The sequence below is a fragment of the Paenibacillus sp. DMB5 genome (genome assembly GCF_001517085.1).
GTDB lineage: Bacteria > Bacillota > Bacilli > Paenibacillales > Paenibacillaceae > Paenibacillus_AQ.
In genome coordinates, this window is record NZ_LRAC01000132.1 from 1 (window position 1) to 87,643 (window position 87,643).

76 protein-coding genes, 1 tRNA gene and 6 pseudogenes are annotated in these 87,643 nt (G+C 51.6%); 8 read left to right on the plus strand and 75 right to left on the minus strand.

Annotated features, from left to right (window positions below; all coding sequences use genetic code 11):
* The 8 genes from rnr to AWJ19_RS19670 form a co-directional block, all read right to left on the minus strand.
* The coding region (rnr, locus tag AWJ19_RS19635) for a ribonuclease R (RefSeq protein WP_068721710.1) at positions 1-2,199 on the minus strand (2,199 nt) is incomplete at its 3' end.
* A gap of 244 nt (positions 2,200-2,443) precedes the next feature.
* Positions 2,444-2,677, minus strand: a complete 234-nt coding sequence (gene secG, locus AWJ19_RS19640) for a preprotein translocase subunit SecG (RefSeq protein WP_068721708.1) — start codon at positions 2,675-2,677, stop codon at positions 2,444-2,446.
* Positions 2,678-2,855: 178 nt separating this feature from the next.
* The gene (gene eno, locus AWJ19_RS19645) at positions 2,856-4,142 is read right to left on the minus strand and encodes a phosphopyruvate hydratase (RefSeq protein ID WP_068721706.1); all 1,287 of its coding nucleotides are present in this window, start codon (positions 4,140-4,142) and stop codon (positions 2,856-2,858) included.
* A 61-nt stretch (positions 4,143-4,203) separates the two neighbouring features.
* On the minus strand, positions 4,204-5,748 hold the full coding sequence (gene gpmI / locus AWJ19_RS19650; RefSeq protein ID WP_068721704.1) for a 2,3-bisphosphoglycerate-independent phosphoglycerate mutase: 1,545 nt from the start codon (positions 5,746-5,748) through the stop codon (positions 4,204-4,206).
* Between the two features lie 2 nt (positions 5,749-5,750).
* Positions 5,751-6,506 carry a triose-phosphate isomerase gene (gene tpiA, locus AWJ19_RS19655; RefSeq protein WP_068721702.1) on the minus strand — a complete coding sequence of 252 codons (756 nt, stop codon included), beginning with the start codon at positions 6,504-6,506 and terminating at the stop codon, positions 5,751-5,753.
* 28 nt (positions 6,507-6,534) lie between these two features.
* Positions 6,535-7,716, minus strand: a complete 1,182-nt coding sequence (locus AWJ19_RS19660; protein WP_068721700.1) for a phosphoglycerate kinase — start codon at positions 7,714-7,716, stop codon at positions 6,535-6,537.
* Between the two features lie 91 nt (positions 7,717-7,807).
* Positions 7,808-8,818, minus strand: a complete 1,011-nt coding sequence (gene gap / locus AWJ19_RS19665; RefSeq protein WP_068721698.1) for a type I glyceraldehyde-3-phosphate dehydrogenase — start codon at positions 8,816-8,818, stop codon at positions 7,808-7,810.
* Between the two features lie 116 nt (positions 8,819-8,934).
* On the minus strand, positions 8,935-9,987 hold the full coding sequence (locus tag AWJ19_RS19670) for a sugar-binding domain-containing protein (protein ID WP_068721696.1): 1,053 nt from the start codon (positions 9,985-9,987) through the stop codon (positions 8,935-8,937).
* 332 nt (positions 9,988-10,319) lie between these two features.
* Between AWJ19_RS19670 and AWJ19_RS19675 the strand changes: the two genes are divergently transcribed.
* Positions 10,320-10,394: transfer RNA gene (locus tag AWJ19_RS19675), tRNA-Arg, on the plus strand.
* A gap of 194 nt (positions 10,395-10,588) precedes the next feature.
* The gene (gene clpP / locus AWJ19_RS19680; protein ID WP_068721693.1) at positions 10,589-11,185 is read left to right on the plus strand and encodes an ATP-dependent Clp endopeptidase proteolytic subunit ClpP; all 597 of its coding nucleotides are present in this window, start codon (positions 10,589-10,591) and stop codon (positions 11,183-11,185) included.
* Positions 11,186-11,279: 94 nt separating this feature from the next.
* On the opposite strand, the gene AWJ19_RS36780 is transcribed toward clpP, so the two are convergent.
* The 52 genes and pseudogenes from AWJ19_RS36780 to AWJ19_RS19935 form a co-directional block, all read right to left on the minus strand.
* Entirely contained in the window at positions 11,280-11,507 is a 228-nt protein-coding gene (locus AWJ19_RS36780; protein ID WP_241781586.1) for a hypothetical protein, read from the minus strand.
* The gene (locus AWJ19_RS19685; protein ID WP_241781585.1) at positions 11,483-11,917 is read right to left on the minus strand and encodes a GDSL-type esterase/lipase family protein; all 435 of its coding nucleotides are present in this window, start codon (positions 11,915-11,917) and stop codon (positions 11,483-11,485) included. Before AWJ19_RS19685 ends, AWJ19_RS36780 begins: the two co-directional genes overlap by 25 nt.
* Before the next feature lie 182 nt (positions 11,918-12,099).
* Positions 12,100-13,200, minus strand: coding sequence for a DUF4163 domain-containing protein (locus AWJ19_RS19690; protein WP_068721691.1), 1,101 nt, complete (start codon positions 13,198-13,200; stop codon positions 12,100-12,102).
* Between the two features lie 278 nt (positions 13,201-13,478).
* Positions 13,479-14,237, minus strand: a complete 759-nt coding sequence (locus AWJ19_RS19695; RefSeq protein WP_068721689.1) for an SIMPL domain-containing protein — start codon at positions 14,235-14,237, stop codon at positions 13,479-13,481.
* Positions 14,238-14,399: 162 nt separating this feature from the next.
* Positions 14,400-14,669: an HPr family phosphocarrier protein gene (locus AWJ19_RS19700; RefSeq protein WP_019914358.1), complete on the minus strand. Its 270-nt coding sequence runs from the start codon at positions 14,667-14,669 to the stop codon at positions 14,400-14,402.
* 97 nt (positions 14,670-14,766) lie between these two features.
* A complete protein-coding gene (whiA, locus tag AWJ19_RS19705; protein ID WP_068721687.1) occupies positions 14,767-15,696 on the minus strand; it encodes a DNA-binding protein WhiA in 930 nt (309 codons plus the stop codon).
* 34 nt (positions 15,697-15,730) lie between these two features.
* Positions 15,731-16,666: a YvcK family protein gene (locus AWJ19_RS19710; RefSeq protein ID WP_198536462.1), complete on the minus strand. Its 936-nt coding sequence runs from the start codon at positions 16,664-16,666 to the stop codon at positions 15,731-15,733.
* Positions 16,667-16,722: 56 nt separating this feature from the next.
* Positions 16,723-17,622 (minus strand): RNase adapter RapZ, encoded by a 900-nt coding sequence (rapZ, locus tag AWJ19_RS19715; protein ID WP_068721683.1) that lies wholly within the window; start codon positions 17,620-17,622, stop codon positions 16,723-16,725.
* Positions 17,623-17,668: 46 nt separating this feature from the next.
* Positions 17,669-18,619: an ROK family glucokinase gene (locus AWJ19_RS19720; protein WP_068721681.1), complete on the minus strand. Its 951-nt coding sequence runs from the start codon at positions 18,617-18,619 to the stop codon at positions 17,669-17,671.
* A gap of 310 nt (positions 18,620-18,929) precedes the next feature.
* Positions 18,930-20,195: a DUF438 domain-containing protein gene (locus AWJ19_RS19725; protein WP_068721679.1), complete on the minus strand. Its 1,266-nt coding sequence runs from the start codon at positions 20,193-20,195 to the stop codon at positions 18,930-18,932.
* 30 nt (positions 20,196-20,225) lie between these two features.
* The gene (locus tag AWJ19_RS19730) at positions 20,226-20,453 is read right to left on the minus strand and encodes a DUF1858 domain-containing protein (RefSeq protein ID WP_068721677.1); all 228 of its coding nucleotides are present in this window, start codon (positions 20,451-20,453) and stop codon (positions 20,226-20,228) included.
* Positions 20,454-20,707: 254 nt separating this feature from the next.
* Positions 20,708-21,662: pseudogene (gene trxB, locus AWJ19_RS19735) on the minus strand (thioredoxin-disulfide reductase).
* A 151-nt stretch (positions 21,663-21,813) separates the two neighbouring features.
* The gene (locus tag AWJ19_RS19740; RefSeq protein ID WP_241781584.1) at positions 21,814-23,223 is read right to left on the minus strand and encodes a tetratricopeptide repeat protein; all 1,410 of its coding nucleotides are present in this window, start codon (positions 23,221-23,223) and stop codon (positions 21,814-21,816) included.
* 240 nt (positions 23,224-23,463) lie between these two features.
* Entirely contained in the window at positions 23,464-24,414 is a 951-nt protein-coding gene (locus tag AWJ19_RS19745) for a ribose-phosphate pyrophosphokinase (RefSeq protein ID WP_039869041.1), read from the minus strand.
* 27 nt (positions 24,415-24,441) lie between these two features.
* On the minus strand, positions 24,442-25,275 hold the full coding sequence (gene hisJ, locus AWJ19_RS19750) for a histidinol-phosphatase HisJ (RefSeq protein WP_068721675.1): 834 nt from the start codon (positions 25,273-25,275) through the stop codon (positions 24,442-24,444).
* Positions 25,276-25,289: 14 nt separating this feature from the next.
* The gene (hisIE, locus tag AWJ19_RS19755; RefSeq protein WP_068721673.1) at positions 25,290-25,973 is read right to left on the minus strand and encodes a bifunctional phosphoribosyl-AMP cyclohydrolase/phosphoribosyl-ATP diphosphatase HisIE; all 684 of its coding nucleotides are present in this window, start codon (positions 25,971-25,973) and stop codon (positions 25,290-25,292) included.
* On the minus strand, positions 25,970-26,728 hold the full coding sequence (gene hisF / locus AWJ19_RS19760) for an imidazole glycerol phosphate synthase subunit HisF (RefSeq protein ID WP_068721671.1): 759 nt from the start codon (positions 26,726-26,728) through the stop codon (positions 25,970-25,972). Before hisF ends, hisIE begins: the two co-directional genes overlap by 4 nt.
* A 975-nt stretch (positions 26,729-27,703) precedes the next feature.
* Positions 27,704-28,189: a DivIVA domain-containing protein gene (locus AWJ19_RS19765; RefSeq protein WP_068726346.1), complete on the minus strand. Its 486-nt coding sequence runs from the start codon at positions 28,187-28,189 to the stop codon at positions 27,704-27,706.
* A 265-nt stretch (positions 28,190-28,454) separates the two neighbouring features.
* Positions 28,455-29,236 (minus strand): annotated as a pseudogene (locus AWJ19_RS19770) (YlmH/Sll1252 family protein).
* A gap of 4 nt (positions 29,237-29,240) precedes the next feature.
* Complete coding sequence (locus tag AWJ19_RS19775; RefSeq protein WP_082708007.1) at positions 29,241-29,510, minus strand: YggT family protein; 270 nt, start codon at positions 29,508-29,510, stop codon at positions 29,241-29,243.
* A 7-nt stretch (positions 29,511-29,517) separates the two neighbouring features.
* Entirely contained in the window at positions 29,518-29,961 is a 444-nt protein-coding gene (gene sepF, locus AWJ19_RS19780) for a cell division protein SepF (RefSeq protein ID WP_068726348.1), read from the minus strand.
* Complete coding sequence (locus tag AWJ19_RS19785; protein ID WP_068726420.1) at positions 29,961-30,653, minus strand: YggS family pyridoxal phosphate-dependent enzyme; 693 nt, start codon at positions 30,651-30,653, stop codon at positions 29,961-29,963. Before AWJ19_RS19785 ends, sepF begins: the two co-directional genes overlap by 1 nt.
* An 8-nt stretch (positions 30,654-30,661) precedes the next feature.
* Complete coding sequence (gene pgeF, locus AWJ19_RS19790; protein ID WP_068726350.1) at positions 30,662-31,516, minus strand: peptidoglycan editing factor PgeF; 855 nt, start codon at positions 31,514-31,516, stop codon at positions 30,662-30,664.
* Between the two features lie 125 nt (positions 31,517-31,641).
* Positions 31,642-31,986, minus strand: a complete 345-nt coding sequence (locus tag AWJ19_RS19795) for a YlmC/YmxH family sporulation protein (protein ID WP_068726352.1) — start codon at positions 31,984-31,986, stop codon at positions 31,642-31,644.
* A 156-nt stretch (positions 31,987-32,142) separates the two neighbouring features.
* Positions 32,143-32,925: an RNA polymerase sporulation sigma factor SigG gene (gene sigG, locus AWJ19_RS19800; protein WP_039875939.1), complete on the minus strand. Its 783-nt coding sequence runs from the start codon at positions 32,923-32,925 to the stop codon at positions 32,143-32,145.
* 76 nt (positions 32,926-33,001) lie between these two features.
* Entirely contained in the window at positions 33,002-33,724 is a 723-nt protein-coding gene (sigE, locus tag AWJ19_RS19805) for an RNA polymerase sporulation sigma factor SigE (RefSeq protein ID WP_068726422.1), read from the minus strand.
* 265 nt (positions 33,725-33,989) lie between these two features.
* The gene (gene spoIIGA, locus AWJ19_RS19810) at positions 33,990-34,943 is read right to left on the minus strand and encodes a sigma-E processing peptidase SpoIIGA (RefSeq protein ID WP_241781816.1); all 954 of its coding nucleotides are present in this window, start codon (positions 34,941-34,943) and stop codon (positions 33,990-33,992) included.
* 215 nt (positions 34,944-35,158) lie between these two features.
* Positions 35,159-36,015: pseudogene (locus tag AWJ19_RS19815) on the minus strand (Rpn family recombination-promoting nuclease/putative transposase).
* Between the two features lie 118 nt (positions 36,016-36,133).
* Complete coding sequence (gene ftsZ / locus AWJ19_RS19820) at positions 36,134-37,255, minus strand: cell division protein FtsZ (protein WP_068726354.1); 1,122 nt, start codon at positions 37,253-37,255, stop codon at positions 36,134-36,136.
* Positions 37,256-37,319: 64 nt separating this feature from the next.
* Entirely contained in the window at positions 37,320-38,585 is a 1,266-nt protein-coding gene (gene ftsA / locus AWJ19_RS19825) for a cell division protein FtsA (protein WP_068726356.1), read from the minus strand.
* 348 nt (positions 38,586-38,933) lie between these two features.
* The gene (locus AWJ19_RS19830) at positions 38,934-39,689 is read right to left on the minus strand and encodes an FtsQ-type POTRA domain-containing protein (RefSeq protein ID WP_068726358.1); all 756 of its coding nucleotides are present in this window, start codon (positions 39,687-39,689) and stop codon (positions 38,934-38,936) included.
* Between the two features lie 64 nt (positions 39,690-39,753).
* Positions 39,754-41,037, minus strand: coding sequence for a UDP-N-acetylglucosamine 1-carboxyvinyltransferase (gene murA, locus AWJ19_RS19835; protein ID WP_068726360.1), 1,284 nt, complete (start codon positions 41,035-41,037; stop codon positions 39,754-39,756).
* A 221-nt stretch (positions 41,038-41,258) separates the two neighbouring features.
* Positions 41,259-42,374, minus strand: a complete 1,116-nt coding sequence (gene murG, locus AWJ19_RS19840; protein ID WP_068726361.1) for an undecaprenyldiphospho-muramoylpentapeptide beta-N-acetylglucosaminyltransferase — start codon at positions 42,372-42,374, stop codon at positions 41,259-41,261.
* Positions 42,375-42,379: 5 nt separating this feature from the next.
* Positions 42,380-43,477, minus strand: a complete 1,098-nt coding sequence (spoVE, locus tag AWJ19_RS19845) for a stage V sporulation protein E (RefSeq protein WP_068726363.1) — start codon at positions 43,475-43,477, stop codon at positions 42,380-42,382.
* A 49-nt stretch (positions 43,478-43,526) separates the two neighbouring features.
* Entirely contained in the window at positions 43,527-44,945 is a 1,419-nt protein-coding gene (gene murD / locus AWJ19_RS19850; protein ID WP_068726365.1) for a UDP-N-acetylmuramoyl-L-alanine--D-glutamate ligase, read from the minus strand.
* Between the two features lie 3 nt (positions 44,946-44,948).
* A pseudogene (gene mraY, locus AWJ19_RS19855) lies at positions 44,949-45,913 on the minus strand (phospho-N-acetylmuramoyl-pentapeptide-transferase).
* Positions 45,914-45,933: 20 nt separating this feature from the next.
* A pseudogene (gene murF, locus AWJ19_RS19860) lies at positions 45,934-47,339 on the minus strand (UDP-N-acetylmuramoyl-tripeptide--D-alanyl-D-alanine ligase).
* Entirely contained in the window at positions 47,336-48,823 is a 1,488-nt protein-coding gene (locus AWJ19_RS19865) for a UDP-N-acetylmuramoyl-L-alanyl-D-glutamate--2,6-diaminopimelate ligase (RefSeq protein ID WP_068726366.1), read from the minus strand. The pseudogene murF and the gene AWJ19_RS19865 overlap by 4 nt, the downstream one beginning before the upstream one ends.
* Positions 48,824-48,874: 51 nt before the next feature.
* Positions 48,875-50,799: pseudogene (locus AWJ19_RS19870) on the minus strand (stage V sporulation protein D).
* Positions 50,800-50,931: 132 nt separating this feature from the next.
* Entirely contained in the window at positions 50,932-53,169 is a 2,238-nt protein-coding gene (locus AWJ19_RS19875; RefSeq protein WP_068726368.1) for a penicillin-binding transpeptidase domain-containing protein, read from the minus strand.
* Positions 53,170-53,212: 43 nt separating this feature from the next.
* Entirely contained in the window at positions 53,213-53,512 is a 300-nt protein-coding gene (locus tag AWJ19_RS19880; RefSeq protein WP_082708008.1) for a hypothetical protein, read from the minus strand.
* A gap of 123 nt (positions 53,513-53,635) precedes the next feature.
* The gene (gene rsmH / locus AWJ19_RS19885; RefSeq protein WP_068726370.1) at positions 53,636-54,589 is read right to left on the minus strand and encodes a 16S rRNA (cytosine(1402)-N(4))-methyltransferase RsmH; all 954 of its coding nucleotides are present in this window, start codon (positions 54,587-54,589) and stop codon (positions 53,636-53,638) included.
* Between the two features lie 41 nt (positions 54,590-54,630).
* Positions 54,631-55,068, minus strand: coding sequence for a division/cell wall cluster transcriptional repressor MraZ (mraZ, locus tag AWJ19_RS19890; RefSeq protein ID WP_068726372.1), 438 nt, complete (start codon positions 55,066-55,068; stop codon positions 54,631-54,633).
* 425 nt (positions 55,069-55,493) lie between these two features.
* Entirely contained in the window at positions 55,494-56,765 is a 1,272-nt protein-coding gene (locus tag AWJ19_RS19895) for an adenosylhomocysteinase (RefSeq protein ID WP_068726374.1), read from the minus strand.
* A gap of 37 nt (positions 56,766-56,802) precedes the next feature.
* Entirely contained in the window at positions 56,803-58,434 is a 1,632-nt protein-coding gene (bshC, locus tag AWJ19_RS19900) for a bacillithiol biosynthesis cysteine-adding enzyme BshC (protein ID WP_068726376.1), read from the minus strand.
* A 167-nt stretch (positions 58,435-58,601) separates the two neighbouring features.
* Positions 58,602-59,522, minus strand: coding sequence for an oligopeptide/dipeptide ABC transporter ATP-binding protein (locus AWJ19_RS19905; RefSeq protein WP_068726377.1), 921 nt, complete (start codon positions 59,520-59,522; stop codon positions 58,602-58,604).
* A gap of 473 nt (positions 59,523-59,995) precedes the next feature.
* The gene (locus tag AWJ19_RS19910; protein WP_277815826.1) at positions 59,996-60,940 is read right to left on the minus strand and encodes an ABC transporter permease; all 945 of its coding nucleotides are present in this window, start codon (positions 60,938-60,940) and stop codon (positions 59,996-59,998) included.
* Positions 60,941-60,942: 2 nt separating this feature from the next.
* Positions 60,943-61,875 carry an ABC transporter permease gene (locus AWJ19_RS19915; RefSeq protein ID WP_068726379.1) on the minus strand — a complete coding sequence of 311 codons (933 nt, stop codon included), beginning with the start codon at positions 61,873-61,875 and terminating at the stop codon, positions 60,943-60,945.
* A 216-nt stretch (positions 61,876-62,091) separates the two neighbouring features.
* Complete coding sequence (locus AWJ19_RS19920) at positions 62,092-63,813, minus strand: peptide ABC transporter substrate-binding protein (RefSeq protein WP_068726381.1); 1,722 nt, start codon at positions 63,811-63,813, stop codon at positions 62,092-62,094.
* Positions 63,814-63,963: 150 nt separating this feature from the next.
* Entirely contained in the window at positions 63,964-64,350 is a 387-nt protein-coding gene (locus AWJ19_RS19925; RefSeq protein WP_068726383.1) for a DUF3397 domain-containing protein, read from the minus strand.
* 6 nt (positions 64,351-64,356) lie between these two features.
* Complete coding sequence (locus AWJ19_RS19930) at positions 64,357-65,331, minus strand: 2-dehydropantoate 2-reductase (protein ID WP_068726384.1); 975 nt, start codon at positions 65,329-65,331, stop codon at positions 64,357-64,359.
* Between the two features lie 164 nt (positions 65,332-65,495).
* The gene (locus AWJ19_RS19935) at positions 65,496-66,146 is read right to left on the minus strand and encodes an RsfA family transcriptional regulator (RefSeq protein ID WP_068726386.1); all 651 of its coding nucleotides are present in this window, start codon (positions 66,144-66,146) and stop codon (positions 65,496-65,498) included.
* 338 nt (positions 66,147-66,484) lie between these two features.
* Between AWJ19_RS19935 and AWJ19_RS19940 the strand changes: the two genes are divergently transcribed.
* Positions 66,485-66,721 (plus strand): DUF2626 domain-containing protein, encoded by a 237-nt coding sequence (locus AWJ19_RS19940; RefSeq protein ID WP_068726388.1) that lies wholly within the window; start codon positions 66,485-66,487, stop codon positions 66,719-66,721.
* A gap of 259 nt (positions 66,722-66,980) precedes the next feature.
* Positions 66,981-68,069: a hypothetical protein gene (locus tag AWJ19_RS19945; protein ID WP_241781817.1), complete on the plus strand. Its 1,089-nt coding sequence runs from the start codon at positions 66,981-66,983 to the stop codon at positions 68,067-68,069.
* Here the strand turns inward: AWJ19_RS19945 and AWJ19_RS19950 are convergent.
* On the minus strand, positions 68,061-69,305 hold the full coding sequence (locus AWJ19_RS19950) for an extracellular solute-binding protein (RefSeq protein ID WP_068726392.1): 1,245 nt from the start codon (positions 69,303-69,305) through the stop codon (positions 68,061-68,063). The genes AWJ19_RS19945 and AWJ19_RS19950 overlap by 9 nt on opposite strands.
* 401 nt (positions 69,306-69,706) lie before the next feature.
* Positions 69,707-71,038: a PhoH family protein gene (locus AWJ19_RS19955; protein WP_068726393.1), complete on the minus strand. Its 1,332-nt coding sequence runs from the start codon at positions 71,036-71,038 to the stop codon at positions 69,707-69,709.
* 111 nt (positions 71,039-71,149) lie between these two features.
* On the opposite strand from AWJ19_RS19955, the gene AWJ19_RS34210 reads away from it, so the two are divergent.
* Together AWJ19_RS34210 and AWJ19_RS34215 are read left to right on the plus strand one after the other, a co-directional pair.
* Positions 71,150-71,383, plus strand: a complete 234-nt coding sequence (locus tag AWJ19_RS34210; protein WP_082708009.1) for a hypothetical protein — start codon at positions 71,150-71,152, stop codon at positions 71,381-71,383.
* A 17-nt stretch (positions 71,384-71,400) separates the two neighbouring features.
* A complete protein-coding gene (locus tag AWJ19_RS34215) occupies positions 71,401-71,730 on the plus strand; it encodes a YhcN/YlaJ family sporulation lipoprotein (RefSeq protein WP_347231133.1) in 330 nt (109 codons plus the stop codon).
* Positions 71,731-71,796: 66 nt separating this feature from the next.
* On the opposite strand, the gene AWJ19_RS19965 is transcribed toward AWJ19_RS34215, so the two are convergent.
* The 12 genes from AWJ19_RS19965 to AWJ19_RS20020 form a co-directional block, all read right to left on the minus strand.
* Positions 71,797-72,252 (minus strand): pyridoxamine 5'-phosphate oxidase family protein, encoded by a 456-nt coding sequence (locus AWJ19_RS19965; protein ID WP_068726394.1) that lies wholly within the window; start codon positions 72,250-72,252, stop codon positions 71,797-71,799.
* A 99-nt stretch (positions 72,253-72,351) separates the two neighbouring features.
* Positions 72,352-73,431 (minus strand): LCP family protein, encoded by a 1,080-nt coding sequence (locus AWJ19_RS19970; protein WP_068726395.1) that lies wholly within the window; start codon positions 73,429-73,431, stop codon positions 72,352-72,354.
* An 82-nt stretch (positions 73,432-73,513) separates the two neighbouring features.
* Positions 73,514-73,810 (minus strand): YlaH-like family protein, encoded by a 297-nt coding sequence (locus tag AWJ19_RS19975; RefSeq protein WP_068726396.1) that lies wholly within the window; start codon positions 73,808-73,810, stop codon positions 73,514-73,516.
* 137 nt (positions 73,811-73,947) lie between these two features.
* Positions 73,948-75,792, minus strand: a complete 1,845-nt coding sequence (gene typA / locus AWJ19_RS19980) for a translational GTPase TypA (RefSeq protein WP_068726397.1) — start codon at positions 75,790-75,792, stop codon at positions 73,948-73,950.
* A gap of 205 nt (positions 75,793-75,997) precedes the next feature.
* Positions 75,998-76,510 carry a hypothetical protein gene (locus AWJ19_RS19985; protein WP_068726399.1) on the minus strand — a complete coding sequence of 171 codons (513 nt, stop codon included), beginning with the start codon at positions 76,508-76,510 and terminating at the stop codon, positions 75,998-76,000.
* 187 nt (positions 76,511-76,697) lie between these two features.
* A complete protein-coding gene (locus AWJ19_RS19990) occupies positions 76,698-77,360 on the minus strand; it encodes a TerC family protein (RefSeq protein ID WP_068726401.1) in 663 nt (220 codons plus the stop codon).
* 100 nt (positions 77,361-77,460) lie between these two features.
* Positions 77,461-78,747 (minus strand): tRNA uracil 4-sulfurtransferase ThiI, encoded by a 1,287-nt coding sequence (gene thiI, locus AWJ19_RS19995; protein WP_082708011.1) that lies wholly within the window; start codon positions 78,745-78,747, stop codon positions 77,461-77,463.
* 3 nt (positions 78,748-78,750) lie between these two features.
* A complete protein-coding gene (locus tag AWJ19_RS20000; RefSeq protein ID WP_068726403.1) occupies positions 78,751-79,902 on the minus strand; it encodes a cysteine desulfurase family protein in 1,152 nt (383 codons plus the stop codon).
* Between the two features lie 166 nt (positions 79,903-80,068).
* A complete protein-coding gene (locus AWJ19_RS20005; protein ID WP_068726405.1) occupies positions 80,069-80,776 on the minus strand; it encodes a lytic transglycosylase domain-containing protein in 708 nt (235 codons plus the stop codon).
* Positions 80,777-80,975: 199 nt separating this feature from the next.
* A complete protein-coding gene (locus AWJ19_RS20010) occupies positions 80,976-81,383 on the minus strand; it encodes a hypothetical protein (protein WP_068726407.1) in 408 nt (135 codons plus the stop codon).
* Between the two features lie 11 nt (positions 81,384-81,394).
* Positions 81,395-81,619, minus strand: coding sequence for a DUF1540 domain-containing protein (locus AWJ19_RS20015; protein WP_082708012.1), 225 nt, complete (start codon positions 81,617-81,619; stop codon positions 81,395-81,397).
* Between the two features lie 233 nt (positions 81,620-81,852).
* A complete protein-coding gene (locus tag AWJ19_RS20020) occupies positions 81,853-82,350 on the minus strand; it encodes a YpuI family protein (protein WP_068726411.1) in 498 nt (165 codons plus the stop codon).
* 408 nt (positions 82,351-82,758) lie between these two features.
* On the opposite strand from AWJ19_RS20020, the gene AWJ19_RS20025 reads away from it, so the two are divergent.
* Positions 82,759-84,654 (plus strand): S8 family peptidase, encoded by a 1,896-nt coding sequence (locus AWJ19_RS20025; RefSeq protein WP_068726413.1) that lies wholly within the window; start codon positions 82,759-82,761, stop codon positions 84,652-84,654.
* Between the two features lie 55 nt (positions 84,655-84,709).
* Here AWJ19_RS20025 and AWJ19_RS20030 read toward each other — a convergent pair whose 3' ends face one another.
* Complete coding sequence (locus tag AWJ19_RS20030) at positions 84,710-86,155, minus strand: PLP-dependent aminotransferase family protein (protein WP_068726415.1); 1,446 nt, start codon at positions 86,153-86,155, stop codon at positions 84,710-84,712.
* Positions 86,156-86,248: 93 nt separating this feature from the next.
* Here AWJ19_RS20030 and AWJ19_RS20035 point away from each other — a divergent pair, with 93 nt between their 5' ends.
* The gene (locus AWJ19_RS20035) at positions 86,249-87,478 is read left to right on the plus strand and encodes a PLP-dependent aminotransferase family protein (protein ID WP_068726417.1); all 1,230 of its coding nucleotides are present in this window, start codon (positions 86,249-86,251) and stop codon (positions 87,476-87,478) included.
* Positions 87,479-87,643 lie beyond the last annotated feature (165 nt).

An 87,643-nucleotide genomic window follows, 5' to 3' on the forward strand; every position in this document is an offset into this window, starting at 1 on the left:
GGCGAAGCCGCCGCCCTTGCCCGGCCGGCCGCCGTAGCTGCGGTGCTCGCCCGCCGCACGCGGCTTCATGTCGACCAGCTCGAAGTCGATCGTATGGTCGTCCATATTCACCTTGGCGACTCGGATCTTCACCTCGTCGCCGATGCGGAACACCTTGGAGGTGCGCTCGCCGATCAGCGCCATATGGGCTTCGTCGAAGTGGTAGTAATCATCCGTCAGGGCGCTGAGACGGATCAGGCCTTCGACTGTATTTTCAAGCTCGATGAACATCCCGAAGCTGGTCACACTGCTGACCATCGCCTCGAACTCCTCACCGACCTTATCCTGCATATACTCAGCCTTCTTCAGCTGTTCGGTATCACGTTCAGCTTCAACGGCCACGCGCTCACGCTCGGAGGACTGCTGGGCAATATCCGGCATCCTGCTGGCCAGATACTCATGCCGTTTCTCGGTCAGCGCCCCGCCGTTTTCAAGCACCTCACGCATCACGCGGTGAATGACCAGGTCAGGATAACGGCGGATTGGTGAAGTGAAATGGGAATAGTATTCGGCAGCCAGTCCAAAGTGGCCTGTGCTTTCGGCATCATATTTCGCCTGTTTCATCGAGCGCAGCATCATCGTGCTGATCACCGTCTGCTCCTTCGTCCCTTCGATCTGCTCCAGCAGATCCTGCAGGGCACGCGGGTGAATGGAATTCCCCCGGCCTTTGACATGGTAACCGAAGTTAGCGGCAAAAGCCATAAAGTTCTGCAGCTTCTCCTGGTCCGGGTCCTCATGAATCCGGTACAGGAACGGCACTTTCAGCCAATGGAAATGCTCGGCCACTGTCTCGTTAGCCGCCAGCATAAACTCCTCAATAATCTGCTCAGCCACGGAACGCTCACGTTTTACGATATCAATTGCCTTGCCGGTCTCATCGACGATGATCTTGCTTTCTTCAAAGTCAAAATCAACCGCCCCGCGCCGCATCCGGGCCGCCCGCAGCTTCATCGCCAGCTCTTTCATCAGACGGAAATCCTCAATCAGCGGGCTGTAGCGCTCCAGCAGCTCCGGATCTTCATCCTCCACAATTTTGCGGACGTCGGAATAGGTCATTCTTTCTTTGGTCCGGATAACGCTCGTAAAGACATCATGCTTCACGACCTTCATATGCTCGTTGAATTCCATCTCACAGGACATGGTGAGCCGGTCCACCTTGGGGTTAAGACTGCAGATCCCGTTCGAGAGCCGGTGCGGCAGCATCGGAATAACCCGGTCTACCAGGTAGACGCTGCATCCCCGGTCATAAGCTTCCTTATCCAGCTCCGAGCCTTCACGCACGTAATAACCGACGTCAGCAATATGAACGCCCAGCTTGTAGTTTCCATTCTCCAGGCGCTGCACGTTAACCGCATCATCAAGATCCTTGGCATCAGCGCCGTCGATGGTAACAATGTTCAGTCCGCGCAGATCGCGCCGGCCCTGCTGTACAATCTCCTCTTCCGTAATGGAATCCGGAGCCTGCTCCGCCTCCCGCATTACCTCAGCAGGAAAAGCCTCCGGCAGCTGATGCTTGCGGATAACGGACAGAATATCAACACCCGGGTCATCCTTATGCCCGAGAATCTCGATGATTTCGCCCTCTGCCGCTGCCCGGCCCTCCGGATAATTAACGATGCGCACGACAACCTTTTCGCCGTCAACCGCACCGCCAAACGACTGCTTCGGAATAAAAATGTCCCGGTTGATCCGCTTATCATCCGGCAGCACAAATCCGTAAGTCTCCAGGCTCTGAAACACTCCTACAGTCTGCAATACGCCGCGCTTGACGATCCGCACCACTTCACCTTCCATCCGCCCGCCGGACGGGCTTTTGGAGGTAATCCGGATCAGCACAATATCGCCGTTCATTGCACCTTTGAGATCATTGGCATGAATGTAGACATCAGGATGGTCGCGGTCATCAGGAATCAGGAAAGCGAAGCCTTTAGCATGCGCCTGCAGCCGCCCGCGCAAAAGATCCATCCGTTCCGGCACACCATAACGGTTATTCCGGGTCAGTACGATCCGGCCGTCCTGCTCCAGCTCTGAGAGCAAATCCTCAAACGCCTTGAACGCAGCGCTGTCCTCTATTGCAAAATGGCTGACCAGCTCATCGTATGTCAGCGGCTTATAAGCGGTTTCCCGCATAAAATCAAGTAATATTTCCTGTGTTATCAAATAAGTCACCTCGGCCCTTTCGCAGCATCGTATGCTGCGGCAAATATGTACGTCTTGTCCTCTTTGGTTTTTCGCGCTTCAAGTAAATTTTACCTCTATATACTTCATACCCTAGTATACACGAAATCAATCCCGCCCATCCCTGTTATGATTATCCCAAGGTTAACGCAGGCTCAAAAATCCAAAAATAAAAAGCCCCCGCCCCATTCCATTCAGAACAGAGCGAAGGCTTAGTGTATGCAGTTTAGTCAACAAAAATGGCAACAACGATTGACATGATAAAGAATCCGGCTGCCAATGCAACTGTTACACGCTGCAGTACGAGTTCCATACCGCGGGCTTTGGTTTTACCGAAGAGATGCTCAGCACCGCCGGAGATGGCACCGGAAAGACCTGCGCTTTTCCCTTTTTGCAGAAGAACGACCGCAATCAGACCGACGGAAAAAATCAGGAGCACAATTTTCAAAAAGATATCCATTCACTTCCACCTCCTACGTCCAAGCATCACTATCTATGGTAATTTAGATTTCACGAATTCATAAACAGCATTTTTATTTTATCATAGCGTTAAAGCGAATACAACCTTCAACCAGCCAACAACTCATAAAAAAGCCTGCCGGAAACCGGCAGGCCCTGTAAAGCTATATCAAAAGAAATTATCTTTTGAGGTTGTAGAAGGATTTGAGGCCGTTGTATTGAGCCAATTCACCCAGTTCGTCTTCGATGCGAAGCAATTGGTTGTACTTGGCAACGCGGTCAGTACGGGAAGGAGCACCTGTTTTGATCTGGCCAGCATTGGTAGCAACAGCGATGTCAGCGATTGTGCTGTCTTCGGACTCACCGGAACGGTGGGAGATAACAGCAGTGTAACCAGCGCGTTTAGCCATTTCGATAGCATCGAAAGTTTCAGTCAGTGTACCAATCTGGTTAACCTTAACCAGGATGGAGTTACCGATACCTTTTTCGATACCTGTAGCAAGACGCTCAGTGTTAGTAACGAACAGGTCGTCACCAACCAATTGAACTTTGTCGCCCAATTTTTCAGTGAGCAATTTCCAGCCTTCCCAGTCGTCTTCGGACATACCGTCTTCGATTGTGATGATTGGGTACTTCTCAACCCAGGAAGCCAGCAGGTCAACATACTCAGCGGAAGTGTAGGATTTGCCTTCGCCAGCAAGTGTGTACTTGCCATCTTTGTAGAACTCAGTGGAAGCAACGTCCATACCCAGGAATACGTCAACACCTGGTTTGTAACCGGCTTTTTCGATTGCTTCGATGATTGTAGTGATTGCTTCTTCGTTGGAACCAAGGTTAGGAGCGAAGCCGCCTTCGTCACCTACAGCTGTGTTCAGGCCTTTGGACTGCAGTACGGATTTCAGGTTGTGGAAGATTTCAGCACCTGTACGCAGAGCTTCTTTGAAGCTAGGAGCGCCTACTGGCAGAACCATGAACTCTTGAACGTCGATGTTGTTGTCAGCATGCTCACCACCGTTGATGATATTCATCATTGGTACTGGCAGTGCTTTAGCGTTGAATCCGCCCAGGTATACGTACAAAGGAATATCCAGAGCTGCTGCAGCTGCGCGGGCTACTGCCATGGATACAGCCAGGATTGCGTTAGCGCCCAGCTTACCTTTGTTAGGAGTTCCGTCCAGAGTGATCATCAGCTTGTCGATGCCCACTTGGTCAAGAGCGTCCATACCGATTACTTCTGGAGCGATGATTTCGTTTACGTTCTCAACAGCCTTCAGAACGCCTTTGCCCATGTAACGGGATTTGTCGCCGTCACGAAGCTCTACAGCTTCATGAGCGCCAGTGGAAGCGCCGGAAGGAACGATAGCGCGGCCTTTAGCGCCGGATTCCAGGTAAACGTCAACCTCTACAGTAGGGTTACCGCGGGAGTCAAGGACTTCGCGTGCATATACATCAGAAATAATAGTCATGTAAGTTAATCTCCTTTTAACTATGGTTTTGGTTATTGCAAAGCATTCGTTGGGCTCCTGCTTATTTGCGGCTGGCAATCATGGATTGTCCGGTCATTTCCGCAGGCTGCGGAAGTCCCATCAGATCCAGAATTGTCGGTGCTACATCGGCAAGGATACCGGATTCGCGCAGAACAACATTCTCAGTGGTTACAATGAACGGAACCGGATTGGTGGTGTGAGCGGTGAACGGACGTCCCTGCTCGTCAAATACCATATCGGCATTACCGTGGTCGGCAATGATGATCGCAACGCCGCCCTTGGCAACAACTGCATCTACGACTTTACCCACACATTCATCCGTTACTTCAACCGCCTTGATCGTAGGCTCCAGCATGCCGGAGTGTCCTACCATATCAGGGTTCGCAAAGTTCAGGATAATGGCATCCTGTCTGTCCGCTTCGATTTCCGCTACGCAGGCCGCCGCCACTTCGTATGCGCTCATCTCAGGCTTCAGATCATAGGTTGCCACTTTTGGCGAGTTAATCAGGATGCGGGTTTCGCCTGGAAGCTCTTCGTCGCGTCCGCCGCTGAAGAAGAAGGTTACGTGCGGGTACTTTTCAGTTTCCGCAATACGCAGCTGCTTCTTGTTGTTCTGTACAAGCACTTCACCCAGGGTATTGTCCAGGTTCTTCGGCGAGTAGGCTACATAGCCCTGTACCGTTTCACTGAACGTAGTCAGGCACACGAAGTGCAGATCCTGCGGGAACAAAGGACCACGGTCGAACCCGCGGAAATCGGAGTTCGTGAATACCTGCGACAGCTGAATCGCACGGTCAGGACGGAAGTTCAGGAATACGACGGAATCGCCGCTTTCCACTACTCCTACCGGCTGGTCGTTGCTGTCAACGATTACGCTAGGCTCTACGAATTCATCATACACGGAATTCTGGTAGGATGCAGTGATGGCCTGCAGCGCATCGGTATATTTAGGGCCTTCGCCATATACCATTGCCCGGTAAGCCTTCTCTACACGCTCCCAGCGCTTGTCACGGTCCATCGCGTAGTAACGTCCGGATACCGTAGCAATTGTACCTACACCAACTTCTTCGATCTTCGCGATCAGATCCTGAACGAACTTTTGTCCGCTGTCAGGCGCAACGTCGCGTCCGTCCATGAAAGCATGGATATACACTTCGTGCATATCTTCCTTCTTGGCCAGATCGAGCATGGCGAACAGATGATTGATGTGACTGTGCACGCCGCCGTCGGATACGAGCGCATACAGGTGAAGCTTTTTGCCGGTGGACTTGGCGCTTCTTACAGCTGCAACCAGCGTTTCGTTCTCAAAGAACTCACCGTCACGGATCGACTTGTCAATACGGGTCAGATCCTGGTATACGATCCGGCCTGCGCCGATGTTAAGGTGTCCTACTTCCGAGTTGCCCATTTGTCCTTCAGGCAGACCTACAGCTTCGCCGCAGGCGGTAAGCGTAGTGTTCGGATATTGCTTCAGGTAACGGTCATAATTGGGTTTATTGGCTTGGGCAACCGCGTTGCCTTCATCCGTATTCCGCAATCCGAATCCGTCCATGATGATTAATGCTACAGGTCTTGGAGCTGACATCCTTACTTCGCCCCCTCAACGAGTGAAACGAAGGAAGCAGGCTGCAGGCTGGCACCGCCGACGAGAGCGCCGTCGATGTCGCTTTGACTCATATACTCCGTTACATTCTCAGGCTTCACGCTGCCGCCGTATTGGATACGGACAGCTTCAGCTGTTGCTTCATCGTACAGGTCTTTTACAAGAGTACGGATGTAAGCAATAACTTCGTTAGCGTCTTGGGAAGTGGAGGATTTACCAGTACCGATCGCCCAGATTGGCTCATAAGCGATAACAACCTGAGCTGCCTGTTCAGCGCTCAGACCGGCAAAAGCACCTTCAGTTTGAACCTTGCAAACTTCCTTGGTCTGGTCAGCTTCGCGCTCTTCAAGCTTTTCGCCGACACATACGATTGGAGTAATGCCGTGACGGAATGCCGCGTGCATTTTTTTGTTTACAATTTCATCCGTTTCGCCGAAATAAGCGCGGCGCTCGGAGTGGCCGATGATAACGTAGTCTACACCCAGATCTTTCAGCATAACGCCGCTGATTTCACCTGTGTAAGCACCGTTGTCTTCGAAGTGCAGGTTCTGTGCACCGATTTTGATGGATGTACCTTTAACCGCTGCTACCAGTGCAGGCAGGTTGGTGAAAGGAGCGCAAATTACAGTTTCCACGCCTTCTACTTCTGCCTGGCCTTTAACTTCAGCGATAAAGCCTTCTGCTTCCGGAACGGTTTTGAACATTTTCCAGTTGCCGGCGATAATAGGTGTTCTGCTCATAATCTTGTATTGCCTCCTTCTTTGCCTCTTACTTGTCGTTCAGTGCTTCTACGCCAGGAAGTGCCTTACCTTCCATGAACTCCAGGGATGCGCCGCCGCCAGTAGAGATGTGATCCATTTGGTCAGCCAGCTGGAATTTTTCTGCTGCAGCTGCGGAATCGCCGCCGCCGATGACAGTGTAACCTTCAGTTGTTGCGCAAGCCTGCGCTACAGCCTTGGTTCCTTCAGCAAAGATATCGATTTCGAATACGCCCATAGGTCCGTTCCAAACAACCAGCTTGGAATCTTTGATGATATTGGCGTAGATTTCACGGGTTTTAGGACCGATGTCCAGACCTTCCCAGTCAGCAGGAATTTCAGTAACATCTACAATTTTGGTGTTGGCATCTGCACCGAACTTGTCAGCGACAACAACGTCAACCGGAAGTACGAAGTTTTTGCCCAGTTTTTTAGCCTTCTCGATGAATCCCAGCGCAGCGTCGATTTTATCGTTGTCTACCAGCGATTTGCCGATTTCATAGCCTTGAGCTTTGGTGAATGTATAAGAAAGGCCGCCGCCGATCAGAACATTGTCAGCCAGGTTCAAGAGGTTGTCGATAACGTCGATTTTGTCCTTAACCTTGGAACCGCCGATGATGGCAGTGAAAGGACGCTCAGGGTTCGAAAGAGCTTTGCCCAGTACGGACAATTCCTTCTCCATCAGAAGACCGGATACAGCCGGCAGGAAGTGAGCGATACCTTCAGTAGAAGCATGAGCACGGTGAGCCGCGCCGAACGCGTCATTTACGAACAGGTCAGCCAGTTCAGCGAACTGCTTAGCCAGTTCAGGATCGTTCTTTTCTTCGCCCGGATAGAAACGGACATTCTCAAGCACAAGCACGTCGCCGTCATTCAGCTCAGCGATTTGCGCTTTAACAGCCTCGCCGACAGCTTCATCAGCTTTGGCTACCGGTTTGCCGAGCAGCTCGGACAGGCGCTCTGCAGCAACGGTAAGACGCATGGAATCAACGAATTGGCCCTTAGGACGGCCCATGTGGCTGGCCAGAATGACCTTAGCACCGTTTTCGATCAGGTACTTAATCGTTGGAAGGGTTTCGCGGATACGGGTATCATCAGTGATCTTGCCGTCTTCCACCGGAACGTTAAAATCGACGCGCACGAATACGCGTTTGCCTGCTACTTCTACATCACGGACGCTTTTTTTGTTCATGATTAGTCTTCCTCCACACCCAAATTTAGAAAGAGCGGAAACAAGGAACTTCTGTTTCCGCTCTATAGATGCTGCTTATGTTAAGCCGGTCTTACTTAGCCAGTTTTGCGAAGTGTTCCAAAGTGCGAACCAGCTGTGCAGTGTAGGACATTTCGTTGTCGTACCAAGCAACAGTTTTAACCAGTTGTTTGTCGCCAACAGTCAGGACTTTGGTTTGTGTTGCATCGTACAGGGAACCGAAAGTCATGCCCTTGATGTCGGAAGATACGATTTCATCTTCAGTGTAGCCGTAAGTTTCCGGATCGGAAGCTTCCTTCATTGCTGCGTTGATTTCTTCAACAGTTACGTTCTTCTCAAGAACAGTAACCAGCTCAGTCAGGGAACCTGTAGCAACAGGCACGCGTTGTGCTGCTCCGTCAAGTTTGCCTTTCAGTTCTGGAATTACCAGACCGATTGCTTTTGCAGCACCGGTAGTGTTAGGGATGATGTTCTCAGCAGCTGCACGAGCGCGTCTGAAGTCACCTTTAGCGTGTGGAGCATCAAGAGTGTTCTGGTCGCCAGTGTAAGCGTGGATTGTAGTCATCAGGCCTTCAACCACACCGAACTTGTCGTTCAGGACTTTTGCCATTGGAGCCAGGCAGTTGGTTGTGCAAGATGCGCCGGAGATAACTGTTTCGGAACCATCAAGGATGTCATGGTTAACGTTGTAAACAACAGTTTTCATGTCGCCTGTAGCTGGAGCAGAGATAACTACTTTTTTAGCTCCGCCTTTAAGGTGCTTTTCAGCAGCTTCTTTAGTTGTGAAGAAGCCTGTGCACTCCAGAACGATGTCTACGCCGAGGTCGCCCCAAGGCAGTTCTTCTGGGTTACGGTTCGCAAGAACCTTAACTTCTTTACCGTTTACTTTGAAGAATCCGTCATGAACTTCAACGTCTCCCTGGAATTTACCTTGAGTTGTATCATATTTAAGCAAATGAGCAAGCATCTTAGCGTCAGTCAAGTCGTTGATTGCTACCACTTCGATACCTTCTACATTTTGAATACGGCGGAATGCAAGGCGTCCAATACGTCCAAAACCGTTAATACCAACTTTTACACTCATTGAATAGTTCCTCCTAGATTTCGTTTTATTTATTCAAGACAAGCCGTGAAGCTCGTCAAGACAACAATGTTAAGTATAATGCAAAATAACTGCGAAAGCTCCCCATATCCTGGAATCTATAGCACATGCTGCAACTGTGCGTCGATTTCTTTGCCGATTTCGACAGCAGCCGCCTCATCAATAACCAGAATATCCTCTTGCCCGAAGCGCAGCATTGCGTGGATCGCTTTGGCTTTGCGTTTGCCCCCTGCGATACCGATAACGACCTCTGTACGAAGGATATCCTCTAAACGGAGCCCGATCGTACGCATGGTATGGACAACCTCGCCGGCTTCATTAAAATAGTAGCCGAACGATTCGGCAACCGCACCTTCGGCCTGAATCTCCGAGACCGTAGCCTCATCCAGCCTGCGACGGCGGGTCATTTCCAGGGCATCACCGATCCCATGAACAATGATACGCGATCTGCGGATGATTTGTACAATCTCCCCGATGTTCGAGTCATGCCCCAGCGACTGGTAAGCTTCCTCGCTGAGCAGATCCGGCACATGCAGCAGACGGTAATTTGCTCCGATCCGCTTAGCCATGGTAGAAGCAATCGTATTGGCCTGAATCTCCATGCTCTCTCCAAGCCCTCCGCGTGCAGGGACAACCCATGCATTCTTATAGGAGGCGGATAATGGCAGGGTCAGCTGATCGGCCATCTCAGCCAGTGTAGAGCCGCCTGTCACGGCAATGGTATCGTCACCGCGCAGTACACCGAGAAAGGCCTTGGCGCCTGCACGTCCCAGCTCACGCTTGGTGAACGGAGATGATTCACAATCCCCGGGCACGATAATAACTTTGCTAAGATCATACGTTGAGCGGATCTTCTCTTCCAGATCATCCAGGCCGAACAGGCTCTTGGCGATCGGCTCCAGCAGGTCAAGCGTTCTGCGTCCGGCATCGCTAATGCGCATACCGACACTCTCGATCTCAATGAGCCCTTGCGATTTCAGAAGATCCGTCTCGGCGCGCAGTACCCGCTCGGTCATATCAAGCGACGCGGCCAGTGTTCTGCGTCCAATAATATCGGACAGCATGATCTGATGTAGAATCGTGTAACGTCTCTTAAGGGTTTCCATGAGATCCGGCAGAAGCTGCTTTTGGATTTCCAATAAATTGCGCATGCTTTCACTCCTGCAACTTCGTCTTTCTCTATTCCCTTGTTCGTGGTCTCAAAATGTCCCGGGTTAACTTTTTAAGTCCCACACATATTCTAACCAAATATTACGCGGAGTGCAAGTCATCCGAAAGTATAATTCTCAACCGCTTTTCATCTTATACATCTGTCACAGGGTGTAAGAGAATTGAATTCCCCTTAGCACAGCCGAAACAACCTGTGTTCCCTCTGGTGAACGAGCGGAAAACGGGGATTTTTAAAAGCATATAAAGTTATTTTTAAGGTCACCTTTAATGTTTATTGCAATTTCTGACTTCATGTATTATAATAAATTCTGTTGCGCCCGTGGTCCAATGGATATGACGTAGGCCTCCGAAGCCTGAGATCCAAGTTCGATTCTTGGCGGGCGCGCCATTATTTTGATATTTGTACATAATTTAGCAGTAGTCCTACTGTTAATTAACCAAAGAGCCGATTGATGGCTCTTTTTTTTAAAACTAAGTTTGACTTTCTTTGACTTTTTGTTTGATTTTGTTTATCATGTGGTTAATACGGTAACAGTAAAAAATGAACACATTCCGAAGAACCCATTCAAGGAGGTTTTACACGTGAGTTATATTCCAATGGTAGTAGAACAGAGCAACCGCGGCGAACGCGCTTATGACATCTATTCCCGCCTGCTGAAGGACCGCATTATTTTCCTTGGAACGGATGTTAATGACGTGGTAGCCAATTCCATCATCGCACAAATGCTGTTCCTGGCTGCCGAAGACCCGGATAAGGACATTCACCTGTATATCAACAGCCCGGGCGGTTCGATCACAGCCGGTATGGCTATCTTTGATACAATGCAATACATCAAACCGGATGTATCCACGATCTGCGTGGGTATGGCTGCTTCCATGGGAGCATTCCTGCTGAACGCCGGTGCCAAGGGCAAGCGCTTTGCGCTGCCGAACAGTGAAATCATGATTCACCAGCCGCTGGGCGGGGCTCAGGGCCAGGCAACGGATATTGAAATCCGCGCCCGCCGCATCCTGAAGCTGCGCGACAAGCTGAACCGCATCCTCTCCGAGCGTACCGGCCAGCCGCTGGAACGCATCGAGAAGGATACAGACCGCGATTACTTCATGAGTGCTGCTGATGCAGCCGAGTACGGTATCGTCGATAAAGTTATCGAGAAGACACTGCCAGCCGGCGTGTAAGCTGAATAACAGTACAGAAGGCTGCCGGGACCCTCAAGGGTCCCGGCAGCCTTTTTTACATTCTTATATATTCTGTTCCGAATCCTTATACACCTTAACCCAGCCGCCCGTACCCCAGACCGTCCAGCTTGCCGGCAATAACCCGGTAGCCCCTGCCGTTAGGATGGATATGGTCAAGGAACAATAAGCCGCGCTCATTGCCGGCAAATTCATTGTAAATAGAGGCAAATCCGCAGACCCGGCTGCTGTAGCCGGCAGTATACCGGTTGAACTGCCGGACCCATTCCGTAGCTTCATCTATCTGCGGATAGGGATTGTACAATCGACAATCCGGATGATGTATGGCTTACTCATGCCGGCCTTGAGCTGTGACAGCGTACCCATGATATCACTGATATTCCTTTTGCAGCCGCGCAGAGCCTTCTGCAGCAGCGGTGACAGATCACCGGGACGGCCGCCGGCCGCCTTGGCTGCTTTGATCAGGTCATTGCCGCCAATGGAGATTGTTATCAGGTCAGCCTCCTGTACGGCCAGACGGAAATTATAATCGCCCTTCAGCCGTTGCTCCAGACCGTCCGTAGTCAGTCCGTTAACACCAAGGTTCGTCAGCCGGATTGGCGTTCTCAGGCGGGCCTCCGCCATTCTCCGGTAGACCGGTACGAACCCGTTCCCGGGCAGTGCCCCGAAGCCTGTAGTCAGGGAATCTCCGATCGCGGTGTACTGATAGCTCATCCTTTTCTTCCCCCTTCCTGTTAAACGGTACTTTCTACAGCTTATGAACAGGAGAGGCGCCCCGTAACGGCAGGGCATCCTTATATGTACTTGCGGAGGAATCAGGCGGCAAAAAGCCCTCCGGCTCCCTATAGGGGCAGCAGAAGGGCTCTTTACAATGCACGGAGGCGCAGACTAAGCCTTTATTTAAAAGCCGCGAACGGGCTGCTTCCATCCGGCAGCAATTCCTTGAAGGTAAAGTCAAACTGCGGGAATCCTGAAGCGTATGCGGTGTATTCATACAGCTGGAAGAACACGACAAGCTTGCCTTCTTTTAAATAAAAGTATTTCTCTGTATTCAGTCCGGTAAATCCGCCGAGGTAGCCGCCCTCAGCCTTAATCCGCTTAGACAGCTTGGTATTGAGCTCTTTTTTATAATTCGGGTTGGCCTTCAGCAGATCACCGATCAGCAGGCGTTTACCGTCCTTCAGCGAGAAAGTAAAGGCATTGCGGTAGGTCATTCCGTGCGCTCCGCCTGTGTATCCGTACTGTTCTGTAACCAGACTGAGTACCCCGTCCTTATTGTACGTAACCACATATCCGCCTTGGAACTCATAAGGCCGGTCATCCTCCGACCTGTTAGCGATCTGTTTCTCAGCATCTGCCGCATAATTAAGGACCAGCTTCTTGATCGTATCATTGATCGACTTCTGTGCCGCAGCATTAGCCAGCCCGCTCACCTGCGGGTAATCCAGCTTGATCGGTGCGTTCTCTGACTCCTTGATGAAGCTCTCGGTAGTAATTGTAATGGCATTTTGCTTCTGCTTCATTACGTTCAGACGGCCGGTAGCTGCACTCCAGTCCCCCTGAAAGCCCAGATAATCCGTCATCAGGTCAAATGGTATATACAGCCGGTTATTTATATTTTTCGCTTCATAGTCACCCAGAAAATAATTGTTCACAGAAATCGCTATACTGTAATCCGAAACCATCAGCTTGGTCAGCGTGTTTCCTTTGCCGATGGAATAGGTCTTATCCGCTTTATCATAGGTCACGGGCATACCCAGTGTATCCCGCAGGAAGCTGACAGGTACCCAGACCTTGCCCCCGCTGAAAATGCCGGTCTGCTGCGTAATGCTGCCGTTCCATTTCAGTACTACCGTTGACTGGGCCGTCTTAGCCTGTACTGCAGCCGGTGCTGCCTGAGCTTCTCCTGCTGACAGCATTCCACCTCCAAGCAGCAGGCTTGCCGCCATGATGCCCGTTCCCCATTTGCGCGCTTGTTCCTTAAGTATAATATTCATGCCGATTTCTCCTTCCGCAGGTACGATGATTGACTTGATGTTCCCCCTAAGACCCGGAAAGCCTGGCCCCCTGGTCCACTTCTCTTATTATAGAGAGTACGGCTGCCATGATTGTTACAAATTCCCTTACAGTTTCTTAAGCTTTTACAGCATATTTAAAGGGTCTTGTTACTTTTCCTTAAACAAAATGAGAGAATTTCTACCGCGAAGCATCTGATTGCTGAAAAAAGACCCCGCTGTGCCATTAACGGCAGAAGCAGGGTCCCATAATTTCAATCCTATTTCAATTCATATACTACGCTGAGCTGGGTAGTAACCTTAACCTGGCCCGGTTCAACCGAAGTGCCTCCGGCAGTATCTGCAGCAGCCTTGCTCATTGCCGCATTTTCCATGTAGTACACAGGGTTATTGCCTACATCATTCTGGGTTACGGTAACAACCTGGCCCAGGCTGCGTTTTGCCGCCTTGGCGATAGCTGCTGCTTTTACATCCGCGTTAGCCATAGCCTTTTCGATAACCTGGGCTTCAAAAGCGGAAGGATCTTCAATTGCAAACTGCGCGCTACCGATGTTGTTCGCGCCTGCAGCCGAAGCAGCATCGAGCAGTGCTCCAACCTTGGCCAGGTCACGGTAAGCCACCTGCAGTGTGTGCTGTGCGATGTAGCCTTTAACCTGCTGTCCGTCCTTTTCGCTGTAAGTGTAATTAGGCTGAACACTGAACTGGGTGCTCTGGATGTCCTTATCGGCGATTCCCCAGGTTGTTTTGAGCTGTTCAGTCACTTTGGCAATTTTGGCTGCATTGGCTTTCTGCGCTTCCTGCGCCGTTGCCGCAGATGAATTCGCTCCAATCGACAGATAGACGATATCCGGCTTGATCGACAACTCGCCCTTACCTGTTACGCTGACAATATTGCGGGTAATTTCCTCTGCGGCGTAAGCCTTTTCAGGTCCTTTGAACACACTGCTCAGCCCCATTCCTCCAACAATCAAACTTCCTGCCAGCAGTACCGCTCCGAGTGATTTGCCCCATTTCTTCATGCTTAACTTCCCCTTTCAGATCCTTTATTTGTTTGGTATCCTCTAGACGGGCCTCTTTGGTAAAAGTTGCATTCAGGTGCGCATTTCAAAAACATTTTTTCTTAAATTAAAAAAAGCCCCGTTAGGGGCTTTTTGTAACTACATCGTAAGCAAGGCGGAGACCTATTGGTTCTCCAGCTCTTCCTTGCTGACAAGACTTGTCAAAGCGGTTACAGCCTGATCCGCATCGGCGCCATCCGCGCTGATATAAATCTCCGTGCCGGAACTGATCGCCAGGCTCATAATGCCCATGATGCTTTTGGCGTTAACTTTTTTATCGTCTTTTTCCACGAAAATCTCCGACGAAAACTTGTTGGCTTCTTGCACGAACAATGCTGCCGGCCGAGCGTGGAGCCCCGTCTTCAACCGTACAACTACCGGGTGCTTTGTCATGAAACGCTTACCCCCTATTTGAGATCTGCCCAAAAATTTCACATTAATTTTATAATATTATATCATTATAACCGCATCCACACTAGAAAAAAAATAATTAGCCGCCGCGGACTTTCTCCGCCAGCTCATCAATTTTGCGTAAACGGTGGTTTACACCTGATTTACTGACGTTCCCCTTCAGCATCTCACCGACTTCCTTCAGGTTGATGTCCGGGTGTGCCAGCCTGATTTCCGCGACCTCGCGCAGCTTATCCGGAAGGCTCTCCAGCCCCACCTCACGCTGCAGCAGCTTGATGTTCTCAATCTGCCGGACAGCCGCACTGATCGTTTTGTTCAGGTTGGCCGTTTCGCAGTTGACGATGCGGTTTACGGAGTTGCGCATGTCACGCATAATCCGCACATCCTCAAATTTGAACAGCGCCTGGTGCGCACCGATCAGGTTCAGGAACTCGATGATCTTCTCGCCTTCCTTAATGTATAGGATAAAGCCTTTTTTACGCTCTATGCAGCGGGCGTTCAGGTGAAATTCACCAGCCAGATCCACCAGCGCTTTACAGTGCTCCTCATACATGGAAGCGATTTCCAAATGATAGGACGAGCCCTCGGGATTGTTTACCGACCCGCCGGCCATGAAGGCTCCGCGGAGATAAGCCCGCTTGCAGCAGTTTTTTCTGACGATTTCCTCGTCAATTCCGTCATTGAAGATGAAGCCCTCGGATACAATCCGCAGGTCCTTCAGGATCTCCTGCACCCGGCTGGGGATTCGGACAATATAGACGTTATTTTTCTTCAAACGCATTTTTTTACGCACGAGCAGCTCGATATGGACCTGGTAATATTTCTTAAGCAAAGAATATACCCGCCTTGCAATCGCGGCGTTCTCCGTCGAGATGTCCAGAACCACCTTTTTGCTTGAAAGCTGCACGGATCCGTTCATCCGGATCAGCGCTGACATCTCCGCCTTCTCGCAGCAGGGCGGGCTCTCCACCATCGTCAGCTCTTTTTTGGTAAGTGCCGCAAAAGACAAGGGGCTCACCTCTTTCATGTTCATTGAAGCTTGTTTATCTGGAAATCCAATCCTTGACCAGCTGGTAAATATGGTGGCTTAGCTTATCCGTATCATGCCTCAAATAGGTCTTGAACAATACCAGCTTATCAGCAATTACCTTATACCCGTTGCCGTCAAGCACATCCCGGTCAAGAAGCACGGGGCGAGCGCCCTTCTCGGCATATTTGACCTGCACCTGCTCCGGGATCTCCCCGTCGTTGACAATCACATAATCGAACAAATGCAGCCCGATGTGATCGTATACGGCCTGGAGATGGTCGCTGACTGTGTAGTTGTCCGTCTCGCCCGGCTGGGTCATTACATTGCAGACAAAGATTTTGATCGCATCCGATTCTACAACAGCCTCCGCCAGCTTAGGCACCAGCAGGTTGGGCAGGATACTGGTGTACAGGCTGCCCGGACCGCATAGAATGGCGTCAGCACCACGGATCGCCTCCAGCGCCTCCGGAAGCGGCTCCACATCTGCGGGCTCCAGAAACACCCGTTTGATCCGGCCGCCGGCCTCGGGTATTTTGGACTCTCCCGTAACAATGGTACCGTCAGCCATCTCGGCATGCAGCACCACCGCATCACCGGCAGCGGGCAATACTCGTCCGCGGACAGCGAACAACCGGCTCAGCTCCCGCACAGCAGTTACAAAATCACCCGAGATATCGGTAAGCGCCGCGAGAATGAGATTGCCGAGACTATGGCCGGCAAGTCCTTCTCCACTGCTGAAGCGGTATCTCATAATCTGCGCCATAAGCGGCTCTACATCCGCCATGGCTGTCAGCACATTGCGGATATCGCCGGGAGGCGGCATCTGCAGCTCACTGCGCAGAATACCGGAGCTGCCTCCGTCATCTGCCACTGTTACAATTGCTGTAATATCAAGCGGCTTCTCTTTCAAACCGCGAAGCATAACAGAAAGCCCTGTGCCGCCGCCCATAACGACGATCCGCGGACGTTTCTCTTGTTCTTCGGACACTTAGACCCCTTCTCTCGTTAATGCCGGTCACGCTCGGAATCCCGGTGGCTGACCGCTACCGTCTCCGTCTCGCTGACTCCCAGCATTTTACCCAGATACTCGGATATGGCGACTGAACGGTGTTTGCCGCCGGTACAGCCGATGCCGATAATTATCTGGGACTTGCCCTCTTTGCGGTACTGGGGAATCAGGAAGTGGAGCATATCCAGCAGCTTGGTCAGAAAAGCCTGCGTTTCGGGCCATTTCATTACATAGTCATATACATCGCTGTCCTGGCCGGTCTTGGGCCGCAGTTGATCCACATAATGCGGATTCGGCAAAAAGCGGACATCAAACACGAGGTCTGCATCAATCGGAATACCATACTTGAATCCAAACGAAGTAATATTAACGGAGAGTGTGCTTTTGCCAAGGTGAGAAAACCTGGAGACAATCTTCTCCTTCAGCTGGGCCGGCTTCATGCTGCTTGTGTCAAGACACAGGGTAGCCGAATTCTTCAGCTCATCCAGCATCTGGCGCTCCAGCCGGATGCCGTCAAGCGGCATCCCCTTGGGGGCCAGCGGATGATGCCGGCGGCTCTCCTTATAACGCTGCACAAGCACGGAGTCCGTAGCATCGAGGAAGAGAATTTCGCAGCCGATCGTTGACTCATTTTTGATGTAGGTCAGCGATTCAGAAAGCGCCGTAAAAAATTCCCGTCCCCGCAAATCAATAACGAGTGCCACTTTGGCGATCTTGCCTTTGGACTGCTCAATCAGTTCAGCAAATTTCGGTATCAGCACCGGCGGCAGATTATCCACACAGAAAAAACCAAGGTCTTCCAAACTCTGAACAGCAATTGTTTTGCCTGCGCCTGACATGCCTGTAATAATGATCAGGGTGGCGCCGGCCGTTTCGGAGTGCTCCAATTCGGTCATGAGAGCGTTCCCTCCCTAAGATTAGTATATGAATAAGTCCCGCTTATTAAGAACGCAGCAAGAGACCCGCCGCACCAATAATGCCGGCATCATTTCCAAGCTCCGCAGGCACGATGGTAACGCCCTTCTGCAGCGGCTCTGGAGCCAGCTTGGCAAACACACGGCGCACCTCATCAAACAGAATGTCGCCTGCCTTGGATACTCCGCCGCCGACAATAAAGACTTCAGGGTTCAGCACGGCAGCAACTGCCGCCATGGACTTGCCCAGGTAAAATGCGGCCCGGTTAACAATGCGCAGCGCGACTTCGTCGCCGGCTTTTGCAGCATCGAATACTTCCTTCGCTGCAATCTTCTCCACAGCAGTAAGCGAAGTACGGTCTCCGCGTGCTACAGCGTCGTTAGCCATACGGATAATGCCGGTGGCCGAGGATACGGTCTCCAGGCAGCCCATATTGCCGCAGCCGCATTGAATGGCTTCCAGGTCAGGCACAACCGAGATATGGCCCAGCTCTCCGGCCAGACCGCCGAAGCCCTGGTATACCTTGCCGTTAATGATAATACCGCCGCCGACACCGGTTCCCAGCGTATAGCAGACACAGTTCTCAATGCCGCGTCCCGCGCCGCTCCAGGCTTCACCCAGCGCAGCCACATTGGCATCATTGTCTATTTTGACAGGCTTGTTAAGGCGTCCTTCCAGGATGGAACGGATCGGCACATCTCTAAATCCTATGTTAGGCGCAAGAATGATGATTCCTTCACGAATATTCGTAAATCCGGCCAGGCCTGCTCCCACACCGGCAAGCTGCTCCCAGGAGTACGGGGATTCTTCCACAATCAGGCGCACATACTTCTCGATGTTATCGATAACGGCATCGACGCCATCCGCAGTCCCCGTAGGTCCCTCATAAGTGTGCAGCAGGGTTCCCTCGGCATTGCAGATTCCAACCTTAATCGTGGTTCCACCTAAATCCACGCCAACGTAGATATTCTCAGACATGTAACAAGCCACCTTTTTCTATGCTAAAATAGTTAATCCTACGTACCCACTATAATAGAAGCCTCCCCTGCGGTCAAGGAAAGGCGGCACACCCGGCTATATACCCTACTCTAAAAACTAGGCTGGATAAAAGGGGGCTGGCTGAGCCGACGACAGGGGGTTCCTTTTTCAGGCATATTAACGTTGTATGCGTTATCACTATAATCTATGACTTGTACACTATTACGGGTATCCCCGCAGTCGGCCACACTCTTTAAGCAGCAAAAAAAAGGCACAGGCCTTAAGGCCTGCACCTTATGAAGAATTAACTCTATTCCGACAAAATCCGTTTCTGACCTTCCAGCGCGCGGATCGGGGCAATATTCTGGGTGAACTCCAGCGTCCCCATGTAACGGCCGGCTTCATCCCGGACTGCGAAGTAACGGATATAGATGAACTTATCCTTTATGTTAATCCAGAAATCCTCGGCATCCTTGCGTCCTGCCTTGAAGTCTTCCAGCAGCTTCTCCACGACATGCACACTTTGCGGCGGGTGGCAGTTCTGGACGGTACGGCCGATGACCGCCTTGGTCCGTGCAAAGATGCGCTCCTTACCGTGGGAGAAATAACGGACAACATCATTCTCATCGATAAAGGTCAGGTCAACCGGCAGATGGTTCATGATGGTCTCCAGCTGGTGCAGTGACAGCAGGCCGGTTTCAAACCGGATAAAGCCCTGCGGGCTTTCGCCTGCCTGCTGCTCCTCAGCAGAGACAGCTGCGCCTTCCGGTTCAGGTGAGCGTTCCGGTATCCATTCCTGCTCCGGCGCCGTCAGACAGAAGCCGATCTCGTCGCTTTCACGGGCAATTTTGACCCACTCGTCCTCAGTCAGCTTGTCGAGCGCCATCGGCAGCAGAATATTTTCTTCCTTAAAGATCATTTCGTTAACTTCCTGAATAATCTGGGTCAGCTGTTCACCGATCTCTTCCTTATTGCCTTTGTATGAGCTTAGCTCTGCCTTGGCTGCTTTGATCATCGCCCGGATGCCGTCATCCACGCCCCACATTACTTTGGTCGGCCCGTAGATGCCGTACTTCTCCAGATAAGGGAACAGCAGATTCTCTTTGCGGCTGTAGTGCTTGTCAAGATCAAGCAGCAGACTCAGATCCTCCAGCAGCTTGAAAATAATTTCGTCGCTGTCATTCTTCAGGAACTTGCCGGCATGCAGCTCCAGACGGAAGTTAACCAGCCGCTCAATTTCGCGGTTCTCCAGCTTGAAGGTGTGAACAGGATGACCAGGCTGCTCCTCCGGCTTCGAGGAACGGTGAATCTGCTCTATCGAGCCTTTAAAAATTGCGGTATGGACCGAACACAGCCGCTGGACTTCTTCTACCGGAATACCTTCCTCCGTCATCAGCGAGTGCTCCATTGCAGAAATTTCGGCTACTGTCACATCGCCAACCGCTTCAGCAAAACGGGCTTTGACCTCATCTACACTTTTACCGGCATGCAGCTCTTTAATAATTTCCTTGAGCATCGCCTGGCGGCGGGTCTGCTCGGGTACATCCACTTCACGGTTGTTAATTAATTCACTCATTATACTCTCTCCTTTATATGCGGAATGCTTCTATTCAACAATCTCGAAACCATGACGGACAAATGTCTGCCTTACTGTTTCAGGATCCATTTTTTTCAGTTTGATTCCCTTCGACAGGGTCATGAACCGGCCTGCGGTCTGCAGCATCCCCGGTTTGGCAATATCCTGAAACCCCAGCTCCACCATAATGCCGGTTACCTCGGGATGCCGGCTCACCAGCTCGAATATGGACTCATCCATCTTCAGCACTTTGTTCATGGACACCATTCCTTTAATCCACTTATTGAGAACTCTTCTCAACATCAGCTTAGCATAGCCCATATACACACATTGTGATTGCAATCACTAAGTTGAAGCTGATATGTACTTTATTTTTTAAATAAATCGGTTGCCGCCTGCGTCTTGCTGCTGCGCGGGTTAGCGCCCGGGGTAATCAGCCGTTCCCTGCACAAAAAAACCGGCATCCCGCATAAGCGGAATTACCGGCTTGATTCTGTAGAATACTTCAAACTTTACTTGTCGAGGCTTTCGCTCCAGTCATGCACCATTGTGCCTTCCAGATACTTCTCGGCATCCATAGCGGCCATACAGCCAGTTCCGGCTGCAGAAATCGCCTGCCGGTAACGGGTGTCCTGAACGTCGCCGCAGGCAAATACGCCCGGAATGTTCGTCTCCGTCGTACCAGGGTTCACTACAATATACCCGTTAGCATCTGTAGTAATCTGGCCTCCCAGGAAGCCGGTGTTAGGAGTATGGCCGATTGCCACGAAAACACCGTCTGCCTCAATCAGCTCTTCCTGGCCTGTCTCATTATTGCGCACGGTTAATCCTTTGACTGCGCCTGTATCTCCGACTGTTACGGCCAGCGGGGTGCGGTTCAGCGCCCAGGTCACCTTGCTGTTCTCACGAGCCCGGTCCTGCATGATCTTGGAAGCGCGCAGCTCCTCACGGCGGTGAACCAGCGTTACGTTAGAGGCAAAGCGGGTCAGGAAGCTGGCTTCCTCCATGGCGGAGTCTCCGCCCCCGACAACGATAATCTTTTCCCGCGGAAAAAAATCCGTCACAGGTGGCGCATGTGCTTACCCCGCGCCCTACATTCTCCTGCTCGCCCGGAATTCCCAGATACCGTGCGGAAGCGCCGGTTGAAATGATGACCGATTCCGCCTCAAGCACACCCAGCCCATCCACCTTCACTTTGAACGGACGTTGTGAGAAATCGACCGATTCCACCCAGCCGTTCTTGAACTGTGCACCGAAGCGCTCAGCCTGCTTGCGCATATTCTCCATCAGATCAGGGCCGAGAATTCCCTCAGGAAAGCCAGGAAAGTTCTCCACTTCTGTCGTCGTTGTCAGTTGTCCGCCCGGCTGCAAGCCTTCAATTACGAGCGGGCTGAGATTGGCGCGGGCTAAATAAATAGCGGCAGTCAGCCCTGCCGGGCCTGTTCCGATTACAATCGTTTTGTACATCACTATGGCCTCCTTACGAGTAGGTAATGATTTATAAGAAGAAACAGCGGCGGAGCTTCAGAAGAAGCCCTCTCACTGTTTCGGGTAAACAATATAAGGATGCAGAATCCCGCTTCATTTATACCTGCTTGCTTATATTACCTTGCCGGGGTTATACCTTCTCCGTTGAAGAAGGCAAATCCCCCTGCGCCAGTTCCTGCTCTTCTGCCGAAATAGGATTTTCCTTCAGGCTGCTTCCGATCAGCCGCTGCAGGCTGATCAGCGCCGCTTCCTGCAGCTTCTCCTCCTGGAGCGGTTCCTGCTGCAGCAATTCGCCCAGCACCTCGGACATCTCTTCGTCCTCAATCCAGCGGAGCGCCTCGGTAACCTGCATTCTGGTCCCGGAATCGCCGTAGCGCAGCGCCCAGAAGAAGGAGGCCCGCAGCAGCGGATTGCTGCGTACTTCAGCTGTGAAGCTGCTGGCATTGTTCTTCCACTGCTTCAGCTGCTCCTGAAAAGGCAGCTGATAATTATAGCTGACCGGCGACATTGGCCGGCCCTCTGCCAGCGCCTGCTGCAGCTGGGCGAGGAAGAAAGCCGGTACAGGCGATGCCGGGTCAAGCTTGGCGGCCTGCCGCCAGCAGCGCAAGGCGTCGCTGTGCAATCCGCTGTTGCTCGCAGCAGCAGCGCAATAATGGAACAGGCTGGCGTCTGCGCCAACCTCTTCATCCCTCAGCAGGCGGCGGAAATGACTATAGGCCGTCTTGTGCCGGCCCAGAATGCCCATCGTAGTGGCCATTTTGAACACATGCTCCTTATGGAAGGGCACGGTGGCCTCAAGCCTTACAAGAAGCGTATCCAGCTGGTCACGGTCCCCGGCATACTGCAGAAAGATAGCCATATTGCACAGGGCATGCAGATTGCCTGCGTCCTGCTCCAGCACAGCGCCCAGGCATTCCTTCGCTCTTGCAAAACGGCCCATATAGAAATAGGCAAGTGCCAGATTATTATGGGCTGCCAGAAAATCGGGAGTTGCCTTGACGATCTCCTCCAGCAGATCTACCGCCTGGGGAAACTTCCCTTCCTCCAGCAGTGCACGGGCACGGTCGTGCTCCACAACCCCTTCACGGCTGCGGATTTTGATCAGCGGAGCCGGACGGTCCAGCTCATACTGCAGCAGCTCCATCAGCTCCTCGGACTCCGCCAGATATTCACCGGCGGCATCCTGCTCCAGATACGTCATGAGCGAGCGCTCTGCCTCCTCGAAGCTCTCCATATTGGCATAATTGTTAGCCATGTAGAAGTGGCATTCGGTCATCGCCGGGTCGATCTTTTCCAGTACATGGGTCAGAATATCATTGGATGCTTTATAATTACCCATCTCCGATAAGATGCCTGCCATGTTACAGTGATTTACCGGATTCTCCGGCTCATATTCAACAGCTTTGCGAAAATTCTTTAATGCCTTATCATATTGAAAGCGGTCCAGCGACCGAACGGCTCTTTCAAAGAAAAAATTGGCATCCAGAGTCACCGGAATGACATTGCTTAACTCCGTCTCATCTGAAGTTCTCTCAATCATGGAAGCAAGGCACCTCCCTTTGTAAGCTTCCTTATCCTCACGCAAAAATAGGAGGGTTGTGCCGTAAGGGCACTCCGGGCTCCTATCCTAAAGCAGTCTATCGTTTCCATCTCTGGGCTTAGCTGCTTCACACAGTATAACACAAGTGAGCGGGGGATTCTCAAGCTAAGGGAAGGTCGCACCTCAGGAAAATAGATGAAGCGGCTCCTGCACCGCAGCTGCACAGCAAAGACGCGGGAATCAAATTCCCGCGTCTCTGAACAATTTATCGATGGATCCGCCTTCAATAATAATGCGTGTGGCTTCTGCCAGCATCGGTGCAACGGACAGCACCTTATAACGGGTAGAGTGGTCGTCAGGCAGCGCAATTGAGTCAGTGACAACAATTTCATCAATATTGTCATGATCCATACGTGTCAGCGCATCACCGGAGAACAGCCCGTGTGTTGCACAGACAATACTGTTGCCGGCTCCCCGCTCCTTAAGGCCCTCAACCACATTCACAATTGTCGTGCCGGTATCGATCAGGTCCTCGATAATGATTGGCGTTCTTCCCTCAACATCTCCTATCACATGCGTGATAACGGATTCGTTATGTGCCGGACGTTTCTTGATCATAATCGCAAAAGGTGAATCCAGCCGGCTGGCCAGCTTCTCGGCCATGGAGGCACGTCCTGCATCCGGCGAAACCACCACAGGGTTGGAGATATTCTTAACCTTCAGGTAACCGCTGATCAGATCAAGCGCAGTCAGATGATCCACCGGAATGTTGAAGAAGCCCTGAATGGCGGCCGCGTGCAGATCAATGGTAATGACCCGGGTTGCCCCTGCAGTGGTCAGCACATCGGCAACCATTTTGGCCGAGATCGGCTCGCGGGGTGCAGATTTGCGCTCCTGCCGGGCATAGCCGTAGTAAGGAACGATAATGTTCACTGTCCTTGCCGAGGCACGTTTGGCGGCATCAATCATCACAAGCAGCTCTACGAACAGCTCATTAATAGGATGAGCGAGGGATTGCACCAAAAATACGTCGCAGTTCCGGATGCTCTCCTCATAATGCACATAAATCTCACCGCTCTTGAAACGGGTCAGCTTAATCGGGCTGAGGGGTGCACCGAGACGTTCCGCAATGTCTGCGGCCAGCTTCGGATTTGACGAACCGGAAAAAATACGCAATTGATGATGCTGCATAATACCCTCCTGGGATCATAATTTAGATCATAATTTAAGCTCAAACGGTACCAATGAACGGCGACGGCCTTCAAACACCGCCAGTTCGCGGAAGCCGGTATTCCATAGCAGACTGCGGGCTTCCTGCAGCCCGTCGCCCAGCTTGGCCGGGTCGTGGGCGTCAGAGCCGAGTGTAAGCGGAATGCCCAGCGTATGCGCCTGCTGCAATACATGCTCCGCCGGGAACATTTCGGCACAGGGCTTGGTCAGGCCGGAAGCATTCAGCTCCATGGCAATCCCGCTTGAGGCGATCGCCTTCAGCGCGCTAAGCTCCAGTTCCCTGGATTCAGCCTTCTCCTCCGGAGTCTGCGGGCCGTAGCCGAACCGTTTGATCACATCTATATGTCCTATAATATCATATAATCCCGATAACGCCGACTTCCTTACAGCATCATAATAACGGCGGTATACCTCCATTACATCTTTGCCTTCCCAGCCGCCGGTCTGCCGGTGATCCGTAATATCCCACTCTCCGAGAAAATGCACAGAGCCGATCAGATAATCCCATGGATAGGGCGACAAAAGCTCGCGGATCTGCTCCTCATAGCCTTCAATATAATCCGCCTCCAGCCCCACACGCAGATCAATGATTCCGCGGTAGCGCTCCTTCAGTGTCAGGCATTCCTCGACGTACCGCGGAAGCTCGGCCAGCGGCATGGCCATTTCAGGGTAGTAGCTATCCGGATCCACATGAATCAGCGGCAGATGATCGGACAGGCCCAGCTGCTGCAGGCCCAGCTCAATTCCGCGCTGCACATACTCCTCCAGCTTCCCTACTGCATGACCGCAGCGCTCATGATGGGTATGATAGTCGATATGCATCCCTCTACCCCCTCCTAGTCGCGGCGCGGACGTTCGTGTCGGGCGCTCAGCTCGTCCAGAATCTCATCCAGCGGCAGCTTGCGCTCCTGCAGCAGCACCAGCAGGTGATAGATCAGATCGCTCACTTCGAGGCGGAGCTCGGCATTGTCTTTATTTTTGGCGGCGATAATCGTTTCGGAGGCTTCCTCGCCCACCTTCTTCAGAATCTTGTCTACGCCCTTATCGAACAGATAGGTAGTATAAGCACCCTCCGGACGCTCGGTTTCCCGCTCGGCAATCACCCGCTCCAGCTCGCCCAGTACGGCAAAACGCCCTTCATCTGCACTTGCGGTACGCAGAGGCCCCGCTGCTGCCTGACCAGTAAGCGGGATTTCGCGGTAAAAGCATGTATTTTCACCTGTATGGCAGGCAGGTCCCTCTGGAACCACCTTCACCAGCAGTGTATCACTGTCACAGTCATAGTGAATCGAAGTAATGGCCTGTGTGTTGCCCGAGGTTCCGCCTTTATGCCACAGTTCACTGCGGGAACGGCTCCAGAACCAGGTCTGGCCGCTCTCAAGCGAGAGCCGCAGCGACTCCGGATTCATGTAGGCGAACATCAGCACCTCGAGCGTGCGTGCATCCTGCACAACGGCAGGCAGCAGCCCGGATTCATTCCAGCGGATATTTTCAATAATGGCTTCTTGTTCTTGGCTCATCGGATTTCTACCCCTTTAGACTTCAAATCTGCCTTCAGATCATGTATTGCAATTTCTTTATAGTGAAAAATAGTCGCGGCAAGCCCGGCATCGGCCTTACCTTCAGTAAATACATCGTAGAAGTCGCCGATCTTCCCGGCGCCGCCGGAAGCGATGACAGGAATGCCTACCAGGCTGCTCACCGCTGCTGTCAGCTTCAGATCGAATCCGTCCTTGGTTCCGTCAGCATCCATGCTGGTTAGCAAAATCTCGCCGGCGCCCATCTGTTCAGCCTCTTTCGCCCAGGCCAGTGCCCGGATTCCGGTCGGCTTGCGCCCGCCGTGCGTATACACTTCCCATTCGCCCCAAGCCTCATTATATTTGGCATCCATTGCCACTACAATACACTGGGAGCCAAAGCGGCGCGCCCCTTCAAGAATAAGCCGTGGATTGTTGACTGCGGCCGTGTTGATGCCGATCTTATCTGCCCCGGCGCGCAGAATCCGCTTCATATCGTCCGGAGTCGAGATGCCGCCGCCGACTGTAAAAGGAATCGCGATCTCCCCGGCGGTCTGGCGGACAACCTCCACCATGGTCGCCCGCCCTTCCACCGAGGCGGAAATGTCCAGGAACACCAGCTCGTCAGCACCTTCGCGGTCATAAATCGCCGCCAGCTCCACCGGATCCCCGGCATCGCGAAGATTAACAAAATTCACACCCTTGACTACCCGCCCGTCCTTTACGTCCAGGCAGGGAATGATACGTTTGGCTAACATGCGGCATCCCTCCAAAAGTAAAACCTTACCGTGTAAAATTTTATGAAAAAATACTACAATCCCAGGGCTTATTGAGCAAAAGCCAAACCTTAAGGCATTTTCGATCCCCCTAAATCCCCCTTAGCCAAGGGGGACCCCAAGGGCCCCGGCCCTCTGGACACCCGGAAAGTTGTCTAGCTCCGGGACAGAGGCGGTATGGTTGTTAATTTGGTTGTAATCCGCGCTTACCGCCGCAAGCGGCCCGCTTTACCTCAGGCACGCTAGCCGCGCCGCCCGCTTGCCCTTGCTTTTGTGGCCCTTGCTCTTGTGGGGCACCCGCCCCGCGATCCCGTTAGGGCAGCGCTGGGCGGACGCCTTGCCCTTGACCTTAGGTGAAGGCCCCGCAGGCGTCCCCGCCAGGGGAGCCTAAGAAGGGCCGCTTCCCCCGCCGTAATAATCCTTCTCGTCCGCCACAGCCAATCTCTCCCCGGAGCACTTGTTGCGGGTGTCCAGAGGGCGGCCAGCCCTTGGGGTCCCCCTTCGGAAGGGGGATTTAGGGGGATCGCCACACAACAAAAGGAGCGTCCCCCCGCCCCCAAAGGGGCGAGACGACGCTCGCGATACCACCCTAATTCTGTGCCTGACGCACATCCTTAAGGGGAGTGAATACAGCACAATCTCAGTTCCGCACATACTGCTGCTATGCGGGTCCGGGATAACGTCCGGCAGACGGCATAAACCTACGCACGACGAAGTCGCTTCAGCTCAGCTTCTAGGGGAAGATCTTCCGGTAAGGCCTGAACAATCGGCTCGCAGCACCGCCGACTCTCTGGAGAACATAACCTTATCGTACTTTGTCCCGTCATCGAATACGTATAAACTTTACACAGATATGTTCTAGTTATAGACGTTTTCAGAAAAAATGTCAACACTGCAGCCGCCGAGCTGCCTTAAAATCCAATCCGGCATCAGCCTACGCGACACCGGCCATCACCATCAGAGCAGGTTGTCGCTGGTCTCCCGGCTCTCAAGCGCATTCCAGTCATCCTGCGAGAGCAGTTCAAGCTGTGCTTCCACCAGCGTCCGGAACCGGGTGCGGTAGATAGAAGCCTGCTTGCGGAGCTCTTCCGTCTCAATGGCGATCTTGCGGGATTTGGACAAAGCCTCATTGATGATCCGGTCGGCATTTTTTTCTGCTTCCTTGATGATCAGCTGAGATTCCTTCTTGGAATTGTTCTTTACATCATCGGCCGCTTCCTGGGCGACAATGATGGTTTTGGATAAGCTTTCCTCAATGTTCACAAAATGATCGAGACGCTCCTGAATGGACAGAAGCTGGTTCTGCAGCTCCTTATTTTCGCGAATGACGCTTTCGTAATCCTTGATGACCTGATCAAGGAATTCATTGACCTCGTCCTCATCATAACCACGGATTCTCCGGGAGAACTCCTTGTTATGTATATCGAGCGGCGTTAATGGCATGCTGTGCACCTCCTAGAAATTTCGGACCTTGTGCGCTTCTCCGACGTTGTGGTATCCGGATGGCACACAAGAAAGACTATACTGCAAAAAGAATCGAATGCTTCGTCCCGTTTTGAAGGAGGCAGCCGGTAGTGCTGCCAGAATTTCATTCCGGATGAAGCTCTAGGAGCACCTTACTTACACTTATCGGCGTCCGGCTTTCAAATCATTTGCTTCCTTAGGAGTAATGAATTTCGACAAGCGCCTGCAGATTCCTGCTGGAGATTCAGACAAATTTACCGACCTTGACCCGGTAACGGCCTTTTTTGGTCAGACTGCGACCTCCAGAACCTTAAACCGGCCAAATCCTTGAATGGACACCATATCCCCGTCTTTTAATCCGCAGGAAGGATCTTCCTCCACTTTCCAGTTGACCCGCACGCGCCCCGCTTTAATAGGAACCAGTATCTTGCTCCGGCTAAGCCGCGTCACATCCGCAGCAATTCCATCGAGCCGTAAGGAAGCGACTGTCAGCTCCACCGTTTCCAGCTTGACCGCTGCTGTGCGCAAGCCGGAAATTGGCAGGACCTCAGTAGTAACATTAATCCGGTGCACACCGGTCAGATTCATCGCCAGATAGTCGGCTATGTCTGATGCTACTACTACATGGCATCCGTCCTCCAGCACGTGAATGTCGCCGATCTTTCCTCTTTTGACCCCGAGTCCGAGAATAGCGCCCATGTAGTCGCCATGCTCCAGGGTGAGAAATTTCTGCTCACCTGAGGAGATACTGAGCACCTTCAGCTCCATATCTTCTTCAGAAAGATCACGGTAATCGGGTGCAACCAGCGCCCGCCTCCGTTCAGCGTTCTCAAAGCCGCCCTCCCAGCGAGCTTCCACATCGGGATGACGGTTCACCAGCGTCTGCAGAATATAGCCCTGGCGGGGATCAAGGAACTCAGTCAGCTTCATTTCATGATAATCCCCGGCATGGCTGACCCATTCCCAGGCTTTATCCACAAACTGCCGTTCGTCAGGATGAAAATGCCCGTAAATTTCATTTCTCATCATGCTAGCCGAAGAGCATTGCCACGATGGAATGAAGACCGACTACTGCAAAGCGCAAAACGAACAGTGCAATGATCGGGGAAATATCCAGTGTCCCGAACAGCGGTGGAATGATCCGCCGGAAAGGGCTCAGGTAAGGTTCAACAAGCTTGCCCAGCAGCTCGCCGATGAAATTTTCGCGCAGGTTCGGCAGCCAGGACATGAGAATGTATATAATAATCATGTAATAGTAAATCTGAAATAGAATGTTAATAATGGAAGATATTTCGTTCAAAACCTGTTCACCTCATTCTGTTGTAATCTTGTTCGTCTCCCAGGATTTCTGTAATCGACCCCTGAATCTCAACGGTGTCCGGTGTGCACATAAATATATTGCCCCCAATCTTGGATATTCCTCCACCCAGGGCATAAACGGTTCCGCTGAGAAAATCAATGATCCGCATCGCCTGGTCGTTGCGCACACGCTGCAGATTAATGACAACAGTACGGTGGGAACGCAGGTGATCGGCAATTTCCTGGGCCTCTTCATAAGAGCGAGGCTCATACAGTACAACCTTCACATTTTTTTGCGAATGAATACTGACGACGTTAGCCCGCTGGTTCTTGCGGGTTTCTACAGGGGCAGGCTCATACTCCTCTTCATCACGGGTGATTTGTTCCCGCTCAACAACTTCCTCTTCCTCCTGCAAGCCCAAAAAGTTCATAAACCGGTTCATCACGCCCATCAAGCTCCCTCCTCGTGACCTACTAATACCGTACCCAGGCGCACCCGGGTGGCTCCTTCCTCTATCGCCACTTCAAAATCATTCGACATTCCCATCGACAGCTCTTGTATAGGCTCAGGTGTCAAAGCCAGCAGATTCAGCTCATCACGCAGCTCGCGCAGTCCGCGGAACACCGGACGGGTAAGCTCCGGATCCTCTTCATGTGGGGCCATCGTCATCAGTCCTACTACTTTAATCCGGTGCAGCGGAGCGATTTCCCTGAGGAAATCCGGCACAGCCTCCGGCGGCAGTCCAAACTTCGTATCTTCTCCGGAGATATTCACCTGGATAAATACCTTCACATCAATGCCGGCGGCTTCGGCTTTTTTCTGCAATTCCCGTGCCAGCGACAGCCGGTCTAATGAATGTATATATTCAAATTTGCCGATAACGTCCTTAACCTTATTGGTCTGGAGATGACCGATAAAATGCCAGGTCCCTTTGTCTCCAAGCAGGTTCCATTTATGCTCGGCATCCTGCCAGCGGCTCTCGGCAATTTCCTCAAGGCCTGCCTCCAAAACCTCCGCCACCGTCTTCAGCGATACATATTTCGTCACTGCGATAACCTTGACGTCATGTACATCCCGGCCGCTTGCCGCACAGGCCCGTGCTACACGTTCCTCGACAGCAACTATTCTTTCCTGCAGTGTCAAAGCCAACTTCAACTCTCCTTTATTCCGATCCAGCTCGTCATTCTTCCTGTTACTCCCTGTTCCTTACGGTATGAAAAGAATACATCAGGATTACAGCTTGTACACCATGTTGTACATTCGATATGAGTCGGCAAAATTCCTGCTTTAATCATAATGCGTCGGTTCATTTCTTTCAAGTTCAGCATACTTTTGTCCTTATCACTCTGCGAAGCGCTGTACAGCGGCGGTGCAGCCTCTAATGAAGCCGGCTCAGGCAATGTCGGCTCAAGCGCGCGCACATGATTCATGACATAATCATCAACCTCATAGCAGCAGTCTCCGATTGACGGGCCTATAGCCGTTATTATCTCCTCAGGCCTGCTTCCGTACATCCCGGACATTGCTGCAACCATCGCCCCGGCAATTTCCGCTACGGTTCCCTTCCATCCGGCATGAGCCAGTCCAACCACACGCTGCACAGGATCATAAAAGTACAAAGGCACACAATCGGCATAAAAAGAAGTAAGCAGCACACCCGGCACATTGGTCATAAGTCCGTCCGTAGACGGAAATGCCGACTCCCTGTCCGTGCTGCCGCGTCCGCGGTCTTCAGCAGTCACAGCAGCTATATGTTTTCCGTGGGTCTGCTCTCCGCAGGTCCAATCGGCCAGGCTAAATCCCAGACTCTCCGCAAGCATTCTCCGGTTACTCAGCACATCTTCCGGATCATCGCCAACATGAAAAGCACAGTTAAAGCCGTCATACGGCGGCTTTCCGGCCCCGCCCGCTCTTCCTGTGAACCCGGCAGTAATCTCTGTATGCACCTGCCATGGCTCCAGCTCAAGCCGCACAGGCAGCCCTTTGATTTGAATAAACGGCTCCATTCTCTCACCTCTGCTTAAGTGTACCCTACAATGTGAGGCCAGGTCTACGAGGCTTGCTCAAACACTCGCGTGTTGCATCCTTTCCAAAGCTCTTACCCACAAACGGTTAAAAAAGACGCACCCGATTAATAAGTGCGCCGTTCGTTGCGGTCACCCCGCTCCAGATACATCGTTTCACGCTCTTCCTGGCCCTGCGGCAGCCTGGCCTCTTCTATTTTGACAAGCACGACGTCCGCACCGATCTTGACGATATTCCGCCAGGGGATAATCAGATCACTGCCGCCTCCAAACAGCCCCATAAAGCGGCTGAAGCCCGGCACAATTACCGCATCGATCACACCCCGGCGCAGGTCCAGCTCCAGATCGCTGATCTGCCCCAGCCGTTTTCCATCCACGATATTGATAACATCCTTCGTCTGAAAATCGGAAATTTTCATTTTTTTGCCTGAATTAAAGGAATCCTCGTTCATCCCACCACTCCTGTACAATCAGACCTATAGCTGATTATATGTCCTTCAGGCTTGGCAACATGCAGAATTAATTGCAGGAGCTGCTGCATAACATACAAAAGGGTATCCGCCGGCTTGAACACGCCTTATGGATACCCCTGCTTTTTTATCGTCAGCTTAAGACTTCACATGCTTCTGCATCTGCTGGATGGCCGACTTTTCAAGCCTAGAGACCTGGGCCTGTGAAATGCCGATTTCATCCGCCACTTCCATCTGGGTTTTCCCTTCGAAGAAACGCATGGACAGAATCCGCTTCTCGCGCTGGCCCAGCTTCCGCATCGCTTCACGCAGGGCAATTTCCTCAATCCACGAGACATCCTTGTTTTTGTCGTCGCTGATCTGGTCCATCACATAGATTGGATCTCCGCCGTCATGGTAGATTGGCTCAAACAAAGAAACAGGGTCCTGGATGGCATCCAGTGCGAAAACAACATCCTCTTTCGGTACGCCAAGCGCCTGGGAGATTTCAAAAATCGTCGGCTCCCGCGAATTCTGGTTGGTCAGGCTGTCACGGACCTGAAGGGCTTTGTAGGCGATATCCCGCAGCGAACGCGAGACTCTGATCGGATTGTTGTCTCTGAGGTACCTGCGGATTTCTCCGATAATCATCGGTACCGCGTAGGTGGAGAACTTCACATTTTGCGATAAATCAAAATTATCGATGGCTTTCATCAGACCGATGCAGCCTACCTGGAACAGATCGTCTACGAACTCTCCCCGATTGTTGAACCTTTGAATAACGCTAAGAACGAGTCTAAGGTTACCGTTAACCAATTTCTCTCTGGCGGATCGCTCGCCCTGCTGCTGCAGCGAAGTGAACAGCTCCCGCATTTCCACGTTCGTCAGAACGGGCAGCTTGGAAGTGTCCACTCCGCAAATCTCGACTTTGTTTCGGGTCATGATGATTTACCTCCCAAGGAGAAACATTACTGTACATTATCTCCCCGGTCCGGCATTTTATTCCTTGGTTTTTTGCTCACACCATCTTGTTGAATTCCTTGCGCAGCCGCTTAATGATTCTCTTTTCCAGCCGCGAGATATAAGATTGCGAGATTCCCAGCAGGTCGGCAACATCCTTCTGTGTTTTTTCCTCTCCGCCGCGCAGCCCGAACCGCAGCTCCATTATCAGCCTCTCCCGCTCGCTCAGCTTTTCCAGCGCCTTCTGCAGCAGCTTGCGGTCCACCTGCTCCTCTATATTGCGGTAAATGGTGTCATTTTCCGTTCCCAGCACATCTGACAGAAGCAGCTCATTTCCGTCCCAGTCAATATTCAGCGGCTCATCAAAGGATACCTCACTGCGTGTCTTGCTGTTACGCCGCAGATACATCAGAATCTCATTCTCGATGCAGCGAGAGGCATAAGTGGCCAGCTTGATCTTCTTGTCGGGATCGAACGTGTTAACGGCCTTGATCAGGCCAATGGCGCCAATGGAGACCAGATCCTCAATGTTGATGCCTGTATTCTCAAATTTGCGGGCGATGTAGACAACCAGCCGAAGGTTGCGTTCAATCAGCATAGCCCTCACCGCGGCGTCACCTGTCGACAGCCTCTGCAGCAGGTATTCCTCTTCTTCCCTTGTCAAAGGCGGAGGCAGAGCTTCGCTTCCCCCGATATAATAAATTTCCTGGCTTTTCAGCCCCAGCAGAAACAGCATCCGATAGTACTGCAGCTGCAGTGCAAGCTTCCATTTGACCATTATTGTTCCTCCTCCAAGAAGTGCTTGGTTACCCCGGATGTCTTTAACCATCCTCTTGGGGTGATCCAAGTAGAAACGGCTATGCCGTCCTTCAAAGAAGGCGGTAACCGTTTCTGCGAGAAATATAAGGATGATTGATAGCGTAAAACAAATCAATTCTTATATTTCAAGTAGACACGGCTTCGCCATCCTGAACAGGACGGTATCCGGTTCTGCGAGAAAGATAAGAATCAGTGTATCATCAAACATACACGTTCTTATCTTTTCATCAAAGCACTGCAGCTTCAGCCGTGTGCTCTCTTTGGGCCAGGTCAGGATGTATGACCGCCCGGTATGCGCCGTCTCCCGACAGTGTCCCGCCATCCAGCCCGATGAGCACTCTTTTACTGCAGAAGATCTCCTCACCAAGCTTTATCTTCACCAGGTCCGGCTTCAGTGCGAGCATGAATGCCGCCCCGCGGTTAATGCCCCGGTACGGCACCAGCCTCATCCGGTCCTGCCATGCAAAAGACTGCCCGTCCGTTTCCAGCAGAAGCTGGTCTGCGCCCATTTGTGTCAGCTTTCCTTTCCAGGAGTCTGGCAGATGTCCTTCCCACAGTGATGCCTCCATCACCATGACCGGAATCCGGGTCAGAGGATCATTCAGCCGGTTGCCTGTATCAAGCAGTCCCGGACAGCTCACGCTGACACCCTCAATTTCCACAGTGACTTCACCGATGTAGGAGTCCAACTGCTCCCTGCGCACCCGTGAGGAATGGATTAGCTTAAAGAGCAGCAGCACCACCGGCAGCATTCCAAGCACGAACCAGAAGCCGATTTTGAGCCGGTGGGCTTGGCCCCCTGTACTTGTAAACAGAATACCGTTCCAGATGTCCCCCGAGCTCTGCAGCAGGTAGTGGATGCCCAGTATCCCGCCGGCCGCCGCGAAATTGATGACATAAAACGCTCCGAGTGCACGCAGAAAGCGCTGCAGGCTGTTATACCCGAAGGCTATCAGCAGCATCAGCACGGACAATCCGAACTTAATCATAAAGGTGTAAAGAAAAGACAGCTCCGGCACAAACATCATCACTACATATAACGCGCCGACGAGAGCGGAGAGGGCCAGCCTCCACCAGGACACCTTGACTTTGATCTGCCACGCGGTCAGCCATATAAGCACTCCGTCGATCAGCAGATTGGCGGCGAAAATCAAATCAATATAAACTACCAGTACTTTCACCTGCCTAAGAGCTGCTGTCCTGCGGACTGAAGCAGGCTCTCTTTTTTGACGATAAGATTAGTATAGAAACTCCCGCTTTCAAAGTCTGTCTAAACATGGGGGACACTCCAAAGGTTTTTTTGTCGAGTTATAGGTGCGGGGGCAATGCATAGATATAAAAAGAAAAACCAGCCTGAATAGGCTGGTCTCTAAAATACGGTCATTATCACAATTATTCAATGCAAAGACCTGATTTCCTCTTCCGTAAGTCCGGTTGCGGCTTGGACGGCCTGCTGATCCATTCCCATCCGTAGTAAATTATTGGCAATTTCCAGCTTGGCCTGCTCCATGCCTTCTTTCCTTCCTTCTGACTTACCTTTGGCAAAGCCTTCCCTTTGCGCGCCGTCCCTTTGGGAGGCCTCATCATGCAGAACTTCTGACGGTCTTCATATCTGCGCCGGGCTTCGGGATTCTGACTCAGGTATTCCAGCGTTTCAATCGCTTTTTGCAGTGCCGGTTCATTCATCTTCAGTACCTCCCAGTTATCAGTATCTCCCTTTAAAAACAGCAGCCAGTTAACCAGTCCTTCTTCACCGGGAACAGCAGCCTTCTTCAGCTTCGGCAATTCAAGAAAATGAATTTCTATATCATCTATGAGCGGCGCACCGCTGCTGTCCTCCAGCAGATGAAATACACTATGAGTGTGTGCATTCGGCAGCACATTATAATTTAATATATTAATCGTTATACATTTCTTGAGCTCTATATACCGGCCGCCGGTTTGCAGCTGGCTTGAATAACGTTTACTCCAGTAGTACAGCGTCCGCTTCTCCATGTCATACTGGTTGAACAGCTGCATTTCAATGTTAATCAGCCTGCCATCGACCGTCCTCGCCCAGATATCAAAGATAGACTGCTTATCCTCGGGATCATCCTTATCCGTGTAGGGGTTCAGCAGCACGACTTCCTCAAGCGGCGGTGCACCAGCATCCTGCAGTACATGGTTCAGAAAAGCCAGCAGAACATCCTTGTTGCCTTCACTTGCAAAAATTCGTTTGAACACAAAATCCACCCGGGGATCAAGCAGCTCCATTGGTTCATCCGCTCCCGTTATCCGCATTATATCAGCTGAAAAAGCAAAAAAACACCGCATCCTTCCCGGCTTTCCAGCCGGGGGATACGGTGCTTCCGTATGAAATATTTACAGTTGTCTAATCGTTACTGCCGCGTGTGCGGTTGCGCAGAAAGGTCGGAATATCAAGCTGGTCAGAGGCTGTCTGATTACCGAACGGACGCAGATTGTTGCTGTTGTTCTTATCGGCAGCAGGAGCAGGTTCACTGCTGACCGCCGGACGGCGGGTCTGTGAAACCGGTGAAGGCTTGTGTTCGAACCCGGTAGCGATAACCGTTACCTTGATTTCGTCCTTCATGCTTTCCTCAATAATGGCACCAAAAATCATATTAACTTCAGGGTCGGAAGCAGCGGTAACGATCTCAGCCGCTTCATTTACCTCATACAATGAGAGGTTGGAGCCGCCTGTAATATTCATAATTACACCGCGCGCACCTTCGATTGAAGTCTCAAGCAGCGGGCTCATAATGGCTTTGCGGGCTGCTTCAGAAGCACGGTTCTCGCCGGTGGCAATACCGATTCCCATAAGCGCAGAACCACGTTCGGTCATGATCGTCTTCACATCAGCAAAGTCAAGGTTAATCAGGCCGGGAACCTGAATAAGGTCAGAGATCCCCTGTACAGCCTGGCGGAGCACATTATCCGCTTCACGGAATGCCTCCAGCATCGGAGTTTTCTTGTCTACAATTTCCAGGAGCCGGTCATTCGGAATAACAATCAGTGTATCGACCTTTTCCTTGAGCGCTTCAATTCCAAGTTCTGCCTGATTAGCACGTTTTCTGCCTTCAAAAGTGAACGGGCGGGTCACGACGCCTACGGTCAATGCTCCGCATTCTCTGGCGATCTCGGCAATCACAGGCGCTGCGCCGGTACCTGTACCGCCGCCCATTCCTGCGGTAACGAAGACCATATCTGCACCCTTAAGCGTATTTGAAATCAGATCGCGGGACTCCTCGGCCGCTTTCTTGCCTACTTCAGGATTGGCGCCTGCGCCAAGTCCCCGGGTAAGCTTGTCCCCGATTTGCAGTTTATGCTCCGATTTGGCCATATGCAGCGCTTGGGCATCTGTATTAACTGTGATGAACTCAACACCCTGAACGCCGTTTTCAATCATCCGGTTGACAGCATTGCTTCCGCCGCCGCCTACGCCGATGACCTTAATTTGCGCCAAGCTCTCCATTTCAAAATCAAATTCCAACATATTGATTCCATCTCCCCCTTGAATAGTGCTTGGATGGCCGGTCCAAGTATATCTGGACTTACACTTATATGAATTCGCTAAACATGTTCTTAATACGCTCCATCAGCCCCGGCTTCTTGTCGATCTCCTGGGTTGGAGCAGCGCTTTGCTTGCTTCGGTTGACCGTTTTCTTATTCGCGCTTCCGCCGGTATTGCCGCGAACGCGGAAACGGCGGACGACATTATGCAGAATACCTACACCCCCGGTGAAGCCCGGGTCGCGCACTCCGATATAGTCAGGAACAGCAATACGTACCGAAGCCGCTAACTCAGACTGGGCCGCCTTCAGGACACCCGGCATCGATACAGTACCACCCGTAAGTATATAACCTCCGGGGAGCTCATTGTAACCCAGCCGCTTAACTTCCTGGCGGATCAGTTGAAATATTTCCTGGACTCTCGGCTCGATAATCGCTGCCAGATCCTCCTGGTTAAATTCCTTTTCCACATTGCTGCCGATACGGAGCACTTTGAACACGACATCTGAGGCGGCATCATCGATCCAGGCACAGCCGTACTTCAGCTTAACCTTCTCCGCCTGATCCGTAAGTGTACGGAGTCCGTAGGCAATATCATTCGTTACAAATTCTCCGCCGATGGGGATCGTGGAAGTGGCACAAAGGGAACCTTCTTCATATACGGCTATCGTCGTGGAGCCTGCACCGATATCGACCAGTACCGAACCCATCGACTTCTCATCTTTGGACAGCGCCAATCCGCCGGCTCCAAGAGACATCAGTACAAGATCCTTCACCTTCAGCCCTGATTTCTCTACACAACGAAGCAGATTATGTATCGGCGTTTTCGCCCCGGTTATAATCGTCGCCTCAACCTCCAGGCGCACACCGATCATGCCGCGGGGGTCCTGGATTCCTTCCAGACCGTCAACGATATACTGCTTGGCGACAACATCGATCACTTCACGCTCAGGCGGCATTGCAATAACCTCTGCCGCTTTGATCACACGATCGATGTCCTCTTCGCCAATCTCCCGGTCTTCATTCTGGACGGCCACGACGCCGTGGCTGGATTGCAGACCGATATGGTTGCCGGAAATCCCGACATAGACCTCGGATATTTGAATACCGACCATCTGCTCCGCGTGCTCCACGGCGCTTCTGATCGATTGCACAGTCTGATCGATATCTACAATCGCACCCTTGCGTATCCCTTCCGAATCAGCAGATCCAACGCCAATAATATTAAAGGTTCCATTAGTAACTTCCCCGATTATTGCCCGCACTTTGGATGTACCGATGTCCAAACTAACAATGATGTCATTGTTGCTCAAGCCCTATGGCACCTCCTGTTATAATCATAATAAAAGTTGATGCTGAAGAAACACACGGTTTCCCTAGCCGGGAAGCTTCTCTGTACATATTCAACATCACGATTCCTTTCCCTCTTTTTTCTACAATTTTTTTGAATGGGATAATATGGTGGAATGCCGGGTTTTATAGTGAGTATCTTTTTAATAGTCCGGCGCTGCTCTTCCTCCCGCAAGAAATATAAGGATAAAAAGAAAAAAGCAACCATTTCCAGGCCTTATTCTCAAAAAATCCGCAGAAAAAAGAGGGATACACCTTATTGCCCGTAACTCCGATTGTAGCATTTTTTCCGTATCATTAGTAGGGACTATTTACTCTTGTATGTCACTTGTGTCCTGGGTATCTGCCACGAAAGGCACATACGTATCAGCTTCCAGCATCTTGATCAGTCCGGGCTCCTCGGTCTCAATCACCTGGTTCAGGTATTCCACCTTATCCTTCAGCAGCGAGATTGCTGTAATCACCTCGAAATGCGAACGGGTGTACAGCTTGATGCGGTCCGGAAAAGATAGAGTCGGTGAAGGGACGATCTCGGAGATGTCACTGGTCAATTCATTTGGAATACCGGCTAAAGCCTGGGAGAGCTTGGACTTATTGGGATCTTCTTCCTTCCAGCCGGTCAGAATCGGCTTCTCTACCGCTATCCCGGTGTCATTCACCTTAACGGCAGCTCCACTGGACAGTATGGCTTCAAGAATCCCCTGCTGATCAAGCTCGTAGGCTACAGCCGGGAACTCTTCAATGGTAATGTTGACAACCCCCGGGAAATTCTTAACCACGGTGGCCTCCTTGATGGTTTTAAGCCCCTTCAACGAATCTTCCACAGAATCAGCTGAGGCTGCGAAAAACTGTCCGCCGATTACCAGGCCGCTTCTCTCCAGCAATTCCTCACGGGTAGTGTATTTATTACCCTGAAAATTGATTTCCGTGATGCGGCTGACCGAGGACCGGAAAAAGATTACGGCCAGCAGCGCTATGAAAAGCAGCAGCAGAATGACAGTTATTTTGCGGCTCATTTTTTTTACAGGCTTGTCCTCTTTTAGACGAGGCAGTCGGGTTTTAGGCATTCTCATTTCTCCGTAATAAGGCCCTGTCTCCTTCCCTGGCCGAAGCCGAAGGAGACAGGGAGCTTTAATTGGCCAAATCAAGGGGACCCGGTACAGGTACTTTGCGACTGATGCGTGCACCCAGCTTCTGAAACAGCAGCTCGATGCCGTCATACCCGCGGTCGATGTGGTGCGCCTGCTCAACAATAGTAGTTCCCTGTGCTGCGAGACCGGCGATCACCAGGGCGGCTCCGGCCCGCAGGTCCGTTGCTTCCACTGTTGCCCCGTATAATCTCTGGACACCGCGGATAAATGCGCGGTTCAGGTCTGTGGAGATATCCGCACCCATCCGGGCCATCTCCTCCACATGCTTGAAGCGGCCCTCGAATACCGTCTCTTTAATGACACTGAAACCGTCGGCCAGCGACAGCAGTACCATCACCTGAGACTGCAGATCCGTCGGAAAGGAGGGATACGGCGATGTCACAATCCGCTCTACCGCACGCGGACGCCCCATACAGCTGACATTAATTATATCATTGCAGACTGTAATTTGAACACCTGCCCGCCTCAGCACATGAATGAGCGAGGTCAAATGTCCTGCATTGGTGTGGGTCAGTGTGACACTTCCGCGTGTTGCAGCAGCGGCAATCATGACCGTGCCGGCAACGATCCGGTCAGGGATGACCTCATACGTACAGGGATAGAGCTTCTCGACACCCCGGATAGTGATGGTATCGGTGCCAGCGCCGATTATCTGGGCGCCCATCGCATTCAGGAAATTCTGCAAATCCTGGATTTCCGGCTCTCTGGCCGCACCTGATATCGTAGTCGTGCCCTCAGCCATTGCCGCCGCCATCATAATATTCTCTGTGGCACCGACACTGGGATAATCAAGATGAATGTCGCTCCCTGTCAGCCTGCCGGCCCGGCAGGAAATCCTCCCGCTAGTCTCCTCAATCTCAGCCCCCAGCAGCTTGAGGCCCTGCAGGTGAAGGTCAATCTTGCGCTCCCCGATCGCACAGCCGCCCGGCTGATAGATCGTCACCTCACCAAATCTGGCCAATAAGGGTCCCATTAAAAAAATGGAAGACCGCATCTGCCGCATTAAATCCTCCGGAACATGGGAAGTGCTTAAGGTTGACGTATCCATTGTTACCGTTTCTTCCTCATGCACAGCCCTGCAGCCCAGCCGTCCCAAAATGTTCAGCATAGTCTCGATGTCCAGCAGCTTCGGCACATTATGCAGTGAGTGAACTCCTTCGGCCAGCAGGCTTGCCGCCAGGATTGGCAGAGCCGCATTTTTTGCTCCATGGATACGTATGGTGCCTGACAGGGGACTTCCACCCTCAATCACCAATTTGTCCAATGTATCACCTCCGAGATTACCGCTCACCCACAACCGGCTTCTCCCGACCAAAACCTGTGAAACGCCCCTGGTACAAGAGTATACGCGTAGGCATCTCACCCTGCGGGAAGAACCATGGGTGATTGTCACGATTATAGGATTATCCTATGTTCGTAACCCCGGGTGTGTGACAGCAGGAGAATAAGAGCGGCTCTAGAGCAGCGGCCTGCCGGCAGCCTAACCTATTTCTTCCGTTTGGCGGCAAGCCGCCGCAGTTCGCTGACGACCAGCGCAGCGGAATCCCGTTTGCCCAGACGTCTGGACGATTCCGCCATGCTGCTCCGCAGTGACTCTGCCCCGATGATCCGCTGAACGGCTTCATGCAGCGCCTTGCCGGTCAAATCCTTCTCCAGCAGTACAACTGCCGCTCCTTCACGTTCCAGCTGCCTTGCATTCGCTTCCTGGTGATTGTTCGTCACATTAGGGGACGGAATGAGGACGGAGGGAATACCCAAAGCCGTAATCTCGGCCAAAAAGGAGGCGCCCGCCCGGTTCACAATCAGCGAGGTACAGGCCAGCACCTCGGGCATATTGTGGACATAAGGGAGCACATGCAGCCAGCTTGGCTCTCCCCCGAGCTTTTGACGCAGGGCCTTGCGGGTTTCTTCAAAGTAAGACTCGCCTGTAACATAAACATAATGAACTCCATTACCCTTACCCACAAACGGTACCATCTCAATCATTGCCCGGTTAATCGCCTTGGCTCCGCCGCTGCCGCCGACCACAAGCACAACCGTACTTCCTTCAGGTATGCCAAGGGACGCATAACCGCGCTGCGGGCTTGCAGCTGTGACCGTTGTAGCTCTTGGATTACCGGTATAGATGACGTTTTTGCCGCCCGGAAAAGCGGATTCTGTGCCTTCAAAGCTTACGGCTACCGTATCGGCATAACGGCTCAGAAATTTATTAGTCAGTCCGGGAATCGCATTCTGTTCATGGATAAGCGTCGGAATCCCGAGACGGGAGGCCGCGTATACTACAGGGCCGCATACATACCCTCCTGTGCCGATAACGACATCAGGCTTGAACTCGCGCAGCATTTCCTTGGAGGCCTTAACCCCCTTCAGAAAACGCATAATCGTCTTTACATTGTCCATGGAAATCTTCCGGCGGAAGCCGGTAATATCAATAGCTTTAAAGGGAAGATTCTCCTGGGGAACGAGCCTGCTCTCCAGACCGCGTTTGCCGCCGATATAGAGAAATGCCGCTCCTCCCTCTTCCGCTTCAAGCTGTCTGGCGACAGCAACGGCGGGATAAATATGCCCCCCCGTGCCACCGCCGCTTAATACGATACGCATCTCTTTCACCTCGCATAACGGGATAGATTCAGTAAAATGCCGAGTGCCGTGAGCATCAGGGTCAGTGAAGATCCCCCGTAACTGATCAGCGGAAGGGTAATACCGGTTACCGGCATCATTCCGATAACCACACCAATGTTAATGATGACCTGGACAGCGACCATACTGACAATTCCTACCGCCAGATAGCTGCCGAACCGGTCAGGCAGGCTCATCGCCACCTTCATTCCCCGCCAGATCAGAATCAGGAAGAGGATCAGCACCGCGATTCCCCCGATGAAACCCAGCTCCTCAGTAAGTATGGAAAAAATAAAATCAGTCTGCGGCTCCGGCACATAGCTGTATTTCTGCCGGCTCATCCCCAGCCCGAGACCGCCCAGCCCTCCGGGGCCAATCGCATAAAGGGACTGGATAATCTGATATCCGGCGCCAAGCGGATCGGACCAGGGATCAAGAAAGGCTGTAATCCGCTTCAGCCGGTAAGGTGCAGCGGCAATCAGCCCGGCAAAGCCGAGCACCCCCAGCCCCCCGAGCGAGAGCAGGTGCTTCATCCGGGCGCCTGCCGTGAAGACCATCATAAGCGCCGCACCGAACATTACGGTGCCTGTGCCGAGGTCCGGCTGGAGCATAATCAGCGCGAACGCCGAGCCGATCAGGGCGAGCGGCGGCAGCAGCCCGCGCGTGAAGGAGGAGATGTCATAATCATCCTTGCCCAGCCAGTTGGCCAGGAACAGAATCATCCCCATCTTCATAAACTCGGAGGGCTGAATGCCGAAGCTGCTGATCCCCAGCCAGCTCCGAGCACCGCCGCGGACTACCCCGATGCCCGGAATTAGAACCAGGACAAGCAGGATGAAGCAGAGGATCAGTGCAGGCCGTGCAAACTTCTTCAGAATCAGATAATCCGTGTTGGCGGTTACGAACATTGCACCAAGGCCAAGTCCGGCGAACAGCAGCTGTCTTTTGACAAAATAAAACGAATCGCCATAATTGCGGAAGCCCAGGACAGATCCGGCGCTGTAAACCATCACCATGCCGATGACCAGCAGGGCAAGTATGGGGATCAGCAGCCAGATGTCAGGCGCATGACGCGATTTGTTCATCAGGAGCACACCTCTTGCATCCGTAGTAGGGGCTTATCCACCCCCCTACTTAAAGGTTATGCACCGCCTCTTTAAAAATACGCCCGCGCTCCTCATAGGATGTAAACATATCCCAGCTGGCGCATGCAGGAGATAAGAGAACGACCTCTCCCGGTTCTGCAAGAGCGGAAGCCTCCCGCACAGCCTGCTGCAGCACGGCGGCGGCACTCTCCCCATTATCGACGGAGATGATATGCTTTACTCCTGCCATTGCGGCAACCTTCGCCAGCTTGTCCCGGGTCTCACCCAGGACCACGATACCTTTCAGGCCGCCTAGGACAGGCAGCAGCTCCATATAATCGGAGCCGCGGTCAAGACCTCCGGCAATCAGCACCAGCGGCTGCTTGAAGGAGCCCAGCGCCATGGTTGTCGCTTTGGAATTGGTAGCTTTGGAATTGTTATAGTAGGCAGTACCCGCCTTCTCTGCCACATACTCCAGCCGGTGCTCAACACCGCGGAACGATGCCAGCACGCCGCCAAGCACAGCAGGATCTGCCCCTGCGGAAATGGCAATGCCGCAGGCTGCCAGCGCGTTCTCTACATTGAAGCGGCCGGGCAGGCCGATTGAGCTGACCTTGGCTATCTCGGTTTCACTCTCACTGTAATCGCGGTAAACGATCACCCGTTCCAGATCATCCTCTGTATCCGGCACATAAGAAGGCCGGACGAATATTCCCTGGACCAGCTCCTCGGTCATCGAGAAGGGCAGAATGCCTGCCTTGATATAAGGAACAAGCTCACGGCAGACCGGATCATCCCAGTTCAGCACCGCAGTGTCTTCGGGCTTCTGGTTGGCAAAGAGCTTCGCTTTGGAGGCCACATAGTCCTCCATGCCGCCGTGATAGTCGAGATGGGTCTCCGCCACGTTCAGCAGCGCGCCCACCTTCGGGCGGAATGTCTCCGTCCCTTTAAGCTGGAAGCTGCTCAGCTCTACTACCATCCAGTTATCGTCGCGCGCCTCTTGCGCAGCCTGAGATAGCGGTGTGCCGATATTTCCGGCGACAATCGGGTTCATACCGGCAGCGTCCAGCATTTTGCCTACCCAGGTTGTTGTTGTCGTCTTGCCGTTGGAGCCAGTAATGCCGATCATCGGCGCCGCACAGATACGGTAAGCCACCTCCACCTCGGTTACAATTTCGATACCGAGCTCCAGTGCCTTTTGTACCGGGGGCACGGAATACGGGATTCCCGGATTCTTCACCACAAGGCTTACGCCTTCGTGAATCAGGCCGTCCGGATGCCCTCCGCATATAACAGAAATTCCCAAAGATTCCAGTTCGGAAGCTTCGGGACTTTGCTCTCTTTCCTTTTTATCGTTGACCGTGACAACCGCTCCACGTTCATGCAGTACTTTGGCCACCTGGACTCCGCTTTTTGCGAGCCCCAGGACGACCACCTCCCTGCCTTTGTATTCATCTGGATGCTTCATTCCTTACAACCCCTTGCTCAAGATTAGTCCTACAGCCGCAAGCAGCAGGCTTACCGCCCAGAAAGTCGTAACAACACGCCACTCCGACCAGCCTCCAAGCTCAAAATGATGATGGATCGGGCTCATGCGGAAGATGCGCTTGCGCGTGTTTTGAAAGATGCCACCTGCAGCACGACGGACAGCATTTCAATTACGAATACACCGCCGATCACCACAAAGAGCAGCTCGCTTTTAGTCACAATGGCAATAGCCCCGATGGCGCCGCCAATCCCGAAGGAACCGAAATCCCCCATAAATACTTTGGCCGGATGGGCATTAAACACCAGAAACCCGAGCACTGCGCCGATCATTGCAGCCGCACATACCCCAGCGGCAATTGAGGTTGCCTGCATGGCGACAACTGCAAAGGCGGCAAGGGCAATTGCACTGACTCCGGACAAAAGTCCGTCAACTCCATCCGTGAAGTTTACGGCATTGGTGACCGCCATCATCATGATGACGATAAACGGATAATAGAACCAGGCGCCCCAGTCAAAGCTGATGTCCGTGCCCGGTATGCTGATTCCGGTATTGTGGCCGGCATTGAACAGCAGGATGCTCAGCACTATGCCTACCAGAAGCTGGCCCGCCAGCTTTTGGCGTGCCGTAAGCCCCAGGGAGCGTTTAAAGGCAATTTTGATGTAGTCATCGAGGAACCCGATCAGCCCGTAGCCAAGCGTAGCCACCAAAAGAACATAAAAATCCGAATTCACTACAGAAAACTTTAAGAAGGATAGCGTGAACGCCACCATAATGATAATACCGCCCATAGTCGGTGTTCCCGCTTTTTTCAAATGGGATTGCGGTCCGTCGTCCCGTACCTGCTGTCCGAATTTCATTCTGCGCAGCAGCGGAATGAATAGCGGAGCGGCAATGACCGCAAGGATAAAGGATACAGCAATAGTCAGCAGCAGAAGTTGATAATCCATGGGTACACCCCCTCCAGTATTTATGTCTGTTTAAAATGTTCGTTAAGGCTGTTCAGCGCCTCTTCCAGGCGCATGCCTCTTGACGCTTTGAACAGCACGATGTCCTTGGAGCTGCATTTGCTGTTCAGGGCAGCAGACAGCTCTGCCTTATCAGTAAAGGCCGATACCCGCTCAGGCCCGAAGCTTTTGACTGCGGCTTCAGCCAAAAAGGCTGATAGCGGTCCATAAGTAAAGACCAGATCCGTCAACGCCGGATCCAGATATTCGCCGATTTCCCGGTGGAAATCGCTTCATTAGGCCCAAGTTCCAGCATGTCCCCCAGCACAGCAACCCGTTTGCCGTCTGTTTTCATAGACTGGAGCACATCAATAGCAGCCTTCATGGAGGTAGGACTGGCATTATAGGCGTCGTTCAGCAGCGTCAGTCCGGAGGCCGTTACGATCACTTCGATCCGCATGCCGGTCAGCTTGAGCCGTTTCAGCCCTTCTTCAATATTCGCCTCGCTAACCCCGTAATGCCGGGCAACCGCAAATGCAGCCAGTGCATTACTGACATTGTGGCGGCCCGGAAGCGGCAGTGTAAAAGCACGCTCCTCAGCAAGGTAGACGGTTGTAAACGTCATTCCCCCGATATGCGTCATCATCCCTGTCGGATAAACATCGTTATCGGCAGCAAAACCGAAACGCACAGATTTCATACCTTCTTGCGCTTGGAAAGCAGTTTCTGCCATAACTTCGGCGAGCAGCGGTTCATCGCCGTTATAGATAAGCAGTCCGCCAGGCTTTAATCCTTCAGCAATTTCCAGCTTGGCCCGGGCAATTTCTTTGCGGGAGCCCAGCTGCAGCAGATGCGATTCCCCTATATTTGTAATAACCGCAACGTCGGGAGCGGCAAGCGAAGCCAGCAGAGCAATTTCTCCCCGCGAGCTCATGCCCATCTCGAGTACGGCTATCTCGGTATCCTCGCTCATGGAAAGCACTGTAAGCGGCAGCCCGATATGGTTGTTGAAGTTTCCCTGAGTTTTATGAACCTTGTATTGTCCCTCCAGCAGGGAGGTAACGATATCCTTGGTTGTCGTTTTGCCGTTACTGCCCGTTATACCCACAACCTGCGCGCCTGTTTCGCTTAAATAAGCGGCAGCCAGTCTCTGCAAGGCAGCCAGTGTATCCTCAACCAGAATGACCGCGCCTTCCGGTGCAGCATCCTTATCCCGCTGCCAGAGTGTGGCGCCAGCCCCGGCAGTGAGTGCCGCCGCACTGTAATCATGCCCGTCAAAATTGTCTCCAGTAAGCGGGACAAACAGGCAGCCTGATGTGATTTTGCGGGAGTCGGTAATGACTCCCGCTATCTCCAATTCCGGATCTGCAGCAGAACCTAATGTTCCTCCGCACATGTCAGCGATTTTTTGCAGCGTTCTTGTAATCAATAGCTTCGGCCCCTTATAACTTCTTTGGCGACAAGGCGGTCATCGAAATCATGAACCACTCCGCCGATCAGCTGGTAGGTCTCATGACCTTTCCCCGCAATCAATACTACATCGCCGGGGCTTGCCATTTCAATAGCATTTCTGATCGCCTCCCGGCGGTCCGGAATCATCTCATAACGCTCCTGCGGAACCCCGTCTTCCTTGAGGCCGGCTTCAATATCCTGCAGAATCAGCAGGGGTTCCTCTGTCCGCGGGTTATCCGATGTCACGAATACATGGTCGCTGTATTTCGCGGCAATTTTGCCCATAAGCGGGCGTTTTGTCTTATCCCGGTCCCCGCCGCATCCGAACACGGTCAGCACCCTGCCGCCGGCGAACTCGCAAACGGCCTTCAGCACATTCTCCAGTCCATCCGGTGTATGCGCATAGTCAACAATAACAGCAAAATCCTGCCCTGCATCAACTGATTCCACACGACCGGCCACCCCTGCCACCGACTCCAGACTTGCTTTAATCTCTTCCAGCGGGATATCTTCGAGCAGTGCGGCGGTTATCGCAGCCAGGGCGTTATATACATTGAATTTGCCGACCATGCGCAGCGAAATATCAGCCTCTCCCTTAAACGTATCCACATGGAAAAATGTTCCTTTTGCTGTAATCGATATTTGCGATGCCCTGACGTTGGCGTTATTATCAATGCCGTATGTAATCACTTCCGCTGCAGTCTGGGCGGCAAAATAAGCGCTCGCTTCATCATCGGCATTCAGCACTGCGTACTTACGCTCTTCTTTCCAGGGTGAAATGACGTTGCCCAGACGGGAGAAGAACAGCCCTTTGGCCGCACGGTACTCCTCCATCGTATGATGGTAATCCAGATGATCCTGGGTCAGGTTTGTAAAAATCGCTGTGCGGTAGTCCGTGCCTTTTACCCGCCCCTGCTCAAGCGCATGGGAGGATACTTCCATGACACAGCATTCCACACCTTTCAGCGCCATGTCGTTCAGTGTACGCTGCAGCTCAAGAGACTCCTGCGTCGTGCCGGAAGCCGGATAGGTCTGGCCGTCATATTGGAGCTGGATCGTGCCGATAAGTCCGGTTTTCAGCCCGTGATCGGACATAATCCGCTCAATGAGATAGGTGGTCGTTGTTTTGCCGTTCGTTCCGGTCACGCCGATCATTTTCATACGGCTGCTCGGTGAACCGAAGAAGGCATTTCCGAGTACGGACATGGCAAACCGGCAGTCATCGACGATCAGCTGCGGCAGATCCAGATCCAGCTTCCGTTCAACTACCAGCGCTGCAGCGCCTCCGGCTGCCGCCTGGGGTGCATAATCGTGGCCGTCCACCGTAAAACCAGGCAGACAGATAAACAAATCGCCGGGCTTAACCTTCCGGGAATCTGTCTGTAGATTTACAATCTCGGTTTCCCCGTCTCCATACAGGCGCGAAGCCGCAAGACAAGAAGATAATTCTTTTAATTTCATAACTAATCCCTCACTCTGCAATTTCGGATAAGAAGACTGGCCCTACCTCTATCATTGACTGGAATTCCCCATATAAATCCTGATGGTTGAGCCTTGTTCAACCCTTGCTCCAGCTTTCGGAGCCTGATTAATGACAGTGTTGCCGGTGCCTGAACGAACTAATGTAAAATTCATGTTCAGGTCCTCGTAAATGTCCTGGACTGTAGCTCCTGTTAGATCGGGAACCGTAACAATCGGAGTTTCACCTAATTTATAGGTTTTGGGAAGCTGGTCTGTTCGTTCAGGTACTTTCAGATAATGCAGGGAATCCTCCAGAATGTTCTGTACGATCGGAGCAGCTACAACCCCCCCGAACTGTATTCCCTTAGGATTATCAACCGCAGTGTAAACTACAATCTGCGGATCATCCGCAGGAGCAAAGCCGATGAATGAAACAATGTGCTCGGTCGGAGAATAGCGGCCGTTAACTACCTTTTGTGCCGTCCCTGTTTTGCCTCCCACCCGGTAGCCGTCAATAAAAGCCGGCCGGCCGTGCCTTTGGCAACCACGCTCTCAAGGGCAGCCCGCACCTTCTTCGAAGTTTCCTCCGAAATGACCTGCCGGACTTCCTTGGGCTGAACCTCGGATACGGTCTCGCCCGTCTCCGGATTGATCCAGGCCTTGGCCACGTGCGGGGTATACAGCTTGCCGCCGTTAATGGCTGCTGATACTGCAGCAATCTGCTGAATCGGCGTTACCGAGACGCCTTGGCCGAAAGCGGTTGTGGCAAGCTCCACAGGTCCAACCTGAGACAGCTTGAACAAAATACCGCTGGCCTCTCCGTTCAAATCTATACCTGTTTTCGTCCCGAACCCGAAATCACGGATATATTTGAACAAGGTCTCCTTGCCGAGCCTTTGGCCCAGGGCGACAAACCCGGGGTTGCAGGAATTCTCGACTACTTCAAGGAAGGTCTGGCTGCCGTGCCCGCCCTTTTTCCAGCAGCGGAGCCTGGCGCCTCCGACCTCGGCATAGCCCGGATCAAAAAACCGCTCATTCTGCAAATCTACCTTATTCTCCTCCAGCGCCGCTGCAAGTGTAATGATCTTGAAGGTGGAACCCGGTTCGTAGGTCATCCAGATAGGCAGATTGCGGTTATAAACCTCAGCATCGTATTCCTTGTAAGAGCCCGGCTCATAGCCCGGCCGGCTGGCCATTGCCAGTATCTCGCCGTTTTTGGGGTTCATTGCAATCGACCATGCACCCTGTGCCTGATACTTCACCATCGCCTGATCCAGCTCACGCTCCATAATTGACTGGATCTGCTTATCAATGGTCAGCTGCAGGCTGAGCCCCTCCTGGGGTTCGTGATATTTCTCGGAGGAGCCCGGCATCAGCCTTCCTCCCGCATCGGACAGATAGGAGACATTGCCTGCAATTCCTTTGAGCAGCTTATCATAAATGCTCTCTATGCCCGTAATCCCCTGGTTATCGATTCCGGTAAACCCGAGAATATGTGCTGCCAGATCACCATAAGGATAGTACCGTTTGTTGTCCTCAGCCACAACGATGCCCGGCAGCTGCAAATCACGGATGCTCGCGGCAAGCTCCATCGTAATTTTGCGGCCGCCGGGCTGTAGCTTAACCGATGACTCACGTTTGGACATCAGAGTGACCAGCTTCTCCTCAGTCATGCCAAGGAGCGGAGCCAGCTGCTGTGCCGTCTTTTGCTTATCCTTAACCTGCACGGGAACGGCATAAACCGTAGGCGAGCTGACATTATAAGCCAGTGCAACACCTTCACGGTCCAGTATCTCTCCGCGCTTGGCGGTATAAGGAATATTGCGGCGCCACGACTCCTCCGCCTTGGCGCTCAGCTTCTCGCCCTGATAGAGCTGGACATAGGCAAGACGTACAGCCAGTGAACCGAATAACACAGCCAGTCCCAGCAGTGTCCACAGCATTCTCCGCCGGGTTACAACCTTTGAAACCTTCATACCGCGTTCCCCCGCTTTCCCTCGTAATAGACATGATCTCTTATCTTCATGACTATTCGGGACAAACAGGGGTTAGAACAAGCCCTTGTAAGGGCAAAGAGAGATAACAATAGGCTGAATTTGCGGATAGACTTAGCCGCCTGTATCTCCGGGATCCGCTATTTCTTCCTCAGCCGCAGATACCGGAATATCCTCGCCGTACACATTGATTGGACTCAGCTTCAGCTGTACCAGCTTTTTGCCGTTTGAAGTGGATTCCGTCTGTTCGGTAACATATCCTTCACCCTCTACGGAAATACCCACCTTTAACAGATTGAGCACCTCCAGCGCATCGCGCAGCGACTGTCCCTTGAGGTCAGGAATGGATGCCTGATCGCTCTGCTGGCTTAACAGATAGATTCTCTGCCCTGCAGCGAGCAGCGTATCCGCCTCCGGGTACTGGCTGACCACGCTACTTCCGCTGCCCACCGTTTCGAAATCAAAGCCCTGATCAATAAGAAACTTTCTGGCTTCCTGCATCGTTTTACCTGTCATATCAGGCGCGGAGCGCTGCGCGGAAGATGTAGTTTTGCCGGTTCCAGAAGCACTGCTTCCATCGGCCGTTGTAACTTTAGGAACTCCCATATAAGGCAATGCTTCGGATACGATCTCTTTGAACACCGGACCTGCAGCAGCACCGCCGCCGACAGCATCAGCGGGCTCATCAATGACAACATAGACCGCAATCTTCGGGTTGTTAGCCGGTGCGTACCCGAGGAAGGAAGAGCGTACCTTGTCGCGGTCATACCCACCCTCGCCGTCAGGCTTAATTGCCGTACCAGTCTTGCCCGCCACCCGGTAGCCCTCAATGTAGGCATGGCGTCCGGTTCCATGGTCCAGATCTGCAACCACCTGCTCTAGATAGCTACCGGTTTCCCTTGCGCTTTCCTCGGAAATAACCTGACGTACCACCTGCGGCTGGGTTACTGTAGTCTTGCCGGTATTGGGATCGGTAGTCTCCTTAATCACATGAGGCACCATCAGTTTACCGCCGTTGGCGATGGCCGACATAGCAGTAAGCTGCTGAATCGGAGTCACCTGTACCTTGCCGTGCCCGTATGAGATCGTCGCGTTTTCCGAAGCATTGTTCGGTGTCGGATTAACAAGCCCACTAATTTCACCTGGCAAGTCAATACCAGTAGGACTGTTGAATCCGAAATCATCAACGTATTGCAGCAGTCTATCCGGACCGAGCATTTCATAGCCGAGCTTGACGAAGGCCACGTTACTTGAACGCTTAACGCCTTCTAAAAAGGAGATTTCCCCATAACCGCTTCTATTTTGGTCGTACAGCGGCTTACCGTACCCCTTAATGCGGATAGAACCGGACTTAAAGGTTGCATCCGGATTGAACAAATTCTCCTCCACCGCTCCTGCAAGCGTTACAATTTTGAAGGTGGAGCCAGGCTCAAATCTTGTTTTGATGGCATGGTTAAAGAATACCCCGGGATCAGAGGCATACTTCCAGAATTCATTAGGATTAAAGGTCGGCATATTGGCCAGACCGAGAATTTCCATCGTATTTGGATCAGCGGCAATAACCGTTATGCTCTTCGGCTTGTACTGCTCGTAAGCCTTTTGCATGGCTTCTTCAATATAACGCTGAATCGTGCTGTCAATGGTCAGTTTTATATTGGTGCCGTTAACTGCGGGCTGATAAGTATCCTGGGAGTCCGGCAGCTTGATCCCTTTTCCGTCACTCTGATAATAGAGCTTGCCATTCGTCCCCTGAAGCTGCTTGTTAAAATAACTTTCCAGCCCCATAATGGCTTCGCCGTCACGGTTCGTGTAGCCCAAAATATGCGCAGCAAGAGTACCTTTTGGATAATAACGCTTCTGCTCCGTGATCAGACCGATTCCGGTTTCGAGCGTACTATATTTTTCCTCCAGCTCTTTGTTGAACTCTTTCACTTTATCCGCGAGCTCTTTATCAATTTTCCAGCCCTCATTGCGGATTTCGCGGTTCTTCAGGTAATTGCCGCTGTCATCCTTGGCCTCCACCAATTTTTTCAGTTCGGCCTCCGGCTTGCCCAGCAGGTCATGAAGTCCCTTAATGACCTCTTCCCCGATTCCCTTTTCAGCGATGACCTGCGGATTCACAACCACTGTGTACGCCGGCACATCACTGGCCAGCACACTTCCGTTGCGGTCTTCGATGTTTCCCCGCTTCGCTTTGATAACCGAGGTATGAGCCCACTGGTTAACGGCCTTCTCATGCCAGAAATCATTCTGCATGACCTGAATCCAGAATACGCGGACGACTAAAACAAGAAAAAAGAGGGTAATACACCCTCCTATAAACAGCGTGCGAAGTTTTATTCTCTTGACCATAAGGTAACCTCACAAACTCTATTATTGCAGCCTCAGCAGGCCGCTAATTGTCGTTTTCGTCAGCTGCCTTACCGTTTGCAGACACATAGATTGCAGAGTCTTCCGGAGGCTGGATATAGCCCAGCTTCTTGGCTTTCTCAGCAACCAGCTGTTCCAGCGTCTGTTTTTCCATCTGATAGGTGGCAATTTGCTTCTGTGTCTCGGCAATGGTGCTGTCCAGCTTCTGAGCCTGCAAATTCAAATCATAAATATGGACGTAACGCCAAATCAGGGCGACAGCCACCAGTACAAAAGCTGCCAGCGTCAGCATATAAATCAGCTTTTCCTGCGTCGGCAGCACCATCCGTCTGGTGACGACTTCGTCTTCTCGCGGTAAAGCGGGTTTACCTCTTGTTTTCTCTTAGGTTGAACTGCTAAATTGCCGCGGGTATAGGCCATCTCTCTGACTCTCCTTTATCGTCGTTTTTTATAACTTCTCTGCAACGCGCAGCTTTGCTGAACGGGCACGCGGGTTATGCTCAAGCTCTTCCTCGGAAGGCACCAGCGGCTTACGGTTAACCAGCTTTAATGTGCCTTCAGCGCCGCATACGCAAAACGGAAAGTCAGGCGGGCAAGTGCATCTGCTTAAATAGCTGCTGAAAATCTGCTTGCAGATCCTGTCCTCCAGCGAATGGAACGTAATAACAGAGACTCTTCCTTCAGGCGCCAGACAGCGTACTGCTGCATGCAGCCCTTCTTCAAAAGCGCCCAGCTCGTCATTGACGGCAATTCTAAGGGCCTGAAAGCTGCGTTTTGCCGGATGTCCGCCTGTTCTGCGTGCCGCTGCCGGAATACCTTCCTTGATCAGTTCCGCCAGCTCGCCGGTGTTCGTAACCGGGTGTTCCTCGCGTCTTTCCACGATCTTGCGGGCAATCCGCCGTGAGAATTTCTCTTCCCCATACTGGAAAAGCACCCGGGCAATTTCCTGCTCAGGCCATGTGTTGATAATTTCGGCTGCGGTCAGCTCTGCGGACTGGTCCATCCGCATATCAAGCGGTGCATCATGATTATAGCTGAATCCCCGCTCCCCTTCGTCAAACTGGGGCGAAGATACGCCTAGATCATACAGTATGCCGTCTACCTGCGGAACGCCGTCCTTTTGCGGAACAAAAGGGAGACTCTTCAGGACCTGTTCAAGGTCACGGAAGTTGGTCTTAACAAGCACCACTTTCTCCCCGTATGCTGCCAGCCGTTCTTTTGCATTCTCCAGAGCCCAGTCGTCCTGATCCAGACAGATCAGCCGGCCGTTGCCGCTAAGCTTGGACGCGATCAAAGAACTGTGTCCGGCTCCTCCAAGTGTGCAGTCGACATATATGCCATCCTCTTTGATGTGCAGCCCCTCTGTCGCTTCTTCCTTAAGCACCGTGATGTGGTGAAACAAGCTGCATCCCTCCAGGGCAGTATTCGAATTGTGTATGTGTGTTATAAGTCAAAATTGAAATCAACCAATTTCTCGGCAATTTCGTTGAACGATTCCTCTGATTGTTCGAAGTACTGTTCCCATAGCTCTTTGTTCCAGATTTCCACCCGGTTCGAAACGCCCAGAATAACACAGTCCTTTTCCAGCTTGGCATATTGCCGCAAATTCCCCGGCAGATTAACCCTGCCTTGCTTGTCCCATACACATTCCGTCGCTCCCGAGAAAAAGAAGCGGCTGAAGGCACGGGCATCCGATTTCATCAGTGAAAGGCTTTTGAGCTTTTGCTCCATGATTCCCCATTCTTCCATGGGATAAACAAATATGCAGGAATCGAGGCCGCGGGTCGCAACGAATGAGGCTCCGAGCAATTCACGGAATTTAGCCGGGATAATGATCCGGCCTTTGTCGTCAATGCTATGCTGGAACTCCCCCATAAACATCGGTTTACCCACTCCTTGTTACCGATTCCCCACTTTGCCCCACTTTACACCACCTAAGCATAATAGATTCGCCATTAAAAATCAAAAACCTTTTTCATAGCCGAGGTAATTTTTTCTTATTTGTCAAGTCATCATTCATACAAATCTTTGCAGCATTATTCGGCCCTTTTACATAATTGAATGTTGCATATTGAAAGTAAAAGTGTAAATCTGCTTAAAACAGGGTACATATTATCATGAATTCTATTAAACCCCGACTAAAGAAGGATAATCGCAGGAGGAAAAGCATGGGTACTTATATATAGGGCACAGTATTTTGCAGACAGCCTGTAATAATATACCGGCACATAATGTCCATTAGACAGAAAAATACCCGGGCCATTCTCATGGCTTCCGGGCATTTTTCAGATCCTTACACCATTTAATTAATCATTCAGGTTCCAGCTGTCAAGATAGTCAACCTGAGCCGGAGTCAGACTGTCAATCGAAATTCCCAGGCTCTCCAGCTTGTAGCGGGCTACCTGCTCATCCAGTTCGTAAGGAACATTTTCCACTTTGACACCGATGTTTTTGTAATTGTCATTCACATATTTCAGCGACAGTGCCTGCAGGGCAAAGGTCGTATCCATAATTTCTGCCGGATGGCCGTCCGCTGCACCGAGATTAACCAGTCTGCCTTCAGCCAGCAGATAAAGCTTGCGTCCGTCCTTCAGCAGGTATTCTTCGATATTTTTGCGCACTGTACGCTGGGATACGGAACGCTCGGACAATTCAGGTTTGTTTACTTCCACATCGAAATGCCCGGCGTTGCAGAGAATCGCTCCATCCTTCATCACATCATAGTGCTCACCGCGGATTACATAACGGTTACCGGTTACGGTAACGAAGAAATCACCATGCTTGGCCGCTTCCAGCATTGGCATGACCTGGAATCCGTCCATATGCGCTTCAACAGCCTTGATCGCATCTACTTCTGTTACAATTACATTCGCTCCAAGACCCTTGGCACGCATAGCTACACCTTTACCGCACCAGCCGTATCCGACTACAACCACCGTTTTGCCGGCTACAATCAGGTTGGTTGTGCGGACAATGCCGTCCCAGGCTGACTGGCCTGTGCCATAGCGGTTATCGAACAAATACTTGCAGTAGGCATCATTAACAGCTACCATCGGGAACTTCAGAATACCCTGCTTCTGCAGTGCCTTCAACCGGATAATACCGGTAGTTGTTTCCTCGGCACCGCCGCGGATATTCTCCATCAGATCCGGCCGTTCCGAGTGCAGCAGTGTTGCGAAATCGCCGCCGTCATCAATAATCAGGTCCGGCTTGCTTTCCAGCGCCTTGATGTTCAGGGCCTTGAACTCCTCCGGAGTCGGGTTATATTTGGCGAATACTGTAATCCCGTCTTCGACAAGCGCTGCACAGACATCATCCTGCGTAGAAAGGGGATTGGAGCCGGTAATTGTCACTTCTGCACCGCCGGCCTGGACTACCTTTGCAAGATATGCGGTCTTCGCTTCCAGATGCAGCGTAATCGACACCTTCAGTCCCTTGAAAGGCTGCTCAGCTTCGAATTGCTCACGGATACGGTTCAGAACCGGCATATGCTGGCGTACCCAGTCGATTTTGAGATGACCCTCAGGGGCCAGCGACATATCTGCAACGATACTGTTTTGTTTCGACAATGAACTCATTTGAAAACCTCCTAAAAAGTTGGATTAGAACATTTCCCTACATATATATAATACGGTGCGTTCCACTGAAGTCGGCGGGCATCTCCATCAGCTCATCCAGCCAGGATAGGCCGTAACGGTTCAGGTAGTACATCACGTTGTATACTCTCTCCTGCAGCTTGCCCGCAGGCATCAGCGAGAGCTCAATCCTTTCCCACTGGCGCAGGGCGGCTTCATTTTGCTTCTCCATCGCATCCTGAGCTTTGGCCTGCAAAAAGGATATCTGGTCGATAATTTTCTCTTTGTTGTTCTGGCCCAGCTTGAGCAGCCCTGCCTGAATCGTCCCCAGTTGTTCAATTAGCGGCTCATACATTGCTGTAAAGGACTCCTTAACCTCGTTGAACCGGCGTTCAAGCTCCAGTTCATCCTGGGCAGCCAGCCACTCCTTGCGTTTACTCTCAAGGCCAGCGTACACATCATTGAACGAAAGCCCGTATTTTCCCATATGCTTATGCAGCGTGCCTTCGATGATCGTAAAGGACATTCGCGGCATAATCAGCGGCATCCGGTCGCCCACAACGCCAAAGGCCTGATGCGGTATCGCCCAATATGCAATCTCACCCTGCCCCAGTACAGTGGCCAGCACCGGCAGAACATAATTCTGCATCAGCGGGCGGGTCAATACGTTGTTGCTGAACCGTTCGGGATGTTCCTTCAGCACGGACAGCAGCTCATCCCTAGTAAAAGAAACCGTTCCTTTGCGGTCACTGAATCCGTCTTCTGACTTATGCAGCAGGAGCCGCGCACCCTCATGGATATAAAAGAGATTCGCGTTGCCCGGCGTTACCTCAGCCTGCAGCTCGTAACCGGCAGCTGTAATGTTCTCTGCAGCCTGCTTATAAGCTGACTCCAGTTCATCGTTCCGTTCAATCAATGTAGCGAAGAACGGACGTTCCAGAGCACGCAGAGCAGGATCTGCGGAATCCAGCAGAACCAGTCCGAATTTGCCGAACAGTGAACCCATCAGCTTGGCAAAAGCATCACTCATACAGCAGGCTGTCTCTGCTGATTTGCGGATAAACTCCATAATCTGCGGTTTAAATTCACTTTCCTGCAGCATACCGTCCAGCAGCTCAGTCACCTGCTGCCAGCCATCCTGTCCTACTGTAATCGCACTGACTGAAGCACGCGGTCCTTCAGGCTTGTCTACTTTTATTTTGGCCAGCTCTCCGGCTCTGTTTAATACAAAAGTGTGGTTAACCTCATCCCAGTCATGATCCTCACCGGCGATCCAGAATAACGGGACCACAGGCCGGCCAAGCTGTGCAGCAGCTTCTTTGGCGGCAAGAATTGCCGTTGCCGCCTTATAAATTACAAAGAGCGGACCGGTAAACAAGCCGCTTTGCTGTCCGCCGGTTATAGCCAGTGTTCCGGGCTGTTCCAGCAGGGCTAATGCCGCCATGACTTCCGGATAATTATTATGCTGCTGATTATAGCCACGCAGGACCGAAGCAACTTCAATGCGATTGGCACGCTGAAGCTCCGTACTGTCCAGCCAGTCCGCACGTTCCCTCCGGCTCATTTCGTTTCGGAAATCCCCGCCGTACAGCTTATCCACTGCTTCATAATGTTCTATATAGTCACGTGCGAGCTTTGACCCGCCCGATAACGGTTCCGGTACTATATTCATCTGCAATTACCCTCCTGTTCTACTCTGCCTGCTATATGTAAACATATATCTAGTCCATAAACTCTATATGATTGTATCCAAAGTAACGGCGCGCGTCAAAAAAAACCGTCTGACGCATAACAGGCGGGAGCTCAACGCTCCCGCCTGCATCGGTACAGCTGTATGATTTAAGCAAATCCTTTGGCAACAAAATGGCCTTTAGAAACTTCCACAAGCTCAAAGTCACTGTCATTTGATTTATCGCTGGCCGCATAAATCGGGCTGCCCAGCTCACCATCTAAATGAATCCGCTTTTTGTTTGCTTCCACTTCCGGATCCGGCTCCGGAATCGCCGAAAGCAACGATTTGGTGTACGGATGGAGAGGATTGGCATACAGCTCTTCACTTTCTGCCAGTTCCACCATTCTGCCCAGGTACATAACCGCTACACGGTCACTGATATGCTTAACCATGGACAGGTCATGCGCGATAAACAGATAAGTCAGGCCCAGACGGTCCTGCAGCTCCTTAAGCAGGTTGACAACCTGTGCCTGGATCGACACGTCAAGTGCAGAGATCGGCTCATCGCAGACGATGAATTTAGGATTTACTGCAAGTGCACGGGCAATCCCGATACGCTGGCGCTGCCCGCCGGAGAATTCATGCGGATAACGGGTAGCATGGTCATGATTGAGACCAACCATATCCAGCAGCTCTTCAATCCGTTTCTTACGCTCGGCGCGGCTTCCGCCCATGCCGTGAATATCCAGTGCTTCACCGATAATATCAGAAATCGTAAAGCGCGGGTTGAGCGATGCGTATGGATCCTGAAAGATCATCTGCATATCACGCCGCATAGCTTTCATCTTACCGGGCGACAGCTTGTATATATCCGTACCATTGTATTTAACGCTTCCGGCAGTCGGTTCATACAGACGGAGAACCGTACGGCCAGCAGTAGTTTTACCGCAACCGGATTCGCCTACCATCCCAAGGGTTTCGCCTTCACGGATGGAGAAATTAATATTATCAACAGCCTTAAGAACTTTACCCTTGCCCACATTAAAATATTTCTTAAGACCTTCAACTTCAATAAGGTTCTTACTCAAACGTACTGCACCTCCTTGGCCATCGAATGAATATTTCAGCGGGGCTCCATAAGCGTTCCGCTGAATTCTGTGACGCCGGGACTAAACCGTCTGCCTATATGCATTGCTTAGCTGCAATGCGCAGAGAACGGACAGCCCGCAGGCGGCATAATCAGATCGGGGGAACCGATGAAACAGTCCGCCCTTCATTTAGTTCTTTTGCGGCAGTCATTCATGATATTCATGATTGGCTCATACCACTGAAGAATTCGTGGGGATATTGGTTAAAGCGAGCCTCAGCATAATGAAGCCGGCTATTTCAAGAATCTCAATACCATTTTCCTCGCTTCGGCCGCTGACTTTTCTGATGTTAGATCAAAACTTCGTTTATCTATTTGCCCAAATTGATCGTCAGGTTCAAGAAGTCACCGGGTCTTGAAATATCATGCCAATATCTTCACCGCGAATACTTTCGATTTCGATTTCTGATCCAGCTATTTTTTCAGCTTAGGGTCGAGCGCATCGCGCAGTCCATCACCAAAAATATTAAACGAAAGCATGGTCAAGCTTATTACCAGCGCCGGGAAAATCATTCGCCACGGATAGTACAACCATCCAGTCAACGAGTCATTAATCATAGAACCCAAAGAGGCAACCGGTGCCTGTACACCCAGTCCAAGGAAGCTCAGAAACGCTTCAGAGAAAATTGCACTTGGAACGGAAAGTGTAACAGTAACGATAATAGGCCCCATCGCGTTAGGAAGCAGATGTTTGAACAGCAGGCGTTTCCAGTCAGCCCCCATGGAGCGGGAAGCCAGAATGAATTCACGGCTCTTCAGCTGCATAATTTCACCGCGTACAATCCATGACATGTTAATCCAGCCTGTAATGGTAAGTGCCAGGATGATAGTCCACAAGCTCGGCTCAAATACTACGAGCAGCATAATTACTACAAGCAAGTAAGGGATCGAGTACAGGATTTCGGAGAACTTATTCATTATAGTATCAACACGTCCGCCGAAGAAGCCCATAATACCACCGTAAATAACACCGAAGATCAAGTCAATACATGCAGCGGCAAGACCAACGATGAGGGAAATACGGGCCCCCATCCATGTACGCACAAATACGTCACGTCCGAAATCATCTGTACCAAATAAGTGCTCCATGGACGGCGGCTTGTTCGTACTCATAAGATCATTCGAGTCATACGTATAAGGAACAAGGTGTGGTGCTACAATGGCCATAATGATAATCACAAGCATAATAATCAAAGCTGTCATAGCCATTTTATTCTGACGCAGACGCTCCCACGCATCCTGCCAGGCGGAAAGGCTTTCACGCTGAATTACTTCTGCTTCTTTGTCATTAATGTCAATTTTACGAAAGTCCTCAGGCTTCAGTTCAACCTGTTTAACCATATTGTCATTAACAGCCAACGTTAGTCCCCCTTTCTGCCAGCAAGTTTAATTCGCGGATCAATGGCAACATAAGCAACGTCTGTAAGGAAACGTGCAACCATCAAAATAACGCCGTAGAAAATGGTGATCCCCATAATAATCGGATAATCACGGGTATTAATAGCTTGAACGAACTGTTTACCGATACCACCGATACCAAAGATTTGTTCAATAACGACCGATCCGGTAATAATGTTTGCAGTCATTGGTCCCACATAAGTGATTACCGGCAAAATACCGTTACGCAATACATGGCGGGATACAATCGAAAACCAGCTGAGGCCCTTTGCCTTTGCTGTCTTAATATAATCGGAATGCAATACCTCCAGCATACTGGAACGGGTAAGACGGGCTATAACGGCTATCGGGGATGCGGTGAGTGCCATTACCGGCAGGAAATAGTTCATCGGTCCTTTGAAGCCCATTACAGGGAATATTTTCCAGTGATAAGCCAGCAAATATTGAAGCAATGAAGCCACAACAAAGCTCGGTACCGCAATACCGAGAACAGCTAAAACCATAGCGACATTATCAATCAGCTTCCGGTGATACAGCGCCGCAAGCATCCCCAATGCTACACCTACGATTATTGCTACAATAATAGCAACAACCCCAAGCTTAAGTGATGAGGAGAAAGTCTGTCCGATAATGTGGGTTACATCCTGATTCAGCATTTTCATTGAAATGCCCAGGTCACCCTTCAGAATGTTTTTCAGGTAAAGCACGTACTGCTCCAAGACGGGCTTGTCCAAATTATACTGCGCATACAAGCGCTGCAGAATTTGTTCAGGAATTTTTTTCTCGGATGTAAACGGATCGCCCGGAATTGCTTTCATTAGGAAAAAGGTTGCAGAAATCAATACAAACAGCGAAACAACCATGTGGAGAAATCTGTTGAAAATATAACGAAACATGCCCGTCATCACCTCCTTCGACATTTTTTTACTTACCTATTGTAAGGAAAAAACATCGATTTGTCTATTTGACCAAATATCCATTTTTTCCAAATAATCACATTTAGCACCTTATACAAAAAAAAGGGATATATATGGAATTCCACATATATATCCCGAAGTAATATAAGAACTTCAGACTATTATATTACTGTATTAGGTTAATTTGAATATATCCTAGTGCTCAAGAAGATAAGCACGGGACAGATCGATTGCACCGCTGAAGTCAAGAGTAACACCTTTGAGATACTCTTTAGTCAGGGAGTTGTTTGTGTAGTAGTAGATTGGAATGACAACCATGTCATCCATCAGGATTTTTTCAGCAGCTGCGAACTTCTCTTGACGAACTGCATTGTCTGCAGAAGTCTTAGCTTCTTGGATCAGTTTATCGTACTCAGCATTGGAATAACCGCTATCGTTATTACCGCCGCCAGTTACCCACATATCCAGGTAAGTCATTGGATCATTGTAATCCGCGGACCAGCCGGCACGTGCTACTTGGTAGTTCAGGTTGTGTCTGTCTTCGATGAAGACACCCCACTCTTTGTTTTCCAGCTTAACTTCAACGCCGAGTGCTTTTTTCCATTGGTCAGCGATGGCTACAGCAATTTTCTGATGGCCTTCACTTGTGTTGTAGGTAATTGTGAATTCAAGTTTATCCAGACCTTCTTCTTTCAGACCTTCTTCGAGCAATTTCTTAGCTTCTGTAAGATCTTCCTTGAAGTATTGGGAATCAGCAACTTGAGCACGGAATTCTTGTTCATTACTTTGGATACCTGGAGGTACGAAGCCGAATGCCGGCAGTTGTCCACCCAGAGTGATGTTATCAATAATTGGCTGACGTTCAATCGCCATTGCCAATGCTTTACGGATTTTAGCATTAGTGAAAGGTTTTTCGGTTACGTTGAACTGGTAGTAGTAAACGCTCGCGATACCTTTTCTTGCAAATTCGTTAGGAAGTTCTTTTTCAACGATAGGCAGCTGTTCAGTTGGAATTTCACCAATTGGACCGCCTGCACGGTCAAGCTCACCGTTCTTGTAGCTCAGCAGCTCAGTTGCGCCACTGTTTACGATGGAGAAGTTGATTTGTTGCGCTTTAATATCATCAGCAGCGTAGTAAGATGGGTTCTTAGTTACTGCCAGGGATTGACCAGTAGTCCATTCAGTCAATGTGAAAGGACCGTTAGTGATTTGTGTATCCACTGCAGTTGCCCATTTTGCATTGTCCTTAACAGAGCTGTGTACTGGATAGTACGTATAGAAAGACAGCAGACCCAAGAAATAAGGTGTTGGGTTAGCCAGTGTTACTTCAAGCGTTTTTTCATCAATTACTTTGATACCAACCTGGCTGAAATCAGTGATTTTACCAGTGTTGAAATCTTCAGCACCTTTGATGTAGTACAGCTGGTAAGCATAAGGGGCTGCTTGTTCAGCATTCGGATCAAGGACGCGCTGCCAAGCGAAAGCGAAGTCGTTAGCAGTTACAGCGTCACCGTTGCTCCATTTGGAATCACGAAGATGGAAAGTGTACACGAGGCCGTCAGCGGAAATATCCCAGGATTCTGCAACGCCTTCTTCAGCTTGTCCTGTTTCTGCATTTTGACGGGTAAGTCCTTCATACATCAATTTCAGAATAGCATTAGATGTGCTATCTTGAGCTTGTTGCGGATCAAAAGTAGGAGGCTCAGAGCTCAAATTAATTTTAAGCGTCTGGTCAGCAGCCAACTTCTCTTCACCAGTGTTACCTGTGTTCGTGCCTGCATTGTCACCCGCCGGCGCATTAGTCGCCGCTGTGTTGTTGCCGCTGCTTGCATTGTTGTTACCGCCGCAGCCGGCAAGCACTGTGCCGATTACGAGAACCAATGCAATCATGAGCAAAAGACTTTTACTCTTTTTCATCTAGCAGTTCCCCCTAAATAGAATGTGGTATATGGTTTATGATTATACAACCAGTGGTCAAAAAAATCTAGAGCAATATTTTCTGAAAACACATTTTTTTTAAAACTTTAAAATTTTGTGACAGTGACGCTTCACCGGAGCAGTGGAACATTACATCGCTTGTGATATGTATTGAATAAGGACTATGAACAAAAAAAGTACATAAAGGGCACCCAGAAAAAAGAACGCCAGCCGCCAGACCGCCCGGAATAATCGCCTTCCATCAACCTTCCCTTTGATCCGGTTCTGGGCTCCGCCAATCAGTCCGGCGGATATTAATACAATAAGTAGTATAAAATAAAACCCGAATTCAGCATTGAAGAGAATATTAAATAAGGCCGAAACCGAAAGCAATAAAAATAAAGTCGTCACATCCATTGCCAGCAGCAAAGTCTTTTTCTTATCCTTCCTGAGCCCGATCCCGATGAAATAGACAATTAAAAAAGGAACAATCGGAATGACACCCAATGTGACAAATGAGTTTTGCAGCAGCTCCAAACAGCGTCACCTCTCTCTCGCACTCATGCCTTCAACAAGCCGGCAAATCCAGCGGTGCAGTGGAACCTGAATTCCCCGGCGCTCGGCCATCTCAACAATACTGCCGTTAATCCAGCGGATTTCCGTCTCCCTTGAGGCAAGGACATCTGCCAGCATGGAGGAGATATTATCCGATGTTGCCCGGCATACTTCAAGGATATGCTCCCAGGCATCCTCCTCGTAGGTAACGCCGCAGACATCATAAACGGCAACCGCTTCGGCATATAAATCCTTCATCAGCTGCAACCGCTGCCCGGAGGCAAGCAGCTCGCCGTTCTGTATGCGCCATATCGCGGTCAGCGGATTGATCACAGCATTGATCAAGAGCTTCCGGTAAATCAGGGTATTCACTTTGTTCGACATAGAGGCTGAAAATCCTGCTGTCAGGAGGGCATCCGTGAAACTTCTTGCTGCTGTGTATGATAGCCTGTCCGTTTCAGCACTAGTATGACCATCGTCTTCCTGCCCTATGTATATTTCTCCTCTTCCAGTATGAATTACTTCCGTAGAAGTTTCTCTCTTGGCTCCATCAGTAGTCACTGCAGCCCACACGGAGGCATTCGGCAGCAGCTGCCGGAGCTTTTGCAGATGGCCGTACCCGTTTTGAAAGCAGACAACATTCATGCTTCTGCTATACAAAGGGGACAGTATTTCCGGCAGCTCCTGATGAAGAGCCTGCTGTTTGAGTGTAAGTGCCACCCAGTCCCCGGGCTCATGCAGATAAGTACCGGCAAAGGCATTTGCGGAGGAAGCAAAAAACGCCGTTCCCGGAATTACGATAGGCGCAGCCCCATACTGGCAGCTAACCGTTAATCCCTCTTTATTGAGAGTATCAGCCTGTTCCTTACTCCTGCACCATATTCTGACGTCTTGACCGGCATGAATAAGTCTGCCAGCCAGCAGCAGTCCTATTGATCCCGCTCCGATAATATCTATTTTCATGAGTGCTTACGCATCCTTCCAATAATTTCCCTCATTATAGCCTGCTGCTGCCCGGAAATGCAAAGCACCCGCGAAAACAACTAAATTCCTTTAATCAAAACAATAAAAAGCCGCAAAACGTTTGCCTTCCGGCACTCGTCAGCGGCTTTTAACGGGAAGGATGACTATTCCATCCGTTCCAGGTTTCCGTTTGCATCCATTTTAAACCTTGTTTTCATTTCTTCTTCTTCTTCATTCAAAAAGGCCAGTCTGCGTGCCCGGTCCATGATCTGGATCAGAGCCTTGTAATCATCATTTACGACACGGTAATCGCTTTGAGCCAGATTCACCTCTTTGGACAGCCGTTCGTTCTCCGCCCGAAGCTCCGTCAGTTCATCTTCCTTATCCCTGAGATCCCGTTCAAGCATTTTCAGCTGACGGCCCGCCTCCTGGAATGTCCCTTTCCACTGCCTGAGAAACCGGATGACCGCATCAATAGATAAGGAGCTTTCATTCAGGTTGTCACTTCGACCGTACTCCTCTTCAATGTCACCAAGAATCAGGCCGGCTACCTGTGCTCCCCTGTTTACCGGCTGTTTTTTCAGATAACTCCGCTTCTGGCGCTGGCCTTTGGCGATGCCGATGGCATCCTCATAGCTTTTACGGACACAGCTGTTCCAGCGGAATCCGCATGCTGCCGAGGTTCTCCCGATTTTTTCCCCCACCTCTTCAAAAGCGGCAAGCTGGGTACTGCCTTCCCGGATATGACGCAGCGTTATTTCGGCCAATATCAAATCATCTTCCGCACTCCAAGCATCCTGTCTAACGGCTGTCATAAAGCCTAACCCTCCTAACAACATCTTGAAATAACCATCTTCATAACCGGCAGCTCCGCCGGATAGTGAATAGGGATAAAAGCTGCTTACTCCATTTCTATGCCTCTGCTAGAGTTCATAGAATCTATTTGATACTAAATTGTATTTCCATTTTGTCCCCACATCATACGCATAGCGTTATATTTTCCCGTTAAAGAATATGTCAACAGCAAAAATCATAATTATTATATAATTGCATATTTTTTTCAATGAATTCGTTTACAGTTTTTTGACGAGCAGGTATAATAGATCCAAAGAAGTGCTTTTCGGGAATCATTTCTAAGAAGGGGGATACTCTCTTGGACCGTATGTTCCGCGTATTGGGATTCTTCACACTCGTCATCGGGCTCATGGCCTTCGCTGGCGGTTTGACTGAAATGGCTTTACTCTTCTTTTTGCAGACCGCTTTTTTTGTGGTGCTGGGCTATATGAAATTTACCGAAAAAACGTATATCCTGCTCTTCTGGGGCTATATGATCGTAACTTTCACGGGATTCAGCTACTGGACAGTTTTTCAGATGGGACTGCCGCTGTAACATTAATAATCAGATCAAAACGGAGGTGCTCCTTGATTCAAGGATCAGCCTCCTTTTTTTGAATGTTACGTAAAGTAACTGATTCGGCTTTTATCATCAAGGCTCCACTTTGTGGGGTTATTTTGTATGTGCTCTTATAAGGAAACGGGGTATGATATTTTAACAGGACAAAACATACTATTAGTACATACCAGTCTATTCTGCAAAAGGTGGTGGTGTAGTGCTCCTTCGCAACAAATCAATCCGAAGGCTTTCCATTGTGATCATTCTTATACTGCTTACTATACTTCCGCAAGCATCAACAGCTTATTTATCAGCAGGCGGCCCTTCAGCCGTTTCGCCGCCTTCCTTCCCAGATAATGAAGAGACGCGCAGACTGCTGGAGCAGACGCTGTCTTCTGCTGAGATTGAAAAGGAAATCACCCGCATTACTGCCGAGCAAGCCGGTCTTGAGCGAAAAGCAGAAGAGCTGAGGACTCAGGCTGCTGTCAAGCAAACGGCTATAGCTGACCGCCAGGAGCGTGCAGGTGACATTATCCGTTCATATTATACGGGTGAAAGGGACGGGCTTCTCGCCGCCGTTCTTTCTGCGAGAAGCATCAGCCGGGTGCTTGCCCTGTATGATTATTATGAAATTATTATCAGGCGGGACCATGATATTCTAAAGGAGTATGAGGAGGATTATAAGGCTCTGAAGGCGACGCTGACGGCTGCTGAACGCAGTTCAAGAGAGCTTGAGGAGCTAAAAAGCGCACTGCAGGAGCAGAAAATCCGGGTCGCGGCGCTGAATGAGGAGATTGAGGGCGGCATTCAGGCCAGCAGTGATCCTGAAAGCATGAGTGCCCTTTTGAATGAGTTCACGAAATATTGGGAGAACATCGGATTGCATGAGGTAAAAATCTACTTCAAGGCATTGTCCTCAGCCATGAACCGGCTGCCCCAGTTTATCCAGGGCCGCGAGGGCGCCCTGACCCGCAAAGGTATGACTTATAACCTTACGCTGAAGGAAGAGGATTTGAATGAATTTCTGGTGTCACAGAATAAGCTGTTTAAAGATTTCGGCTTCCGATTTAATGACGGCAGTGTTATCGCCACAGGCTCAAGCGGCGGTTTGACACTGACCTTAACCGGCCACTACTCGATCCAGGAAGAACCCGTGAACGGTCTGATGTTCCACATTGATAACGTCGTGTTCAACGGACTGGAGCTCCCGGAATCGACGCGCCAGGATCTGGAGGATGAATTCGACCTTGGCTTCTATCCGGGTAAAATCGTCTCATTTCTGCATGCGACTGAGGTAGAGAGTAAGAATGGCGTACTCTATGTGAAGCTGGGCATTTCATTCTGATTCCAGGCCGATTGAGGACTTGTACCCTGCTGCATCAAGCTTGCCGGTCAGCAGCAGGGTGACGGCTGCTGAGACGGCATCCCAGCGGCCACCCGCCGGCTGCTCAGTGATTTCATCTTCCGTTAACAGCAGGTTTCCGTCAAACGGAAGGCCCGCAATCTCCGGCAGACCTGAACGGTACAGCTCCTCCAGCGCCGGCAGCCGCTGTGTATTCTCCAGCCATTCCATCTGTGCTGTTGGAGAAGTGATATATGCCAGCCAGTTGACTGCAGTTTCCGGATGGGCTGAGCCCGCAGGGAGCGCAAAAAACCTGCTATGCATCGCTTCATAACCTGCACTTCCTGCCGTACCTCCCGGAGCTTTGGCGGACAGTGAAGCATCCCCGTGCAGTCTCCATTCGGATAGCGGAAGCGCAGCGAGTGCAAGTCTGCCGCTCTGGAGCATGTCCCACATCTCCGGATTAAACCGGCTGCTTAGATAAAAATAGCTGCGGGCAACCTGTACCCACTCAAGAACAGAAGTATAATCCCCGGTCATCCTATGTCCCATACTTTCCAGCAATGCAGAGAAGCCATATGGATTACGGCTGTCCATGGCAAGCAGGTACTGCTCTTTCCCGGGCTCTTTCTGCTGGTGTTCACGCAGCTGGTTCAGCAGCAGGCTCCATTCCTCCAGACTTGCCGGCACTTCAGCAAATCCCAGTTCAGCTAAGTGCTGCGGGGAATAGACCAGTACATAAGGATCTACGTCCAGCGGAATCCCCCAGTCGTAGCCGTTCCATTGCATCTGCGGAATCAGCACCGTCAGCGGTGCACTGCCCGGCACACTCTGGTAGACATCCACCGGCAGCAGATATCCCCGTGTCGCCAGGTCGCGGATATTCCGGCCATCGGTCATAATAATATCCGGGCTCTCCCCGGTTGTCAGCTCCTGTTTGAGCACCTCGGCATTTTCTTCATTGTCAGCATTGCTGATCAGCACCTGGATCCCGGTCGACAATGTATAGTTGCTGCTGATCCGCTGCAGCTCCTTCAGTTCCGCACCGCTCATGGACACACGGATATTCAGGCTGGTTACACTGTCCTTATCTCTTGAATCCGGCTGTTCGGACAGGCTCTGCGGCTGTCTTGGCGGATCCGTACCTTCCGTAGTATCCAGCTCCATGCTCGGCGACAAGCTTGTCAGCGCCAGCAGCAGTACCGCGAACAGCAGCCAATAGTTTTTGCGTTTCAGCATGGTTCTGTCCCTCCCGTCTATTGAGTCCTTCCCTATTTTACCAGATGTCGGCGCCTATGTCTTTGGGGCTTTGAAAACGTTCTCTTTCTATTATATATGTAGCGGGGCGGGATGCTGAAAAGATTGCTGCCGCGACAGAAGGATACATTCCAAGAAAGCTTTGGACTTCCGGCCGCTGTTGTCTGCAGATTTCCAGATTATATCCCGCTGTTCACGGTTGAAATCCGCAGACAAAGGCGGACGCTTCCGCTCCTCTAGTTCCAAACTTCCTTTCCATTCCTCTTATCGCGAAAACAATCTTAAAACCTCCGCCCCGCAATGGGGCGAGCAGGCAAAAAGCCGGGAGGAAAATCTCCCGGCTTAGTATACAGTCCCGGAATTTGCCCGGGGGCTGCATGTATTTACAGCAGATCTGCAGCCAGCTGGGCCAGGCGCGAACGCTCGCCTTTTTCCAGAGTGATATGGCCGCTGATGCCCTCTTGCTTGAATTTTTCAACAATATAGCTGAGACCGTTGCTTGCCGCATCCAGGTAAGGGTGGTCAATCTGCTCAGGGTCGCCCATGAGGATGACCTTGCTCCCTTCCCCGGCACGGGAGACAATCGTCTTAACCTCATGGCGGGACAGATTCTGCGCCTCATCAATAATGATGAACTGCGACGGAATGGAACGGCCGCGGATATAGGTGAGCGCCTCGACCTGGATGCTGCCCAGGCCCATCAATATTTTATCGATATCGCCGGCTTTTTTGGTATCGAACAGGAACTCCAGGTTATCGTAGATCGGCTGCATCCATGGACGTAGCTTCTCATCCTTCTCGCCGGGGAGATAGCCGATATCCTTACCCATCGGAACTACAGGCCGGGCAATCAGAAGCTTCTTGTAGCGGTGCTCATCCTCCACCTTGAACAGACCGGCTGCCAGAGCCAGCAATGTCTTGCCTGTACCCGCCTTGCCAGTGATGGTAACGAGCGGGATATCCTCATTCAGCAGCAGCTCAAGCGCCATCCTCTGCTGGGCGTTGCGGGCGCTGATGCCCCAGACTGCGTCATTGCCGAGGTAAAGCGGCTCAAGCCGGGACGCATCACTGTTCACTTTGAGCAGGGCCGACTTGCCGCTGCCGATTTCATCCTTAAGAATAACGAACTCATGCGGATACAGCTTGAAAGAGAGGTTCAGCTGCTTCACGGACAAGGAACGGTTGCTGTAATATTCATCAATCAGCGACGGATGAACCAGCAGGGACTGATAACCAGTATATAGCTCGTTCAGGTCGCCGGTACGGTCGGACAGGTAGTCCTCCGGCGTTATGCCAAGCACATCCGCCTTGATGCGGACGAGCACATCTTTACTTACGAGTACCACAGGACGCGGTTCGGCTTTTTCGTTCTCCTCCAGGAGATAATTAAGCGCTACAGCCAATATCCGGTTGTCATTGGAGACTTCCCCGAACATCTCCTGTACCTTTACGAAGCTGCGGTGGTTCAGCTCCACCTTCAGCGTGCCTCCATGCTCCAGCTCCACCCCGCTATGCAGGTGGCCCAGCTCACGGAGTCCGTCTAACAAGCGTGACACGGTTCGGGCGTTGCGGCCGATTTCGTCGGCGTTGCGCTTCTTGGAGTCGATTTCTTCCAGAACTACAGCCGGAATGACTACTTCATTCTCCTTAAACGCAAAGATCGAATTGGGGTCGTGCAAGAGCACGTTAGTGTCTAGTACAAATATCTTTTTCATGATATCCCCTCCACAGCGCCTGGTTTGATTGATCATACATCATACATAACTCTTTTCAGCAAGGGCAACATAAGGTAAAGTACTGATTTTTGACTGAAAGGAGTATCTCATATGAGAAAATCAATGTGTCTGTTGCTGGTACTGCTGCTGCTGACAAGCTGCGGTATCGCCAATAAAGAGTCATCACCCTCTCCTCAGAGTAAACAATCGCCTGAAGTGTTAAGCAGCCAGGGGGAGCATGGAGTGCAGCAGCTGTCTGATGACAACACTGCCGCCCTCGATAACAAAAGGGAGTCCGATCCGGACAACCTTATGACGTTCAGGACAACAGTGATGTTGCACTGAAGGATCATTTTGAGCAGCTGGCCAAAAGAGTACCCGGTGTAAACGGAGCCCACTGTGTCGTCATGAACAACCTGGCCGTAGTCGGCATTGATGTAGACGGGTCGCTCGAGCGCTCGCGGGTCGGAAGCATCAAATATTCGGTAGCCGAGGCAATCCGTAAGGATCCCCGCGGGGTAAAAGCACTGGTCACCGCTGATATGGATCTCTCAGGCCGGCTGGATGATATGAGCCGCCATATGTCACAAGGTAATCCGGTTTCCGGATTCGCCTCCGAAATGGCAGATATTATCGGCCGGATCATCCCTCAGCTGCCTGAAGATACGAAGCCTCAAGGCAATAATCAATAAAGGCTTTGCCGCTGATCACTCCCTTATATTGGTATACCGGATAGACAAAAAAAGCCTAGTGACAGATCACTGGGCTTTTTGCATGGCGGCAAACACTTGTCCGTCCAGCTTCTCAGCTGCACGTGCATCGTATACCTTCGCATATTTAGGGGCGGACTCAAGCTGTGCGCCATAGAAAAGCGCATTGCGGACCGCTTCAATTTCAACATCAAAACAGCACATCTTAAAAGGCACGTCAGGGAGCGGATCCAGCTTAACTGCAGCGCGCCCGTTAATGGCATGAACGGTCCCCTCTCCGAAAACCGTAATGGTCACCAGCGGGTTAATCTTCATATTGTTCACCAGTCTCGACCGGTGGTCAATCGCAAGACGTAAGACAGAAGGACTCACGGCGTAGACCCAGGAAATGGCTGTAGACGTTGGGCCTCCGGATTCCGCATCCACCGTATTAAGAAGAACAAAGGTTTCCGATTGCAGCATCGATAGCAGGGATTCATTGAGCTGAGCAACGGCTTCGGACATAAGTACAGGCCCCCTATGCGGCAAATGTGCATTCAATTTATTATATTATAGCACACGCGTAAACTTGCATTCAATTTAGAGATGTTGTCTTGAAGCAGCTCAAGGTGTTTCAGAGGCTGCTGCTGAACCTGCAAGTGTTGCCTGAAGGCTCTGTCTGGCATTTTCCAGCTCTGTATCGTTAATATACACATACGGGCTGCGCCAAGTTCCTGTTACCGGCACAAAAGCTATATTCTCTTTGGAAATCTTCCAGTAGGTAGCAATCATGCTTTTAATCTGCTCATTCTCAATATCGGTTTCCAGATTGTTGCCGACAGCATCCATTACATTGCCGATTTTAAGCACACCGCCCAGTGACTGCATCTGCCCGACCAGCGCATTCAGCACCTCATTCTGGCGCTTGTTGCGGTCAAAGTCATCCGAGCCTTCCGTTTTCGGGCTGCAGTTGGACTTGCGGTACCGCACATAATCAAGTGCATCATCCCCGTTCAGCTGTGCCGGACCCTTTTTGAGATTAATATCGGTTCCGTCCACACTGTCCGTATAGCACATATCGGCGCTGATATTCACATCCACCCCGCCCAGCTCATCCACAATATCCCGGAAGCCCTGGAAATCAAGTACTGTCACATAATCAATATCAACGTCCAGATATTTGCCCATCATCGTCTTCATCTCATCTTCGGCTGATATGCCGGAAGTGTCCTCTTTGGATTTAAACCTTGCATAATAGGCATTAATCTTGTTCTTCTTATAACCGCTGAGCTCCACATACGTATCACGCGGCAGTGAAACGACCGTTGCCGATTTCGTATCCGGGTTCAGCGCAGCCACCATAATGACATCCGTCAGATTGGAGGGATGCTTAGGACGGTTATCGGTTCCCAGCAGCAGCATGGTCAGCGGCTTCGCAGAAGCAAGCTGTCCGCTGTCCACCGCCTGATCGGTACCAAAGCCGCCCTTCTCGAATTTGTAGTACAGGTATCCGGCATATCCCAGTCCGGCAAGCACGCCAATCAGCACCAGCATCAGCAGCATTCTGGTCAGCCTTGCAAAAAAGCTGCGCTTTTTAACTTTTTTCTTCTTCGTTTTGGTCTGAGGGGCAGTACGGTTCTGTTGTCCTCTGCCTCCCTGTGGTCCGTTTGATCTTGGAGGAAGGCTTCCCTTGCTATTACTCATAATGGAATAAAGTCCTTTTCATTTCACATAGATTTTGGTTCAAGCTACAAGCTTAGACGAAAACCGGAAGCAAAAGTTGCGTTTACCGGTGTTTGTCCGCCGCAGCAGCCTTCCGTCTCTGCCGGGCTTCCACCAGATAGCGGACCCGCACCAGCAGCATAAGCCCTACTGCAACCAGCAGGCACTGGATAATCGGCAGCTTGTCATGCTGAAAGATCAGCAGCATGCCGGAGCCGAGCGCCATCATGAGATACAGTACAATCTCCTTACCGATTGACAGCTTCTGATTGACACGGAAGACACGGTTATACACATACGTCAGCAGAACAAAAATGACGATATAAGCGACTATCGGATGATCAGCGAACCAGCTCTGCACTGCCCGTCACTCCTCCCGGAAATAGATGTCGCATCCATTATATCATTACTGCCGTCATTAATCTTTAAATTTAAGCAAAGCACCGCAGGACAACAAAAAACCGCCGGATTCCACATCCGCGGCTTATGGCTGTCAGCTTAAGCCTGGCTGGCTTGAGCCTGCTTACGCTGCTTCTCTGCACGCTCGCGCTCGCCCTTGTTCAGGATCTTCTTGCGCAGACGTACGGATTTTGGCGTGATTTCGCAATATTCATCATCATTCAGGTACTCAAGGGCACCTTCCAGTGAGAACAGACGCGGAGTTTTCATTTTAACCGTTTCATCCTTGGTGGCAGAACGCACGTTAGTCAGTGCTTTTTCCTTACAGATGTTAACGATAATGTCGTTATCACGGGTATGCTCGCCGACGATCATGCCTTCGTAGATGTCAGTACCCGGCTCCAGGAACAGAATACCGCGGTCTTCAACACCGATCATGCCGTAGAACGTAGTTGTTCCGGTTTCGCTGGATACCAGCACGCCCTGGTGGCGTCCGCCTACCTGGCCGCCGATCAGCGGAGCATAGCTGTCGAACGCATGGTTCATTACGCCATATCCGCGGGTCAGTGTCAGGAAGTGTGTATTGTAACCGATCAGGCCGCGTGCCGGAATCAGGAATTCCAGACGTACCTGGCCGGTACCGTTGTTGATCATGTTAACCATTTCAGCCTTGCGTGTTCCAAGGCTCTCCATAACAGCGCCCATGCTCTCTTCAGGGATATCGATCAGCAGGCGCTCAAGCGGCTCCATCTTGGCTCCGTCGATTTCCTTCACGATAACCTCAGGCTTGGAAACCTGCAGCTCATAGCCTTCACGGCGCATATTTTCGATCAGGATACCCAGGTGAAGCTCACCGCGGCCGGATACGATAAATGCGTCAGGGCTGTCTGTTTCGTCTACACGCAGGCTGACATCTGTTTCAAGCTCCTTGAACAGACGCTCACGCAGTTTACGGGAGGTTACCCATTTCCCTTCTTTACCTGCAAACGGGCTGTTGTTCACGAGGAATGTCATTTGCATAGTAGGCTCATCAATCTTCAGAACCGGCAGTGCCTCAGGGTTAGCCGGATCAGCAATTGTTTCACCAATGTTGATGTCCTTAATCCCGGCAATAGCGACGATATCGCCTGCACCGGCTTCTTCAGTTTCAACACGCTTCAGGCCCTGGAAGCCGAACAGCTTCTCAATACGCGCAGTTTTGCTCTTGCCGTCGCGCATAATAACCGTTACAGACTGGCCTTGCTTGATTACCCCGCGGTTCACGCGGCCGATTGCGATACGGCCCAGATATTCGTTGTAATCCATCAGGGTTACAAGGAACTGCAGCGGCTCGTCAACCTTTTCAGTCGGGGACGGGATGTGCTCAATGATGGTTTCATAGAGAGCAAGCATGTTGTCATCCTGCTTCTCAGGGTCCATGCTAGATGTACCGTTAAGGGCGGAAGCATACACAACCGGGAATTCCAGCTGATCATCGTTTGCTTCAAGCTCAATGAACAGGTCAAGTACTTCGTCAATAACTTCCTTAGGACGGGCAGCCGGACGGTCAATCTTGTTCACGACAACGATCGGAGTCAGGTTCTGCTCCAGCGCTTTGCGCAGGACGAACTTCGTCTGCGGCATGCAGCCTTCATAAGCATCAACAACCAGCAGTACACCGTCAACCATTTTCATAATCCGTTCCACTTCGCCGCCGAAGTCAGCATGGCCCGGGGTATCTACGATGTTGATGAGGAATTCTTTATAGGTAATGGCAGTATTTTTGGCAAGGATGGTGATTCCGCGTTCCCGCTCCAGGTCGTTAGAGTCCATTGCACGTTCCTGCAGAGTTTCATGGGCGCTGAAAATACCGGATTGCTGCAGCAGCTGATCGACAAGCGTTGTTTTACCATGGTCAACGTGGGCAATAATCGCGATATTGCGGATTTCTGTTCTTGAATGCATGATTTGTATCCAAATCCTCTCATTTATCAAATTAAAAATGTTTAAATTCTTGACATGTCACGGCAATCTCACAAAAGAAGCGCCTGGCAGAAAGCCGACGCTCCAACATTTCTTAATTCTATAGTGAAAGCACCATGAAAAGCAAGTCTTTTTATGAAAAAACGATTTCCAGCTCCGTGTAAATTTTCTAGTTCGCACAGCCGCTTTACCAGCCGCCGTTCCACTTTTTCCGGCTTCCCCGTCTTTTGCGGCCAGACATCAGCCAGATTCCCGCAGCTACCAGCACAATACCAAGCAGATATAGCGCACCCGTACCGATCATGCTGAACACCAGCAGTACAACGCTCAGCGCCCCGAGAATGACAGCAAAAGCTGTGAGACCTCCCGTCCTTGCCGGGGAATAAAAGGCATATTCATACAGGCCGACAGCAACACCAAGCAGCAGCACCGGCCACAGATGGCGCATATAACCCCAGCCCCAGGTATTACAGAAGCCGAACAGCAGGCCGTAAACCGTCAGAATACCTGCCGGAACCAGCACAGCTGCCGAAGCCCTCTTGCTGAAAAAAAGCACATGCAGGAACAGGCCTGGAATCAGAATTACGAGCGGCCACAAAGCCCGTCCGAGAAATCCGAATACCCCCAGCTTTCCCAATAAAATGATAAGGCCGGCGGCGGCAATGAATATCCCCAGTTTCATGTCTTTATTTGATGACATTATTCACCTATCCCTTCATCGTTCACTTCTTTTCGCTGGATTTCTTTTATATTTTAGCTGAAACTGCCATAAAACGCCATCATTCAGCAGTTATTTCTCTTTGAAAATTGCACCTTCCTGCAGAGCGGCAAAAAGGCTGCACCGGAGCTTTTTCAGCTTCCGGCACAGCCCTCATTATTACCGCTTCTTAACTGGCTGATACCAGCCGTTTCCTGAACGCGCCTGTCAGGATAACAATGATGCCCAGAGCAATTGGCAGGAAGGTATGATAGGAAGGCAGGAAGAACGAGATCACGAGCCCGAACTTGGCATCCTGCAGCAGCATATCCCCTGCCGTATGGGCAAGTATGAACGCGCCGATGTAGACAAGAATTGGAAAACGGTGCAACCAGCCTACAATAATACCGCTTCCCCACACGACAATCGGAATACTGAGCATAATGCCGATAACAATCAGGGCGAGATCCCCTTTGGCTACTCCGGCAATGGCCAGAACATTGTCAAGGCTCATGACGAAGTCGGCCAGCAGAATGGTGCGGATGGATCTCCACAAGCTCGAACCCTCATCACGGACTGTAACCTCATCCTCTTCCTCCAGCAGCAGCTTGAACGCAATCCACAGAAGCAGAATTCCTCCGCCGGCTTGAATATACGGGATCTGGAGCAGCAGCACTGCGGCAAAGGTCAGCATGCACCGCAGGGCCACTGCACCAGCCGCCCCCCACCAGACTGCCAGTTTCCGGTGCTTCTCCGGCAGGTTTTTGCTGGCCATCGCGATTACCATCGCGTTGTCCCCGCTCAGCACTAGGTTGATCATCAGTATTTCACCAAGCAGAACTATCGAATCCATAGGTTTCTTACCTCCCCGGGCTACATGTATTACATGTATGTCCACAGCGGGCAAGCTATGCTTCCTGTCCAATTATTTATAAGGATCAGGCATCGGCTGACTAGAACCATTCCTCCTGCAGCCCGGACTGGGCGGGCACCAGATCTTGCGGCTTCTCTTCACCGTACGGTGTAATGGTAACCGTCTCCGTGCCTGCGACCGCCTCATCCAGCCGTGCAGAATATCGGGGCAGAGTCGCTTCAATCTTTTCAATGATCCGCAGGTTCGGGTTGGTTGTGGGCGATTTCGGGACAAACAGGGTGCAGCAATCCTCATAAGGCAGAATCGACAGGTCGTACGTTCCGATTCTCTGGGAAAGTTCCACTATCTCACTCTTATCCATCATCACCAGCGGACGGAGCAGCGGAAGCGCAGTGGCACGGCCAATGACGTTCATGCTCGACAAGGTCTGGCTGGCCACCTGCCCCAGGCTGTCTCCCGTTACGATAGCAAGCGCGCCTTCCCGCTCAGCCAGCCGGGTGGTGATTCTCAGCATCGCTCTGCGCATCAGCGTAATGATCAGATTATCCTGCCCTATTCCGGTAAAAGAGGTCTGCACCTCCGTAAACGGCACCAGGTGCAGCTTGATTACCCCTGCATAACGCGACAGCACACGCGCCAGATCAACAACCTTTTGGCGGGCAAGCTCGCTTGTATACGGGTAGCTGTAGAAATGGACACACTCCACCTCAAGCCCCCGGCGCATGGAGGACCAGGCTGCTACCGGGCTGTCGATGCCGCCAGACAGAAGCAGCATAGCCTTCCCGTTCGTACCCAGCGGAAATCCGCCTACACCTTCAATCTGATCGCAAAAAATATACGTTGACCCCTCGCGGATCTCCAGCTTCAGCTCAAGCTCAGGCGACTTTACATCGACCAGCAGCCCCGGATAGCCCTGCAGCAGCGGGGTGGAAATCAGCTTATTCATCTCAATTGAGCCATGCGGGAAGTCCTTCCACACACGGCGCGCGTTAACCTTGAAGGTTGTCCCCTGCGGCGGGGCGATGACTTCCAGGAATCTCCGGCTGGCTGCCAGAATATCGTCAAATTCCGAGCGTGAAACCTTGACCGGACTGATTGAAGCGATGCCGAATACATTCCTCAGCGCTTCCGCCAGCTCACTTGCAGGCTCACCGTTCAGCGTTACATAAATCCGTCCGAATTCCTTGCTAAGCACAGCTTTCGGATAGGGCTTTACCATTTCCTTGACATGGCGCAGCACGGTCTTCTCGAACCGGTTGCGGTTCTTGCCCTTCAGCGTAAACTCCCCGAAGCGAAGCAGCAGCATATCGGCATATTCAATGCTGCTTCCGCGGCCTTCCGCGGCTTCAGTCCTATTCTCTCTCATTAATCAGTCCCTGCCTCTCTCCACAATCTTCAAAGCTTGTACAGCGGACAGCAGCGCCTGCTCCAAGGCCTCAATATCAGCCTGCGTATGAACATCCCCAAGGCTGATGCGCACACCGCCAAGCGCAGCTGCCGCATCCCTGCCCATGGCCAGCAGAATCCGGCTGGGTTCAGCCAGCCTGGAGGAACAGGCGGAGCGGGTAGAAACCGTCATCCCCAGCTCCTCCAGCTTGCGGGCCATCACCTCTCCATTTACGGCCGGATAGGAAAAATGCACAATATGCGGCGCTCCGTCCCTGCTGCTGTTCACTGTAAACTCGGGAACTCCCGACAAAAACGCCAGCAGCCGGTCCCGCAGCGGTGTAATCTGCCTATAATAGGCTTCCCTGTTTTCTGCACTCATACGGACCGCCTTGGCAGAAGCGACGATTGCAGCTACGTTCTCCGTGCCTGCCCGCCCCCCCTGCTCCTGCGATCCGCCGGTAAGCAGCGGGAACAGCGCAACGCCCTCCCGCACATAAAGAATGCCTACACCGCGCGGACCGCGGAGTTTATGGGCAGACAGGCTGTACAGATCCGCCTGCCATTCCTTCAGCTCCGTGGCCAGTTTTCCGAAGCCCTGTACACCGTCCACATGAAACAGCGTACGGTGATTGGCTGCCTTGACCAGCCGTCCGATGTCTTTAAGCGGCTGTACCGCACCTGTCTCATTGTTGACGTGCATGACGCTGACCAGCACCGTATCCCGCCGGACTGCAGCAGCAATTCCGGCCGGATCTACCACTCCCGTGGAGTCGGGTGCCACAAACGTCACCTCCCAGCCAAGGGACTGCAGCTGCTGGCAGCTCTCATATACAGAAGGGTGCTCGATCTGCGTGGTAACAATATGGCGTCCCCTGCCCTGGTACTGCAGGGCTGCGCCTTTAACAGCCAGGTTATTGCTCTCCGTGGCTCCTGATGTGAACAGGATTTCATGAGGTGCTGCACCAAGCGCTGCGGCACATACCTCTCTGGAGCGTGCAAGCAGCCGTTCCGCTTCTCTCCCTGCACGGTGCAGCGAGGAGGGGTTGGCATAATGCAGCCTCATAATTTGTCCCATCGTCTGGACAACTTCCTCATACGGCGGGGTTGCTGCGGCATAATCCCAGTACAGCATATATTTAAGTTCTCCTTTATCTTGTTAACTAATCAGCATTAAACAATGATCCTATCAAGACTTATAGAATACCTTATTGTATAGTCCATATAAAGTCCGGGCCGAAAAAAAAGACCAAACGGTCATATCCCGCTGCAGAGTGCGGGAACACCGTTTGATCTTGTTATTATAGCGCGTATTCGGCGCGGGCGCGTTCAATTTTAGTAATATAAGCCTGCGTTTCTTTGGGAAGAAGGCTCAGCTTCTGCATCAGCTCTTCGTCATTGCTGACGCCAAGCTTGTTCACCCGTCCGGGTCCGGCATTATATGCAGCGAGTGCCATTTTCTCTTCCCCGTCATAACGCTTCAGCTGATAGGATAAGTAGCGCACACCGCCGTCGATATTCTGGGCCGGATCGAACGGATCCGATACGCCAAGCCCGTTAGCTGTTCCATCCATAAGCTGCATCAGCCCTTTGGCTCCCGCCGACGAAACCACATTCGGATTAAACGAGGATTCCGTATCGATCACTGCCTTGATCAGGTCAACCGGCACGCCGTATTTTGCACTTGCTGTCTGAATCAGCTCTTCGTAATCTGTCGGTACACTCTCCACGTTTCCTTCGGATATGCTGCCATAACCGACGCTTGCTGCACCAAGCTGCTGCCAAATCAGGCTGCTCAGCGCCGTACTGTCTGCAAGTGTAGCCACTCCCGAAAGACTGCTTTCGTCCGCAGGCTGTGCAGAAAGCTGCTGCAGGACAGCGGCGAACTCAGCTTTGGACGAGCTTTGAGCTTCAGCCGCGCCTGCTGCTGCCGGCAGTCCGCTGCTTGAACGCAGGTTCACCCACTTCAGCTGCCCAAGCCCGCTTGCTGATGCTGGATCGATACTCATTTTTGTACATCCTTCTTTCTGGTTTAATCTTTATATAAATATCCTGGTAGGAAGAAGCTCTATTTTAAATTTGAGATACGCCTTTATTTTACAATTCATTCATCATAAATGCTATATAGCATCAAGAAAAAACAGACTTCCGACCCTCATAGATAGGTCCAAAAGCCTGTTTCGTTCCTGCTTTTCCTTATTCCCGGCATTACCTGGCAAAGGGTATCATTACAAAATAACTTAATGTAGACACGATCCCCAGTCCCATCGCCCAGGCTCCCGCTGTTTTCTGCCCGCGGGAATAGGCGTTGTAACCAAGAACAACCGCCACGGGTCCGGCAATAATGGACCAGATAAATAACGAAACGACCCCGAACCCCAGAGCGATATAGCCCATTGTCCTGCTGTCGTTATGCTCACCAGCTGACTGCCGGACCTCTGACCCGTTACTGTCGCTGGTTCCCGGTTGACGCACCAGTGGCGGACTCACCTCGGCAGCATATTCCTCGCGGTGTGCCGGGTCGCGTCTTGGATAATCCACACGGCTGCGCGGACGCAGGATTACTTTTCTGCGCCGTGACGGGTCAACCTTTGTCCCCTCATCATTAGATTCCATTGGTCATCCCCCTACTCGCCCGGCTTAAAGGTCAGACAACAGGTTGCGGATGAAGTGCCCGCATGATCATGATGATTGCCGCGGCTTGTCATCTCCTCGGCGAATTCTTCCTTGAAGGCGCTGCCCGCATGCTTGTCGATTTCAATAACGATCTCTTCAGCCCGGCATACATTTTGCGAACCCCAATAATGGCAATTGCTTACGCTGCATCTTACAAGCGGTTTGGCGTTTGACATGATTATCATCACCTCGGTATCATTATGTCCCTGCTCCTGCGTCTGTATGCGGATAGGGAATGCCACCTGCTGGTGGAGCAGGCAATGTAAAGCTTCAAAACAACCATGCGCTGTTCAGGTTACGCTGCGGATGAGCGATGTGACACAGCAAAAAGAGACCGGACCTGCCATATGCCATGGCAAGCACGATCCCTTGAGCAATTGTAGCTATGAAGCTGACGGTCCGGTACAGGCTATACCTGATTCTGCATCCGTTTTTCAGTCAGATAATCGTTCTCGTAGTAGCTGAGATCATCCCGCAGCTCTTCGTACACCTTCGTAATTTCCATAATAATGTCGCGCGCCGGACGGACCGGCTTTTTGCGGAAGCGGATGGCGTCCTGGCCTGTGTAGGCGTAACGTCCGTCTTCGGAATAGCTTTCATTTTTTGGATAAAAGAAGTTATTCACTCCGTAATGATATACGTTGTAAAGCGCTTTTTGCGCGAAATCCTGATCAAACGTGGCACGCCGCAACGCAACCCCGAGCTTCTCATAAGACATTTCGGAGAAGACCAGCAGATGGCGGAGATCGGACAGAAAGCCTTGATAAAATGCTGCTGTTTCCTCATCCTCTTCTGTTACCAGCTGAGGCAGCGCATGGGTGTTCAGGAATAGTTCCATTTTTCCGATTACGGATTTCAGTTTTTCTCTCGTCGTTTCACATAGTTTCTGCACATTAGCTGCTGACATGGCGGTTGCTCCCCCTTATTAGTCCTTGCTCTTAGTGTTGGTAAAGACAGGTATTGCCAGGAATACTTGATCTCATCCCGGCCTCAAAAAGACGGTGCAAGCGGTTTATTTCTTGAAAACAGTATAACAAAAATTTGATTCGATTGATACGCGGCCTTGGACCGCTCCTTAAACAAGCTGTTTAATCAGTTTGATATTATAACAAAATCTACATCGATGCACCTCAGGAGGGACCGGACCGCTCTATAGCGGATGATTTTGTTGCAATATCAAGGGGCTTGAACAAGCTGTTTAATCAGTTTGATATTATCACAAAAACAGGGGACACGGTACCCTTTTCTGTGATGCATAAAAGCGGCGCTCTCTTCTAAACCTACAGCTATACGATACCTAGAAGGAGCGGAGAATATGTCCCGAAAAAATCTAACCGTCGCCGGTCTGATGACCGCTGCGTTCACCGTGATCCTGCTTACTTTTCTGCTTCGCCCTGCCGAAGAAGCGAAGCTGAAGCAGGCAGCCCTCCCCGCTGTTCCGGGTCCCCCGCAGGAGAAAACAATCAAGAAGACCTCTCTTGTGCAAGATGTCAGTGCTACCGACCGCCTGAACCGGACCGATGTCAGCAGACACCTGCGAACAATGCTTGCCGAAACGCATGGTGCTGCCCCGCGGGATATATCAGCATATGCCAAGCGCCTGCAGCAGGGACACGGGCATATCACCATGCTGATGTGGATCGATTACCGGACCCATAAAACAAACACCTTCAAATCCTCACTTCCCAAAGGCACAGACCAGGAGAACAAACAGCTGCTAAAATATCTTAGTATGGCAAAATCAGCGATCAAAGGCCATCAGTCCTATGAATCACCTTCCTTTATTATCGGAGACAAAAAATATTATTTTATGGCCCAGCGTGACCAGGAAGGCCATATCGGCGTAATCGCGTTAATCAGCCAGAACATTCTGGAGCGTGTTGCCGATCATCAGCTCAAGAATCTGCGCCTGATCCCTTATCCTAAGGAGGGCAAATACCGGGTAGAATCGGTTCATGCCGATACCCTCAAGGATATTACGGTCAAAACAGGCCATGACAACGAGAATGCCAGCCATTTTTACGAAAACGAAATTGTCGTACGCTTCAAAAACGGCCACCCTACACCCGGCCAGCTTCAGACGATATCTGCTGATATCCGCTGCAAGCAGCCGCGCAAACTGGGATATGCTTATATTTTCCGCTCGGACAAGATGAACTACTCCCAGCTTAAGACCTACTTTGCTTATAAATGGAAACCTGAATATACAGAGCCCCACTATATGTATTTAACCAATGATACCACTTACGAAAATACCGGGACTGGAGCCGTTACACCAAATGATCTGCTGTTCTCCACCTACCAGTGGAATCTGCCGGCTATTGAAACAGAACAGGGCTGGAATTTATCGAAGGGCAGCAATGAAGTGATCGTCGCTGTTGTGGACACGGGGGTTCAAGCTTCCCATCCTGATCTGCAGGGCCAGCTGCTGGCCGGATATAACGCCATTAGCAGCGGGTCTGCACCGGATGATGATGTAGGGCATGGAACGCATGTGGCCGGGATTATCGGGGCTATAACAAACAACGAGGAAGGTGTGGCCGGCATCAGCTGGTACAACAAGATCCTTCCGGTAAAAGCGCTCGACAACTCCGGTGCGGGTACAACCTATTCCGTTGCCGAAGGCATTATCTGGGCTGCCGACAACGGGGCAAAGGTGATTAACCTCAGCCTTGGCAACTATGCCGATTCGCAGTTTTTGCACGATGCGATTAAATATGCTTATGACCGGGATGTCGTCATCGTCTCCGCATCAGGCAATGACAACACGGAGCGGCCCGGCTATCCGGCTGCTTATGAAGAGGTACTGGCTGTAGCCGCAACGAACGCTGCCGGGGAAAGAGCTTCCTTTTCAAATTACGGGGATTATATTGATGTCGCCGCGCCCGGTGAGAGCATTGCCAGCACCTATCCGGATAACCAGTATGCCGCCCTCTCGGGTACGTCCATGGCCAGTCCGCATGTCGCTGCGCTTGCCGGGCTGGTCCGTTCGCTCAATCCGTCCTTGACCAACAATGAGGTGATGGAGCTGATGACCGCAAATGCCGTTGATCTGGGTGAGGCCGGTCATGACAAGTATTACGGCTGGGGCCAGGTTGATATCTACAAGACCCTGCGGGCTGCAGGCGGCAGTGATGTGCCGCTGCAGCTGTTCCCGCAGCATGTCGGGCAGCAGCTGAAGAGTATGCGCGAGAATACGGGTAATCATTAAAAGAACAGCAGGCAATTTGGACAGCAGGCAGCTCAGGCTGGATGGTGCATACAGCTCATATTAGCCGGTCTGTGCGCAGATGTTCTGTCAGCAGCTGCAGGAACAGCCTGAGGCCCTCTTCCATATCGGCTTCCTTCATTTGCGAATAGCAGAGGCGGATATGCCCGGAAGGAACCTCGCCGGAGTAGCAGACATCGCCCGGCAGAAAAGAAATGCCCGCCTGCTCAGCCCTTACATGCAGCTTCCCGATTCCTTCTGCACCCGGCAGCTGCAGCCACAGGTTCAGCCCGCCTTCCGGCACATTCCAGGTGACTCCCGGGGGCGCATATCGTTTCAGCAGCTTCACTGCTGTCTCCATACGCCCCCGCAGTGCCGTGCGCAGCTGTCTGGTATAAGCATCATACCTGCGGGTGATAAATGGCAGTACTGCCCGCTGGTTCAGCAGCGGACTGCCGAGATCGCTGGCCGACTTGGCAGCGATCAGTCTGGACAGGATGTTGCCTCCCGCGGCTACACAGGCGATCCGGCAGCCCGGCGCGATAACTTTGCTGAAGCTTTTCATATAGACCACATGGCCTTCCTCGTCCATTGATTTGATAGGCGGCGGGGGCGGCTTATGAAAATAGAGATCGCTGAACGGATCATCCTCGACAATCAGGCAGCGGTAGCTTCTGGCCAGTTCCAGCAGCCGCTGTCTTCTTGTCATGCTCATCGTTACACCGCTCGGATTCTGGAAGGTAGGGTTGGTATAGATGAGCTTGGGTGGACGCTTGTCGCAGAGTCTGGTAAGCACATCGATCCTCATGCCTTCGCTGTCCATGGGGACAAAGATCATCTCCGCTCCGCGTCCCGCAAAAACATCAATTGCTCCTGTATAGCTGGGTGCCTCCAGATATACGGTATCTCCGGGACCGACAAAGGTCCGGGCAACAAGATCAATCCCCTGCTGAGAACCGCTCGTAATCATCACATCAGAAGACTGGACCTCCACTCCGCGGCTGTGCAGATGCCGGCACATCACCTCGCGCAGCTCGGCATCTCCCTGAAAATTACCGTAGGAAGCCATCAGCTCAGGCTGGCCGGTTACCAGCGAGGACATCGTGGCTCCGATAAATTGCAGCGGCAAAAGCTCGCTATGAATCGCTGCAAGATGAAAGGGATACTGTACGGCAGAATAGTCGAAATTGCGCCAAAGCTGGGCTCGCGGCAAAAAATCGTCATACCCGTCCTGCCAGCCGCTCCCCGCCTCTACCGGGTTGATCGGCCTCCGGGCGACGAAGCAGCCTTTTCCCTGGCTGCAGATGATACGGCCGTTGCTTTCCAGCTCCTCATAGGCTTTGCTTACTGTAACCTGGCTGACCTTCAGCGAGGAGGCCAAACCGCGTACGGAAGGAAGGCGTGTCCCCGGCTGCAGCAGCCCGGAGGTGATGCGCTGGGCCAGCGTATCGCTGATCTGCTGCGGCAGGGACTTGCTGCTCCCGCGCTTTAAATCAATGTGCATCTGACCTTCCTCCCAACTGTTATATTCACCGCTTTACTGTTATACCGCTATGCCGTTATGATACAACAAAATTCAACTGCGGGGAGATTTTTTATGAAAATTCATTATGCTGAAATGACAAACCATCTCGGTTCATCAGCCGTTCGCGATATACTCAAGGTTACACAGGGCAAGGACATTATCTCGCTGGCCGGCGGGCTGCCCGGGGAAGAGCTTTTTCCGCTGGAAGCGGTGCGGGATGCATATAACCGCGCACTTTCCGGCAGCGCCTCTTCGCTGCAGTACGGGCTCACCGAGGGCTATACTCCGCTGCGTGAGGCGGTAGCCGCAAGACTTACGCGCCAGGGTATTCCGGTGCAGACCGGTGATATGCTGCTCACCACAGGCTCCCAGCAGGCGATCGATCTGTTCTGCAAGGTACTGCTAGACCCGGGGGATAAGGTGCTGGTTGAAGCACCTACTTATCTTGCTGCCCTGCAGGTGCTTAACTCTTACCGGGCAGATATCATCACCGTGGATAGCGATGAATACGGCATGCTGCCGGAGCATCTGGAGGAGCAGCTCAAGCTGCACCGTCCCAAAGTGCTCTATACCGTCCCCACCTTCAACAATCCTTCGGGAGGAAGCTGGAGCAAGGAACGCCGTGAGCGGACCGTTGAATTATGCCGCCGGTACAATGTGCTGATCCTGGAGGATAACCCTTATGGCGAGATTGCATTTGATGATTCCCCCGGCGCCTATCCCCCTTCAATGGCAGCCATCGACAGAAGCTCCGGTGAAGACCAGTGTGTGGTATACACCGGAACCTTTTCCAAAATTGTCGCGCCTGCCCTGCGTACCGGCTGGATTATTGGTCCCCCTGAGCTGATCAAGATCATCGCCAAGGCCAAACAAGCCGCTGACCTTCATTCCAGCGCCATTGACCAGCGGGCGCTTCATGAATTGCTCCAGCACTTTGACATCGACACCCATATCCGGCTCATCTCGCGGGAATATCATTCCCGGATGAAGCTGCTTGCCGGGGAGCTCAGCGGAGAACACTGGCAGGGCGCCAGCTTCCTGGAGCCGCGCGGCGGTATGTTCCTGTGGCTGAAGCTGCCGGCAGGCACGGATACCGCCAAGCTGCTGCCTTTTGCGGTGGAGCAGGGCGTCGCCTTCGTTCCAGGCGAGGTGTTCTATGCAGCCAATCCGCTAAAAAATGCCATGCGCCTGAACTTTACCCACACGCCGCCTGAGCTGCTGCCGGTCGCTGTGCGGCGTCTGGAAGCGGCGCTGGAGAGCTACGGGCGGACGTTAACTGAGGCAGTGGACACACTCGTTTAAGCAGGCCGGGAGGGGCTGCCTCCGTGTACGCGAGGCTTCCGGAGGCAAGCAAGGGCATTTTTGCCCTTCATTTCGGCCTTTTGGCCGCGCAGGGCCAATTCAAGGGCATTTTTGCCCTTCATTTCGGCTTTTTGGCCGGCGAAGGGCCAATTCAAGGGCATTTTT

Bases quoted from the DNA above. Each gene is read 5' to 3' on its own strand.
- secG (WP_068721708.1), bottom strand. From the start codon at position 2,677: ATGGATATCTTTTTGAAAATTGTGCTCCTGATTTTTTCCGTCGGTCTG.
- eno (WP_068721706.1), bottom strand. From the start codon at position 4,142: ATGACTATTATTTCTGATGTATATGCACGCGAAGTCCTTGACTCCCGC.
- gpmI (WP_068721704.1), bottom strand. From the start codon at position 5,748: ATGTCAGCTCCAAGACCTGTAGCATTAATCATCATGGACGGATTCGGA.
- tpiA (WP_068721702.1), bottom strand. From the start codon at position 6,506: ATGAGCAGAACACCTATTATCGCCGGCAACTGGAAAATGTTCAAAACC.
- AWJ19_RS19660 (WP_068721700.1), bottom strand. From the start codon at position 7,716: ATGAACAAAAAAAGCGTCCGTGATGTAGAAGTAGCAGGCAAACGCGTA.
- gap (WP_068721698.1), bottom strand. From the start codon at position 8,818: ATGAGTGTAAAAGTTGGTATTAACGGTTTTGGACGTATTGGACGCCTT.
- AWJ19_RS19670 (WP_068721696.1), bottom strand. From the start codon at position 9,987: ATGCGCAATTTATTGGAAATCCAAAAGCAGCTTCTGCCGGATCTCATG.
- AWJ19_RS19685 (WP_241781585.1), bottom strand. From the start codon at position 11,917: ATGAGCTATCAGTACACCGCGATCGGAGATTCCCTGACTACAGGCTTC.
- AWJ19_RS19690 (WP_068721691.1), bottom strand. From the start codon at position 13,200: ATGAATATTATACTTAAGGAACAAGCGCGCAAATGGGGAACGGGCATC.
- AWJ19_RS19695 (WP_068721689.1), bottom strand. From the start codon at position 14,237: ATGAAGAAATGGGGCAAATCACTCGGAGCGGTACTGCTGGCAGGAAGT.
- AWJ19_RS19700 (WP_019914358.1), bottom strand. From the start codon at position 14,669: ATGACAAAGCACCCGGTAGTTGTACGGTTGAAGACGGGGCTCCACGCT.
- AWJ19_RS19710 (WP_198536462.1), bottom strand. From the start codon at position 16,666: ATGGGCGGCGGCACAGGGCTTTCTGTTATGCTTCGCGGTTTGAAAGAG.
- rapZ (WP_068721683.1), bottom strand. From the start codon at position 17,622: ATGACCGAATTGGAGCACTCCGAAACGGCCGGCGCCACCCTGATCATT.
- AWJ19_RS19720 (WP_068721681.1), bottom strand. From the start codon at position 18,619: ATGTCTGAGAATATCTACGTTGGCGTGGATTTAGGTGGAACCACGATT.
- AWJ19_RS19725 (WP_068721679.1), bottom strand. From the start codon at position 20,195: ATGAGTGAATTAATTAACAACCGTGAAGTGGATGTACCCGAGCAGACC.
- AWJ19_RS19730 (WP_068721677.1), bottom strand. From the start codon at position 20,453: ATGAACAAAGTGCTGAAGATGGATGAGTCCATATTCGAGCTGGTGAGC.
- AWJ19_RS19740 (WP_241781584.1), bottom strand. From the start codon at position 23,223: ATGATTGAGAGAACTTCAGATGAGACGGAGTTAAGCAATGTCATTCCG.
- AWJ19_RS19745 (WP_039869041.1), bottom strand. From the start codon at position 24,414: ATGCAGCATCATCAATTGCGTATTTTTTCCGGTTCGTCAAATCCGAAG.
- hisJ (WP_068721675.1), bottom strand. From the start codon at position 25,275: ATGCATATCGACTATCATACCCATCATGAGCGCTGCGGTCATGCAGTA.
- hisIE (WP_068721673.1), bottom strand. From the start codon at position 25,973: ATGAGCCAAGAACAAGAAGCCATTATTGAAAATATCCGCTGGAATGAA.
- hisF (WP_068721671.1), bottom strand. From the start codon at position 26,728: ATGTTAGCCAAACGTATCATTCCCTGCCTGGACGTAAAGGACGGGCGG.
- AWJ19_RS19765 (WP_068726346.1), bottom strand. From the start codon at position 28,189: ATGCCATTAACGCCGCTCGATATACATAACAAGGAGTTCTCCCGGAGA.
- sepF (WP_068726348.1), bottom strand. From the start codon at position 29,961: ATGGGCGTGATGAACCGGTTTATGAACTTTTTGGGCTTGCAGGAGGAA.
- pgeF (WP_068726350.1), bottom strand. From the start codon at position 31,516: ATGGAGCCGTTTATTCAAATCAAAGGGCTGCCTGTGCGGCTTGAGCTG.
- AWJ19_RS19795 (WP_068726352.1), bottom strand. From the start codon at position 31,986: ATGAACGAGGATTCCTTTAATTCAGGCAAAAAAATGAAAATTTCCGAT.
- sigG (WP_039875939.1), bottom strand. From the start codon at position 32,925: ATGACCCGAAACAAAGTCGAGATTTGCGGAGTGGACACTTCCAAGCTG.
- ftsZ (WP_068726354.1), bottom strand. From the start codon at position 37,255: ATGTTGGAATTTGATTTTGAAATGGAGAGCTTGGCGCAAATTAAGGTC.
- AWJ19_RS19830 (WP_068726358.1), bottom strand. From the start codon at position 39,689: ATGCCTAAAACCCGACTGCCTCGTCTAAAAGAGGACAAGCCTGTAAAA.
- murG (WP_068726361.1), bottom strand. From the start codon at position 42,374: ATGCGTATCGTATTAAGCGGCGGTGGCACGGGGGGGCATATTTATCCC.
- spoVE (WP_068726363.1), bottom strand. From the start codon at position 43,477: ATGAACAAATCGCGTCATGCGCCTGACATCTGGCTGCTGATCCCCATA.
- murD (WP_068726365.1), bottom strand. From the start codon at position 44,945: ATGAAGCATCCAGATGAATACAAAGGCAGGGAGGTGGTCGTCCTGGGG.
- AWJ19_RS19865 (WP_068726366.1), bottom strand. From the start codon at position 48,823: ATGAAATTAAAAGAATTATCTTCTTGTCTTGCGGCTTCGCGCCTGTAT.
- AWJ19_RS19875 (WP_068726368.1), bottom strand. From the start codon at position 53,169: ATGGTCAAGAGAATAAAACTTCGCACGCTGTTTATAGGAGGGTGTATT.
- AWJ19_RS19880 (WP_082708008.1), bottom strand. From the start codon at position 53,512: ATGGTGCTGCCGACGCAGGAAAAGCTGATTTATATGCTGACGCTGGCA.
- mraZ (WP_068726372.1), bottom strand. From the start codon at position 55,068: ATGTTTATGGGGGAGTTCCAGCATAGCATTGACGACAAAGGCCGGATC.
- AWJ19_RS19895 (WP_068726374.1), bottom strand. From the start codon at position 56,765: ATGAGTTCATTGTCGAAACAAAACAGTATCGTTGCAGATATGTCGCTG.
- bshC (WP_068726376.1), bottom strand. From the start codon at position 58,434: ATGAATATAGTACCGGAACCGTTATCGGGCGGGTCAAAGCTCGCACGT.
- AWJ19_RS19915 (WP_068726379.1), bottom strand. From the start codon at position 61,875: ATGTTTCGTTATATTTTCAACAGATTTCTCCACATGGTTGTTTCGCTG.
- AWJ19_RS19920 (WP_068726381.1), bottom strand. From the start codon at position 63,813: ATGAAAAAGAGTAAAAGTCTTTTGCTCATGATTGCATTGGTTCTCGTA.
- AWJ19_RS19930 (WP_068726384.1), bottom strand. From the start codon at position 65,331: ATGAAAATAGATATTATCGGAGCGGGATCAATAGGACTGCTGCTGGCT.
- AWJ19_RS19935 (WP_068726386.1), bottom strand. From the start codon at position 66,146: ATGACAGCCGTTAGACAGGATGCTTGGAGTGCGGAAGATGATTTGATA.
- AWJ19_RS19950 (WP_068726392.1), bottom strand. From the start codon at position 69,305: ATGCTGAAACGCAAAAACTATTGGCTGCTGTTCGCGGTACTGCTGCTG.
- AWJ19_RS19955 (WP_068726393.1), bottom strand. From the start codon at position 71,038: ATGAAAAAGATATTTGTACTAGACACTAACGTGCTCTTGCACGACCCC.
- AWJ19_RS34210 (WP_082708009.1), top strand. From the start codon at position 71,150: ATGAGAAAATCAATGTGTCTGTTGCTGGTACTGCTGCTGCTGACAAGC.
- AWJ19_RS19965 (WP_068726394.1), bottom strand. From the start codon at position 72,252: ATGTCCGAAGCCGTTGCTCAGCTCAATGAATCCCTGCTATCGATGCTG.
- AWJ19_RS19970 (WP_068726395.1), bottom strand. From the start codon at position 73,431: ATGAGTAATAGCAAGGGAAGCCTTCCTCCAAGATCAAACGGACCACAG.
- typA (WP_068726397.1), bottom strand. From the start codon at position 75,792: ATGCATTCAAGAACAGAAATCCGCAATATCGCGATTATTGCCCACGTT.
- AWJ19_RS19985 (WP_068726399.1), bottom strand. From the start codon at position 76,510: ATGTCATCAAATAAAGACATGAAACTGGGGATATTCATTGCCGCCGCC.
- AWJ19_RS19990 (WP_068726401.1), bottom strand. From the start codon at position 77,360: ATGGATTCGATAGTTCTGCTTGGTGAAATACTGATGATCAACCTAGTG.
- thiI (WP_082708011.1), bottom strand. From the start codon at position 78,747: ATGAGAGAGAATAGGACTGAAGCCGCGGAAGGCCGCGGAAGCAGCATT.
- AWJ19_RS20000 (WP_068726403.1), bottom strand. From the start codon at position 79,902: ATGCTGTACTGGGATTATGCCGCAGCAACCCCGCCGTATGAGGAAGTT.
- AWJ19_RS20005 (WP_068726405.1), bottom strand. From the start codon at position 80,776: ATGAGTATCGATCCAGCATCAGCAAGCGGGCTTGGGCAGCTGAAGTGG.
- AWJ19_RS20010 (WP_068726407.1), bottom strand. From the start codon at position 81,383: ATGGAATCTAATGATGAGGGGACAAAGGTTGACCCGTCACGGCGCAGA.
- AWJ19_RS20015 (WP_082708012.1), bottom strand. From the start codon at position 81,619: ATGTCAAACGCCAAACCGCTTGTAAGATGCAGCGTAAGCAATTGCCAT.
- AWJ19_RS20020 (WP_068726411.1), bottom strand. From the start codon at position 82,350: ATGTCAGCAGCTAATGTGCAGAAACTATGTGAAACGACGAGAGAAAAA.
- AWJ19_RS20025 (WP_068726413.1), top strand. From the start codon at position 82,759: ATGTCCCGAAAAAATCTAACCGTCGCCGGTCTGATGACCGCTGCGTTC.
- AWJ19_RS20030 (WP_068726415.1), bottom strand. From the start codon at position 86,155: ATGCACATTGATTTAAAGCGCGGGAGCAGCAAGTCCCTGCCGCAGCAG.
- AWJ19_RS20035 (WP_068726417.1), top strand. From the start codon at position 86,249: ATGAAAATTCATTATGCTGAAATGACAAACCATCTCGGTTCATCAGCC.